Origin of the sequence: Sphingomonas sp. BE123, assembly GCF_031456015.1 — a bacterium.
Lineage (GTDB): Bacteria > Pseudomonadota > Alphaproteobacteria > Sphingomonadales > Sphingomonadaceae > Sphingomonas.
Map to the genome: position 1 here is coordinate 1,343,390 of NZ_JAVDTW010000001.1, position 111,880 is coordinate 1,455,269.

Annotated in this window: 110 protein-coding genes and 2 tRNA genes (2 of these 112 cut by a window edge); 58 read left to right on the top strand and 54 right to left on the bottom strand. The window is 67.1% G+C overall.

The genetic code is table 11. The features are described from left to right. The 7 genes in view from J2Y54_RS06705 to J2Y54_RS06735 are tightly spaced (at most 24 nt apart) and all read right to left on the bottom strand, a layout consistent with a single transcriptional unit that may run on beyond the window. Positions 1–165, bottom strand: the start of a protein-coding gene (locus tag J2Y54_RS06705; RefSeq protein WP_310038006.1) for a glycosyltransferase. The gene continues 993 nt to the left of window position 1, outside the view; 165 of the gene's 1,158 nt are visible here — the first part of the coding sequence; it begins with the start codon at positions 163–165; the stop codon falls past the left edge of the window. Continuing rightward, positions 162–1,097 carry a glycosyltransferase family 2 protein gene (locus J2Y54_RS06710; protein WP_310038007.1) on the bottom strand — a complete coding sequence of 312 codons (936 nt, stop codon included), beginning with the start codon at positions 1,095–1,097 and terminating at the stop codon, positions 162–164. Before J2Y54_RS06710 ends, J2Y54_RS06705 begins: the two co-directional genes overlap by 4 nt. Then, on the bottom strand, positions 1,098–3,191 hold the full coding sequence (locus J2Y54_RS06715; protein ID WP_310038008.1) for a bi-domain-containing oxidoreductase: 2,094 nt from the start codon (positions 3,189–3,191) through the stop codon (positions 1,098–1,100). It lies immediately after the preceding gene. Beyond that, positions 3,188–4,852 carry an alginate lyase family protein gene (locus J2Y54_RS06720; protein ID WP_310038009.1) on the bottom strand — a complete coding sequence of 555 codons (1,665 nt, stop codon included), beginning with the start codon at positions 4,850–4,852 and terminating at the stop codon, positions 3,188–3,190. The genes J2Y54_RS06715 and J2Y54_RS06720 overlap by 4 nt, the downstream gene beginning before the upstream one ends. Continuing rightward, a complete protein-coding gene (locus tag J2Y54_RS06725; protein ID WP_310038012.1) occupies positions 4,849–6,078 on the bottom strand; it encodes a glycosyltransferase family 4 protein in 1,230 nt (409 codons plus the stop codon). The genes J2Y54_RS06720 and J2Y54_RS06725 overlap by 4 nt, the downstream gene beginning before the upstream one ends. Positions 6,079–6,102: 24 nt before the next feature. Continuing rightward, a complete protein-coding gene (gene asnB, locus J2Y54_RS06730; RefSeq protein WP_310038014.1) occupies positions 6,103–7,917 on the bottom strand; it encodes an asparagine synthase (glutamine-hydrolyzing) in 1,815 nt (604 codons plus the stop codon). Beyond that, entirely contained in the window at positions 7,917–9,443 is a 1,527-nt protein-coding gene (locus J2Y54_RS06735; RefSeq protein ID WP_310038016.1) for a hypothetical protein, read from the bottom strand. The genes asnB and J2Y54_RS06735 overlap by 1 nt, the downstream gene beginning before the upstream one ends. A gap of 164 nt (positions 9,444–9,607) precedes the next feature. Between J2Y54_RS06735 and J2Y54_RS06740 the strand changes: the two genes are divergently transcribed. Then, positions 9,608–10,402, top strand: coding sequence for a metallophosphoesterase (locus J2Y54_RS06740; RefSeq protein WP_310038017.1), 795 nt, complete (start codon positions 9,608–9,610; stop codon positions 10,400–10,402). 11 nt (positions 10,403–10,413) lie between these two features. Here J2Y54_RS06740 and J2Y54_RS06745 read toward each other — a convergent pair whose 3' ends face one another. Both J2Y54_RS06745 and J2Y54_RS06750 read right to left on the bottom strand, forming a co-directional pair. Beyond that, the gene (locus tag J2Y54_RS06745) at positions 10,414–11,685 is read right to left on the bottom strand and encodes an exopolysaccharide biosynthesis polyprenyl glycosylphosphotransferase (RefSeq protein ID WP_310038490.1); all 1,272 of its coding nucleotides are present in this window, start codon (positions 11,683–11,685) and stop codon (positions 10,414–10,416) included. A 265-nt stretch (positions 11,686–11,950) separates the two neighbouring features. Beyond that, positions 11,951–12,661, bottom strand: a complete 711-nt coding sequence (locus tag J2Y54_RS06750; protein WP_310038019.1) for a class I SAM-dependent methyltransferase — start codon at positions 12,659–12,661, stop codon at positions 11,951–11,953. 146 nt (positions 12,662–12,807) lie between these two features. Here J2Y54_RS06750 and J2Y54_RS06755 point away from each other — a divergent pair, with 146 nt between their 5' ends. Then, complete coding sequence (locus J2Y54_RS06755; RefSeq protein ID WP_310038020.1) at positions 12,808–14,079, top strand: nucleotide sugar dehydrogenase; 1,272 nt, start codon at positions 12,808–12,810, stop codon at positions 14,077–14,079. Positions 14,080–14,154: 75 nt separating this feature from the next. On the opposite strand, the gene J2Y54_RS06760 is transcribed toward J2Y54_RS06755, so the two are convergent. Beyond that, positions 14,155–14,754: an FKBP-type peptidyl-prolyl cis-trans isomerase gene (locus tag J2Y54_RS06760; protein WP_310038022.1), complete on the bottom strand. Its 600-nt coding sequence runs from the start codon at positions 14,752–14,754 to the stop codon at positions 14,155–14,157. A 103-nt stretch (positions 14,755–14,857) separates the two neighbouring features. Continuing rightward, positions 14,858–15,064: a 30S ribosomal protein S21 gene (gene rpsU / locus J2Y54_RS06765; RefSeq protein ID WP_010162663.1), complete on the bottom strand. Its 207-nt coding sequence runs from the start codon at positions 15,062–15,064 to the stop codon at positions 14,858–14,860. Between the two features lie 226 nt (positions 15,065–15,290). Between rpsU and J2Y54_RS06770 the strand changes: the two genes are divergently transcribed. The 5 genes from J2Y54_RS06770 to J2Y54_RS06790 all read left to right on the top strand — a co-directional run bounded on the left by J2Y54_RS06770 (position 15,291) and on the right by J2Y54_RS06790 (position 21,185). Beyond that, a complete protein-coding gene (locus J2Y54_RS06770; protein WP_310038026.1) occupies positions 15,291–16,730 on the top strand; it encodes a S41 family peptidase in 1,440 nt (479 codons plus the stop codon). Positions 16,731–16,776: 46 nt separating this feature from the next. Further along, entirely contained in the window at positions 16,777–17,976 is a 1,200-nt protein-coding gene (locus J2Y54_RS06775) for a nucleotidyltransferase family protein (RefSeq protein ID WP_310038027.1), read from the top strand. Next, on the top strand, positions 17,973–19,262 hold the full coding sequence (locus J2Y54_RS06780) for an MFS transporter (protein WP_310038029.1): 1,290 nt from the start codon (positions 17,973–17,975) through the stop codon (positions 19,260–19,262). Before J2Y54_RS06775 ends, J2Y54_RS06780 begins: the two co-directional genes overlap by 4 nt. 35 nt (positions 19,263–19,297) lie before the next feature. Beyond that, positions 19,298–21,052, top strand: a complete 1,755-nt coding sequence (gene recJ / locus J2Y54_RS06785; protein ID WP_310038032.1) for a single-stranded-DNA-specific exonuclease RecJ — start codon at positions 19,298–19,300, stop codon at positions 21,050–21,052. A 58-nt stretch (positions 21,053–21,110) separates the two neighbouring features. Further along, positions 21,111–21,185: transfer RNA gene (locus J2Y54_RS06790), tRNA-Glu, on the top strand. Between the two features lie 135 nt (positions 21,186–21,320). Here J2Y54_RS06790 and J2Y54_RS06795 read toward each other — a convergent pair. The 3 genes from J2Y54_RS06795 to J2Y54_RS06805 form a co-directional block, all read right to left on the bottom strand. Continuing rightward, positions 21,321–22,517 carry a molybdopterin molybdotransferase MoeA gene (locus tag J2Y54_RS06795; RefSeq protein WP_310038034.1) on the bottom strand — a complete coding sequence of 399 codons (1,197 nt, stop codon included), beginning with the start codon at positions 22,515–22,517 and terminating at the stop codon, positions 21,321–21,323. After that, complete coding sequence (locus tag J2Y54_RS06800; protein WP_405052905.1) at positions 22,514–23,008, bottom strand: molybdopterin-binding protein; 495 nt, start codon at positions 23,006–23,008, stop codon at positions 22,514–22,516. Before J2Y54_RS06800 ends, J2Y54_RS06795 begins: the two co-directional genes overlap by 4 nt. 145 nt (positions 23,009–23,153) lie before the next feature. After that, positions 23,154–23,954, bottom strand: a complete 801-nt coding sequence (locus tag J2Y54_RS06805) for a hypothetical protein (protein WP_310038038.1) — start codon at positions 23,952–23,954, stop codon at positions 23,154–23,156. Positions 23,955–24,202: 248 nt separating this feature from the next. Here J2Y54_RS06805 and recF point away from each other — a divergent pair, with 248 nt between their 5' ends. The 4 genes from recF (at position 24,203) to J2Y54_RS06825 (ending at position 28,748) form a co-directional block, all read left to right on the top strand. Next, positions 24,203–25,264 (top strand): DNA replication/repair protein RecF, encoded by a 1,062-nt coding sequence (gene recF, locus J2Y54_RS06810; protein WP_310038039.1) that lies wholly within the window; start codon positions 24,203–24,205, stop codon positions 25,262–25,264. A gap of 47 nt (positions 25,265–25,311) precedes the next feature. Beyond that, complete coding sequence (gene gyrB, locus J2Y54_RS06815) at positions 25,312–27,846, top strand: DNA topoisomerase (ATP-hydrolyzing) subunit B (protein WP_310038040.1); 2,535 nt, start codon at positions 25,312–25,314, stop codon at positions 27,844–27,846. 87 nt (positions 27,847–27,933) lie between these two features. Next, positions 27,934–28,344, top strand: a complete 411-nt coding sequence (locus J2Y54_RS06820) for a septal ring lytic transglycosylase RlpA family protein (protein ID WP_310038041.1) — start codon at positions 27,934–27,936, stop codon at positions 28,342–28,344. Positions 28,345–28,400: 56 nt separating this feature from the next. Then, entirely contained in the window at positions 28,401–28,748 is a 348-nt protein-coding gene (locus J2Y54_RS06825) for a hypothetical protein (RefSeq protein ID WP_310038042.1), read from the top strand. Between the two features lie 7 nt (positions 28,749–28,755). Here the strand turns inward: J2Y54_RS06825 and J2Y54_RS06830 are convergent, their stop codons facing one another. From J2Y54_RS06830 to J2Y54_RS06845, 4 genes are all read right to left on the bottom strand, one after another. Next, positions 28,756–30,048 carry a homoserine dehydrogenase gene (locus J2Y54_RS06830; RefSeq protein WP_310038043.1) on the bottom strand — a complete coding sequence of 431 codons (1,293 nt, stop codon included), beginning with the start codon at positions 30,046–30,048 and terminating at the stop codon, positions 28,756–28,758. Positions 30,049–30,108: 60 nt separating this feature from the next. Further along, positions 30,109–30,489, bottom strand: coding sequence for a hypothetical protein (locus J2Y54_RS06835; RefSeq protein ID WP_310038044.1), 381 nt, complete (start codon positions 30,487–30,489; stop codon positions 30,109–30,111). A gap of 73 nt (positions 30,490–30,562) precedes the next feature. Further along, positions 30,563–31,513 (bottom strand): 2-oxoglutarate and iron-dependent oxygenase domain-containing protein, encoded by a 951-nt coding sequence (locus tag J2Y54_RS06840; protein WP_310038046.1) that lies wholly within the window; start codon positions 31,511–31,513, stop codon positions 30,563–30,565. Positions 31,514–31,672: 159 nt separating this feature from the next. Continuing rightward, positions 31,673–32,167, bottom strand: coding sequence for a hypothetical protein (locus tag J2Y54_RS06845; RefSeq protein WP_310038048.1), 495 nt, complete (start codon positions 32,165–32,167; stop codon positions 31,673–31,675). A gap of 101 nt (positions 32,168–32,268) precedes the next feature. Between J2Y54_RS06845 and J2Y54_RS06850 the strand changes: the two genes are divergently transcribed. The 3 genes from J2Y54_RS06850 (at position 32,269) to J2Y54_RS06860 (ending at position 34,397) form a co-directional block, all read left to right on the top strand. Next, complete coding sequence (locus J2Y54_RS06850; protein WP_310038050.1) at positions 32,269–33,513, top strand: multidrug effflux MFS transporter; 1,245 nt, start codon at positions 32,269–32,271, stop codon at positions 33,511–33,513. A gap of 77 nt (positions 33,514–33,590) precedes the next feature. Beyond that, on the top strand, positions 33,591–33,932 hold the full coding sequence (locus J2Y54_RS06855; protein ID WP_310038052.1) for a DNA primase: 342 nt from the start codon (positions 33,591–33,593) through the stop codon (positions 33,930–33,932). A gap of 69 nt (positions 33,933–34,001) precedes the next feature. After that, positions 34,002–34,397 carry an acyl-CoA thioesterase gene (locus tag J2Y54_RS06860; protein ID WP_310038054.1) on the top strand — a complete coding sequence of 132 codons (396 nt, stop codon included), beginning with the start codon at positions 34,002–34,004 and terminating at the stop codon, positions 34,395–34,397. A 32-nt stretch (positions 34,398–34,429) separates the two neighbouring features. Here the strand turns inward: J2Y54_RS06860 and ppc are convergent, their stop codons facing one another. Next, positions 34,430–37,105: a phosphoenolpyruvate carboxylase gene (gene ppc / locus J2Y54_RS06865; RefSeq protein WP_310038055.1), complete on the bottom strand. Its 2,676-nt coding sequence runs from the start codon at positions 37,103–37,105 to the stop codon at positions 34,430–34,432. Between the two features lie 172 nt (positions 37,106–37,277). On the opposite strand from ppc, the gene glpX reads away from it, so the two are divergent. Both glpX and J2Y54_RS06875 read left to right on the top strand, forming a co-directional pair. Then, on the top strand, positions 37,278–38,246 hold the full coding sequence (gene glpX, locus J2Y54_RS06870; protein ID WP_310038056.1) for a class II fructose-bisphosphatase: 969 nt from the start codon (positions 37,278–37,280) through the stop codon (positions 38,244–38,246). Further along, positions 38,246–39,016, top strand: coding sequence for a CPBP family intramembrane glutamic endopeptidase (locus J2Y54_RS06875; RefSeq protein WP_310038058.1), 771 nt, complete (start codon positions 38,246–38,248; stop codon positions 39,014–39,016). The genes glpX and J2Y54_RS06875 overlap by 1 nt, the downstream gene beginning before the upstream one ends. Here the strand turns inward: J2Y54_RS06875 and J2Y54_RS06880 are convergent. From J2Y54_RS06880 to J2Y54_RS06900, 5 genes are all read right to left on the bottom strand, one after another. Then, a complete protein-coding gene (locus J2Y54_RS06880) occupies positions 38,988–39,758 on the bottom strand; it encodes an ABC transporter permease (protein WP_310038060.1) in 771 nt (256 codons plus the stop codon). The genes J2Y54_RS06875 and J2Y54_RS06880 overlap by 29 nt on opposite strands. Continuing rightward, positions 39,755–40,693, bottom strand: a complete 939-nt coding sequence (locus tag J2Y54_RS06885) for an ABC transporter ATP-binding protein (RefSeq protein ID WP_310038062.1) — start codon at positions 40,691–40,693, stop codon at positions 39,755–39,757. The genes J2Y54_RS06880 and J2Y54_RS06885 overlap by 4 nt, the downstream gene beginning before the upstream one ends. A 65-nt stretch (positions 40,694–40,758) precedes the next feature. Next, positions 40,759–41,511, bottom strand: a complete 753-nt coding sequence (locus tag J2Y54_RS06890) for a DsbA family protein (protein ID WP_310038063.1) — start codon at positions 41,509–41,511, stop codon at positions 40,759–40,761. Next, the gene (locus tag J2Y54_RS06895; RefSeq protein WP_310038065.1) at positions 41,508–42,854 is read right to left on the bottom strand and encodes a M48 family metalloprotease; all 1,347 of its coding nucleotides are present in this window, start codon (positions 42,852–42,854) and stop codon (positions 41,508–41,510) included. Before J2Y54_RS06895 ends, J2Y54_RS06890 begins: the two co-directional genes overlap by 4 nt. Before the next feature lie 171 nt (positions 42,855–43,025). Further along, positions 43,026–45,755, bottom strand: coding sequence for a ribonuclease E/G (locus J2Y54_RS06900; RefSeq protein ID WP_310038492.1), 2,730 nt, complete (start codon positions 45,753–45,755; stop codon positions 43,026–43,028). Positions 45,756–46,287: 532 nt separating this feature from the next. Here J2Y54_RS06900 and J2Y54_RS06905 point away from each other — a divergent pair. The 4 genes from J2Y54_RS06905 to J2Y54_RS06920 all read left to right on the top strand — a co-directional run bounded on the left by J2Y54_RS06905 (position 46,288) and on the right by J2Y54_RS06920 (position 52,129). Then, positions 46,288–47,490 carry an N-acetylmuramoyl-L-alanine amidase gene (locus J2Y54_RS06905; protein ID WP_310038068.1) on the top strand — a complete coding sequence of 401 codons (1,203 nt, stop codon included), beginning with the start codon at positions 46,288–46,290 and terminating at the stop codon, positions 47,488–47,490. A gap of 110 nt (positions 47,491–47,600) precedes the next feature. Beyond that, positions 47,601–50,102 carry a PBP1A family penicillin-binding protein gene (locus J2Y54_RS06910; protein ID WP_310038069.1) on the top strand — a complete coding sequence of 834 codons (2,502 nt, stop codon included), beginning with the start codon at positions 47,601–47,603 and terminating at the stop codon, positions 50,100–50,102. Positions 50,103–50,243: 141 nt separating this feature from the next. After that, the gene (gene prfB / locus J2Y54_RS06915; RefSeq protein ID WP_310038070.1) at positions 50,244–51,371 is read left to right on the top strand and encodes a peptide chain release factor 2; all 1,128 of its coding nucleotides are present in this window, start codon (positions 50,244–50,246) and stop codon (positions 51,369–51,371) included. 38 nt (positions 51,372–51,409) lie between these two features. Then, entirely contained in the window at positions 51,410–52,129 is a 720-nt protein-coding gene (locus J2Y54_RS06920; protein ID WP_310038494.1) for a methyltransferase domain-containing protein, read from the top strand. A 28-nt stretch (positions 52,130–52,157) separates the two neighbouring features. Here J2Y54_RS06920 and J2Y54_RS06925 read toward each other — a convergent pair whose 3' ends face one another. Further along, positions 52,158–52,559, bottom strand: coding sequence for a JAB domain-containing protein (locus J2Y54_RS06925; RefSeq protein WP_310038072.1), 402 nt, complete (start codon positions 52,557–52,559; stop codon positions 52,158–52,160). Between the two features lie 126 nt (positions 52,560–52,685). Between J2Y54_RS06925 and J2Y54_RS06930 the strand changes: the two genes are divergently transcribed. The 7 genes from J2Y54_RS06930 (at position 52,686) to J2Y54_RS06960 (ending at position 60,430) form a co-directional block, all read left to right on the top strand. Further along, entirely contained in the window at positions 52,686–53,480 is a 795-nt protein-coding gene (locus tag J2Y54_RS06930; RefSeq protein ID WP_310038073.1) for a thymidylate synthase, read from the top strand. After that, complete coding sequence (locus J2Y54_RS06935; RefSeq protein WP_310038495.1) at positions 53,477–53,953, top strand: dihydrofolate reductase; 477 nt, start codon at positions 53,477–53,479, stop codon at positions 53,951–53,953. The genes J2Y54_RS06930 and J2Y54_RS06935 overlap by 4 nt, the downstream gene beginning before the upstream one ends. Positions 53,954–54,022: 69 nt before the next feature. After that, a complete protein-coding gene (locus J2Y54_RS06940; protein ID WP_310038074.1) occupies positions 54,023–55,192 on the top strand; it encodes a dipeptidase in 1,170 nt (389 codons plus the stop codon). Positions 55,193–55,438: 246 nt separating this feature from the next. After that, complete coding sequence (locus J2Y54_RS06945; protein WP_310038076.1) at positions 55,439–56,368, top strand: bifunctional riboflavin kinase/FAD synthetase; 930 nt, start codon at positions 55,439–55,441, stop codon at positions 56,366–56,368. Between the two features lie 168 nt (positions 56,369–56,536). Further along, positions 56,537–59,443, top strand: a complete 2,907-nt coding sequence (gene ileS, locus J2Y54_RS06950; protein WP_310038077.1) for an isoleucine--tRNA ligase — start codon at positions 56,537–56,539, stop codon at positions 59,441–59,443. A 14-nt stretch (positions 59,444–59,457) separates the two neighbouring features. Further along, positions 59,458–59,982 carry a signal peptidase II gene (lspA, locus tag J2Y54_RS06955; protein ID WP_310038496.1) on the top strand — a complete coding sequence of 175 codons (525 nt, stop codon included), beginning with the start codon at positions 59,458–59,460 and terminating at the stop codon, positions 59,980–59,982. Then, a complete protein-coding gene (locus J2Y54_RS06960; RefSeq protein WP_310038078.1) occupies positions 59,975–60,430 on the top strand; it encodes a DUF3035 domain-containing protein in 456 nt (151 codons plus the stop codon). The genes lspA and J2Y54_RS06960 overlap by 8 nt, the downstream gene beginning before the upstream one ends. 97 nt (positions 60,431–60,527) lie before the next feature. On the opposite strand, the gene J2Y54_RS06965 is transcribed toward J2Y54_RS06960, so the two are convergent. From J2Y54_RS06965 to J2Y54_RS06980, 4 genes are all read right to left on the bottom strand, one after another. Further along, positions 60,528–61,250 (bottom strand): TorF family putative porin, encoded by a 723-nt coding sequence (locus J2Y54_RS06965; RefSeq protein WP_310038080.1) that lies wholly within the window; start codon positions 61,248–61,250, stop codon positions 60,528–60,530. A gap of 230 nt (positions 61,251–61,480) precedes the next feature. Continuing rightward, positions 61,481–61,939, bottom strand: a complete 459-nt coding sequence (locus J2Y54_RS06970; protein WP_310038081.1) for a RidA family protein — start codon at positions 61,937–61,939, stop codon at positions 61,481–61,483. A gap of 18 nt (positions 61,940–61,957) precedes the next feature. Further along, positions 61,958–62,584 (bottom strand): HAD family hydrolase, encoded by a 627-nt coding sequence (locus tag J2Y54_RS06975; protein WP_310038083.1) that lies wholly within the window; start codon positions 62,582–62,584, stop codon positions 61,958–61,960. After that, a complete protein-coding gene (locus tag J2Y54_RS06980) occupies positions 62,581–62,853 on the bottom strand; it encodes a DUF3572 family protein (protein ID WP_310038084.1) in 273 nt (90 codons plus the stop codon). Before J2Y54_RS06980 ends, J2Y54_RS06975 begins: the two co-directional genes overlap by 4 nt. A 54-nt stretch (positions 62,854–62,907) precedes the next feature. Here J2Y54_RS06980 and J2Y54_RS06985 point away from each other — a divergent pair, with 54 nt between their 5' ends. Further along, positions 62,908–63,270 carry a response regulator gene (locus J2Y54_RS06985; RefSeq protein ID WP_310038086.1) on the top strand — a complete coding sequence of 121 codons (363 nt, stop codon included), beginning with the start codon at positions 62,908–62,910 and terminating at the stop codon, positions 63,268–63,270. Between the two features lie 240 nt (positions 63,271–63,510). Here the strand turns inward: J2Y54_RS06985 and J2Y54_RS06990 are convergent, their stop codons facing one another. After that, the gene (locus J2Y54_RS06990; RefSeq protein ID WP_310038087.1) at positions 63,511–64,170 is read right to left on the bottom strand and encodes a DUF2971 domain-containing protein; all 660 of its coding nucleotides are present in this window, start codon (positions 64,168–64,170) and stop codon (positions 63,511–63,513) included. 196 nt (positions 64,171–64,366) lie between these two features. Continuing rightward, positions 64,367–64,534, bottom strand: a complete 168-nt coding sequence (gene rpmG, locus J2Y54_RS06995) for a 50S ribosomal protein L33 (RefSeq protein ID WP_066664926.1) — start codon at positions 64,532–64,534, stop codon at positions 64,367–64,369. Between the two features lie 190 nt (positions 64,535–64,724). On the opposite strand from rpmG, the gene J2Y54_RS07000 reads away from it, so the two are divergent. From J2Y54_RS07000 to J2Y54_RS07010, 3 genes are all read left to right on the top strand, one after another. Further along, positions 64,725–65,042, top strand: a complete 318-nt coding sequence (locus J2Y54_RS07000) for a hypothetical protein (protein ID WP_310038088.1) — start codon at positions 64,725–64,727, stop codon at positions 65,040–65,042. Positions 65,043–65,051: 9 nt separating this feature from the next. Beyond that, positions 65,052–65,618: a TMEM165/GDT1 family protein gene (locus J2Y54_RS07005; protein ID WP_310038089.1), complete on the top strand. Its 567-nt coding sequence runs from the start codon at positions 65,052–65,054 to the stop codon at positions 65,616–65,618. A gap of 107 nt (positions 65,619–65,725) precedes the next feature. Continuing rightward, the gene (locus J2Y54_RS07010; RefSeq protein WP_310038090.1) at positions 65,726–66,223 is read left to right on the top strand and encodes a DNA starvation/stationary phase protection protein; all 498 of its coding nucleotides are present in this window, start codon (positions 65,726–65,728) and stop codon (positions 66,221–66,223) included. A 154-nt stretch (positions 66,224–66,377) separates the two neighbouring features. Here J2Y54_RS07010 and J2Y54_RS07015 read toward each other — a convergent pair. From J2Y54_RS07015 to dapB, 4 genes are all read right to left on the bottom strand, one after another. Beyond that, positions 66,378–66,454 (bottom strand) — tRNA-Arg (locus J2Y54_RS07015). Positions 66,455–66,497: 43 nt separating this feature from the next. Then, positions 66,498–67,160 carry an endonuclease III gene (nth, locus tag J2Y54_RS07020; protein ID WP_310038091.1) on the bottom strand — a complete coding sequence of 221 codons (663 nt, stop codon included), beginning with the start codon at positions 67,158–67,160 and terminating at the stop codon, positions 66,498–66,500. A 10-nt stretch (positions 67,161–67,170) separates the two neighbouring features. Further along, a complete protein-coding gene (locus tag J2Y54_RS07025) occupies positions 67,171–68,247 on the bottom strand; it encodes a hypothetical protein (RefSeq protein ID WP_310038093.1) in 1,077 nt (358 codons plus the stop codon). Beyond that, positions 68,237–68,965, bottom strand: coding sequence for a 4-hydroxy-tetrahydrodipicolinate reductase (gene dapB, locus J2Y54_RS07030; RefSeq protein ID WP_310038096.1), 729 nt, complete (start codon positions 68,963–68,965; stop codon positions 68,237–68,239). Before dapB ends, J2Y54_RS07025 begins: the two co-directional genes overlap by 11 nt. 110 nt (positions 68,966–69,075) lie before the next feature. Between dapB and J2Y54_RS07035 the strand changes: the two genes are divergently transcribed. After that, the gene (locus tag J2Y54_RS07035; protein ID WP_310038099.1) at positions 69,076–69,990 is read left to right on the top strand and encodes a M20/M25/M40 family metallo-hydrolase; all 915 of its coding nucleotides are present in this window, start codon (positions 69,076–69,078) and stop codon (positions 69,988–69,990) included. Between the two features lie 186 nt (positions 69,991–70,176). Here the strand turns inward: J2Y54_RS07035 and rpoN are convergent, their stop codons facing one another. From rpoN to J2Y54_RS07065, 6 genes are all read right to left on the bottom strand, one after another. After that, a complete protein-coding gene (gene rpoN / locus J2Y54_RS07040) occupies positions 70,177–71,682 on the bottom strand; it encodes an RNA polymerase factor sigma-54 (RefSeq protein WP_310038102.1) in 1,506 nt (501 codons plus the stop codon). A gap of 119 nt (positions 71,683–71,801) precedes the next feature. Next, positions 71,802–72,578: an LPS export ABC transporter ATP-binding protein gene (lptB, locus tag J2Y54_RS07045; protein ID WP_310038103.1), complete on the bottom strand. Its 777-nt coding sequence runs from the start codon at positions 72,576–72,578 to the stop codon at positions 71,802–71,804. A gap of 105 nt (positions 72,579–72,683) precedes the next feature. After that, entirely contained in the window at positions 72,684–73,238 is a 555-nt protein-coding gene (locus J2Y54_RS07050; RefSeq protein ID WP_310038104.1) for an LptA/OstA family protein, read from the bottom strand. A 5-nt stretch (positions 73,239–73,243) separates the two neighbouring features. Further along, positions 73,244–73,885 (bottom strand): LPS export ABC transporter periplasmic protein LptC, encoded by a 642-nt coding sequence (lptC, locus tag J2Y54_RS07055; RefSeq protein WP_310038105.1) that lies wholly within the window; start codon positions 73,883–73,885, stop codon positions 73,244–73,246. Between the two features lie 41 nt (positions 73,886–73,926). Next, positions 73,927–74,547 carry a ribonuclease D gene (locus tag J2Y54_RS07060; protein WP_310038107.1) on the bottom strand — a complete coding sequence of 207 codons (621 nt, stop codon included), beginning with the start codon at positions 74,545–74,547 and terminating at the stop codon, positions 73,927–73,929. A gap of 45 nt (positions 74,548–74,592) precedes the next feature. Next, positions 74,593–75,387, bottom strand: coding sequence for a TerC family protein (locus J2Y54_RS07065; protein ID WP_310038108.1), 795 nt, complete (start codon positions 75,385–75,387; stop codon positions 74,593–74,595). A 204-nt stretch (positions 75,388–75,591) separates the two neighbouring features. Here J2Y54_RS07065 and J2Y54_RS07070 point away from each other — a divergent pair, with 204 nt between their 5' ends. Together J2Y54_RS07070 and J2Y54_RS07075 are read left to right on the top strand one after the other, a co-directional pair. After that, positions 75,592–76,428: a cold-shock protein gene (locus J2Y54_RS07070; protein ID WP_310038110.1), complete on the top strand. Its 837-nt coding sequence runs from the start codon at positions 75,592–75,594 to the stop codon at positions 76,426–76,428. A gap of 10 nt (positions 76,429–76,438) precedes the next feature. Beyond that, positions 76,439–77,251 (top strand): glutaminyl-peptide cyclotransferase, encoded by an 813-nt coding sequence (locus J2Y54_RS07075; protein WP_310038112.1) that lies wholly within the window; start codon positions 76,439–76,441, stop codon positions 77,249–77,251. Between the two features lie 106 nt (positions 77,252–77,357). Here the strand turns inward: J2Y54_RS07075 and J2Y54_RS07080 are convergent, their stop codons facing one another. Further along, positions 77,358–78,353: a DUF1176 domain-containing protein gene (locus J2Y54_RS07080; RefSeq protein WP_310038114.1), complete on the bottom strand. Its 996-nt coding sequence runs from the start codon at positions 78,351–78,353 to the stop codon at positions 77,358–77,360. 67 nt (positions 78,354–78,420) lie between these two features. Here J2Y54_RS07080 and J2Y54_RS07085 point away from each other — a divergent pair, with 67 nt between their 5' ends. Together J2Y54_RS07085 and J2Y54_RS07090 are read left to right on the top strand one after the other, a co-directional pair. Then, positions 78,421–79,290, top strand: a complete 870-nt coding sequence (locus tag J2Y54_RS07085) for a 3-hydroxybutyryl-CoA dehydrogenase (RefSeq protein ID WP_310038115.1) — start codon at positions 78,421–78,423, stop codon at positions 79,288–79,290. Positions 79,291–79,298: 8 nt separating this feature from the next. After that, a complete protein-coding gene (locus J2Y54_RS07090) occupies positions 79,299–79,802 on the top strand; it encodes a heme-binding protein (RefSeq protein WP_310038117.1) in 504 nt (167 codons plus the stop codon). Positions 79,803–79,847: 45 nt separating this feature from the next. On the opposite strand, the gene J2Y54_RS07095 is transcribed toward J2Y54_RS07090, so the two are convergent. Beyond that, positions 79,848–81,116: a nucleoside transporter C-terminal domain-containing protein gene (locus J2Y54_RS07095; RefSeq protein ID WP_310038119.1), complete on the bottom strand. Its 1,269-nt coding sequence runs from the start codon at positions 81,114–81,116 to the stop codon at positions 79,848–79,850. A gap of 114 nt (positions 81,117–81,230) precedes the next feature. On the opposite strand from J2Y54_RS07095, the gene J2Y54_RS07100 reads away from it, so the two are divergent. Beyond that, on the top strand, positions 81,231–81,869 hold the full coding sequence (locus J2Y54_RS07100; protein WP_294015044.1) for a queuosine precursor transporter: 639 nt from the start codon (positions 81,231–81,233) through the stop codon (positions 81,867–81,869). A gap of 16 nt (positions 81,870–81,885) precedes the next feature. Here J2Y54_RS07100 and J2Y54_RS07105 read toward each other — a convergent pair whose 3' ends face one another. Both J2Y54_RS07105 and J2Y54_RS07110 read right to left on the bottom strand, forming a co-directional pair. Further along, positions 81,886–82,257, bottom strand: a complete 372-nt coding sequence (locus tag J2Y54_RS07105; protein ID WP_310038122.1) for an ammonium transporter — start codon at positions 82,255–82,257, stop codon at positions 81,886–81,888. Beyond that, on the bottom strand, positions 82,257–82,547 hold the full coding sequence (locus tag J2Y54_RS07110; RefSeq protein ID WP_310038124.1) for an autorepressor SdpR family transcription factor: 291 nt from the start codon (positions 82,545–82,547) through the stop codon (positions 82,257–82,259). Before J2Y54_RS07110 ends, J2Y54_RS07105 begins: the two co-directional genes overlap by 1 nt. An 81-nt stretch (positions 82,548–82,628) precedes the next feature. On the opposite strand from J2Y54_RS07110, the gene argB reads away from it, so the two are divergent. From argB to J2Y54_RS07140, 6 genes are all read left to right on the top strand, one after another. Next, positions 82,629–83,528, top strand: a complete 900-nt coding sequence (argB, locus tag J2Y54_RS07115) for an acetylglutamate kinase (RefSeq protein ID WP_310038125.1) — start codon at positions 82,629–82,631, stop codon at positions 83,526–83,528. Between the two features lie 75 nt (positions 83,529–83,603). After that, positions 83,604–83,918 (top strand): YggT family protein, encoded by a 315-nt coding sequence (locus tag J2Y54_RS07120; RefSeq protein WP_310038127.1) that lies wholly within the window; start codon positions 83,604–83,606, stop codon positions 83,916–83,918. Beyond that, positions 83,915–84,226: a DUF167 family protein gene (locus J2Y54_RS07125; protein ID WP_310038128.1), complete on the top strand. Its 312-nt coding sequence runs from the start codon at positions 83,915–83,917 to the stop codon at positions 84,224–84,226. The genes J2Y54_RS07120 and J2Y54_RS07125 overlap by 4 nt, the downstream gene beginning before the upstream one ends. After that, complete coding sequence (gene folD, locus J2Y54_RS07130; RefSeq protein WP_310038129.1) at positions 84,216–85,091, top strand: bifunctional methylenetetrahydrofolate dehydrogenase/methenyltetrahydrofolate cyclohydrolase FolD; 876 nt, start codon at positions 84,216–84,218, stop codon at positions 85,089–85,091. The genes J2Y54_RS07125 and folD overlap by 11 nt, the downstream gene beginning before the upstream one ends. After that, positions 85,088–85,687: a hypothetical protein gene (locus J2Y54_RS07135; RefSeq protein WP_310038130.1), complete on the top strand. Its 600-nt coding sequence runs from the start codon at positions 85,088–85,090 to the stop codon at positions 85,685–85,687. Before folD ends, J2Y54_RS07135 begins: the two co-directional genes overlap by 4 nt. A gap of 105 nt (positions 85,688–85,792) precedes the next feature. Then, positions 85,793–87,976, top strand: coding sequence for a TonB-dependent receptor domain-containing protein (locus J2Y54_RS07140; RefSeq protein ID WP_310038132.1), 2,184 nt, complete (start codon positions 85,793–85,795; stop codon positions 87,974–87,976). A gap of 117 nt (positions 87,977–88,093) precedes the next feature. Here the strand turns inward: J2Y54_RS07140 and ung are convergent, their stop codons facing one another. Next, complete coding sequence (gene ung, locus J2Y54_RS07145) at positions 88,094–88,771, bottom strand: uracil-DNA glycosylase (RefSeq protein WP_310038134.1); 678 nt, start codon at positions 88,769–88,771, stop codon at positions 88,094–88,096. A gap of 59 nt (positions 88,772–88,830) precedes the next feature. On the opposite strand from ung, the gene J2Y54_RS07150 reads away from it, so the two are divergent. Next, complete coding sequence (locus J2Y54_RS07150) at positions 88,831–89,202, top strand: tRNA-binding protein (RefSeq protein WP_310038137.1); 372 nt, start codon at positions 88,831–88,833, stop codon at positions 89,200–89,202. 30 nt (positions 89,203–89,232) lie between these two features. Here the strand turns inward: J2Y54_RS07150 and J2Y54_RS07155 are convergent, their stop codons facing one another. From J2Y54_RS07155 to ubiG, 3 genes are all read right to left on the bottom strand, one after another. Further along, positions 89,233–89,796 (bottom strand): hypothetical protein, encoded by a 564-nt coding sequence (locus J2Y54_RS07155; protein ID WP_310038139.1) that lies wholly within the window; start codon positions 89,794–89,796, stop codon positions 89,233–89,235. Then, the gene (locus J2Y54_RS07160) at positions 89,793–90,464 is read right to left on the bottom strand and encodes a hypothetical protein (protein ID WP_310038140.1); all 672 of its coding nucleotides are present in this window, start codon (positions 90,462–90,464) and stop codon (positions 89,793–89,795) included. The genes J2Y54_RS07155 and J2Y54_RS07160 overlap by 4 nt, the downstream gene beginning before the upstream one ends. Before the next feature lie 86 nt (positions 90,465–90,550). Continuing rightward, entirely contained in the window at positions 90,551–91,282 is a 732-nt protein-coding gene (ubiG, locus tag J2Y54_RS07165) for a bifunctional 2-polyprenyl-6-hydroxyphenol methylase/3-demethylubiquinol 3-O-methyltransferase UbiG (RefSeq protein WP_405052882.1), read from the bottom strand. Between the two features lie 66 nt (positions 91,283–91,348). Between ubiG and J2Y54_RS07170 the strand changes: the two genes are divergently transcribed. Continuing rightward, positions 91,349–92,608 carry an aspartate kinase gene (locus J2Y54_RS07170; protein WP_310038142.1) on the top strand — a complete coding sequence of 420 codons (1,260 nt, stop codon included), beginning with the start codon at positions 91,349–91,351 and terminating at the stop codon, positions 92,606–92,608. A 6-nt stretch (positions 92,609–92,614) separates the two neighbouring features. Here the strand turns inward: J2Y54_RS07170 and J2Y54_RS07175 are convergent, their stop codons facing one another. After that, complete coding sequence (locus J2Y54_RS07175) at positions 92,615–93,418, bottom strand: endonuclease/exonuclease/phosphatase family protein (RefSeq protein WP_310038144.1); 804 nt, start codon at positions 93,416–93,418, stop codon at positions 92,615–92,617. Between the two features lie 90 nt (positions 93,419–93,508). Here J2Y54_RS07175 and J2Y54_RS07180 point away from each other — a divergent pair, with 90 nt between their 5' ends. After that, entirely contained in the window at positions 93,509–94,528 is a 1,020-nt protein-coding gene (locus J2Y54_RS07180) for a nitronate monooxygenase (protein ID WP_310038146.1), read from the top strand. Here J2Y54_RS07180 and J2Y54_RS07185 read toward each other — a convergent pair. Next, positions 94,485–95,015 carry a hypothetical protein gene (locus J2Y54_RS07185; protein ID WP_310038148.1) on the bottom strand — a complete coding sequence of 177 codons (531 nt, stop codon included), beginning with the start codon at positions 95,013–95,015 and terminating at the stop codon, positions 94,485–94,487. The genes J2Y54_RS07180 and J2Y54_RS07185 overlap by 44 nt on opposite strands. A 108-nt stretch (positions 95,016–95,123) precedes the next feature. Here J2Y54_RS07185 and J2Y54_RS07190 point away from each other — a divergent pair, with 108 nt between their 5' ends. The 6 genes from J2Y54_RS07190 to ftsH all read left to right on the top strand — a co-directional run bounded on the left by J2Y54_RS07190 (position 95,124) and on the right by ftsH (position 103,302). Continuing rightward, positions 95,124–95,792, top strand: coding sequence for a hypothetical protein (locus J2Y54_RS07190; RefSeq protein ID WP_310038149.1), 669 nt, complete (start codon positions 95,124–95,126; stop codon positions 95,790–95,792). Between the two features lie 41 nt (positions 95,793–95,833). After that, complete coding sequence (gene ptsP / locus J2Y54_RS07195; RefSeq protein ID WP_310038150.1) at positions 95,834–98,119, top strand: phosphoenolpyruvate--protein phosphotransferase; 2,286 nt, start codon at positions 95,834–95,836, stop codon at positions 98,117–98,119. Positions 98,120–98,222: 103 nt separating this feature from the next. After that, positions 98,223–99,182, top strand: a complete 960-nt coding sequence (locus J2Y54_RS07200) for a RodZ domain-containing protein (RefSeq protein WP_310038151.1) — start codon at positions 98,223–98,225, stop codon at positions 99,180–99,182. A gap of 76 nt (positions 99,183–99,258) precedes the next feature. After that, the gene (locus J2Y54_RS07205) at positions 99,259–100,212 is read left to right on the top strand and encodes a tetratricopeptide repeat protein (protein WP_310038152.1); all 954 of its coding nucleotides are present in this window, start codon (positions 99,259–99,261) and stop codon (positions 100,210–100,212) included. Next, on the top strand, positions 100,175–101,263 hold the full coding sequence (tilS, locus tag J2Y54_RS07210) for a tRNA lysidine(34) synthetase TilS (RefSeq protein ID WP_310038153.1): 1,089 nt from the start codon (positions 100,175–100,177) through the stop codon (positions 101,261–101,263). Before J2Y54_RS07205 ends, tilS begins: the two co-directional genes overlap by 38 nt. 80 nt (positions 101,264–101,343) lie before the next feature. After that, complete coding sequence (ftsH, locus tag J2Y54_RS07215) at positions 101,344–103,302, top strand: ATP-dependent zinc metalloprotease FtsH (protein WP_310038155.1); 1,959 nt, start codon at positions 101,344–101,346, stop codon at positions 103,300–103,302. 6 nt (positions 103,303–103,308) lie between these two features. On the opposite strand, the gene J2Y54_RS07220 is transcribed toward ftsH, so the two are convergent. Together J2Y54_RS07220 and J2Y54_RS07225 are read right to left on the bottom strand one after the other, a co-directional pair. Continuing rightward, on the bottom strand, positions 103,309–105,621 hold the full coding sequence (locus tag J2Y54_RS07220) for a J domain-containing protein (RefSeq protein WP_310038157.1): 2,313 nt from the start codon (positions 105,619–105,621) through the stop codon (positions 103,309–103,311). Next, entirely contained in the window at positions 105,618–107,318 is a 1,701-nt protein-coding gene (locus J2Y54_RS07225) for a molecular chaperone HscC (RefSeq protein WP_310038160.1), read from the bottom strand. The genes J2Y54_RS07220 and J2Y54_RS07225 overlap by 4 nt, the downstream gene beginning before the upstream one ends. A 125-nt stretch (positions 107,319–107,443) precedes the next feature. Between J2Y54_RS07225 and J2Y54_RS07230 the strand changes: the two genes are divergently transcribed. Continuing rightward, entirely contained in the window at positions 107,444–107,818 is a 375-nt protein-coding gene (locus J2Y54_RS07230) for a hypothetical protein (protein ID WP_310038161.1), read from the top strand. 3 nt (positions 107,819–107,821) lie between these two features. Here J2Y54_RS07230 and J2Y54_RS07235 read toward each other — a convergent pair whose 3' ends face one another. Further along, positions 107,822–108,865, bottom strand: a complete 1,044-nt coding sequence (locus J2Y54_RS07235) for a DUF3667 domain-containing protein (protein ID WP_310038162.1) — start codon at positions 108,863–108,865, stop codon at positions 107,822–107,824. A 72-nt stretch (positions 108,866–108,937) separates the two neighbouring features. Here J2Y54_RS07235 and J2Y54_RS07240 point away from each other — a divergent pair, with 72 nt between their 5' ends. The 5 genes from J2Y54_RS07240 to J2Y54_RS07260 form a co-directional block, all read left to right on the top strand. After that, a complete protein-coding gene (locus J2Y54_RS07240) occupies positions 108,938–110,194 on the top strand; it encodes a glutamate-5-semialdehyde dehydrogenase (protein ID WP_310038165.1) in 1,257 nt (418 codons plus the stop codon). Next, the gene (locus J2Y54_RS07245) at positions 110,158–110,811 is read left to right on the top strand and encodes a nicotinate-nucleotide adenylyltransferase (protein WP_310038167.1); all 654 of its coding nucleotides are present in this window, start codon (positions 110,158–110,160) and stop codon (positions 110,809–110,811) included. The genes J2Y54_RS07240 and J2Y54_RS07245 overlap by 37 nt, the downstream gene beginning before the upstream one ends. A gap of 13 nt (positions 110,812–110,824) precedes the next feature. Continuing rightward, positions 110,825–111,226 (top strand): ribosome silencing factor, encoded by a 402-nt coding sequence (gene rsfS / locus J2Y54_RS07250; RefSeq protein ID WP_405052883.1) that lies wholly within the window; start codon positions 110,825–110,827, stop codon positions 111,224–111,226. 106 nt (positions 111,227–111,332) lie between these two features. Beyond that, positions 111,333–111,755, top strand: coding sequence for a 23S rRNA (pseudouridine(1915)-N(3))-methyltransferase RlmH (locus tag J2Y54_RS07255; RefSeq protein WP_310038169.1), 423 nt, complete (start codon positions 111,333–111,335; stop codon positions 111,753–111,755). A gap of 2 nt (positions 111,756–111,757) precedes the next feature. Then, positions 111,758–111,880, top strand: the start of a protein-coding gene (locus J2Y54_RS07260; protein ID WP_310038170.1) for a peptidoglycan DD-metalloendopeptidase family protein. It continues 1,074 nt past the right edge of the window; only the first 123 of its 1,197 coding nucleotides appear in the window; the start codon lies at positions 111,758–111,760; the stop codon falls past the right edge of the window.

Sequence of the window (111,880 nt, forward strand, 5' to 3'; positions counted from 1 at the left end):
GACGCTTGCCGCATCGGCGCCCAGCGGCAGGTCGCGCGCGACCATCAGGAACTCGAAATCCGCCCCCAGTTCGCTCGCCATCGAGCGGAAGCTGGTGTTCGGCCCCGAACTGTCATTGCCCGGCCAGTAGCAGCCGAGCAGGTTGAGGATCACGGGCCGCGTCACCGGATCAGCCGATCGTCACTGATGACCATGTTGTAGCGGTCCTTGAGCCAGGGCAGGAACGACTCCCGGCCATGCTGCGCAATCTGGCGCTGCGCCTCGTCGATCTTGGCGTCGATCAGCATGAACAGCCAGAATCCGTGCATGAAATGCCATACGAACCCGGTCCGCCCGTCGAGAAAACCGAGCCGGAAAAAATACCGGTAGATGAAGTAGAGGACGCTGCGCAGATAGAGCGGCGCGCCGCCGAACACATCCTCGCGCAGCACGCGCTTCCATCGCGCACGACGCTCGGTCGGGCGCGGTTCGGCGGCGATCACCCCGATGCTGCGCCCGACGAAATCGACCATGTGGCGGGTGGCGTAGTTGTTGTGCTTGGCGGTCCAGTCGCCGATCGTGCCGAGATTCTCGTCGACGAAATCGCCGTCGGTGATCGTCACGCTGTCCCCGTGGCGCAGCCGGATATGCTCATCCATCCAGCGCTGCTCGACATAGGCGCTGCCGGTGCGCCAGACGCGCAGCAGATAGACGGGATAATAGGTGCCGTGGCGGATCCAGCGGCCGCGAAAGATCATCTTGCGGCGCAACACCACGCCCTGCACCGTATCGGGCAGCTGCGGCAGGCGCGCGTGCAGCGTCGCGATCAGCTCGGGCTCGCAGTATTCGTCGGCGTCGAGGCGAATCGTCCAGGCGCTCGTCACCGCGACCGTGTCGAGCGCCCATTGGAACTGGTCGGCCTGATTGACGAAGGGTCGCTGCAGCACCTCCGCCCCGAGGTCGCGCGCGATCTCGACCGTGCGATCGGTCGAGAAGCTGTCGACCACGACGATCCGCTCGACCAGCGGCCATAGCCGCTCGATGCACCGCGCAATGTGCAGTTCCTCATTGAAGGTGAGGATGATCGCGGTGATCGATGGCTTGGCGACGGGTTCCATTCAGTCGCTGATCCCGGCGAGGTCGAGCGTCGCGGCGGACACCGCGATCAGCGTGTCGAGCGCCACCGGTGCCGGTGCCCCGTTGCGCGCGGCGTCGTAGAACGCCTTGACCAGCGCCGCCTGCCCCTTGTCCTGCGCGCTCGCCGACACGGTGCGGGTCTTGCCGCCCTGGGTGATATGCAGCTTGCGGAAATCGTCGAGCCGGACGACCACGCCGCGCCCGAACGCCTCGACATATTCCTTGGGCAGCGACGGATCGCCCATCGATGCGTAGAGGATCGTGCCGACCGAGCCGTCGGCAAAGCGGATCACGGCCGCGAGGCTGTCGCTGACCCCGTCGGGGGACACACCCTCGACGCTCACCGGATCGGCACCGCACAGCGCGCTCAGCGTGTCGACGAAGTGGCAGACCTCGCCCACGATGCGCCCGCCGCCCTCGCTGCCATGCACCCAGCTGTCGCCGGGGATATGACCGGCGTTGATGCGATACTGCATCACCAGCGGCCCGCCGCTGCGCGCCAGCACGTCGCGCGCCTCACGCACCATCGGCGCGAACCGGCGGTTGAAGCCGACCGCGAGCACACCCGGAGCCGCATCCGCCGCCACCGCGACGTCGGCCAGCTGCGCATGGGTCATCGCCAGCGGCTTTTCGACAAAGACATGCTTGCCGGCGTTGAGCGCCTGGATCGTCAGCGCGGCATGGCTGTCATGGCGGGTCGCGACGAACACGCAATCGGTCGTGGCGTCGTCGAGCAGCGCGCGCGCATCGGTCGAGGCCTCGGCAAAGCCATAGCGCTCGGCGGCGGAGTGTGCGGAGATGCCGGTCGAGGTCACGACCTTGGTCAGCCGCGTTTCCCCCGCCTTTTGCAGCGCGGGGAGCAGCACCGACTTGGCATAATTGCCAAAGCCGATGAATCCGCTGCCGCGCGCATCCCCGGCTGCCGCCGTGGCTACCGCAACCGTGCGCTCGGGCGCGCCTGGTTGCGCATCATAGGTCAGCAGGATCGCAAGATACGGCTCGTCACCGTCCATCATCGCATAGGCGGCTTCCGCCTCAGCAATGGGGAAGCGATGCGTGACCAGCTTCGACGGGGTCACCCGACCCGCCGCGATCAGCTCGAGAAACGCCTCCATGTTGCGCTGCTCGGTCCAGCGGACATAGGCGATCGGGTAATCATGCCCGTCGACCTCATAGGCCGGATCGTAGCGCCCGGGGCCGTAGGACATCGACAGGCGCAGATCGAGTTCGCGCTTGTAGAAAGGCTCGCGGTCCATCGCCATGCCGGTCAGCCCGACCATGACCACACGGCCCTTCATGCGGCTGATCTCGGCGGCCTTGTTGAGCGGGTCGCTCGACTTGCTCGATGCCGTGACGATCACCGCGTCGGCGCCATGGCCGCCGGTGAACGCCGCGACCGCATCGTCCAGATCGCCGGTGACGGCGCGATCCGCGCCCATCTCCTCTGCCAGCTTCGCGCGCGCCGGGTTGGGATCGAACCCCAAAACGCGGCAGCCATTGGCCTTGAGCAGCTGCACGGTCAGCTGACCGATCAGGCCCAGCCCCAGCACCACGACGCGCTCGCCCAGCGTCGGCGCGGTGACGCGAACGCCCTGCAGCGCGATCGCGCCGAGCGTCACGAAGCTCGCATCCTCGTCGGACACGCCGTCCGGGATGCGCACCGTCAGATTCTTGGGGACCGCATTGAATTCGGCGTGATTGGCAACGCCCGCCCCGGCACAGGCAACGCGGTCGCCGACGGCAAAACCACCGGCATCGCTGCCCGTCTCGATCACTTCGCCGGCACAGCTATAGCCCAGCGGGATCGGCGTATCGAGCTTGGCGAACACCTTGCGCGCGGTCGGGATCAGCCCTTCCTGCCGCACCTTCTGCAGCGTCTTGCGCACCAGATCGGGGCGCGCCATCGCCTTGCCCGCCAGCGAGCTCTTGGCCAGATCGATGATCTGCTTTTCGGTGCCGGCGCTGATCAACGAAACCCGGGTCGCAACGAGGTTGCGGCCCCGCCCGGCACCCGGCGCGGGCGCATCAATCAGGCGCAGCGCACCGCTGCGGTAATTTTGTTCGACTTGCTTCACATTGCCCCGCTCAAATCATCTGCCGACAGGCCGATCGCGAACGCGCCATCGGCTGAACCCCCTGGCCAAGTCAAGCGCAGCCGGGTCGTCGGCATCCGGTGCCCCATGTCGGGCCACCATTCTGCCGTTTCGACCGTCAAGGACAGCGCGCTTTTGACGAAAATTGTGACGGTTTCGCGATGGATAGCCGCGCCACCCGCAATCAGTTCGACCCGGCAGTCGGGATGCAGCAACAGCCCGACACTGGCCGTCCGGTCGGTGGCGCCCATGATCCGGTCGCTCACATGGATGGCGCGCGGAGACGCCGCGATCCGGCGCACAACGACCGGCTTGCCGGGGAGCGCGGCATAGCCATCGTGCCGCCCCTCCAGCACAAAGCCGTCGTCGCGCGCTTCCCACCGGTCGACCCGCACGGTCGGGCGGCGGCCGCAACGGAACGCCCCGAAAAACTCCGCCTGATCGGCGCCGTCCAGGGCCAGCACCGCATGGGACGCGGCAGCGCGCGACTGGTCGCGGCGCGGGCCCGCGACATATTCATGCACGCCCTGATCGACGATGAAGCGCAATCCACCGGCCGACAGCTCGAAACTGCCGATATCGCCATGGGCATGGGCGGGAAGATCGTCGGGGCCAATCCGGCCCATGTCGGCGACGATCGACAGTTCCGGCCAGTGCGCTCCGAAATAGCCGGCATCGCGATAGGCGAATACGCGCTGCCGCCTCGCCCCACCGGCCAGCGCGGCGCATTCGCCGGGGGCGTAGCACATGGTGAGCCCGGCATCGTTGAACAGCGCCGGCGTGCCATCGGGATGGGCAAGGTCCGCGACCGCCTGTCCCATTGCCGCGATCGCACGATCCAGCGCGCCGCCCAGCGGGTCCCCGCCAAGCGCGTGCCGCGTCTCGATCAGATCGGCCAGGACCTGCGCATGATAGGAGGGTGAGCGTTCATAATGCACGCCGTCCGGCAGGATCTGGGCGCGAAGCTCCCGCGCCAGCAGGCGGATGGCGCGGGCACGCCACCCCTGCGCCTCGCGCCCGTCGAAGAACGCCGCGGCCCAGGCCAACGCCTTGATGTTCTTCATCAGATGGTTGCCGCCCAGATCACGCTCGAGATTGCGGATCAGGAAGCGCAGCTGCTGCACCAGCGACGCGGCAATGTCGGCGGTCCACGCGCCCTCCGGCCGGTGCCGCGCCAAGAACTGCATCCAACACAGCACCCGCAGCGACAGCGTGTAGCTGTTCCAGCTGTCATGCCAGAAGCCCGGCCGATAGGGCGGGTTGGCCGCAATCCACTGGCGGATCAGCGCAAGCCCGTCTTCGGCGCCCAGCTCCTCGAGATACTCCATATAATGGAGGTTCATGCGCCACAGCTGGTCGCGCGGTCCCGGTCCGGGCAGCGCCCAGTCGACCGGATCGCCAACGGCGAGGCTGCGCCCGATAAAGGTGAAGCACCAGCCGGCATCGGTGCGCGCGACCATGCCGTCGCGCGGGGCGAAGACCGGAGCCGGCGGGGCCGCTGTCAGCAGCGGCATGGGGCCTTCGAGCGACGGTGGCGCGCGCAGCGCAAGCCGGCGCGACAGGGTCAGCCATCCACGCCAAGCCAGCTTTTCCACCGGCATATGGCGCGCAAAGGCGATCGAGCGACGCAGACGATCGATCATCGCTGCGCCCCGACCAGTGCCTCCACCTCCGCCAGATAGGCGAGCGCCAGCTTCTCGCGGTCGAACTCCGCCTCGACATGCGCCCGCCCGCTCGCGCCCAGCCGCGCTGCCAGCGCCGGATCGCTCGCGAGCTGCTCGACGGCGGCGGCGAGCTCAGCCCCGCTTTCCGGCGTGATCGCGATACCGGCTCCGCCCGCCTCCATCAGCGCGCGCGCCTCGCCTTCGACCCCCAGGACCATCGGGATTCGCAGCGCCATCGCCTCGAACATCTTCGACGGGATCACGCTCTTGAACGTGTCCAGCCCGCGCAGCAGGACCAGCGCGGCATCGCTCGCGCTCCATACCACCGGCATCATCGCCTTGGGCTGCTGCCCCAGCATGACGATGTTGGACAGGCCACGCCGCGCTGCTTCGGCGGTCAGTCGCTCCTTCTCGGCGCCTGCCCCGACCATCAGGAACACGATGTCGCCGCGATCGCGCAGCCGTTCGGCGGCATCGATGACGGCATCCAGCCCGTGCGCCATGCCGTGCGTCCCGACATAGGCGGCGACGAATTTCCCCTCCAACCCGTGCGCGGCGCGAAAGGCGGCGATCGCGTCCGGAGCGGCTGGCGTGAACAGCGACAGGTCGACGCCGTTCTTGACCACCGCGATCGGCCCGGCGGGGCGGCGCGCGCGGATATGCGTAACGAAGCTGTCGGTCACCGCGACCACCAGATCGGCCTTGCGGTAGGCATAGGCCTCGATCCGCTCGAGCGCGCGGATCAGCGCGCTGCGCTTCATCGCGCCGACGGCGATGATGCTCTCGGGCCACAGGTCGCGAATTTCGAGCACCCATGGGCGCCGGCGGCTGCGCAACATCCGGCCCGCCAGGCCGCAGAAGAATTGCGGCGAGGTCGAGATGACGACATCGGCGGGCGGCAGCCGCCAGCGCTGGAGCGCGACCGAAGCGAGATAGGAGACATAGTTGGCGATGCGTGGAAGAAACCCTTCATTCGCAGCGAGGAAGGTCCACAGCCGGATCACCTCGACCCCGTCGATGGTTTCGCGCTGGAACAACCGGTTGCGATAGCCGGGATAGAGCTGGCCCGCCGGGTGGTTGGGCGCGCAGGTCACGACCGTGACCTCGTGCCCCGCGCGGACCCAGGCGCGCGCCATTTCGGACCAGCGCGACGCCGGCGCATTCACCTCAGGCGAATAATAATGATTCAGGACCGTGATGCGCATCGTTCATTCCCCCCGGACGGCGCTTCAGGCTGCGTGCGGCAGGTTGCCGTCACCCAGCAGCGGGGCAAGAACGCGGGCAGACCAGTAACGCGAGTCGCTGCGATCGACGACGTGCCGCGCGCGTCCCCGCGCCCAGCTCATCACCGGCACGCTGAACCCGGTCTTGGGCCGGTTTAGCACGGCGTCGGGCAACGGCGTCGCCGGGGCGGTTGCCAGCACCGCCTTGCCCACGCCCGGGCGCAGCGCGTGCATCATCGGCGCCACCGCACCGAGCAGCGTGTAATCGACCAGCGGCACGCGAATCTCGAGCGAATGGGCCATCCCGGCCCAGTCGGCATCGCGCAGCAACTGGTTGCGCATGTACATCGCGGATTCGAGCGCCGCGACACGCCCGACATCGTGACCGGCATCGGGCGACAGCGCACGATCGATCAGCCCGAGCGGATCGAGCCGCGCCAGCCCTTCAGCCGCCAGCGCCGGATCCATCACGCCATCCAGCTCGAACGGCAGCAGCACTGCGCGACGCAACAGATAGGTCCCCGCCCAGCTTGCCGGCAGGTCGAACAGGCCCGCCGCCTTGGGGTTGCGGCGCAACAGGCCGGGGGCCAGCGTGCGCAGCAATGCCCGCGCCGCGCCTCCCGCAAAAGGAAGGCGGCTCAACGCGCCGAACCGGCGATGCGTCGCAGGCACAGTCTGGAAGGTGCTGTAGCCGGCGAGCAGTTCGTCCCCACCCAGCCCGGACAGCGCGACCTTCAGCCCGGCTTCGCGGATCGCCTTGCTGACGAACCAGCTGTTGATCCCGTCGACGCTGGGCTGATCCATGGCGTCGAAGATCGCGGGAAGGTCGGCGCGGAACTCGTCTGCGGTCACGGTACGGACATGGTGGCGCGCGCCATAGGTCGCCGCGCTGGCAGCAGCGAGCGCGGTTTCGTCGCTGTGCTGGCCTTCGAATTCCTCGAACCGCAAGGTCGCGGCCTGCGGCATCTGGCCGCAATCGTGCATCAGGCCGAGCACGGCGCCCGAATCCACCCCGCCCGACAGGAACACGCCAACCTCGACATCGGCGACCAGATGGTGGCGCACGCTGTCGCGCAACGCCGCATGGATCGCGTCGCGATCAAGCGGCTGGCGCCCGGCGGCGGCGATGCACCCGGCGACCGGTGCAAAGGGTTCAGCCGCGCCGACACCGCGCGTGTCCACCACCATGCGGTGCCCGGCAGGGACAGCGGAAATGGCGCGGTACAGGGTGAAGGGCTCGGGCACCGAGCCGAACAGGTGAAATCCCGCCAACCCGGCCGGATCGATGTCGCGCGACACGGCAGGGTCGGCAAGCAGCGCCTTGACCTGCGAGGCAAAGCGCAGAACGCCGTCAGCAACGCTCACATAGAGCGGCTTGATCCCATAGGGGTCGCGCGCCAGCAACAACCGCTGACGTTCGGAGTCCCAGATCGCAATCGCGAACATCCCGCGTAGCCGGTCGAGCATGGCATCGCCGTCGCGGGCATAAAGCGCGAGCAGAACTTCGGTGTCGGAATGGCCGCGAAAGCGAACGCCCTGTTCCTCGAGCTCGGCCTGGAGCGCGGCGTAATTGTAGATTTCGCCGTTGAAGACGATGGCATGGCGTCCATCGCCACTCAGCATCGGCTGCGCGCCCGCGTCCGACAAATCGATGATCGACAGGCGGCGATGGGCAAAGCCGACGCGGCGATCGTCGCTGGTCCACAGTCCGGCGCCATCGGGACCGCGCAGGCGCATCCGGTCGCGGATCGCGGTCAGCGCGTCGATCGACGGCGGAACAGCCGAATCACGAAAGGCGAAATAGCCGGCAATGCCGCACATCACGCGCCTCCGTGGGTCAGCAGCAGCGGACGCGCCCGCGCCGCCTTGCCGCGCAACATCAGTTCATTGCCGAATGTCAGCAGGAAATGGGCGAAGATCGCGAACGGGATCATCGGCACGAAGTCGGTCACGATCAACCCGTCGATGCGCGACGCCACGCGGACTCCGATCAGCGAGATGAACAGCAGATGCCATGCCCCCGCCTGAAGCGTCGCGATCGCGTAGATCGACCACAGCGCATAAACGACGCCCATCAGCAGCGCGAACCCGACCACGCCGGCCCAGCCATAGTTCCAATAGCCCTCCGGCGGAATGCCCGGCGCGGACTGCGACTTGTCGTTGCCGGTGACCGCATAATTGAACTCGGCGAAGATCAGCGACATGTTGGGCTTGTCGGGATACAGGACGCGCGGGACGAGGATCAGGAACACATTTTCCATCGTCGTCCCGGGAATGCCCTGATCATATTGCGAGATCGCGAAACTGCCGGCGGTAATGTAGGTCAGTCGCGCCCAGCCGCCCTGAAATTCGCCCTCGTCCTGATTGCCGACGCGCCAGTCGTAACGCGACGCGATGACGAGCGAGCGCGAGAAGGTCGTATCGATGCTGCCGGTATCGCGCGCTTCCTGCGAGCGCCCATAGGCAGCAAATGGCGTTGCCACCGAATAGACCAGGAACAGCGCCACGCCGCCGACCAGCATGCGCGTCAGCGTCGCACGGTGGAACAGGACGCCGAGAAAGCTGAAGATCAGCGGGAACAGCAGCTCGGTCTTGTTGAACATCAGCAAGCCGAGCGTGGATTCGATCAGGATGAACGGAATTGCCGCGAAGAAGGGCCAGCGCTGGCGGGTCGACAGCGCATGATAGATCAGCAGCGGATAGGCGATGTAGGACAGCATCCCGAACAGCGCGATCGAGTTCGGCAGGGAGAACGGCACGCCCGTGACGAACGGGATCCAGATCGACGGGATCTTGATCGGCAGCGACAAGGCAAGGGCGAGCAAGCCGAACTGGCCCGCGTCGAGCGCCGATGGCTTGACCTTGAGCACGGGCCCTTCGCGTCGCCGCACATTCATGTCCACCAGCGCGCAAGACACCCGCGCGGCGAGCAGCATCGCCAGCGTGAAGACGCAGACGACGGCGTTATACTTGGTCATGTCGGCCGGGAAGACGGTGAAGAACCGGTCCAGCGCGCCGCGCGTCACGTCATTGGCAAAGAACGGGACGAGCGATCCGATGCCCGAAAAGGCGATGATCACGATCCGTACCCAGAACAACGGTGCCCACACCGCGCGCGCTTCGCGCCGGATCAGCGCGAGGGCGCCCAGCCCCATCGCGACCGACAACATGATCGGCGCCACGATGTTGATCCAGTGCGGCACGTCCGGTCCCAGGCTGACACCGATGAGCGTCAGGATGCTGGCGGCGAGCAGAACGCCCATCTCCCCCCAGCCCGGGCGCACTGCCGCAATCGGCGCGAGCCGGGTGGCATCGTCGGAGTTCAGGGGAGCGGTGCCGTAATTCATCGGTGGACGTTCGCCTGGCGGTGAGCAGGAGCCAAGTCCCTAGCTTCATTCAGGCAAGTGCGCCAGTATGCCCGGCGAAACTGTGACGCACTGCACAATTGTCGCGCGAGACGCATTGCTCTAGAGGGGCGGCGCGATCAATTTCCCGAATGCAAGTTTTTTTGATGGTTTTTTCCCTGTTTCGCCGCGCCGCCCCCCGGCCGTTGGCCGCGCCGCAGCAGGCGAGCGTGGACGCGGATCTGTGCGTTTATGCGATCGGCGACATCCACGGCCGCGACGACCTGTTCGCGCAATTGCTCGACCGGATCGAGCATGACATCGCCGCCCGCGCACCCGCGCGGGCACGGATCATCCTGCTCGGCGACCTGATCGACCGCGGCCCAGCATCGGCACAGGTGATCGATCGTTGCCTGACCCGCGACTGGGGGGGCATCGCGACCGACTTCATCGCGGGCAACCACGAAGAACTGATGCTGATGGCGCTGGGCGGCGACCTCGATGCGCTGCGCGTCTGGCGCCGGGCTGGCGGCGATGCGGCGATCCTGAGCTATGGCGTACCCGAGCGGGTTCTGGATCGCGGCATCGGAACCGAAATCCTGCGCGCGCTGACCGAACAGGTCCCGCAAACGCATCTCGCCTTTCTCAACGCGATGGTCGATCATGTCGCGATCGGCGATTACTGGTTCGTCCATGCCGGGATCAAGCCGGGCGTCCCGCTGGCGCAGCAGCGTCCGGAGCATCTGCGCTGGATCCGCAGCGAATTCCTGAACAGTCGTGCGCCGCACCCGGCCATCGTCGTCCATGGACACACGGTGACGCGCGACGTCGATGAACAGCGCAACCGGATCGGCATCGATACCGGCGCTTATGCCAGCGGGATGCTGACCGCGATCGCGCTGCAAGGCGGTGAGCGCTGGTACCTGCGCGCCGGCGCACCACGGGTGACGCCGGACACGTAAGGCGCGCGACGTTACTTCGCGCCGAACCCGCTGGTGACGGTCGCGACGGTGCGGAACAGGATCAGCAGGTCGAGCCAGGCCGAGAAGTTCTTGATGTAGAAGAAGTCGTAATGGAGCTTGAGGTGGACCGCGTTGAGGTCGGCAACATGCCCCTGGTTGACCTGTGCCCAGCCGCTGATCCCCGGACGCACGATGTGGCGGTAGCGGTAATGCGGGATCTCCGCTTCATACCATTCCGATAGCGGGATCGCCTCCGGACGCGGACCGATCCAGCTCATCTCGCCGCGCAGCACGTTGAACGCCTGCGGGAGTTCGTCGAGCCGGGTGCGACGCAGGAACCGGCCTAGCCGGGTGATGCGGTCATCATCGTCCTGCGTCACGCAATCGTCGCGATCCGCACTCTCGTCGCGCGGCCGCATGGTCCGGAACTTGATCACCGTGAACGGCTCGCCGCGAAACCCCATGCGCCGCTGCATGAAAAAGACCGGTCCGCGCGAATCCAGCCGGATGGCAAGCGCGATCAAGACCAGAAGCGGGATCAGCACCGGCAGGATGAACAAGGTACCGATCACGTCGATCACGCGCTTGAACTTCACATAGGCAAGGTTCGGCATCAGCGAACCGAAGCTGTTTTCCGACAGATGCTCGATCGCGACCCGCCCGGTCAGCGATTCGGCGATCTGCTTAACGTGGTAGACGACATGGCCGCGGATCGCGGCCTCGGCCAGCATGCGCTCCCACTGATCGGCGTGATCATGGCGCAGATCGGCAACGATCACGGCGCGGCGCACGGTCGGAACCTCGGCGCTGAGCAGCGGGATCCATTCGACTTCGGGCGTCTGATCGACCACCGACATGTTGCCCGCCGGCACGTAATAGAAACGCTGCGACGTCGCCTTGTCGAGGTGGAAACGCACGGCAAAGCTCACCGCCACCGCCACCAGCAGCGAAACCGCGAGGTACAGGCGGCTATAGTCGGCGCGCGCCAGGAACATCACCGCCACTGCCAGACCGTAGGAGGTCAGGAACGAGGGCAGGATGTAACCGAAAATCGTCGTACCCGGGAACGCCGAAACGCGCCGGAGGAGCAGCAGCCCGACCACCGCGCCAAAGCCAGCGGCGATCACGGCATAGTCGATCGGGCGTGAATCGATACCGGGCAGGAGATAGCGACCGAGCAGCGGCGCCGGCGCCATTACCGCCAGCGTGAACAGCAGCAGCACCTCGACGCGCAGCGATTCGAACAGGCTGTGACGCGAGCGGTGCGTGAGTTCGGCATACATCTTCAGCACGGCCGTCCCCCACACGCAGCGTTGCCAGACGGCGCAATCCCGGTCCGCATGAACACGTCGAGCCTCCCCAAGCTCCGAACCTCAGAGGCCACGGCGGCGCCCTGCACGACAATTGGTGCAACCCGGCAGGCCGACGCGGCAGCGGGATAACCTACCCGGAATCTCCCGCGCATGCCAACCGTCGATCGATCAACTGGTTCCGCCACAGCACCGCCTGGCCGACGAATCTTACGCTGGCGTGACCATCGCGGCACAGTCACGCCGGATCGCGACGCCCGGCCATCACGAGCAGCGTCTTGCTGCGTGCCGCGCCGAACAGCGACAGCAGCGAGTCGCCCGGCGGGGCGGCGTAGAAATGATGTTCGAGCGGGGTGACGCCCTGACGACGGAATAGCGCGGCGAGTTCGCGCTGTGTCGCCATCGATTGGACATGCGCAAAATAGCGCGGGCGCCCGGTCAGCGCGAACGCAACGCGCTCCGCCTTTCGGTACAGGGAGGCCCGATTCGGCATCGACAGGATCAGCCGTCCGCCGGGCTTGAGCAGCCGGACAAGGCGCGCGACCTCAGCCTCGAGGTCGGGAAGATATTCAAGGACGCTGGAACTCAGCACAGCGTCAAACGTGCCCGCCGGCCATGTCGACAGGCTGTCGAGCAGCGCCACGTCAAACCGGATGTCGGACAGGCCAAGCTCGGTCTGGCGCTGGCGGGCAAGCGCGATCATCGCGGGACTACCATCGATGGCGGCCACGTCAGCGCCGCGTCGTGCCGCCTCGAAGCTGAACGTACCAGCGCCGCAGCCCGCGTCGAGCACGCGCTCGCCCGAACTGACGTGCCGATCGATCAGCGTGCGCCACAGTGCCAGGCGTTCGCGAAAGCGCGGTGACACGTCATAGCCGGCCTGAAAGGATTCGGCGATCGACTCGTGCCAATCGACGGCATCGACCGGTTTGGCTGCGCTTGCTGTCACTGGTCCCGTCTCCCCGTCGGAGGCGTCGTCTAGGGGCCGGCCTGCAGATTGGCAAGCCATTGGCGGGGCTTGCGACTTGCCTTGCCCCCGCCCCTTTGCCAAGGGGCGCACAGCTTGCCCAGCCGGGCATGGGCGGGGGAATGCGAATGACGCAGCAGAGTCGGGTTGTCGTCGTGGGTCTGGGCTATGTCGGCCTGCCGCTTGCGGTCGCGCTGGCCAAGCGGTTCGACACGATCGGACTCGATATTGACGCGGGGCGCATCGCCGAGCTGCGCGACGGCCACGACCGGACCGGTGAGATCGACCGCGACCGGCTCGCCGCGAGCACGCTGGTCCTCACCAGCGATCCGGCCGCCTGCACCGCCGCCGACTTCATCATTGTCACCGTGCCGACGCCAGTGGACGCGAACAACAAGCCCGATCTTGGCATCGTGATGGCGGCGACACGCACGGTCGCGGGCATGATCGATCCGTCCCGGACGCCGGTGATCGTCTATGAAAGCACGGTCTATCCCGGCGTGACGGAGGAATTGTGCGGCCCCGAGATCGAACGCGTCAGCGGTCTGATCAGCGGGCGTGACTTCTTCCTCGGCTACTCGCCCGAGCGCATCAACCCGGGCGACCGCGAACACACGATCGACAAGATCACCAAGGTCGTGTCGGGCCAGACCCCCGAAGTGCTCGACCGCGTTGCCGCACTTTACGAACAGGTGACCAGCGGCGGCGTGTTCCGCGCGGCGTCGATTCGCGCCGCCGAAGCCGCCAAGGTGATCGAGAACGCCCAGCGCGACATCAACATCGCCTTCATGAACGAGATCACGCGGATCTTCTCGGCGATGGACCTGTCGATCTGGGACGTGCTCGCCGCAGCGCGGACCAAATGGAACTTCCTGCCCTTTCATCCTGGCCTGGTCGGTGGCCACTGTATCGGCGTCGACCCCTTTTACCTCAGCCACAAGGCAGAGATGCTGGGCCACAACCCGGAGGTGATCCTGGCGGGCCGCAACACCAATGACGCGATGGCAGGCTGGATCGCCGAGCGGCTGCACGGCCTGCGTGGCGGCGTCGCCGGGCGCGCGCTGGTGCTGGGGCTGACCTTCAAGGAAAACGTCCCGGACCTGCGCAATTCGAAGGTCGCCGACCTGATCGCCCGGCTGGTCGAGCTTGGCCACGCGGTCACCGTGCACGACCCGCTCGCCGATAGCGCCGAGGCGCGGCATGAATATGGGCTGGAACTGGCAGGTGCTGAGGCGCTGACCGCGCAATATGACACCGTGCTGCTCGCCGTTGCCCATGACGCGTACATCGCGATGGGCGCCGATCGATTGTCTGCGCTGATCGCGCCGGGCGGACTGTTTGCCGACCTCAAAAATGCGGTACCCGGCGCCGGCGCCACGACCGGTCGCTGGACGCTCTGAGCGAAGCCCTTGCCCCAAACAAAAAAGGCGAGGCCGACGGCCTCGCCTTTTTTCTGTGTGCCCGAACCCGTCGGATCAGTTGCCCGACGGCGGGGGAGCGCCCGGCGCGCCGCCCATCTGCTGCTGCATCATCTGCATGTAGACGCTCTGCGGCAGGAACTCGAGCAGCTCGACCTCAAAGATCAGCAGCGAATCGGCCGGGATGACCTCGCGACCGGTGCGCGGATCGGTCTTCGCCTCGCTGCCATAGCCAAGCTCGGGCTTGATCCACAGGCGGTACTTGCCGCCCTTCTTCATCAGCTTCAGCCCTTCGGTGAAGCCGGGGATCATGTTCGCGACCGGCAGCGGAGTCGGCTGCTGGCTGGCGTCGAATTCCTCGCCGTTGCGCAGCGTGCCCTTGTAGTTGACCAGCGCGACGTCGCTGTCGGTCGGGCTCGCGCCCGTCCCTTCGGTGATCGTCTGGATTTGCAGGCCCGACGCGGTCTCGGTGACCCCGTCGACCGCCTTGTTCGCGGCAAGGAAGCTCGCGTTATCGGCCCGCTCGGCAACCACCGTGGCGGTTCCGAACCAGGCGAGCGCGGCGCCGCCGGCGATCGCCACGGCGATCCCGAACCATATCCAGGCAAGATAGCTGCGCTTGGTCGGCGGAATCGGCACGGCGGTCACGGACGACATCGTTCAGCTACCTTGCTGGTGCCGCGCCCATCGGAGCGCGGCGATAAGTCATAACGAACAGCTTACCGGCGTCCGCGCACAGCGCACACCGGTCGACAACGCCTTAACGGGCGCCGTCACGCTCCATGCGCTTGCGCTCGAGCTTGCGCGCACGGCGGACCGCAGCGGCACGCTCGCGGGCGCGCTTCTCGCTGGGCTTCTCGTAGTGACGGCGCAGCTTCATCTCGCGATAGACGCCCTCACGCTGCAGCTTCTTCTTGAGCGCCCGCAGCGCCTGGTCGACATTATTGTCGCGAACGATGATTTGCATAAAGCCGTCTCAACTCCAGATTCGAATTCAACAGAACAGGGATCGCCGAAGCACCTGCCCCGGGCGTTGGGAGGCGCCCCTAGCAAAGCCCCGGTGCAAAGACAAGGAAAAGCCGTGGCGGCGACAATCGCCCGCGCGGCTCGCCCTTATGCGATGGCACAGCCACCGGCAATCGCCGTATTTAGCGCATGACGGATCGCTGCCGGTGCGGTAATCTGTTTCCGCTATGCGCCAGTTCTTCAAACGTTTTCAGTCCGTTACCGCAATCACCGCCAGTCTCGCGCTGCTGTCCGCCTGTGGCGGCGGAGGCGGATCGGTCACGGCTGGCGGCGGCAGCGGGTCGGCCCCGACCCCCAGCCCGAGCGGCACCTGCTCGCTCAGCGCACGCCAAAGCTGGGTCGCACAGCAACTCAACGAATGGTATCTGTTCCCCGAGACACTGCCGGCGAGTCTCAGTGCGTCCGGCTATGCGACGGTTCGGGACTATATCGACGCGCTGACCGCCACCGCGCGCGGCCAGAGCAAGGACCGGTATTTCACCTACATCACCTCGATCGCCGAAGAAGAGGCCTATTATAATTCGGGGTCCAATGCCGGGTTCGGCTTTCGCCTGACGCTCGATTCGGCGGCGCGGCGCCTGTTCATAGCCGAATCGTTCGAGGGCACGCCAGCACTGGCCGCCGGGATCGATCGCGGGACCGAAATCCTCGCGATCGGGACCAGCACCGCAACGCTGCGCGCGGTCAGCGAGATCGTCGCCAGCGAAGGATCGGCGGGGATTTCCAACGCCATCAACGGCGACACGCGCGTGTTCCGCTTTCGCCCGGCGGGCGGGAGCGAACAGACCGCGACAGTGACACGCGCGACCTACACCCTCACCCCGGTCTCGTCGCGTTACGGCGCCAAGATCATCGACGATGGCGGCAAGAAGGTCGGCTATGTCAACCTGCGCACCTTCATCAACACGGCCGAAGCGCCGCTGCGCGCGGCATTCGCCGATTTCCGGGCACAGGGAATCAGTGAGGTCATCATCGACCTGCGCTACAATGGCGGCGGGCTGGTTTCGATCGCCACGCTGATCAACAACCTGCTCGCGCGCGACAAGACGACAAGCCAGGTGGCGAACTATACCACGTTCCGCGCGTCAAAGGCGTCGAACAACGAAACCGCGTTCTTCAACCCGCAGCCGCAATCGATCGCCCCGACCCGCATTGCGTTCATCGGCACCGGCGGCAGCGCGTCGGCAAGCGAGTTGGTGATGAACACGTTCATCCCCTATCTCGGCAACCGCGCCGCGCTGATCGGGACCAACACCTATGGCAAGCCGGTGGGACAGATCGCGCTCGACCGGCGCGAATGCGACGACCGGCTGCGCGTCGTCGCCTTCGCGACCGAGAACAGCGCGCGTCAGGGGGCCTATTATACCGGTCTCGCCGGGTTCATGGGCGCGACCTGCCAGGCCGTGGACGATGTGACGCGGCCGCTGGGCGACCCGCAGGAAGCGTCGGTCCGGGCTGCGCTCGACTTTCTGGGGGGCCGCAGCTGTACGCCGATCACCGCCAGCGCTGCCGAGGCGAAGACCGCAGGTTCGGGCAAGTCGATGATCGAACTGGTCAGCCCGGCACGGCCGAGCACGGCGCAGCGCGAACTTCCCGGGTCGTTCTGACGAAACGCGCGCGGACGGCGGGCACGGGGAACGGGGGGAAGACAGGGTGGCTGCAGCGGCCGAAGGGACCGAGGATGCCGGCAGCTTTGCCTATCTGACCGCGGCCTGCCGCTGGCCAGACGACGCGCAGCGGCGCTCGGCGATCGCTGCGGCGGCAAGCCGGGTAAGCGATTGGGACGCAGTGCTGACCGACGCGCGCTGGCATCGCGTGATCCCGCTGGTCGCGCGGGCGCTGCGCATCACCGAAACGGCGCCGCCGCCGGTCGTCGCGCAGGCGCAGGCGCTGGCCCGGCGCGACGCGATCCTTGCCATGACCCAGGCCAGCGAAGCAGTCCGGATCGGCGACGCGCTCTCGGCCGCTGGCGTGGACTGGATCGCGGTCAAGGGACCGGCGCTGGCGGTCTGTGCATATGGCGACGTTGCGGCCAAGGCATCGCACGATCTTGATCTGCTGATCGCCCCGCACCGCCGGACCGATGCATTCGCGGCGCTCCGGGCGCTGGGATATGAATCGCTCGACGGCCAGGACCGCGCGCCGCCAGGATCGCTGGACCATGTGCTCAAAGATAGCAGCTGGCATCACCCCGAACGCAAGGTGACGGTCGAGTTGCACATCCGCCTGTTCATCAATCGCTGGCTCGCGCCCGATATCGGGCTGGCATCGGCGCGGGAGACGGTCAGCCTTGGCGCCGGGCGCGGCGTGCCGACGCTCGCCCGGCCCGACCTGCTCGTCTATCTGGCGCTGCACGGCGCGCGCACCAATTGGCACCGCCTCAAATGGATCGCCGATTTCGCGGCGATGCTCCGCGCGACCGATGCCGATCTGCGCGCAGCCGCCGCGGAGCGCGCCCGCAATCTGGGCGTCGCGCAGGTCTATGACAGCGCCATCCTGCTCGCCGGCACGCTGTTCGGCAGCGCCACCTTCCCCGCCCCGCCAACGGCCGGAGCGCATGCGCGCCGCCTGACCGCTGCGGCGATTCGCGACCTGACGGCGCCGCATCATGCCACGCTCCGCGCCCGCGACTGGGACCGCCAGCTTGCTGTCTATCTGGACCGCATCCGGTTCATGCCGGGCGCGGGCTATCGGCTGGAGGAACTCCGCCTGATGGTCACCGAAGCCTCCTCCTACGCGCCCGACGCGCCATGGTGGCGGCGCTGGACCGCACCGCTGGCGCTGGCCGGACGCTTTGCATGGCGCAAGCTCGCTCCGGCGCGCGCTGCGGGGACGAACGGGAGACAGCAATGACGCACCACGCGCCGGACCGCGCAAGCCGCCTGAAGTCGATCTTTGGCGGATCGGCGGGCAATCTGGTCGAATGGTATGACTGGTACGCCTATGCCGCGTTCAGCAGCTATCTTGCCCCGCATTTCTTCCCCAAAGGCGATCCGCTGGCACAGGCGCTCAACGTCTGGGCGATCTTTGCGGTCGGCTTTTTCATGCGCCCGATCGGTGCGTGGCTGATGGGCATCTATGGCGACCGGCGCGGACGCAAGGCGGGGCTGACGCTATCGGTGACGTTGATGTGCGGCGGATCGATGCTGATCGCGGTGACGCCCGGCTATGACAGCATCGGCACATGGGCGACCGTATCGCTGGTGGTCGCACGCCTGATGCAGGGGCTCTCGGTCGGCGGCGAATATGGCGCGAGCGCGACCTACCTCTCCGAAATGGCGGGCAAGGAACGGCGCGGTTTCTATTCCAGCTTCCAATATGTGACGCTGATCTCCGGCCACCTCGTCGCGCTCGCGGTGCTGCTCGCGCTGCAGGCGGCGATGGCCGATACCGCGCTGGCGGAATGGGGCTGGCGCATCCCCTTCTTCATCGGCGGCGTGCTCGCGGTCGGCGTCTTCTGGCTCCGCCGCAACCTGCCCGAGACGCAAAGCTTCGCCAATCGCAGCACGGCGGCGGAGGACAAGTCCAGCTTTGGCGGCCTGTTCCTGCGCCACCCGCGCGAAGCGGCACTGGTGATGCTGCTCACTGCCGGCGGGACGCTCGCCTTCTACGCCTACTCCGTTTACCTCCTCACCTTCCTCAGCGGCACCGGGGCCTTCACCAAGCAGGTTTCGACCCAGATCAGCGCCGCCGCCCTGTTCGTGTTCATGTGCCTCCAGCCGCTCGCCGGAGCCCTCTCCGACCGGATCGGGCGCAAACCGCTGATGGTCGGGTTCGGCGTGCTCGGCGTCGCCTTCACCTGGCCGATCTTCACCACGCTGGAGAGCGTCCAGACCCCGCTCGCCGCGTTCCTGATCATGTCGGGCGCGCTGGTGATCGTCACCGGCTATACCTCGATCAACGCGGTGGTGAAGGCGGAGCTGTTCCCCGCGCATATCCGCACGCTCGGCGTCGCCCTCCCCTATGCGCTGGCCAACGCGATTTTCGGCGGCACCGCGCCTTACGTCGCCTTGTGGTTCAAGGATCAGGGGATGGAGCGCGGCTTCTACTGGTATGTCACCGCGATGATCGGCGTGTCGCTGGTCACCTATCTGAGGATGCGCGACACGCGGGTGCATTCGAAGATCCTGGAGGATTGATTCCCTCCACCGCCAATCCACGCTAGAGCCCCCCGATGACTCCCGTGCTCAACGTCCATCGTTCGATCCTCGGCCAGGCCTGGCGCTGGCGCGGGCTGGCGGCGGATGCGCGCGATCCGTCCTTCGCCCCCGACGATTTCGTCACGCAGCTGCTGCTCACCCGTGGCTGCCCGCGCGAGGAGCTGGAGGCGCATCGCAGCCCCAGCATCCGCGCCTTCATGCCCGACCCGTCGATCTTCCGCGACATGGACCGCGCCGCCGAGCGCGTCGCCGATGCCGTGCAGCGCGGCGAGCAGGTCACGGTGTTCGGCGATTATGACGTCGATGGCGCCACCTCCGCGGCGTTGCTGATCCGCTTGCTCCGCGACCTCGGCCTCGATCCCAAAGCCTATATCCCCGACCGCCTGATGGAGGGCTATGGCCCCTCCGGCGAAGCGCTGGTACGGCTGAAGCGCGACGGCGCCGACCTGATCGTCACCGTCGATTGCGGCGCGATGGCCTATGACGCGCTGGCCGAAGCCAAGGCAGTCGGCGCCGAGGTGATCGTGGTCGACCATCATAAATGTGCCTCGGAACTCCCGGTCGCGCTCGCACTGGTCAACCCGAACCGCCTCGACGAGGATGAAGGCGCCGCGCACGGCCACCTTGCCGCGGTCGGCGTCGCCTGGCTGCTCGGCGCGGCACTGGTCCGCGTGCTGCGCGGGCGCGGCTTCTTCGCCAACCGCCCCGAACCGCGCCTGCTCGGCCTGCTCGACCTCGTCGCGCTCGGCACCGTCGCCGATGTCGCGCAATTGAAGGGCCTCAACCGCGCCTTTGTCGCGCAGGGGCTCAAGGTGATGGCGCAGCGCCGCAATGTCGGCATGAACGCGCTGATCGAGGCGAGCCGTCTGACCCGCGCGCCGACCTGCACCGATCTCGGCTTCGCGCTCGGCCCGCGCATCAATGCCGGCGGGCGCGTCGGCAAATCGGATCTGGGCGTGCGCCTGCTCACCACCGACGACATGGACGAGGCGCGCATCATCGCGCAGGAGCTCGACCGGCTGAACGAGGAACGCCGCGCGATCGAGGCCGAGGTCCAGCAATCCGCCGAAGCGATGGACTGCGACGGCGCGGTCGCAGTGGTCGCCGCGCGCGGCTGGCACCCCGGCGTGATCGGCATCGTCGCCGGCCGGCTCAAGGAAAAGCATGGCCGCCCCGCCATCGTCATCGCGATCGGCGAGGACGGCATCGGCAAGGGGTCGGGCCGATCGATCTCCGGCGTCGACCTTGGAGCGGCGATCATCGCGGCGAAGGAAGCAGGGCTGCTGATCGCGGGCGGCGGGCATGCGATGGCGGCGGGCGTGACGGTGGCCGAGAATCAGATCCCCGCCTTCATTGCCTTCCTCAACGCCAAGCTGGCGGAGGCGGTCGACCGCGCCTCCGAATCGCGCGCGCTGCTGCTCGATGCGGTGCTTGCGCCCGGCGGGGTCAATCCGCAGCTGGTCGAGGCGATGGAGGCCGGCGGCCCCTATGGCATGGGCTGGCCCGCGCCGCGCGTCGTCGCCGGGCCGGTGCGGCTGATCAAGTGTGACGTGGTCGGCAATGGTCATGTCCGCGCGATCGTCGCGGGCGATGACGGGCGCAGTATCAAGGCGATGGCCTTCCGCGCCGCCGACACGCCGCTTGGCCTCGCCCTGCTCGGCGCCCCGCGCGACCGCCGCCTGTGGATCGCCGGCCGCGCCAAGATCGACGATTGGGGGCCGCGCCCTGCCGCAGAAATTCACCTCGATGATGCCGCCTGGGCCGATTGACGCAAATTCGCTCTTGACCGCCGCGACAGCTTTGCCTAACCGGCGCCCTCGCCTTCACGGCCCCTTCGTCTAGCGGTTAGGACGCGGCCCTTTCACGGCTGAAACACGGGTTCGATTCCCGTAGGGGTCACCATTCTCGCCCGGGCGGCGGAACTGGCGATTTTCGGATATTCAGATCTGGCGGCGAATGCGCGATGCGTATGGCCGCGACCTTCGCTGGCTCATCGGCGCCAGCGACCGGCTGACGGCGTGGTGCAAAGCCGATGCCTCACGCATCCAGCGCGAACGAAAGCGCCTCGACCGTCTGCCCGCTCGGCACCGCAGCTTGGCCTGCCGGGCACCGAATCAGCCATCCTGCCTCGACCAGCGCGTGCTGCGCCCCGCTGTCCTGCATCGCGATCGGGCGCAGACCGGCATCGTCCCAACAGGCCCGCACCAGCGTCTCGCGCGATCCGGTCGCGCCGAGCGGGGCGGCAAGCGGCAGGCGACGCCAGCGCAGCGATTCGCTCAACGCCTGCCCCTGCAGCGCGGCCAGCAGGGGGATGAGGAACAGCCGGGCGGTCACCATCGCCGATCCCGGGTTCCCCGGCAGTCCGACCACCCAAGTCCCCCGAGCGCGCCCGACCCATACCGGCTTGCCCGGCTTGATCGCGACCTTGGCAAACAACAGGTCGAGGCCATGGGTCGCGAACATCGACCGCGCGAAATCCCGCTCGCCAACCGATGCCCCGCCGGTCACGACCACCACATCGGCGGCAGCGAGCAGCGCCGCGGCCTGTGCCTCCAGTGCGTGAAGGTCATCGCCGCCGGTCGACCGCACGACGACGTCGCCGCCCGCCTGCCCCGCCATCGCAGCGACCCCATGGGTCACGCTGTCCGGGATCGCATCGCGCCGTTGCCAGGCGCTGCCCGCCGGTGCGAGTTCGTCACCCGTGCCGAGGATCGCGACCCGCGGCCGGGCATGGACGCTCAGCATCGCCCGATCAGCCGCCGCCGCGGCAACCATCGCGCGCGGCCCGAGCCGCGTGCCCGCCGCGAGCAGTTCCGTGTCTGCTTCAAAATCACTGCCCGCAGCACGCACATGCCATTCCGGCCCGAAGCCCGGCGTGAAGTGCACCCGGTCCCCCTCACGAACGGCATATTCCTGCATGATGCAGCGGTCCGTGCCGTCGGGCATGGGGGCGCCGGTGAAAATTCGCACCGCCTGGTGCGCGCCGACACTGCCGTCGAACCGCGCCCCCGCCCGGCTCTCACCGATCACGTGCAGCGGCACATCGGGCACGGTCGTCGCACCGTTCACGGCATAGCCGTCCATCATCGCGACCGCGGTGCGCGGCGATGCACTGCGCGCGCGGACCGGTGCGGCGAGCACGCGCCCGGCCGCCGCGTCGATCGCCACCTCTTCGCGCGCCAGCGGCGTGACCGCGTCCGCCAGCAGCGCAAGCGCGGCATCGAGGCTGATCATGCGCAGACGTCGCGCAGCCGGGGCAAGGCACCCGCGATCGAGCAGGGCCGGTGCCGGCTGTCAAATTCCAGTTCGAGCAGCCCGTCCCACGCATCGCGGCACGCACCGGTCGATCCCGGCACACAGAAAATGAAGGCGTCACCCGCCTGTCCCGCAAAGGCGCGCGACTGCATCGTCGCGACCCCGACGGTGGTCAGGCTCTTTGCGTGGAAGGCTGCGGAAAACCCGTCCATCTCGCGCCGCAACAGCGGCTTGACCGCTTCGGGGGTGTTGTCGCGCGGCGAAAAGCCGGTGCCGCCGGTTGTCAGGATGATCTCGATCTCCGGCTGCGCAAGCCAGCGCTGCAATTGCGCGCGGATCGCGGCGATGTCGTCGCGGACGATCGCCCGATCGATCAACATGTGCCCGGCACGCTGCAGCCGTTCGACCAGCGTCGCGCCCGATGTATCGGTGTCGAGCGTGCGCGTGTCCGAAATGGTCAGCACCGCCATGCCCAGCGGATGGAAGGTCAGGCTCTCGTCAATTCCGGGCACGATTCACTCCTTGAGCGGCGACTGGCGCCGGACATCGTTCATGTCGCGTTCGGTCGGCTCGATCCACCCCTTGTGTCGGGCATTTGGATCGCCGCGGTCGCGATCATGGCTGCGTCCCGACCTGCTGGCGCATATGGTCTTCCAATAGCGTCAGCGCGGTGCCGAACTGCGTGAAGTCGCGCGGGCGTTCGAACCGGAACAGCCGTACCCGCTGCGCGATGCCGCCGATTTCCTGGAACAGGCTCGCCGGATCGCGCAGCAACTGCAGCCATTCGGGGCGATAAAGGGCGCGATATAGTTCGATTACCGCCTGCGCCCCCTGGATCGGCTGAATCGAGGTCGAGTCGTCATCCGACCAGCCGAGCAGATAGACAATGTCCAACCCGCACGCCGCTGGCGCCGGCACGCTACCGGCCGGCGGCGTTACATAATATTTGTCGCGCTGAAGCCGGTCGCCAATTGCCCTGCCAGCCGCCAGGCCGAGCGCGTCCAGCGCGTCGCGCCACAATTTCATGTCCTTGGGGGCGCCGCGGACAATGTACCGGGGATCGCGCGGGTCGATCACGCACGTGTCGTCGCACAGCTGTGGCCAGCCGCGCTGCACCAGCCCTGCCGTCAGGGTCGACTTGCCGGCGCCCGACGGGCCAGTGAACGCCACCGCAGCCGTCGGTCCCGCCGCCACGGCGCTGCAATGCAACGGCAACCAGCCGCGCTGATAGCAAAGCACGCCCCAGGCGGATCCGGTGAGATAGAGCAGCAGGTCGGGATCGGCGACCTGCGGGCCGCGGCTAACCTCGATCCGGCGACCGGCGACCATGCGAAAGGCCAGGCCGGGCATAGCGCGAAACCGGAAATCCTGCGGCGTCGATCCCGCCACCGGCCCGACGGGCGCCGCGTCAAGCATGGCCCCCGTATCGTCCAGCAGGATTTCGACGTCCGCGATCCCCGGCGACGTGGGAACGGCGTCCGCCGACGTCAAACCAATCGCTGACCGGACCAGCAGATCGCCTATCTGATAATAGTGCACAACACCCCCGTATGCCCCGCTAAGCGGCGCTGATCGGCTTTGGCAAGCGATACCGGCGCGGGCGCATTGCCGATGGCACGATACGGACGCTGGCCCCGGCCGTGCCGGGTCGCTAGACGGGCGCGATGGCCCTCACCCGCCTCGTCCTCAGCAACTTCCGCAATCATCGCGATACGCTCCTGACCCCCGGGTCGGGGTTCATCGTGCTGTCGGGTGACAATGGTGCCGGCAAGACCAACATTCTCGAATCGATCTCGCTGCTCGCCCCGGGGCGCGGGCTGCGCCGCGCCGCGCTTGGCGACATTGCGCAACAGGGCGGCGCGGGCGGATTTGGCGTCGCGGCAACGCTGGACAGCGGGGTGGAGATCGGCACCGGCACGCAGCCGGCGGCACCGGAGCGCCGGATCGTGCGGGTCAACGGCGTCAGCGCCGCGGCGACTTCGCTCGGCGAATGGCTGACCGTGCTGTGGCTCACCCCGGCCATGGACCGCCTGTTTGCCGAGCCGGCCAGCGAACGGCGGCGGTTTTTCGACCGGCTGGCGCTGGCGCTGGCCCCGGGCCACGCCCACCACAGCGCACGCTATGAAGCGGCGATGCGTGAGCGCAATCGCCTGCTTGGCGCAGATACGCCGGCCGATCCCGACTGGCTGACCGCGCTGGAGGCGCGCATGGCGGAGCATGGCCTGGCCATCGATACCGCCCGCCGCGCGACCGTGGAACAGCTGGGCGCCAGCCTGCTCGGTCAGTCGGACGGACCGTTCGCCCGTGCCGGGCTGGCGATCGAGGGGGACGATGCGCGCGATCTGGCGACGCGGCTGCGCGCTGGCCGCTCCCGCGATGCCGCTGCGGGCCGCACGCTTGCCGGACCGCATCGTCAGGACCTCGCGGTCACGCATCTCGGCAAGCAGCAGCCGGCGCAGCAATGTTCGACCGGGGAGCAGAAGGCGTTGCTGCTTTCGATCGTGCTCGCGCATGCCGAACTGGTCGCCGCGCGCACCGGGCGGCCCCCGATCCTGCTGCTGGACGAGGTCGCCGCGCATCTCGATCCGATGCGCCGCGCCGCCTTGTTCGAACGTCTCGCCGGGCGCGGCCAGATCTGGATGACCGGGACGGAACCGGGGCTGTTTGACGAGGCTGGCGCAGCGACCCGACTGACCGTGCGGGACGGCGCGATCCACACCGTCTAAGCCCCATTTCGCTTCCGTTTTGTGACGGCGGACCCTATATGCTGGGCATGGCATCAGACGACAACAACACCACCGATTCCGCCCCCAACTCGAACAGCTACGGCGCCGACAGCATCAAGGTCCTCAAGGGTCTCGACGCGGTACGCAAGCGCCCCGGCATGTATATCGGCGATACCGATGACGGGTCGGGCCTGCACCACATGGTGTTCGAGGTTTCGGACAACGCGATCGACGAAGCGCTGGCCGGGCATTGCGACAAGATCATCATCCAGCTGAACGCCGATGGATCGGTCTCAGTCGAGGATAATGGCCGCGGCATCCCAACCGGCATCCACAGCGAAGAGGGCGTGAGCGCGGCCGAGGTCATCATGACCCAGCTCCACGCGGGCGGTAAGTTCGAGAACACCTCGGACGACAATGCCTACAAGGTCTCGGGCGGTCTGCACGGCGTCGGCGTGTCGGTGGTCAACGCGCTGTCGGAATGGCTCGACCTCAACATCTGGCGCGATGGCGAGGAGCATTACATGCGCTTTGCCTATGGCGACGCCGTCGCCCCGCTCAAGGTGATCGGCCCGGCCAATGGCAAGAAGGGCACGCGCGTCACCTTCCTCGCCTCGACCGAAAAGACGCCGGGCGATGGCGGCACGTTCAAGAACCAGATCGAATATGATTTCGACAAGCTCGAGCATCGCTATCGCGAGCTGGCGTTCCTGAATTCGGGCGTGCGCCTGTTCCTGCGCGACGCGCGGCACGAAGAGGTCAAGGAAGTCGAACTCTATTACGAAGGCGGGATCGCCGCCTTTGTGAAGTGGCTCGACCGCAACAAGTCGCCGCTCTTCCCCGATCCGATTTCGGTGACCGGGCAGCGCGACGATATCGGCATCGACGTCGCGCTGGAGTGGAACGACTCCTACTATGAAAACGTCCTCTGCTTCACCAACAACATCCCGCAGCGTGACGGCGGCACCCACCTCGCCGCATTCCGCGCCGCGCTGACCCGCACGATCAACAGCTATGCCGACAAGTCGGGGCTGCTGAAGAAGGAAAAGGTCACGCTGACCGGCGACGACATGCGCGAAGGCCTGACCGCGATCGTCAGCGTCAAGCTGCCCGATCCCAAGTTCAGCAGCCAGACCAAGGACAAGCTGGTGTCGTCCGAAGTCCGCCAGCCGCTCGAAGCGCTGATGGCCGACAAGATGAACGACTGGCTGGAGGAGAATCCCGCCCACGCCCGCATGATCATCCAGAAGGTGATCGACGCCGCCGCCGCGCGCGAAGCGGCCAAGCGTGCGCGCGAACTGACCCGGCGCAAGGGCGTGATGGATATCGCCTCGCTCCCCGGCAAGCTCGCCGATTGTCAGGAGCGCGATCCGGCCAAGTCCGAACTGTTCCTGGTCGAGGGTGACTCGGCCGGCGGCTCGGCCAAGCAGGGCCGCGACCGCCATTTCCAGGCGATCCTGCCCCTGCGCGGCAAGATCCTGAACGTCGAACGCGCGCGCTTTGACCGGATGCTGTCGTCGAAGGAAATCGGCACGCTGATTCAGGCGATGGGCACCGGCATCGGGCGCGACGACTTCAACATTGAAAAGCTGCGCTACCACAAGATCGTCATCATGACCGACGCTGACGTGGACGGCGCGCATATCCGCACGCTGCTGCTCACCTTCTTCTACCGTCAGATGCCCGAGATCATCGAGGCCGGGCATCTCTTCATCGCCCAGCCGCCGCTGTACAAGGCGACCAAGGGCCGGTCGGAAGTGTATCTGAAGGACGATGCCGCACTCGACGATTACCTGGTCGAGGCAGGCGTCGCCGGTAACCGGCTGGAAACCGCCGACGGCCCCCGCTTCGGCGAGGATCTGGCAAGCCTGGTCGAGCATGCGCGCCGCATGAAGACGCTGATGCGCTACGTCCCGCGCCGCTACGATCCCTCGATCATCGAAGCGCTGGCGCTGGGCCGCGCGCTCGATCCCGAAGCCACGCGCGAGCAGCGCGGCGAGCGGCTGGCGGCGGTCACGCAGCGGCTCGACCTGACCGACGCCGACGCGCGCTGGACCGCGCGCGTCACCGACGATGGGGGCTTCCATTTCGAGCGCTGGTGGCGCGGCGTGACCGACCACCACATCATCGAAGCGGCCTTCCTGACCTCGGCCGAGGGGCGCAAGCTCCACGCGCTCGCTGCCGAACAGGCCGACAGCTATGCGCAGATCGCCAAGCTGGTTTCGGCCAAGACCGCGCAGGCCGAGGAAGCGACGCCGGTTGCAGAGGGCGAGGAGGAACTGCCCGTCGCTGCTGCCAAGGGCGAGACGCTGGTCGCACGGCCGAGCGAACTGCTCGACGCCATCCTGGCCTCGGGCCGTAAGGGCCTGTCGATCCAGCGCTACAAGGGGCTGGGCGAGATGAACGCCGAACAGCTGTGGGAAACCACGCTCGATCCCGCCAATCGCTCGATGCTCGTCGTTCAGGTCGATCAGGCCGACGTGGCGGACGAGATTTTCACCCGCCTGATGGGCGATGTCGTCGAACCGCGTCGCGAATTCATCCAGGAGAACGCGCTCAGCGTCGCCAATCTCGACGTTTGACCGCAGAATCCAAACAGCGCGGCGCTGGACGGATTGCCGTCCGGCGCCGCGTCTGTTTCACCCCCGGTCCGAAAGGGACCGGGGACCATGCGCACCATCATCACGATCGCAATGCTGAGTGCTGCTGCGCCGGTCGCCGCGCAGGATGCGGCACCCACCCCCCCTGTCCCTGCCGCAAGCGCCAGCCTCGCGACCGGAATGGCGAGCTATTATGGCGATGCCCATGCCGGCAATCGCACCGCGAGCGGCGAACGCTTTGACCCGCGCGCGATGACGGCAGCGCACCGCACCCTGCCCTTTGGCACCTTGTTGCGGGTAACCGATCCCGCGACGGGGCGTAGCGTGATCGTGCGGGTCAATGATCGCGGGCCGTTCCACAAAAGCCGCGTGCTCGACCTGTCGGAAGCCGCCGCGCGCGAACTGGGTATCGTGCGCCGCGGTCGTGCGCTGGTCGAGATCGCGCTGGCCGGCGACGGGGCAGTCGCGACCGCCGAGTGATGCCCGTTCCGCACGCCGTGCTTTCGTGATAGCTTGGCTGCGGGAGGTTCGAGGCCATGTCCCTGTTGTTGCTTGCGCTGGCGCTTCAGTCCGGCGCGGAAGACGCCGCAATGCGCGCCTATCGCGACAAGACCCGTGCGGTCATCCCGTGCGAACGCACCGCCGACCCCGACGAAGTGACGATCTGTGCGCTACGCGAAGCCGACAAGAAGTATCGCGTCCCGTTCGTCACCGCGCGCGCCGTCGACAATCGCCCGGCGGAGACTGCGCGGGTGCTGGAGGACACGATGTTCCAGTGCGGCGTGTCCGGACCGTTCCTCGCCCAGTGCGGCGGGATGGTCGGGGTGACCGTTGGCGTCGGCTTTGACGGCAAGGTGGTGCGCAAGCGCGAACCGGCGCCTTGAGCCGTCCTCACTCGCCCAGAATGTGCATCCACATCGGCTCGCCCGCGAGGCTCTGCGAGCCGCGCAGCTTTTCCAGCGCCTGGGCAACGCAGCGTTCCGGCCCCTCATGCGTCACGATTGCGAGCAGCACGCTGCCGTCCGCCATCGCGCCGCGCTGAATCAGTGATTCGATCGACACACCTGCGTCGCGCATTGCCGCCGCGATCTCCGCCAGCACGCCGACCTTGTCGGGCACGGTGAAGCGCAGATAGGCGCGCCCACGCCGCTCGCCGCTCGGCGCCGGCGGTTCGTTGGCGAGGCTAGCGGCGGGCATGGCGTAGGGAGGGCCGAATTCGGCGCGCGCGATGTCGATCAGATCGGCGACAACGGCGCTCGCCGTGGGTCCATCTCCCGCGCCCGCGCCCTGGAACAACAGGCGCCCGACAAAATTGCCTTCCGCCACCACTGCATTGGTCGCGCCGGAGACATGCGCAAGCGGGTGGGCGAGCGGGACGAGATGCGGGTGGACGCGCTGGAACAGCCCGTCGCCATTGAGGTCGGCGATTCCCAGCAGGCGCACACGATAGCCCAGGGCCGCCGCCTCGGCGATGTCGGCGGCGAGCAGGTTGCGGATACCGCCGATCGCGACATCGCCGAACGCCGGCTGGGTGCCGAAGGCAAGGCTGGCAAGGATCGACAGCTTGTGCGCGGCGTCCACGCCGTCGATGTCGAAGCTCGGGTCCGCCTCGGCAAAGCCCTTGGCCTGTGCCTCGGCCAGCACCTCGGCAAAGTCGCGCCCTTCCGCCTCCATCTTTGACAGGATGAAATTACAGGTGCCGTTGAGGATGCCATAGACGCGGTCGATCACGTTCGCCGCCGCCCCTTCGCGCAGGCCCTTGATCACCGGCACACCGCCCGCGACCGCCGCCTCGAACTTCATCGGCGTGTCGGCCTGTTCGGCAAGGCGCGCGAGTTCCAGGCCGTGATGCGCGATCATCGCCTTGTTGGCCGTGACCAGCCCCCTGCCCGCCGCCAGCGTCGCGCGCGCGAGCGCGAGTGCAGGACCGTCCGAACCGCCGATCAGTTCGACCACGACATCGGCGCGCGGATGCTGTGCCAGATCGCGCATGTCATCGACCCAGTCGAACCGGGTGATGTCGACGCCGCGATCCTTGGTCCGGTCGCGCGCTGACACCGCCACCACCTCGATCGGTCGTCCCGCGCGCCGCGCGATCAGATCGGCATTGGCATCGATCAGGCGAATGACACCCGCGCCAACGGTTCCAAGTCCGGCAAGGGCAACGCGCAGGGGTTCGGTCATCGGCTACTCCAGTTCAGGAGCAGCGCGTTACTGGATCAGCGCCCCCTTGGGAACACAACCTTAGTTTGACCCGGACTTACTCCGGCTGTTCAGCACCGCCCGATAAATGGCAGTGTCCTGTTCCCGCAGCAGATAGGCTTTCGTCCCCGCAAACGCCTGTCGCGACAGGCACGCCTCAACCGCTGCCTGCAGCGCAGCGGGCTTGGCGGGGATCGCGCGATCCGCCAAGGCCCGATCAATAAAGCTGTGCGCCGCGACCGGCTGACGCTGCACCACGCACTGACCGAACTGGTCGGCGGTCCGTTCCGCCTTGCGCTGCGCCCAGGTCGACGATTGCGGTTCCATATACTGGCCGGGGTGCGGCATGACCGCATCGGCGCTCTGCGCGAGCGCAGCCGGTGCGGCCAGCGCAATCAGGGTGGCGGAAAGCAACAGTCGCATGTGCACGCTCCAACCGTTTTGGGTAATGGAGCGTATCATGCGACCCGGTGCTCAACAAGCGCGGCGTGAACGCCTAGTTCTTGGTCAGCCCGATCTCGGCCAGCCGCTCGGCCAGATAGTCGTGCGCCGTGATCGGCGGCTCACGCTCGGGATTCTCCGCCGTCACCGTCTGCGGCAGCGCCTTGATCAGGAAATCGGGCGCCGGGTGGAGAAAGAACGGCATCGAATAGCGCGAATGGCCGCGCCGTTCGACCGGCGGGTTGACCACGCGGTGGGTGGTCGAGGGCAGGACATGGTTGGTCAGCCGCTGCAGCATGTCGCCGACATTGACGACCAGCGCACCCTCGGGCGGCTTGACCGGCAGCCATTCGCCGTCCTTGTCGAGCAGTTCCAGACCCGCTTCCTCGGCACCGAGCAGCAGGGTGATGAGGTTGATATCCTCATGCGCGCCGGCGCGCACATTCGGTGCATCTTCGGTCACCGGCGGATAGTGCAGCAGGCGCAGCACCGAATTGCCGTCCTTCACCGCATGATCGAACCAATCCGGCGCGAGGCCAAGATGCACCGCGATCGCCGACAGCAGCTTGTCCCCGGCGGTGTCGAACGCGGCGAACAGCTCGACGAACGTCTCGCGGAAACCCTCGGGCTGGTCGGGCCAGATGTTCGGCGCCATGAGCTCCGAGAAACGATGACCGGCGGCGAGTTCGCGCCCGATATGCCAGAATTCCTTGAGGTCGACATGGCTCGCGCCCTTGGCGATCTCGGTCTTGAACGGCGTGTAACCGCGCGCGCCGCCGCCGCTGGCGACAAAATAGCTGCGCTTCACGTCCTCGGGCAGGTCGAAAAACGCCTTGGTCATCGCCCAGGCGCGGTCGATCAGCTCCTGCGGGATGCCGTGGTTGCTGACCATCGCAAAGCCGAACCGTTCGAACGAACCGCCCAATGCGGCAGCAAAGCCCGCCGGATCGCCTGCCTGATCGGCGAGGCTGACAAGAGGGACCTGGGACAGAACGGTATCGGGCATTTCAAAGCGACTCCGGAAACGATTCCGCTGCAGATAGTCGCTTGCGCCGCGCAGGAACAGGGGCGGAGAATTCCGGATTGCAGGTGCGGGAGGGGCGCGGGTGCCGCGCGCCCCTCCCACTGCGCCGCCCGCCTACGCCGGGGCGACGGATCGGGTTGGTCAGGTCCCGCTGACGGTCAGCGTCCCGCGGCTCTGCGCATCGCCGGTGCCGTCGATCTTGAGCGTGTAGGGGCTGCCCGACTTGGTCTTGCCGGTCAGTTCGTCGCGATTGCCGGTGACGGTGAAGCCAGCGCCTTCCATCTGTTCGCGGAACCAGTTGCGCACGCGGGCAGCCTCGGCCGGGGCGTTGAACGTCACCTTCACACCGCCCGACTGGGTACCGTCCTGCCGGTCGTCGATATTGAGGCTGGCGATCGTCGCGCCAGGATAGAGCCGCACGCCGTCAATCTCGAAATTCTCGGCGCCGATGCTGAACTTGGGCAGCTTGATCGATCCTTCGAAGCCCGGCGCCTTGACCGAGACCTTGCCGTCCTTGTCCGCCTGTGCCGTGACCGAGCCATTGTCGCCCTGGATCGAAATGCTCGTCCCTTCGTCCCCTCCGCCACAGCCGCTTACGGCCACCGCCAGCGGGAGCATCAGCCAGATCGATTTCATCGCACTCTCCAAGCGTATTATTCAAACAATACACTATCGCGCTTTTGCGCCTGCGTCAATTCGCGGGTGACGCATCGGTTGCGATGCGGCATGGGCCGCGCATGGACGCGCGTACCCAGACTGCCGAAGCCGCCGCGCCGGAAAACCGGTCGCCGATCCCGATGGGCGAATTCGTCGCGCTGATCGCATCGATCATGGCACTGACCGCGCTGGGGATCGATTCGATGCTGCCGGCGCTCCCGGCGATCAGCGAACAGCTGGGCGTCGCCGAGCCGAACCACCGGCAATATGTGATCACCGCATTCATGCTGGGCTTTGCCGTCGCGCAACTGGTCCATGGGCCGCTCGCCGACCGGTTCGGCCGCAAGCCGGTCATCGGCATCGCGCTCGCGCTCTATGTCGTCACCAATCTGACGGCAGCCGTGGCGGGCAGCTTCGAGCTGCTGCTGGTCGCGCGCGCCGCCAGCGGCGCGGCGGTGGCGGCGGGCCGCGTCGTCACGGTCGCGCTGGTGCGCGACTGTTTTCAGGGACGCGCGATGGCACGCGTGATGAGCCTCGCCTTCATGACCTTCATGGTCGTGCCGGTTCTGGCCCCCGCCTGGGGCCAGCTGATGGTGATGATCTTCGGGTCGTGGCGCCTGATCTTCGGCGGCATCGCGATCGTTGCGGCGCTGGTCCTTGGCTGGTTCCTGCTCCGGATGCCGGAGACGCTGGACCCGGCATCGGTCAACCGGCTCGACCTCCGCGAAATCTGGCGCGGTTACCGGATCATGTTCCGCGATCGCTGGGCGGTCGGCTACACCTTTGCGACCGCCGCGATCTCGGGCTGCTTCTTTGCTTTTATCGGGTCGATCCAGCAGATCGTGTACGATGTGTTCAAGCGGCCCGAACTGCTGACGGTCGTGTTCGCATCGATTGCCGGGCTGATGGCAGCCAGCGCCTTTGCCAATTCGCGGCTGGTCATGCGGTTCGGGATGCGGTTCCTGTCGCATTGCGCGATCATCGCGACCACCGTGCTGGCCGCGGTGCATCTGGCGATCATCCTGATCTGGGGCGAAAATCTGGTGATCTTCATCGTCCTGCAGGCGCCGATGATGGCGGCGATGGGGCTTGCCAACTCCAACTTCTCGGCGATGGCGATGGAGAATATGGGGGCGATTGCGGGGCGCGCCTCCAGCCTGCAGGGCTTTATCGCGACACTGGGTGCCGCCGTGCTCGGCGCGATCATCGGCCAGGCGTTCAACGGCACCGCGGTTCCGCTGTATATCGGCTTCACCACGCTCGGCCTCACCGCGCTGGCGATCGTGTTCGTGACCGAGCGCGGCAAATTGTTTCGCCGCAGCTGAGGGCGCCCGTCGCACCGCACGGAACCAGCAATGCCCGCCCGCCGTTCGCGCTTTTGGTAGAAGCAGAGGAGATGGCGATGGGTGGACATCAGGTGCCCGGGCAAGGAACCGGCGACGACGGCTATGACGAAGACGGCTATGACGAGAGCCAGCGCGCCGAAATCCTGGAGGCAACGCGCGGCGGCCCCGGCAACGGGACGCTGCTGACCGATCTGGACCCCGATCTGGGTGAAGAGATCGACGCCGATGAGGACGAGGACGCGGTCCTGCTGGCGGCTGACGAAGTGGCCGACGAGGCGATCGGGGACCCCGACGAAGATCAGGACGAGATCGAGGATTCGCTGCAGGCGGATTTCGACGACGACGCGATCGCGAAGGAAGGTCTGGACGATTCCGACACGGCTGCGCTCGCCCCCTGATATGGCGGCGGGACCGCGCGTGGCGCATCGGGCTTTCGCGCGCGGCAAAGCTTCCCTATTCCGCCGGGCATGAACCGTTTTGCCCGCACGATCACCGCTGCGCCCGAGGACATCGACGAACTCGGGCATGTCAACAATGCGGTCTGGGTCCGCTGGATCCAGGAAGTCGCGGTGGCGCATTGGGAAGCGGTGGCGGACCCGGCGCATCGCGACGCCTTTGTGTGGGTCGTGACCCGGCACGAGATCGATTATCGCGGCAATGTCGTGGCCGGGGAAACGGTGACCGCCGAAACCTGGGTCCCCGAACCGCCGAAGGGCGCGCGTTTCGACCGCCACATGCGGTTCACCGGCACGGATGGGCGCGTGAAGGTCGAGGCGGTCTCAACCTGGGCGATGCTCGACCGCGCCACCGGACGGCTGGTGCGCGTCCGGCCGGAGATTGCGGCGCCGTTTCTGGGCGATTAGCCATCCCTCCCTGCGCCGCAGGGAAGGAATGATCAGCCCGAATTGCGCAGCGCCGTTGCAATCGCATTGATCGACAGCAGGATGCCCTGTTCGATCTTGGGATCGGTCTCGCCCGCACGGTGGCGCTTGAGCAGTTCGACCTGCAACAGGTTGAGCGGTTCGATATAGGGCAGCCGCAGCCGGATCGAGGTTTCGAGCGCCGGGTTCTTTTCGAGCAGGCGGGTCTGGCGCGTGACCTCCAGCAATTGGTCCTGCGTCAGGTGCCAGCTGTCGCGAATGCGCCCGAACACGTCATCGGCCAGCGCACGATCCGCGACCAGTGCGGCATAATGGCCGGCAATGCCCATGTCCGACTTGGCCAGCACCATCTCCATATTGGCGAGGGTCGAAGCGAACAGCGGCCAATCGGCGGCCATTTCGCGCAACAGCCCGCGATCGGGAAATGCTTCCAGCGCCTGGCCCACGCCATACCATCCCGGCAGCATGACGCGCGCCTGCGCCCAGCTGAACACCCAGGGGATCGCGCGCAAATCCTCGATCGCGTCGCTCTTCTTGCGGCTTGCCGGGCGGCTGCCGATCTTGAGCCCCGCGATCTCGGCAATCGGGGTCAGCTGGCGGAAAAAGGTGGTGAAGCCGTCGGTGCCATAGACCAGATCGCGATACGCCTTGAACGCGGTGGCCGAGAGCTGCTCCATCGCCGCTTCGAAGCGCGCTGCGTCGGTGTCGGACAGCCGCTGCGGCTCGAGGCTGGCGAGCAGCGTGGCCGAGGCCATTGCCTCGAGATTGGTCTGCGCACTTTCGCGGGTCCCGTATTTGGCGGCGATCACCTCACCTTGTTCAGTGATACGGATGCGGCCCTGCACCGTGCCGGGGGGCTGCGCCTGGATCGCCGCGAAGGACGATCCGCCGCCGCGTCCGACCGCGCCGCCACGACCGTGGAACAGCTGCATGCCGATTCCCGCTTCCGCAAATACCGGGCGCAGCGCAGTCGACCCTTTGGACAGGCCCCAGGTCGACGTGAGGTAACCGCCGTCCTTGTTCGAATCGGAATAGCCGATCATCACTTCCTGATGCCCGCGCGCACTGGCGATGGCCGCGACCTCGGGCAGTGCGAACCAGGTGCGCATGATGTCCGGCCCCGCATCGAGATCGCCGATCGTTTCGAACAGCGGTACCGCCATGATATGCGCCTGTGGGGGCGCGCCGGGGATGTAGAGGCCGGCTTCCTTGAGCAGGACATGCACTTCCAGCAGGTCGGACACCGACTGTGCCATCGACACGATATACTGGCTGATCGCGGCGCGGCCGTAGCGGGCCTGGACCTCGGCGGCGGCGTGGACGATGGCGAGTTCCGACGCGGTTTCGTCGGAATAATCGGCGTAGCGGCTGGTCAGCGGGCGCGGACTGGCGAGTTCACGGCGCAGCAGCGCGATGCGCGCGTCCTCGTCGAGCGCGGCATAGTCGGATTCAACGCCGGCAACCTTCAAGAGTTCGGCGACCACGCGCTCATGCACCGCACTGTTCTGGCGCATGTCGAGCGTGGCGAGGTGGAAGCCGAAGATATCGACCGCGCGGATCAGCCGCCCGAGCGACCCACTCGACGCCAGCGTCTCGCTGCCCTGCGCCGCCAGCCCCTTGGCGATCGCCGAGAGGTCGGCGCGGAACGCCGCCGGGTCGGGATAGCGCTCGCCCTTGAGCGCGCCGGGGCGCGACGGCGCCTTGCCGGTGAGGTCGCGATAGGTCGCGGCGAGACGCGCATAGATGCCGGAGATGGCACGGCGATAGGGCTCGTCGCTGCGGCTGGCGGCATCGTCGCCGCTGGCATCGGCGAGCGCCTGCACGCCGGCGTCGATCTGGGCATGGTGCGCCGAGATCGAGATTTCGGCGCCGAGCGCGTGAACCGCATCGAGATAATAGGTCAGCACCGTCTCGGCCGAGCGCGCCATGGTGAGGCGCATCGAATCGGCGGTGACGAACGGGTTGCCGTCACGGTCGCCGCCGATCCAGTTGCCGGGGCGCAGAAACGCCGGCACGCGGCTGCCGAGCGCGCGATCCCAGCGGGCGTAGAGCGCAGGCAACGTCGGCAGGAAGATGTCGCGCAGGTAGGACAGCGCATTTTCGATTTCGTCGGCGACATAGAGCCGCTCGAACCGCAGCACGCGGGTCTGCCACAGCAAGGCAACCTGCCGCACGATCGCTTCATCGACCAGGTCGCCGTCCGGCGTCTCGGTGATGCCCTGATCCTTGAGCCGCATCAGTTCGGCGATGCGGTTGCGGTGATCGAGCATCGACTTGCGGCGCACCTCGGTCGGGTGGGCGGTCAGCACCGGGGCGACCAGCGCATCGGCGAGCAGTTCGGCAATCCGCTCCCGCCCGATGCCATGCTCTTTGAGCCGGGCCACCGCATGCTCGATATCCGCGCCGGGCTCCGCGGCGATTCCCTGACGATCCTCCGCCAGATTGGCGAGCATCGAGAACAGCATGAAGCTGCGCACGAAATCGAGCGTCTCGTCGAGACTGAGGCTGTCGAGACCCGGATCGATCGCGTCAGCGCCGGCAATTCCGCGATGCCGGTCGACCGATGCCGATCGGATATGTTCGATCCGGCGGAACAGGCTTTCGCCGCCATAGGAGCGGATCACGTCGCCAAGGACGCGACCAAGAAAGCGGACATCGGGGTTGTTGGTGATCGGGGGTGCGCTGGCCATGGCGGGCGTGCTGCACTGCAGGATGGATCGCGTCAACGTGTCCGTAACACCGGTTACCATTACCCGCGCGATGCGAATTTGCGCGCGATGACAACGCTAGCGGGCATCGACAAGCCTGTTCTGCCCTCCTATCGCCGCGCTCAAACAGGCCAGACAAGGACAGATCAGCCCCATGCAGACCGCCAGCCAGGTTCTTGACCGCGTTCTCGTCCTCGAAATGGTCCGCGTGACCGAAGCCGCCGCGATCGCCGCGTCGACGCTGACCGGGCGCGGCGACGAAAAGGCCGCCGACGCCGCAGCGGTCGAAGCGATGCGCGCTGCGCTCAACGAACTGTACATGGACGGCACCGTCGTGATCGGCGAAGGCGAGCGTGACGAGGCGCCGATGCTGTATATCGGCGAAAAGGTGGGTTCCGCGCCCGGCAAGGGTCCGAAGATCGACATCGCGCTCGATCCGCTCGAAGGGACCACGATCTGCGCCAAGGCTGGCCCCAACAGCCTCGCCGTGCTCGCCATTGCCGAGGAAGGCAATCTGCTCAACGCCCCCGATGTCTATATGGACAAGATTGCGGTCGGCCCGGGCTATCCCCCCGATGTCATCGACCTCGACAAGTCGGTCACCGAGAATGTCCAGGCGATCGCCGCGGCCAAGGGTGTAAAGCCGAGCGAGATCATCGCCTGCGTGCTTGATCGTCCGCGCCACGAGAAGCTGATCGCCGAGTTGCGCTCGCTCGGCTGCGGCGTGGTGCTGATCGGCGACGGCGATGTTGCCGGCGTGATCGCGACGACCGATCCCGACACCACGATCGACGTCTATATGGGCCAGGGCGGCGCGCCCGAGGGCGTGCTTGCCTGCGCCGCGCTGCGCTGTGTCGGTGGGCAGTTCAAGGGGCGGCTGCTGTTCCGCAACGACGACGAGCGCGCACGCGCCCACAAATGGGGGATCGCGGATCTCGACAAGCAATATGACCTGTCGGAGCTGGCCAAGGGCGATTGCATCTTCGCCGCGACCGGCGTGACCGACGGATCGCTGCTTGAAGGGGTCAAGCGCAAGAAGGGCAAGATGACCACCGAGAGCGTCGTGATGCGCGCCAGTTCCGGCACGGTACGCTGGGTCAAGGGCGAGCACCGCATCGATTGATGGCAGCGGCCGGCTCCGCCACGCTGCGCGATATCGCGTTGCTGGCCATGCTGGCTGGCGGCTATCTTTGGTTCCTGCGCGCGGGACGCCCGGCTTCCGCGTCGACCACGCGCACCGCGCGCTACCGCCGCTGGCTCGCGCGGGCGCCGCTGGCCTTTGGCGCGACCGCGCTGCTGGCGCTGGCGGTCAGCGGCGATCTTGCCGCCCTGTACGTCCTGCCGGATGCCCTGACGGGACTGGTCGATCCGGCGCGGCGGATCGCGGGTCTCGGCAACGACCCCCGGCAAATCCAGGCCGCGATCCTCGCCGCGCTGGTCGTGAGCGGATTGATCGGGCTGGCGATCGCACGGCGGTGGACGCAACGCGGATCGATGCTCCCGCGCCGGATGGCCGGGCTGGTTCCGCAGCGGCGAACGGAGCTTGGCTGGGCGACGCTGCTGGCGATGGCCGCAGCGCTGGTGGAGGAACTGTATTTCCGCCTCGCCCTTCCGCTGCTGCTGGCGCGGGCGACCGGTTCGGCGAGTGGAGCGATGGCGGTGGCCACGCTGATGTTCGCCTATGCCCATCGCGGCCATGGCTGGCCCGGAATGGCGTTGGCGCTGCTGACTGGCGCGACCCTTGCGCTGGTCTATCTTGCGACCGGCGACCTGTGGTTCGCGATCGTCGCCCACGCGCTGCTCAACCTCAACGGACTGGTGCTCCGCCCGCTGCTGACGACACCGCGCGGCGCCGCGCGCGAAATCAGTTCTTCAGCCGCCACCCGGTCCTGAAGATCCAGCCGATCACCGCGAGACAGACCAGCAGGAACGCGGCGGTGAAGCCCAGGCTTACACCGATTGCAACATCGCCCTTGTCGAAGAACGCCCAGCGGAAGCCGCTGACCAGATAGACGACCGGGTTGGCCAGGCTGATCGTCCGCCACGGTTCCGGCAGCATGCTGATCGTGTAAAAGGCCCCGCCAAGGAAGGTGAGCGGCGTGACGATCAGCGCCGGGACGAACGACAATTGTTCGAACCCCTTGGCCCAGATGCCGATGATGAAACCGAGCATCGAGAAGGTGACTGCGGTCAGCACCAGCATCGTCAGCATCATGAACGGATGCGCAACCGGCACATCGACAAACGCCATCGCGGTGAACAGGATGATCAGGCCGATCGCGATCGACTTGGTCGCCGCCGCACCAACATAGCCGATCACCATTTCCCACGCCGTTACCGGCGCGGACAGGAGTTCGTACACGGTGCCGGTGAACTTCGGGAAGTAGATGCCGATCGACGCGTTCGAGATCGACAGCTGCAGCAGGTTCATCATGATCAGGCCCGGCACGATGAAGCTGCCGTACGACACCCCGTCCAGCTCCTGCATCCGGCTGCCGATCGCGCCGCCGAACACGACGAAGTAGAGCGCGGTGGTGATGACCGGCGTGACCAGGCTCTGCCACAAGGTGCGCAGCGCGCGCGCCATTTCGAAGCGATAGATCGCCCACACGCCGTGATGGTTGAAGCCCTTCACGCCGCGTCCTCCCGCTTGGCCGCCACAAGGTCGACGAAAATATCCTCAAGGCTCGACTTAGACGTGTCGAGATCCTTGAATGCGATGCCCAGCTCGCCGAGCTTGCGCAGCAGCGAGGGGATGCCGGTGCGTTCCGCCTGCGCGTCGAAGGTGTAGCGCAGCCGCGTCCCGTCATCGCTCAGCGCCAGATGCCATTCGGCCAGTTCGTGCGGCACATGGTCGAGCGGCTCGACCAGCGACAGGTCGAGCTCGCGCTTGCCGAGCTTCTTCATCAGCACGGCCTTGTCCTCGACCAGCAGCAGCGCGCCACGGTTGATCACCCCCACCCGGTCGGCCATTTCCTCGGCCTCCTCGATATAATGGGTGGTCAGGATGATGGTGACGCCGCGTTCGCGCAGGCGGTGGACCAGCTTCCACATGTCGCGGCGCAGCTCGACATCGACGCCGGCGGTGGGTTCGTCGAGGAACAGGATGTCGGGTTCGTGCGCCAGCGCCTTGGCGATCAGCACGCGGCGCTTCATGCCGCCCGACAATTCCATGATCTTGGAATTGCGCTTGTCCCACAGCGACAGGTCCTTCAGCACCTGTTCGATATGCGCGTCATTGGCGGGACGACCGAACAGGCGGCGGCTGTAGCGCGTGGTCGCCAGCACGGTTTCGAACATGTCGACCGACAATTCCTGCGGCACCAGCCCGATCATCATCCGCGCGGCGCGCGCATCGGCGATCGCGTCATGCCCACCGACGGTGATCGTGCCGGACGAAGGCGTGACGATGCCACAGATGATGCTGATCAGCGTCGTCTTGCCCGCACCATTCGGGCCAAGCAGCGCGAAAATTTCGCCCTTGTTGATGTCGAGATCGACCGCGCCCAGCGCCTGATGCCCCGAGGCATAGGTCTTGCTGACGCCCCGAACGGAAAGAATGGGTTGCATGCCTCGCCCCCGCATGTGGAGCGCGCCATCTAGGCACGGGGCACAGGCCGGACAAGGCCGGGAGACTATTTCCCCCGGCGGCGCGCCGTCTGCACGGCTTGCTTCAGCGCCTCATAGGGCACCATGCCGGAGATGACCTGGTCGCCGATCACCCAGCTGGGCGTGCCGGTGACCCCCAGCTTGCCCGCGACATCGAGGTTGCGGGCGATTTCGCCCTCGACCCCGGCGCTGCCGATCGCCTGCCGTGCGCGCGCGAGGTCGAGCCCGGCGGATGCGGCGGCGGCGTCGATCGATGCCTGGCTCAGCTGACCGCCCGAATACAGCGCCATGTGGAACGGCTTGAACTTGCCCTGCTCGGCAGCGGCGAGGCCCCAGCGTGCCGCGACGCGGCTGCCTTCGCTCAGCACCGGGAGTTCGCGATAGACGATGCGCACCTTGGGGTCCTCCGCCACCAGCCGTGCGATCATCGGCAGGCTGGCGCGGCAATAGCCGCACGCATAGTCCATCCACACCGACACCGTGACGTCGCCCGACGGATTGCCTTCCCACGCACCGGCATAGGCGTCGAAGATCGCGGCCCGGTTGGCGGCGACCGCCTTGCCGCTTTCGCGCTCCTGCAGCCGCTTCATCGCTTCGGGGAGGATTTCGGGATTTTCGAGGACATAGTCGCGCACGACCTGACCGATCGCCTTGTCGTCGCGCGCCGCGCCATCGCGCGTCAGCGCCTGAACACCGACCACGACCAGACCGCCGACCACGCCGGACAGCACCAGGGTGCCGGCCAGCGCCAGCGGGCTCTTCGCCAGTTTTTCGATCACTTGCGCTTCCTGTCCTGCATCATCGCCTGGCCCGCCATGACGATATCCTGCGCGCGAATCCAGTCCGGTGTCCCTTGCGGCAGCGCCGCCATCGCCGCCTGCGCGCTGGGGATGGCGCGGCCATAGTCACCGATCATGCTCGCGCGCTCCGCCGTGGCAAGTGCAGCGCGCGCGCTGTCGCCCTTGCGCTCGTACAACATGCCGAGCTGATACCAGGCGAAGGGGTTTTCCTTGTCGCGGACCACCGCCTGACGCAGCACCGTCTCCGCCTCGTCGAGATGCGCCGGATCCTCCGTGGCGAGCAGCGCATGGCCGAAGCTGGTGGCGATCAGTGGCTGGTAATTGGTCCTGGTCGTGGCGGCGCGCAGCGGGGCGAGCGCATCACGCGGCTTGCCGGACTCAAGCAGGATCTGTCCCTCTAGCTCAAGGAAATAGGGATTTTCCGGCTCTGCCCTGACCAGCGCGGCGGCTTCCCCGGCGGCTTCCTTGGGATAACCGCTGAGGTGATAGGCATAGGCGCGCGCATAGCGGGCCGGAACGCTGGTGTCGCTCGCGGGATAGCGGCGCAGCGTGTCCTTGGGCTCGGCGACATAGCCGCGCAGCTTGGCCTGCACGCGCAGAAACCGGGCCTCGATCGCCGGATCACTCGGCTTGTTCCATGCCGGATCGGCCTGCAGATCCGCGGTCAGCGTGGCGATGCGCTCCCCCGACATGGGATGGCTCATCACATAGCTGGTATCGCTGCCGCGCTTGAGCCCCCAGCGATATTCCTGCTGCTGCAATTTCTTGAAGAAATCCAGCATGCCGCGGCCGGTAATCCCGGCGCCGGACAGGAACTTGGCGCCGGCGGCATCGGTCGTCGCCTCCTGCGCGCGGCTGAAAGCGAGATAATTGCCGAGTGCGGCACGCTGGCCGAGCTGCATCAGGCCCATGCCGGCATCGGCGGAACCGGCCGCCAGCGCCGCCGCGCCGAGCAGCAGGCTCAAGATGGTGATGCCGGTCGCGCCCTTGCCCATGCGGTCGCCCAGCGGGACATGGCCACCGGTGATATGGCCGAGTTCGTGCGCGATCACGCCCTGCACCTCGTTGGCGCTGGAGGCGGCGTCGATCAGGCCGGAATGGATGTAGACCGTCTGCCCGCCCGCGACGAACGCGTTGATCGAGGGATCGTTGATCAGCACGATCCGCACATTGGCGGGCGACAGGTTGGCTGCCTTGACGATGTCGCGCGACATGTCGGCGAGCAACGCCTCGCTTTCGGCGTCGCGCAGGATCGACTGGGCATAGGCCGGGCTGGTGATGCACAACAGCAGCAGCGCGAACAGGGTTACAAGGCGCTTCATGGCGCACATCATGGCGGTTTTTCCCCGGCGATCAACGGTCGGTTTGACCGGACGGCCGATGCGTGCGCTGGACGGGGCCGCCTGAACCGAGGCTGAAACAGGGTCAGCGGAACCGAAACGGGGCGGAAGCGCATGCGCGCTCCCGCCCCGCCTCGTTTCTACAGCAGCGGATCAGGCGCCGAAGGTCCGCTGCCACCAGCCGCGGCGCGGCGCGCCCTGATCCTCGCCTGCATCGTCGGCGTTCGCATCGGCTGCAGCCACCGGTTCAGCGGCCGGCGCCGCGGCGACGGGTTCGGGTGCTGCCGCGACCGGGGCCGGATCGGACGCGATCTCGGCCGCCGCTTCGGGCTCCACCATGACCGGCGCGGCATCCGCAACCGGAGCGGACTCCGCAGCCGGCTCTGCCTTCTTGCGACGGCTGCGCTTGGGCTTTTCAGCGACCGGTGCGGGCGCTGCCGCCTCGGTTTCTGCAACCGGCTCGGCTGCTGCTTCCGCCGTGGGTGCGTCGGATTCAGCCGCCTCGCCCTTCTTGCGGCGGACCCGCTTCGGCTTGGCCGGGGCCGCATCGACAGCCGCGTCGGCGCCCGATTCGGGCGCGGGCGCAGCTTCCGCATCGGCTGCGGCTTCCGGCTCCGCCTTCTTGCGACGGCTGCGCTTGGGCTTGGCCGGCAGCTCCTCGGCCGGTGCCGCCACGGCCTCGGCCGCAACCTCGGCAACCTCAGCCTCGGCTTCGTCGGCCTGCTCCGCATCGGAGCGCTCGCCACCCTCGGCAGCGGCGTCCTCACCAGCGCCACGGCGACCGCCCCGACGACCGCGACGACGGCGCTTGCGTCCCTCGCCCGACGAGTCATCGGTCGTTGCCGGAGCCTCGGTCGCGCCGGCCTCCGCCTCGGCGGCGGCCATGTCCTCGGCCTCGGCCGCGCCATCGTCGGTGCCGGAATCCCGTTCACCCTCGGCGCCTTCGGGCATGTCGCCATCCTCGCGACGGCCACGACGGCCACGACGGCGACGGCGGCGCTTGCGGCCTTCACCCTCACCTTCGCCCCGCTCGCCACGTTCGCGCGGCTGGCGCGGTTCGCGCGCTTCGACCGCTTCTTCCTCTTCCTCCTCGTCGATCTCGTCGACGATATCGTCCTCGATCTCCTGGATCGCAGCAGCGAATTTCGGCGCGTGCGCGGGCGGCGGGCCACTCGCTTCGACCGACATGCGCGCGCCTTCCAGCTCGCCATCAGACAGGATTTCGACGCTCACGCCGTAGCGATCCTCGATCTCGGCGATGTCGGCGCGCTTCTTGTTGAGCACATAGAAAGCCGCTTCCTGGCTGCAGCGCAGCGTGAGGTGCGAACCGCGACCGCGCGCCGCCTCGTCCTCGATCAGGCGCAGCGCGCTGAGCCCGGCCGACGATGCGGTCCGGACCAGCCCGGTGCCCTCGCAATGCGGGCAGGTCACTGTCGACGCTTCCAGCACACCGGTGCGCAGCCGCTGACGGCTCATCTCCATAAGCCCGAATGCGCTGATCCGGCCGACCTGGATGCGGGCGCGGTCGTTCTTGAGCGCCTCCTTCATCGCCTTTTCGACCTTACGGACGTTGGACGAATGATCCATGTCGATAAAGTCGATGACGACGAGGCCGGCCATGTCGCGCAGCCGCAGCTGGCGCGCGATTTCCTGCGCCGCTTCGAGGTTGGTCGCGGTCGCGGTCTGCTCGATGTTATGCTCGCGCGTCGACCGGCCGGAGTTGATGTCGATCGACACCAGCGCCTCGGTCGGGTTGATGACCAGATAGCCGCCCGATTTCAGCTGGACGACCGGGTGGTACATCGCCGCCAGCTGGTCTTCGACATGCGCGCGCTGGAACAGCGGTACAGCGTCGCTGTAATGCTTCACCCGCTTCGCGTGGCTGGGCATCAGCAGCTTCATGAAGTCCTTCGCCTGGCGATAGCCTTCCTCGCCCTCGACGATCACCTCTTCGATATCGCGGTTGTAGATATCGCGGATCGCGCGCTTGATGAGGTCGCTGTCGCCATAGATCAGCGCCGGCGCACTGCTGCCCAGCGTCTTTTCGCGAATCTCGTCCCACAGCCGGGCGAGATAGTCGAAATCGCGCTTGATCTCCGTCTTGGTGCGCTGAAGCCCGGCGGTCCGCACGATGCAGCCCATCGACGGCGGCAGCTTGAGGTCGGCCATGATCGTCTTGAGCCGCTTGCGGTCGGCAGCCGAACTGATCTTGCGGCTGATCCCGCCGCCATGCGCCGTGTTGGGCATGAGCACGCAATAGCGGCCGGCCAGCGACAGATAGGTGGTCAGCGCCGCACCCTTGTTGCCGCGCTCCTCCTTGACGACCTGAACCAGCAGCACCTGACGGCGGCGGATCACGTCCTGAATCTTGTAGCGGCGGCGCAGATTCATGCGGCGCTGACGCAGCGCCTCGACCTGGTCATCGCTGCCCTTGCGGCCACGGCGGCGACGCCCGCCACCCTTGCCGCCCTCGGCCTCTTCGCCTTCGCCGCCTTCGCCGGCCTCTTCATCCTCGTCCGACGGGCGGTCGAGCACTTCAAGGTCGCCGTCCTCGTCGTCATGGTCATCACTGTCATCGGCTTCGCGCAGCGCCGCTTCCTCGGCGGCATGCTCGGCCTCTTCGCGCAGCAGCGCGTCGCGATCCTCCTTCGGGATCTGATAATAGTCCGGATGGATTTCGCTGAAGGCCAGAAAACCGTGGCGATTGCCGCCATATTCGACGAACGCCGCCTGCAGCGACGGTTCGACGCGGGTCACCTTGGCAAGATAGATATTCCCCTTGAGCTGCTTGCGCTCGGCACTCTCGAAATCAAATTCCTCAATCCGGCTTCCCTTGACGACGGCCACGCGGGTTTCTTCCCGGTGGCGTGCGTCGATCAGCATACGCATGGTCATTATTATGTCTCCGGGCGCGCCAGGCGGGTGTCAGCCGCGGCGCGCGAACAAGATAGCGCCCCGTCAGCGCGGGGGCGCGGGGTGATGATGATGCCTCTGCAGCATGGGCACGGCAGGACCCGTAGGCGCCCGCCTCCGCCGCCACACGCTCGCCCGCCGGGGCGATGCGGAGCGGGATGGACGGAAATTGCCTCATGCAGCGTCAACCTGAAATACCGGGCCAGTTGCGGCCGGCGATGGATACCGAAAGACCCAGATGGGATCCGGTCGGGTGAATGCCTAGCATCGGCGAACCCGCGCGGCAACATTTCGCGTGCGCTGCGAAATCGCAAGGCAGGATCCGGCAAACGCTTGCCGCCTGCCGGCAAAAAAATGCCGAATCGCGGGTTAACCGCACCGCTTCACCGCCGTGGAAGGGTCCGGGCGTTACCCCCGTCAGCGTCAGGGCTACTATTGTTGTGAGTACATGTGCATGCTTTTGGGCTGGACCCCCCCCAGCCCGGCGCGGCATATCGCCCGGGTGTCTTTTTTCCTTGCCCTTCTCGCCGGCTTTCTGAACGGCGCTCCGAGTTGGGCCGGGACCATACGTGCCATCGACGTCCAGTCGAACCGGATCGTGATCCGTTTCGACGACCGCGTCGCCGGCGCGAGCAGTTTCGTGCTTGCCGGACCGAACCGGATCGCGCTTGACCTGATGGGTGCGCGCCCCGGTGTGCCGCCCGGCGACAGCGGCGGCCCCGTCGCGTCCGTGCGCCAGGCGGCGCATGGCGACGGCGCGCGCGTGGTGTTCGATCTGGCGCGGCCAGCAATCGTGACCGCGGGACGGTTCGGCGCCGACGGATCGACGCTGACGCTGGAACTCAAGACCGTCGACGAGGCGCGCTTTGCGCGCGCCGCCGCCGAAGGGAAATTGAGCTACCTGCCACCGTTCAGCTTCACCCGCGCTTCCACTCGGCACAGCTACAGCGTGTCGGTGCCGGTTCCGCCCAAGCCAATGCCCTTTGCGCTGCCGCGCATTTATGGCGCGGACGATGCCCTGCCGCTGGTCGTGATCGATCCCGGTCATGGCGGGCACGACCCGGGCGCGATCTCGGCGGACGGACTCCAGGAAAAGGAGCTGGCGCTCAAGATCGCGCGCGCGATCCGCGACGAGCTGGTCGCATCAGGCCGGGTGCGTGTTGCATTGACCCGCGAAGACGACCGCTATCTGCTGCATCGTGACCGGTTCGAGGTCGCGCGCGCACTCGGCGCCGCGTTGTTCATCTCGGTGCATTGCGACGCCGCGCATACCCCGACCGCAAGCGGTGCAACGGTGTACACCTTGTCCGAAGTCGCATCGGACAAGGAAGCGGCGCGGCTGGCTGCGCGCGAGAACAAGTCCGACATCCTGTCCGGCATCGACCTGGCGGGAACGAATCGCGACGTTTCGTCGATCCTGATCGACCTGACCCAGCGCGAGACGATGAATGCGTCGGCCAAGTTCGCGCGGCTGCTGGGGCGTGAGGCGCAGGGGCTGATCCCGGTCAAGGAAAACCCGCACCGCATGGCGTCGCTGTTGGTGCTCAAGGCGCCCGACATGCCCTCGGTCCTGTTCGAGGCAGGTTACATCTCGAACGAATCCGATGTCGCGCTGTTGCGGACGGAGGACGGGCGCAAGCGCGTGGCCAAGAGCGTCAGTCGCGCTGTCGCGATCCACTTCGCGACACGCATGGCATCGCGCTGAGTCAGCCCCTCCCCCGCCGGGGAGGGGCATGTCCGCCGCCTTCACGCCGACAGCGGCCCATCGCATCCGTGGCTGGCAAGGCGGCGATATCCTGCTAAACCCCGCGCGCAATGGCGGATCAGACCCAACCCAATTTCACGCTCAAATTCACGCGCGAGGATGTGGGCGACCGGTTCGCACGGGTCCGGCGCACCTGGTGGTTCAGGATCTCGGCGTGGCTCGCGCTGCTCGCTGGCATCGGCATGATCCTGTTATGGGCGCTGCTGCTGCGCGACCTGCCGTCGGTCGACAAGTTGCGCAGCTACGAACCGCCGCTGCCGACCAATGTCCGCGCGGGCGACGGCATGCCGTTGCGCAGCTATGCCCGCGACCGCCGGGTGCAGCTGTCCTATGCCGAATATCCCAAGCTGATGGTCGGCGCGTTCCTGTCGGCCGAGGACAAGACCTTTTTCGACCATGGCGGCGTCGATTATCCCGGCCTGGTGCGCGCGGCATGGCAAGGGCTGACCAGTGGCGAAACCCCGCGCGGCACGTCGACCATCACGCAACAGGTCGCCAAGAACCTGCTGCTGACCAACGAGGTCAGCTATGTCCGCAAGGCGCGCGAGGCGATCCTGGCGTTCCGCATCGAGAATTCGCTGTCGAAGGAACAGATTCTCGAACTCTATCTCAACCAGATCGCACTGGGGCGGAATGCGTTCGGGGTCGAGGCGGCGGCCAATGCCTATTTCGACAAGAGCGTGCGCGAGCTGACCATCCCGCAATTCGCCTATCTTGCGATCCTGCCCAAGGGGCCAAGCAACTACATGCCCGAGCGGCACGAGAAGCGCGCGATCGAGCGGCGCAACTGGGTGCTCGGGCAGATGCTCGAAAATGGCTATATCGATCAGGCCCAGCATGACGCCGCCATTGCCGCCCCGCTGGGTGCGGTGCCGCGCAAGACGCCCAAGACCGACCCGCTCGGCGGTTATTTCATCGAGGAAGTGCGCCGCCAGCTGATCGACCAGTTCGGCGAGACCGAGGAAGCGGGCCCGTACAGCGTCTATGCCGGCGGACTGTGGGTGCGCACGTCGTTCGATCCCGAAATCCAGCGCGCCGCGCAAAAGGCACTGCGCGACGGGCTTGTGCGCTATGATCGCGGGCGCGGCTGGTCGGGACCGATGCGCGAAAAGCCGTTCGAAGGCGATGGCTGGCGCAGCGCCCTGCTCAACGAGAATATCGACCTCGACTATGAGGACTGGCGCGCCGCGATCGTCATCGCGAAGACGACGTCGAGCGTGCAGATCGGCTTTGGCGACGGAAACACCGGCGTTCTGCCCCGCAGCGCCGCGCAAATGCCCGTGCGCGGCAAGGGTGGCACCGCCTTTGCCGCGCTGAAGCCGGGCGACGTGATTGCCGTAGCGCCCGAAGGCGGCAGCTTTGCGCTGCGTTCGGTCCCGAAAATCTCTGGCGGCATGGTGGTGGAGGATCCGCGCACCGGCCGCATCCTGGCGATGCAGGGCGGGTTCGACGCGACGATCCAGGCGTTCAACCGCGCGACGCAGGCGCAGCGCCAGCCGGGGTCGACGATCAAGCCGATCGTCTATGCCGCCGCGCTCGAAAACGGGATGACTCCCGCGTCGATCATCGTCGATGGGCCGTTCTGCGTGTGGCAGGGCGCGGCGCTGGGCGAGAAATGCTTCCGCAATTTCGGCAATACGCGCGGCGCCGGACCGAAAACGATGCGCTGGGGCATCGAACAGTCGCGCAACCTGATGACGGTGCAGGCGGCGAACCAGACCGGCATGGACAAGGTGGTCGACCTGATGCAGCGCATCGGGGTTAGCCAGCAGAAATATCCGCCCTATCTGTCCTATGCGCTGGGCGCGGGCGAGACGACGGTGATGCGCATGGTCAACGCCTATGCGATTCTGGTCAACCATGGCCGCGCGCTCAACCCGACGCTGATCGACTTTGTCCAGAACCGCCATGGCAAGGTGGTATGGCCCGAAAACTGGCGCCCGTGCGACCGTTGCAACATGCCCGAATGGGACGGCAAGCCGATGCCGCGCCCGGCCACGCGCGCGCGGCAGGTGCTCGACGCGATGAGCGCCTACCAGATGGTGCACATCACCGAAGGCGTGATCCAGCGTGGTACCGCAACGGTGTTGCGCGACCTCAATCGCCCGATCATGGGCAAGACCGGCACTTCGTCGGGGCCGCGCGACGTGTGGTTCATCGGCGGAACGCCGCAGATGATCGCGGGCCTGTATATGGGCTATGACACGCCGACCAACCTCGGCGGCTATGCCCAGGGCGGCACGATCGCCGCGCCGATCTTCAAGGCGTTCGCGCAAAAGGCGCTGGAGGGGCAGGATGTCCTGCCCTTTACCGCACCCGCCGGCATCCGCATGGTCCGCATCGATCGCGCGACCGGGCGGCGCGTGTTCGGCGCGTGGCCCGGCACCGACCCCAAGGGTGCGGTCATCTGGGAAGCGTTCAAGCCGGAGAGCGAACCGCGCCGACGCAGCCGTGGGGAAGAGGAAGCCCCCAAGGCGGAGGTGAAGAAGAAGGCCGTGCAGCGTGAGCAGCGCGACAGCGACTTCTTGCAACGCGAGGGTGGAATCTACTAGGCCCGCGTCCACGCACACTGCGTCATCCCCGCGCAGGCGGGGATCCATTTAGGCTGACGTCTCGGATAGAACCGCATCGCCAGTGTCAATGGATCCCCGCCTGCGCGGGGATGACGGCAGATAGAGACTGGAGTTACCGTAATGCGCGCCGAAGCGCAGGCACATGCCGACAAGATCAACGCCGCGCTCGCATTGCTGCGCCGCTTCATCGACTGGGACAAGGCGCTGCGCCGGCTCGACGAGCTGAACGCGCGTGTCGAGGACCCGACCCTGTGGGACAATCCCAAGGCGGCGCAGGAGGTGATGCGCGAGCGGCGCCGGTTGGACGAATCGATCACCGCGACCCGCGCGATCGAGCGCGAGCTGGCCGAGACCAGCGAGCTGATCGAGATGGCCGAGGCCGAGGGCGACGAGGAGATGGCGAGCGAGGGCACCGCCGCGCTTGCCGCACTCGCCGCACGCGCCGAACAGGACAAGGTCAAGGCGCTGCTGTCGGGCGAGGCTGACGCCAACGACACCTATCTCGAAGTGCATTCGGGCGCCGGCGGGACCGAGAGCCAGGACTGGGCGGAGATGCTGCAGCGCATGTACACGCGCTGGGCCGAGCGTCACGGCTTCAAGGTCGAGCTGATGGACTATCACGCCGGCGAACAGGCGGGGATCAAGTCGGCGACCCTGCTGATCAAGGGCGAGAACGCCTATGGCTATGCCAAGACCGAGAGCGGCGTGCACCGGCTGGTGCGCATCTCGCCCTATGACAGCTCGGCGCGGCGGCACACCAGCTTCTCGTCGGTGTGGGTCTATCCGGTGATCGACGATTCGATCGACATCGAGATCAACGAAAGCGACCTCAAGATCGACACCTACCGCGCATCGGGCGCGGGCGGGCAGCACGTCAACACCACCGATTCGGCAGTGCGCATCACGCACGTGCCCAGCGGCATCATCGTCGCCAGCCAGCAGGACCGGTCGCAGCACAAGAACCGCGCAACCGCGATGGGCATGCTCAAGGCACGCCTCTACGAAGCCGAACTGGCCAAGCGCGAGGCGGCGGCGATGGGCGAATATACCGCAAAGACCGAGATCGGCTGGGGCCACCAGATCCGCTCCTATGTCCTGCAGCCCTATCAGCTGGTGAAGGACCTGCGCACCGGGGTGACGTCGACGGCGCCGTCGGATGTGCTCGACGGGGCACTCGACCCGTTCATGGCGGCTGCGCTATCGCAGCGCGTGACCGGCGAGACGGTCGAGGTGGAGGACGTCGATTGAAACGGGCCGGCGCCGCGCTGATCCTGTTCCCCGCGCTGATGCTGGCCGGGTGTGACGAGACGCGTCCGCGCCCCGAGGCCGAGCCGAGCGAGGCACTGGTCTTTCCCGCCGCCGATCGACCGGTCGCGCCGATCGTGTCGTCGCGCTGGTCGACCGAAGAGGCGCGCGACCGGCTGAACGAGGCCGATACGGTGATGGACCTCGCCGAAATCCGCCCGGGCACCACCGTTGCCGATATCGGCGCCGGCGAGGGCTATTACACCGTCCGCCTGTCCGCGCGCGTCGGACCCAAGGGGCGCGTGCTGGCCGAGGACATTGTCCCGGAAGTGCGCGACGCACTGGCCCAGCGCGTCGCGCGCGAGCGACTGGACAATGTCAGCGTGCGGCTGGGCGAGGCCGATGACCCGAAGCTGCCGGACAACAGCTTTGACCGCATCCTGATGGTGCACATGTACCATGAGATCGCCGAACCCTATGAATTCCTGTGGCGCATGCGTCCGTCGCTGCGCAGCGACGGGCTGGTCGTCGTGGTCGATGCCGACCGTTCGACCGAGAATCACGGGACTCCACCCGCGCTGCTGAAATGCGAATTTGCCGCCGTCGGCTATCGCCTTGTGGCGATGCGCGACATGCCTTCGGCCGGGGGGTATCTGGCGATGTTCCGCGCGGAAGGGCCGCGTCCGGACCCGGCCGCCATCCGCCCCTGCCCCAACCGCCCGGCGCCGCGCGTCGCGGGCAAACCGATGGGCGACGAATAGCGTCCCGCGCGCGCCGCAGCGACCGGGGTTACAGCAGCCCCGCCGCGCGGAAGCTCCATAGCGCGCCGTCGCGTCCCACCACGACATGCTCATCGAGCCGCGCCTCGACCGATGCCAGCGCGCGGGCAAGGCGCCGCGTCACATCGCGGTCGGCCCGGCTTGGCCAGGCTTCGCCCGACGGATGATTGTGCGCCATCACCACGCGGGCGGCATCGAGCAGTACCGCGTCCGTCACGATCCGCCGCAGCGGCAGGTCGACCCACTCGCTGGTGGATGAGGCGATGCGCAGCGTGCCGAGCAGGGAACCGCGCGAATCGCAATAGGCAAAGGCGGCGACCTCGCGGTGCTCCCCGGCAATCTCCGCCGCGAGCCGGCTGGCCAGCGCGTCGATGCCGATGCCGGGGGACATGGCGGGAGTTGCGCTGGCCATGGCACGAGCCTTGCGCATCCGCGGCGCCCGGTCGAGCGCAAGCCGGTCCGTCGCGGAGCGGCTTGCCACCGAAATGGCGCAACTCTGCTTGGCGACCTTTCCCCGCTCGGCTAGGCATCGATCACGATGCAGCAATATCTCGACCTGATGGAACGCGCGCTGCGCCATGGCGCAGTGCAGAATGACCGGACCGGCGTGGGGACGCGCAGCGTGTTCGGGCACCAGATGCGCTTTGACCTGTCCGAAGGCTTTCCACTGCTGACCACCAAGAGGCTGCACACCCGGTCGATCTTCATCGAATTGCTGTGGTTCCTGCGCGGCGACACCAATGTGAAGTGGCTGCAGGATCGTCGCGTGAGCATCTGGGACGAATGGGCGGACGAGAATGGCGATCTCGGCCCGGTCTATGGCAAGCAATGGCGCGACTGGGAGGCGCCCGATGGTCGCCATATCGACCAGATCAAGGAGCTGATCGAGACGCTGAAGACCAATCCCGCATCGCGGCGGATGGTCGTATCCGCCTGGAATCCCGGCGAATTGCACGCGATGGCGCTGGCGCCGTGCCACTGCCTGTTCCAGTGTCATGTCGCCAATGGCAAGCTGTCGCTGCAGCTATATCAGCGCAGCGCCGACATCTTCCTCGGCGTGCCGTTCAACATCGCGAGCTATGCGCTGCTCACCCACATGCTGGCGCAGCAATGCGACCTGGAGGTCGGGGAGTTCATCTGGACCGGTGGCGATTGCCACCTCTATTCCAACCATGTCGAACAGGCCGAACTGCAGCTGACGCGCACGCCCGGCCCGCCGCCGCGGCTTGAAATCCTGCGCCGTCCGCCGTCGATCGACGCCTATGAGTATGAGGATTTCGCGCTGCACGATTATGTCGCGCAGCCGCATATCAAGGCCGAGGTGGCGATCTGATCACCTTCCACCTTGCACGGGCGACGAATGGGGTCATCGGGGTCGATGGCGACCTGCCCTGGCGGCTGCCGGCTGACCTCAAGCGGTTCAAGACGCAGACCATGGGCAAGCCGATGGTGATGGGGCGCAAGACATTCGCTGGGTTTCCCAGCCCCCTGCCCGGCCGCCGCCATATCGTGCTGACCCGCGATCCAGCCTGGCGCGCGGAGGGAGCGGAAGTGGTGCATTCGGTTGACGAGGCACTGGAGCGCGCGGGCGATGGCGATGTCGCGGTGATCGGCGGGGCCGAGATTTTCGCGCTGTTTCTGCCACTTGCGGAGCGGATCGAGCTGACCGAGGTGCATGCGTCGCCCGCAGGCGATGCGGTGGTGCCGGCGTTCGGGGCGGAGTGGCGCGAGGTGGCGCGCGAGGATCATGCCGCCGAGGGCGCCCGGCCAGCCTATAGTTTCGTCACGCTCGAGCGCTTTCCGTAATCGTCAGGCCGGGCTTGTCCCGGGGTCGACCTTGCCGCAACATCCGGTGCAACGGATGGGGAGGGTGACGTGAAAAAATGGCTTTGGGGTGTTTTTGCCCTGATCGCGGTGGCGTTGTTCGCCTTTTTCGCTTTTGCCCCCGGCTATGTCGAAAAGGGCATGAATCAAGTCGTCGCGACGCGGTTGCCGACTGTGTCCGATTCCACCCGCAAATTGCACGCACGTCTCCAGATCGCGGACATGCATGAGGACACGTTGCTGTGGCAACGCGACGTGCTGACGCGCGCGTCACGCGGGCATGTCGACCTGCCCCGGCTGATCGAGGGCAATGTCGCGCTCCAGGTGTTTTCGTCGGTGACCAAGACGCCGAAGAACCAGAATTACGACGCCAACTCCGCCGAGACCGACAATATCACGCTGCTGACGGTGGCGCAGATGCAGCCGCCGCGCACCTGGACCTCGCTGCTCGAACGCTCGCTCTATCATGCGCAGAAGCTGGAGCGCGCGGCGGCGCGGTCGCAGGGGCGACTCCATGTGATCCGGTCGCCGGGCGAGCTCGACGCGCTGCTCGCCGCGCGCGCGGCGGGGCAGAAGGCGGTCGGCGGGCTGCTGTCGATCGAGGGGCTGCAGAATATGGAGAGCAGGATCGAGAATCTCGACCGGCTCTACAATGCGGGCTTCCGCATGGCGGGGCTGGTCCATTTCTTCGACAATGAGATCGCCGGGTCGATGCATGGCGAGAAGAAGGGCGGCCTCACCCCGCTCGGCCGCCAGACGATCGCGCGGATGGAGCAGCTCGGGATGATCGTCGACATCGCGCATGCCAGCCATGCGACGGTGGCGGAGGTGCTCAAGATCGCGAAGCGCCCGGTGGTGTCGAGCCATGGCGGGGTGCAGGCGGTGTGCAAGGCCAACCGCAACCTGTCCGACGCCGAGATTCGCGGTGTCGCCAAGACCGGCGGCGTGGTCGGCATCGGATATTGGGACGCGGCGATTTGCGGGACCGAGCCGGAAAAGGTCGCCGCCGCGATTGCGCATGTGCGTGACCTGGTCGGGGTCGACCATGTCGGACTCGGGTCCGATTTCGACGGCGCGGTGACGACCGGGTTCGATACGGCGCAGCTGGTCTATGTGACGCAGGCACTGGTCGATCGCGGGTTCACGGAAGCGGAGATCGGCAAGGTGATGGGCGGCAATGTGTTGCGGGTGCTGCGCGCGGGGATGGTGCCGGGGAAGTAGTCGATAATCCTCCCCCGCAAGGGGGAGGTGGCGCCGCAGGCGACGGAGGGGGAGGACGGCTATGGCCTCTCGACCGTTCGTGCTTCCTCCCCCTCCGTCAGCGCTACGCGCCGCCACCTCCCCCTGGCGGGGGAGGATTTTAAGTTGCGCGGCCGCCCCCTCCACCACGCCGCTTCGCATCGCGGTCCCCCTCCCCGTTCCGGGGAGGATTTGATTCCTCGCGTCGTGACCTTATAGCCCCCGCGCATGGAGCGGCTGGACGGAGCGGCTGCGGTCCCCGCGCATTTGCGCGGCGGGATCGTTGCGCTGGGGAATTTCGACGGCTTTCACCGCGGCCACCAGGCGGTGGTGGGCCGTGCGCTGGCGCGTGCGCGCGATGCAGGGCGTCCCGCGATCGTCGCGACGTTCGACCCGCACCCGGTGCGGCATTTCCGGCCCGATACCCCGCCCTTTCGCCTGACCACGCTCGACCAGCGGCAGCGACTGTTTGCGCAGGCGGGTGCCGATGCGATGCTGGTATTCGGGTTCGACGCCGCCCTTGCCGGCCTGTCGGCGCGCGACTTTGCGCAGCAGCGGCTGGTCGAGCTGATCGGCGCGGGTGGCGTCGTGACCGGCGCGGACTTCACCTTTGGCAAGGGACGCGATGGCAATGTCGCGGTGCTGGCGGAACTCGGCGCGGAATTGGGGTTCAGCGTCGACACGGTGTCGCCGGTCGCCGCAGAGGGCGAGGTCGTGTCATCGAGCCGGATTCGCGACGCGCTGCGCAATGGCCACCCGCGTGAGGCGGCGGCGCTGCTGACGCGGCCCTTTGCGATCGAGGGCGTGGTCGAGGGTGGCGCGAAGCTGGGCCGCGAACTGGGCTACCCGACCGCCAATATCCGGCTGGGCGCGTATCTGCGCCCGCGTTACGGAATTTATGCCGTACGCGGTCGGCTGGCGGATGGGCGGGTGGTCGATGGGGTGGCCAATCTTGGCATTCGCCCGACGATCGATCCGCCGGTCGAACTGCTCGAACCCTATTTCTTCGACTTTTTCGGCGATCTGTACGGGCAGACGGTCGAGGTACAGTTGATCGACTTTCTGCGCGACGAGGCGAAATATGACGATCTCGACACGCTGAAGGCGCAGATTGCGCGTGATTGCGACGCGGCACGCGAAGCGCTGCGAATTACTTAGCCCCATACTTAGCCCCTCCCCTTCAGGGGAGGGGTTGGGGTGGGGCCTATCCTCTGGGCGCGTCGGTCTCGGTGAGACCCCGACGCCCCACCCCCAACCCCTCCCCTGAAGGGGAGGGGCTTGAGATGCTTTCACCTTTCCCCGCTTTCCTCTAATCGGCGCAGACCCATGACCGACACCAACGAACCCGCACGCGACTGGCGCGACACCGTCTTCCTGCCGAAGACCGATTTTCCGATGAAGGCGGGGCTTGCCGCCAAGGAACCGGAGATCCTCGCGCGCTGGGCCAGGCTGGGCCTGTACGACCGGCTGCGCGAGCAGCGGGCGGGGCGTGAGCGGTTCATCCTGCATGACGGCCCGCCCTATGCGAATGGCGACATTCACATGGGCCATGCGATGAACAAGATCCTCAAGGACATCATCGTGCGCAGCCAGTCGCTGATGGGCAAGGACGCGCCCTATGTCCCCGGCTGGGACTGTCACGGTCTGCCGATCGAGTGGAAGATCGAGGAAGCGTATCGCGCCAAGAAGCTGAACAAGGACGAGGTGCCGGCGGCGGAGTTCCGCGCCGAATGCCGCGCCTATGCCGAGAAATGGGTCGCGGTGCAGCGCGGGCAGTTCGAGCGGCTGGGCGTGATGGGCGATTGGGACGATCCCTACCTCACCATGAAGTTCGACGCCGAGGCGACGATCGCGGGCGAATTGCTGAAGTTCGCGGAATCGGGCCAGCTGTATCGCGGGGCCAAGCCGGTGATGTGGTCGCCGGTCGAAAAGACCGCGCTGGCCGAGGCCGAGGTCGAATATGAGGATGTGGTGTCGACGCAGATCGACGTTGCGTTCGAGATTGTCGATGCGCCTGAGGTGCCCCAGATCTTGGGTGCATTTGCCGTAATCTGGACGACCACACCGTGGACGATTCCAGTGAATCAGGCACTTGCCTATAACCCAGCGTTTGAAAGCCAGAGCTACGAAGCTTGCTACGGTGTCTTCAACGGGTCCGACGGGCGACGTTACGTGCTTTCGCAGGCGCTGGCCGATGCGTTTAGCCGGAGATCGGGCCTAACGTTGACGCTGGAGACCGCGCTGTCAGATGACGCACTGCGCGGTGCCACCGCCCGCCACCCGATGCACCACCTCGGCGGCTTCTTCGCCAAACCGCGTCCGTTCCTGCCCGGCGATTTCGTCACCACCGACGCCGGCACCGGCCTGGTCCATATGGCGCCCGATCATGGCGAGGACGATTTCTTGCTGTGCAAGGCGCATGGCATCGATCCGGTCTTCGCGGTCGACGATGCGGGGATGTACCGCGCCGACTGGCTGTGGCTGGGCGCTCAGGGATCGGTGATCAACAAGAAGTTCGTCGCGAGCGACGGCCCGATCTGCACCGACCTGCGCGCCGCCGGGGCGCTGCTCGCCGCGTCGGACGATTTCGCGCACAGCTATCCGCATAGCTGGCGGTCCAAGGCAAAGATCATCTTCCGCTGCACGCCGCAGTGGTTCATTCCGATGGATGGGGCCCATAAGCCCTCTCCCCTTCAGGGGAGAGGGTTGGGAGAGGGGGACCTCACCGCGATCGAACCGCTTGTTGGCATCGGACTGCCCCTCTCCCCGACCCTCTCCCCTGAAGGGGAGAGGGAGATTGGCAACAACCCCACCCTCCGCAACCTCGCGCTCGATGCGATCGAGCGGACGCGCTGGGTGCCGGAGAAGAGCCGCAATCGCATCCATGCGATGGTCGAGGGGCGCCCGGACTGGGTGATTTCGCGTCAGCGCGCCTGGGGCGTGCCGATCCCGCTCTATGTCCATCGCCAGAGCGGCGATTATCTGCGCGACGAGGCCGTGAACGCGCGCATCCTCGACGCATTTCGTGCCGGGGGCGCGGATGCGTGGTTCGGGGCGGATCATCAGGCGTTGCTGGGGCCGGATTATGATCTGGCTGACTATGAGGTGGTCAACGACATCCTCGACGTGTGGTTCGATTCGGGTTCGACCCACAGCTTCGTAATCGAACAGCGCTATGGCGAAGGCGTGCGCGCCAACCTGTATCTCGAAGGGTCGGACCAGCATCGCGGCTGGTTCCAGTCGTCGCTGCTGGAAAGCGCGGGGACGCGCGGGCGGGCGCCCTATGACGCGGTGCTGACGCATGGCTTCGCGCTCGACGGGCAGGGGCGGAAAATGTCCAAGTCGCTGGGCAATGTCGTCGACCCGCTCAAGATCATCGGCGAGAGCGGCGCGGACATATTGCGGCTATGGGTCGCGCAGACCGATTATTTCGAGGATGTGCGGATCGGCAAGGAAGTGCTGGCGGGCACGGGCGACGCGTATCGCAAGATCCGCAACACCTTCCGCTATCTGCTTGGCGCGCTCGATGGCTTCACCGATGCGGAGAAGGTCGGAGTCGGCAAGATGCCCGAGCTGGAGCTGTATGTGCTCCACAAGCTCGGCATGCTCGATGTCGAGCTGAAGGCGGCGGCGGAGGCGTATGAGTTCAACCGCTATGCGCGTGCGCTGTCGGACTTCATGAATGAGGACCTGTCGGCCTTCTTCTTCGATATCCGCAAGGATTGCCTCTATTGCGACGCGGCGGACAGCCCGAAGCGGCGCGCGTATCGCACGGTGCTCGACACGCTGTTCCACGCACTGGTGCGCTATGCCGCGCCGATCCTGGCGTTCACCGCCGAGGAAGTGTGGCAGGCGCGGTTCCCGAGCGAGGACGGGTCGGTCCACTTCCTCGAATGGCCCGAGCTTCCGGCGCTGCCCGGCGACGATCTGATCACCACCGAGTGGGAGGATATCCGGCGCCAGCGCGAAGCGGTGACCGAGGCGATCGAGCCGCTGCGGCGCGAGAAGGTGATTCGCTCCAGCCTCGAGGCGGAAGTCACCGTGCCCAACCTGCTGCGCCCGGCGGCGGAGCTGGCCGAAGTGTTCATCGTCGCCGATGTGCATCATGGCGCGGATGACGCGGTCGCGGTCAAGCGGACCGAGCACAACAAGTGCGGACGGTGCTGGCGTCTGCTGCCAGAGGTTGAAGCCGATGGCGCGCTGTGCCACCGCTGCGACTCAGTCGTTTCCTGAAAGACATGGGGTCCATGAACCGCAACCGCATGATCGGCTTCGCCCTCGCCCTGCTGATCTTTGTCGCCGATCAGGCGGTGAAGGCATGGGTGGTCGAAGGGCTGGGCATCGACGCGCCGGGCAAGGCGATCGAGGTCGTGTCCTTTTTCGACCTGCGCTTCGTCGCCAATATCGGCGTGTCGCTGGGCCTGCTCGCGGCCGAGACCGATACGATGCGCTGGGCGCTGGTCGCGCTGACCGCGGGAATCGCCGGCGGCGTGGGCTGGTGGATGCTCAAGGAGCAGAACCGGTACGAGCTGCTTGCGCTGGCTTTGGTGCTGGGCGGCGCGCTGGGCAATATCGTCGATCGCGTGCGCTTTGGCTATGTCGTCGACTATGCCGATCTGCACTTTGGCGAATGGCGCCCTTTTTTGGTCTTCAATGTCGCCGATGCTGCGATTACCATCGGCGTCCTGATCCTGCTCATCCGGGCGCTGTTCGTGCGTGAGAAACCCAAGGCCGATGAACCCGGCGCCCCTGTGGAGAATGCCAATGCGTAAGTCCGTGCTTGTTGTCGCTGTATGCGGCGCGGCGACCCTGCTCGCCGGTTGCGGCAGCAGCCTGTTGGGCGACCGCAAGCGGCCCGACGAGTTCGCCGTGGCGCGTCAGGCGCCGCTGGTGATCCCGCCCGACTTCGCGCTGCGCCCGCCCCAGCCCGGCGCCCCGCGCCCGCAGGACGCCGGCGGCCCGGCGCAGCAGGCGCTGGAAGCGCTGTTCGGCGGGACCGCGCCGCGCAGCGCCGCCGAGCGTGCTGCGATCGACGCTGCGGGTGGCACCTCTGCCGCTGCTGCCGGAATCCGCTCCGACGTCGGCAGCCCGGACACGACCGTCGTCGACAAGGGCAGCACGACCCGCGACATCATCGCCGCGCCGCAGGGCGATGGCCGCGACGCGCAGACCCAGGTCGGCGCCCCGGCCCCGGCGGCATCGCCGACGCCGCAGAACTGACCCCCTGCCCGTCCCCGCACGGGGGCCGGCAGCGCACAGCAAAAGGGCCGCGGAACCCGGGTTCCGCGGCCCTTCGCGTGTCGAGACGCCGGCTGGCTTAGAAGGCCGCGCCGAGCGTGAACAGCACCGCGCCGTCGGCGCCGATCGCTTCCTTGTACCCGCCCAGCTTGGGCGCGTCGGTGTTGACGTAGGACACGCCCAGCGTCAGCACCTTCCAGCTCACTTCGGCGCCGACCGAATAGTCGAACACGTCGCCGTCGAGGCCGCCGAGGAAGCTGTCGCTCTTGGCATAGCCGGCATGCGCCTTGAGCTTCACCGGGGTGCTGGGGATGCCAACCGCGGCATCGGTGTAGAGGTAGACCGCGCTTTCGTCACCGAGCGCGTCCTGCCCGCCCCATGCCCAGGCGACACCGCCCTTGAGCGTGGCCGGACCGACGGTGCCGGTCACCGAGAAATACGGTTCGATGATCGTCGAGTCGGAAGCGCCCGGATAGAGGTAGGCGGTCGCGCCGATGTCGAGCGTGAGGCCCGAGGTCACTTCCTTCGCGAAGCCGGCGAACACGTCGATCTCGCTGCCATTGGCGAAGCCGACGCCCGACCCCCAGGTGCCGACATAGAAGCCGCTTTCATGCGCGACGGTGAAGCCGCCCTGAATCGTCGCTTCTTCGTTGGTCTGGCTGAAGCCGCGGAAGCGATAGTCGCTGACCACCGTTGCCGACCCGGTGATGGTGATCGCGTCGGGCGCTTCGGTTTCGTCCTGCGCGAACGCGGGGGTTGCGGTGGCGGCGAGCAGCAGCGCGCCGGCGATGGACTTGGTCAAACGCATGGGATCCCTTTCGTCTTGATGCGATACGGCCCCGCCTGCGATGAAAGGGACGCCGCATTGGCTCAGGGCAGGGCCCCGGCGCGGCTATTGCCTCTCACCGGGACGGAACCTGACTCAATCCGCTGCGGCGCACAATTCCATTTCGCCGGAGAAACGCGATTGCCCGTGCGCTGTTGCGGCGGCGCAACAGAATTGTCACGGATGCAACCGCTCCCCCGCGCCGGTCACTTCACCGCGACGATTGCGTCAATCTCAACCGCCGCACCGCGCGGCAGCACCGCCACGCCGACTGCGGCGCGGGCGTGGCGGCCCGCTTCGCCGAACAGCTTTTCCATCAGCTCCGAGGCGCCATTGGCGACCTGGGGCTGTTCGGTGAAGCCGGGGGCGGAGTTGACGAACACGCCGAGCTTCACGATCCGCTCCACGCGGTCGAACCCGCCCAGCGCCTTTTCGATCTGGGCAACGACCATCAGGCCGCAGCGTTCGGCGGCTTCCTGACCATAGGCCAGGTCGCGATCTTCGCCGAGGCGGCCGGTCATCACGACGCCGTCCTTGAACGGCAGCTGGCCGGAGACATGCATCAGCCCGCCGGCAGTGACGGTGGGGACATAGGCCGCGACCGGGGCTGCGGCTTCGGGCAGTTCGAGGCCGAGTTCGGCGAGTTTGGCGTGGACGTCGGTCATGGAGTCTCTCCCTGGAGGTTAGGATCGGGGTGCGGGCACGCCATCGGCGAAGCGCGCGGAAATCCAGCGCCGTGCCTCGCGCCAGTCGTCGATGCGGGCGTGCGCGTGCGGCGCGACCGGGACATTGGGGGCAAGCAGAGGCTCGGACACCATGTGCAGCCGGAACACATGCGGGGCTTCGCGCGCCACCGATTCATGATGCGTCGCGAGATCATCGACGAACACCGCGACGCTGGCGCCATGTTCCTCGACGAGCTGCGCGACCGGACGGCCCTTTCCGCCCTGATTGCATTCGACGCGGTGGACGATGCCATGGGTGTCGAGCTGGGCGATGCGATGCTCGCGGCAATGATCTTTGAGATTGGTCAGGATCACGATCTCGGCATGCTCGGCCAGCAGTTCCAGCGATTCGCGCGCGTGCGGGACCAGTGTCTGACGGTCCATCTGCGCGGGGAAGAAGCCGTCGAGATAGCCCCACATCGCCTCGGCCGTCAGCGCGCGGCCGTCGCGCGGCTTCATCGCGCGCGACCAGTCATGGCTCGACAGATCGAATTCGATATCATGCGCTTCATCGAGCCAGATGCCGAAATGCCGCACCATATGCAGCAGCACTTCGTCGCAGTCGCAGATCAAGAGCGGTTTCATTGGGTCTCCAGCGCGTGGCGGGCGGCGACGAGCGCGGCAGGGGTGGTACCGGTGGCGTCGGCACAGGCGATCAGATCGGGCTCATGCGCTTCCAGAAAGCCGAGCACTGCGGCCAGCACCTGCGGATCGGCGGCGCGCGCGCGCAAATCGTGCGGCGACAGGCCGGTCAGATCGAGCAGCCGGTGCGCGCGCGCCGAATCGGACAAGGCCCAGGCCAGCGCGCCGAGCGCGAGCGTCCCCGCCTCCTCATTTGTCACCGCGTTGCGCATCGCCTAGAGCTTCGCCCAATCGTTCGTTGGCCAATCGTTCGTCGAAGGGATCGCGTGGCAAAAAGGGTGCTGGTTGTCGAGGACAACGAACTCAACCTCAAACTTTTCTGCGACCTGTTGCGCGCGCACGGGTTCGAGACCGCGGCCGTGCGCGACGGGCGCGAGGCGGTGTCGACCGCGCGCAGCTTCGCCCCCGATCTGGTCATCACCGACATCCAGCTGCCGCATATTTCCGGCATCGACATCATCGCCCGCATGCGCGGCGACCCGGCGCTGAAGGCGATCCCGGTGATGGCGGTGACCGCCTATGCCGGGCAGGAGGACGAAGCCCGCATCCGCGCGGCGGGCGCCAATGCCTATGTGACCAAGCCGATTTCGGTGATGCGGTTTGTGGAGGAGGTGCAGGGGTTGTTGTAGCGGGTGGGCTAGGGTTGGCTTCCGCGCGTGATGATGGGTTGGGATTAGGTATTGTGTCTTTGTAATTCAAAAATATTGCGTCGCCTTACGGCTGAACGATTGACCGATCGCCTTGCTACTCAGGCGCGCTAATCTCCCACTCTACGGCACGAACACACCTATAGACGCTTTACTCGTCCAGCGTGACTGGCCGGCTTTCTGCGACCTGTTCGCATCAGCAGGTTTTCGCTGATGAGTGTTTCAATCCTCGCCCATTCCCGTAGTGATCGCCTCGCGCCAGCTCTGGTTGTTCACCAGTCGCGAGATGGAGAAGCTGATACCCGAGCAATTGGGCTGCTCTGCTGCGATTTCTTTAACCGTGCGCGCAAGACTGTCAGGCATCGTCGGTCCAAACGTCACCCGTTCGATCAATCCGGCCGGAAGAGGGATGTGGAAGCTGGGCTCAGCGAAAAACTCGTCCTGCCATGCCACGATTCGATATTCTTCCTCGGCCTTAAATGTGTCTCTCTTGAGAAACGGAAGGTCCTCAAGCGCGATCGGTCGACGCTCCTTCACTTGCTTCAGGTTCTCGTAAATCACCGGCCTGTGCCAGACGTTGTGGTGGAGTATCTCGCGACACTTCTCGTTGAGGTGATTTATCAGGCTTTCGCGATCAAAATGGATACAAAGCCCGTGACTGTGTCCTGCAAAGATTTGCCAGTGATGTGCTTGCTCGCCACCGTCTGCTAGACAGAGGGCATAAACCCGTCCCTCCCCCTTCTTTTGGCTAAATAGCTTTAGACCAAGCGCATCGTTCTGGTCGAACCATCGCGACGGATCGAGGAGCGTGAGGCGGTTATGACGAACAATATCGAGAAGCGACAGAACGTCGGTATATCTGCGCAGCACCCTGTCGGCCATGTCCCCTCCCGCTGACGTAAGAATAGCTGGGCGGCGATAAGATGCTAGAAGCTATCGCGTTCACTCAGGCCCCGAAAGGGTGAACGCGCCTGCCCCACCCCAAACACAAAAAGCCGCAGAAGCGATCCTTCTGCGGCTCCGCATTGTGCGCGGTCCCGGCCTGCGCCGGGACTGCGTAAACTTCGCTGCGCGAAGTTTACTTGATCTTCGCTTCCTTGAACTCGACATGCTTGCGCACGACGGGATCGTACTTCCGGAAGCTCAGCTTCTCGGTCTGGTTGCGCGGGTTCTTCTTGGTCACGTAGAAAAAGCCGGTGTCAGCGGTGCTGACGAGCTTGATCTTGACGGTAGTCGGCTTGGCCATCGCCCGAATCCTGCATAATTCAAAAAAAGTTTAGCGGCCGCGCGCTGGCAGACCGCTATCAGGGGAGGGCGCATGCCCCCTCGCCGCCGCCTTGTCAAGGCTTGGCCGCCCTTAGCTACGGTTTAGGCACCCTTTAACCATGTTGCCGCATGATCGTGCGATAGCGGGTTCCAATGGCGCGGAGGCGGCAATGGCGGACGGACGGAATTGGGCGTTGATCGGTGAGCTGCAGGCGCGAATCACGTCGATCGAGGGGCGTGCAGCGCGCGCAGCAACCGCCGACCTCGCCGCAGATCTCGATTCGATCCGCCGCCTCGCGATGGCCAACGGGCTGACCCCGGCGGTGTGCATCGTCCATGCGATCGAATCGGCACTGGCATCGGGCCAGCGCGGGCCACTGATCGCCGACGGGCTGTCGCTGCTGCGCGATGCGGTCGCCTGTGGCCGGTCCGATTCGCGGGCGGGCGCCGTGTTCGCTGCGGCGAGCGCGATTCGCCTCGCCAGCTGACCTTCGTTCATGGAAGCGGCGGTCCCGGCGTTCATCGCTGCACTCCTGATTCAGGCGGGCGACCGGTCGCCCTGGCTCGTCGCGATACTTGCCGATCGCTATGGCCGGCCGTTCATCGTCGCCTGCGCCGCATTGCTTGCCCATGCCGCCGGCCATGCGCTCGCCGCGACCGGAGCGTTGCTGATCGCACCACTGCTGACGCCCAACGCCAAGCAGTTGCTGCTGGCGCTGGCGTGCCTGTTCGCCGCAGCCGGATTGCTGTGGCGGCTCAAGCCGCCCGACCGGCTGGAGGGGTGGCGGCTCGGCGCGCTGCTGACCCCATTGCTGGGGGTGTTCATCCTCGCGCTGGGCGACACCGCCCAATTCTTCACCCTCGCGCTCGGGGTGCGCGGCGCATCGCCGTGGTTCGCGTTCGGCGGCGCCTGGGCCGGGATCCTTGTCGTGACGCTGGCCGCTGCGCTGATGGGCGAGATGGCGTGGCGCCAATTGCCAACGCGCGCCTATCGCATCGGGCTCGGCCTGGTCGCACTGACGGCCGGGAGCATGCTCGCCGCCGGCGCGCTGCGGCTGGTCTGACCGCACCACTCGATCATAGTGAGTTGAGATTTAAGCGCGCGCGGCGGGATCCGAAATGCGATGAGAGTCGTTGCACTGCCGACTCAATCCAACGGAGGACCCGCACCATGGCCGAACCGAACGCCAAGCTGAAAACCCCGACCGATCTCAAGAGCAACGACGCCAAGAGCGTTGCCGAGGCGCTCAACGGCATTCTTGCGGACAGCTATGCGCTGTATCTGAAGACCAAGAATTTTCACTGGCACGTCTCGGGCCCGCATTTTCGCGATTATCACCTGATGCTCGACGAGCAGGCGGCGCAGATCCTGGCGACCACCGACGCGATCGCCGAACGGGTGCGCAAGACCGGCAACACCACGCTGCGTTCGATCGGCGACATTGCGCGGCGCCAGACGATCAAGGACAATGACGCCGATTTCGTCAGCGCCGAGGACATGCTGGCCGAACTGCGCGAGGATAATCTCAAGCTGGTCGAAATCCTGCGCGAGGCCAAGGAGATCATCGACGAGGCCAAGGACAATGCCACCAGCGGGGTGATCGACGACTGGACCGACCAGGCCGAGGAACGCGCCTGGTTCCTGTTCGAGACCAGCCGCAAGGGGTAGCCTTTGATTGGCTTCAGCTTTGCTGAAGCGCGGCACCGGCCCGCTCCCCCACCCGGTCACCCATTTCAGAATATCCTCCCGATGGGTGGCCGGGTGGGGGAGCGGGCCGGTGCCGCAACCGATCCAGCGACGCTGGATCAAACGAAAATGGAAATGGCGCACCCGAAGGGATTCGAACCCCTGGCCTCTGCCTTCGGAGGGCAGCGCTCTATCCAGCTGAGCTACGGGTGCGTGGGAAGCAGCGCCTAGCAAAGCCGCGCGGCCGACGCCAGCGTTAAACGGCGGGTTGTTTCATACTCTTTGGCGCTGGCGTCTTGGGCTTGAAGGCGCACAGGTCAGCTACCGGACAGCGCCAGCATTCGGGCGTGCGCGCCTTGCAGATGTAGCGGCCATGCAGGATCAGCCAGTGGTGCGCGTGAAGCCGGAACGGTTGCGGCACCGCCTTTTCCAGCTTTTTCTCGACCGCCAGCGGGGTCTTGCCCCGCGCCATGCCGGTGCGGTTGCCGACGCGAAACAGATGCGTGTCGACCGCGAAGGTTTCGTGCCCGAAGGCGACGTTCATCACGACATTGGCGGTCTTGCGCCCGACCCCGGGGAGGTTTTCGAGTGCGTCGCGATCCTCGGGCACCTGGCTGCCATGCTGGGCGATCAGCGCTTCGCTGAGCGCGATGACGTTCTTGGCCTTGCTGTTGAACAGGCCGATCGTCTTGATGTGCTGCTTGAGGCCATCCTCGCCCAGCGCGACCATCTTTTCGGGCGTATCGACTTCGGCGAACAGGCGGCGGGTCGCCTTGTTCACTCCGGCATCGGTCGCCTGTGCCGACAGCACCACGGCAACGAGCAGCGTATAATGGTTGACCGATTCGAGCTCGGTTTCAGGATGCGGGTTGGCCGCAGCCAGCCGCTCGAAGAAGGCGAAGATCTGGGCTTTGTTCATCGGGCCACCTCTACCACGCGGTCAGCGTGTGCGTCGTTGCTTTGCCGGTATCGAGGTGGGCGATCCGCAGCAGTTGGTCCGGCCCGCCGCTACCGTCACCGATCGGCCTAACCGAGACGAGGACCCGCGCCGGGTTTGCCGCCCAGAATGCCGGCGATGCGAGCGAGTCATAATGGTCGGCAGCATCTGAGGAAAATCGGAACAGGTCGACAGGCGCACGACCGGCGCGCAGGACGGCATTCGCATTGAGCGCATAGCCGAACCTGGCCCAGGCAACGATCAGCGCCGGATCATCGGGATCGCCATCGGGTGCGATATCCTGAACCTGCACATAGGGCAGCGGCTTGCGCTGTCCCCATGGTGCCGCCTCGCGGGTGCGGCGCGCGACCATCGCGTCTAGCGTTCCGATCGCCGTCACCGATCCGCAACCCAGACGATAGAGCGGTTGCCCGGCGCGGGCACGATCAACGACATAGGCAACGCGGCCGGGATAATAGGCGATCATGAACCGCGGCCCGCCCATTCTGACGAGATACTGCCTGGCGTCAGGGGTCGGTTGCGCGGCCTGACCGAGATCGACAACACAAGGTTCGGGCCGCCCGTCAAGCCCCTTGCCGAACACCAGCCGCGTACCCTTGTGCAGGATCAGTTCGGCACGATTCCCGGTCTGGCCTGCCCAGATCGGATCCCCCTCCGCGACCGCGCAACCGGTGACCAGACGTGTGTCCATGCGCAGACAGCCCCGTGCATGCAGCCCCCGATCGACTGCGACAAAGCGAGGAAATGCATCGTCATCGTCCGCGGCAGGGTTTGCGGGGTCGTGATCCCAGCGATGCCACATCGGCACGTCACGCATCGCCAAGGCATCGCCGTCAAATGCGCGCGAGCGGAATGTCGCCGAAAGCCGGACCTGCGCCAAGCCATGATCCATCGGCAGGCGGAACCGGTGGCGCACTTCCTCAACGGCGGAGACAAGGATGATGCCGTTGTCGGTCGCTATATGGTCGTAATGCCGGCGTTCGGTCGCATCGCGGTCGCATCCTGCGAGCGCCAGCATCATGGCCAGCGCGGCGAGCCTAAAGCCCAAGCACCGAGTCCATCGTGTAGCGCCCGGCGGGCTGGTGCGCGAGCCACAACGCCGCGCGGACCGCGCCGCGGGCGAAGATCGCGCGATCTTCCGCGCGGTGCGCCAATTCGATCCGCTCGCCCTCGGTCGCCAGCATCACGCTGTGATCGCCGACGATGCTGCCGCCGCGCAGCGAGGCAAAGCCGATCGTCCCCTCGGCCCGCGCGCCCGACAGCCCGGCGCGATCGGCCACGCGCACCTCGCCCAGCGACAGGCCCCGCCCCGCTGCCGCCGCCTCGCCCAGCATCAGCGCGGTGCCCGACGGCGCGTCGAGCTTGTGGCGATGATGCGCCTCGACGATCTCGATATCCCAGTCGGGGCCGAGCCGCGCCGCAGCTTCGCGCACCAGCCGGGTAAGCAGCACGACGCCGAGCGAGGTGTTGCCGGTCTGAAGCACCGCAATGTCGCGTGCGGCTTCATCAATGGCGGCATGATCCGCCGGGCTGAGGCCGGTGGTGCCGATCACGATCGGCGTCCCCGCGTCGCGCGCGGCGGCGAGATGGACGCCGAGCGCGGCGGCGGTCGAGAAATCGACCAATGCATCGGCGGCGCGCGCCAGTTCCGCGGGATCGTCGCCTGCGTCGGCGCCGCCAGCCAGGCGCACCCCCTGAACGGTCAAGATGTCGCGGATCGCGGTGCCCATGCGGCCAAGGCTGCCGTAAATGCCGATGCTGGTCATGCGCCGTGCTTGGCGGGGCGGGCGGCCGACTGCAACAAGGGAATTGTTGCAGCATTGCTGCATCCGGCTTTTCGCTTGCGGTCCGGTCGGTTGGCGGCAAAGCAACGCGGATGGTCCTCCGCGCGCTCACCCTTGCCATCGCCCTGCTCACCCCTGCCGCCGCGTCCCCGCAGCAACTGTTCGAGGATGTCCGCATCCTCGCCGCCGATGACATGGCCGGACGACTGGTGGGCACGCCGGGATCGGCGAAAGCCCGCGCCTATCTGATCGGGCGACTGCGCGACATCGGGATCGAGCCGTTCGGCGACGGGTTCGAACAGCCCTTTACCGCGCAGCACAAGGACCAGCTGCTCAAGGGCGTCAATCTGGTCGGGCGGATCCGCGGGACCGGGAGCAGCGACCGGGTGCTGGTGATCGGCGCGCATTACGACCATTTCGGCACGCGACACGGCCAGGTGCTGAACGGCGCCGACGACAATGCCTCGGGCGTCGCGACGCTGCTGGCGGTCGCGCAGGACTTCGCCCGCGCGCGGCCGACGCATGACGTGATCTTCGCGCTGTGGGATGCGGAGGAACAGGGCATGTATGGCGCGCACGCCTTTGTCGAGACGCCGCCGGTTCCGCTCGACCGGATCGCGCTCAACCTCAACCTCGACATGATGAGCCGCAGCGACACCGGCACCTTGTGGATCGCCGGGGCGCATCATTACCCGTTCCTGCGCGCGCGGTTCGAGCGGTTGGTGCGCGATGCGCCGGTCATGCTGAAGATCGGGCATGACGGCCCGCCGTGGAAGGGCAGCGACGACTGGACCGCCGGATCGGACCATTATGCCTTTCACCGCCGCGGCATCCCGTTCGCCTATCTGGGGGTCGAGGATTATCCCGACTATCACCAGCCCAGCGACGATTTCGACGCGATCCCCAGGGACTTTTTCGCGCGATCGGCGGCGACGGCGCTGCTGGCCGCGCGATTGTTCGACCGGGAGTTGGCGGCGATTGCGACGGAGGCGGGTCGGGGGGAATAAAAGGTTAGGTTGTGTCGACACTCACCCCTTATCGTCACCCCCGCGAACGCGGGGGCCCATCTCCCGGACTGTCCGCCATCCTCACCGGTGCGTTTCGCTGATCGTGCTGGAGATGGGCCCCCGCGTTCGCGGGGGTGACGGCGTAGATTGCATCGCGAGCCCTTCCTCACGATTGCGGAAGGTTCGCTACGCCCCCTCCAGCGCCTTTTGCCGGCGGCGCTGGACCGAGCTGCCGATGCCCATCGCTTCACGATATTTCGCGACGGTGCGGCGAGCGATGTCGAAGCCCTTGGCGTTCAGCATCTCGACCAGCGTGTCGTCGGACAGGATCTTCTTGGGATCCTCGGCCTGGATCAGTGCGCGGATCGCGCTCTTGACCGCTTCGGCCGAGACCGCGTCGCCGCCATCGGCGGACTGGATCGCGCTGGTGAAGAAATATTTGAGCTCGAACAGCCCGCGCGCGCAGGACAGATATTTGTTGCTGGTCACGCGGCTGACGGTCGATTCGTGCATCTCGATCGCGTCGGCAATCTGGCGCAGCGTCAACGGCTTGAGGTGGCTGACGCCGTGGCGGAAGAACGCCTCCTGCTGTTTCACGATTTCGGACGCGACCTTGATGATCGTGCGCTGGCGCTGGTCGAGCGCCTTGACCAGCCAGTTGGCGCTGGCGAGCATGTCGCTGAGCCACGCCTTGCTCGACTTGTCCTGCGGCCCCGCCGAGACTTCAGTGTAATAGGCCCGGTTGACCAGCACGCGCGGGAGCGTCGCGCTGTTGAGCTCGACCGCCCAGGTCGCACCGCGCTGCGCGACGAAGATGTCGGGGGTCACCGCCGGCACCGCCTCCCCGCCATAGCGACAGCCGGGCTTGGGATCATAGCTGCGCAGTTCGCGGATCATGTCCGCCATATCCTCGTCATCCACGCCGCAGGTACGCTTGAGCCGCGCCAGTTCGCCGCGCGCGAGCAGGTCGAGATTGGCGATCAGCGCCGCCATGCAGGGATCGTAGCGGTCCGCCTCCTTGGCTTGCAGCGCGAGGCATTCGGCAAGGTCGCGCGCGCCGACGCCGGTGGGGTCGAGCGTCTGGATCAGCGCCAGCACCGCTTCCACCCGCACGAGCGGGACGCCGAGCCGGGTGGCGATGTCGAGCAGCGACGCGGTGAGATACCCGCATTCGTCGATCTGGTCGATCAGATGCTGGGCGATGAACAGGTCCGCGCCGTCGACCACCGCACCGATCTGCGCCGTCAGATGGTCGGCGAGGCTGAGGTCGGGCGCGGAGAAGCTGTCGAAGTCCGGGCCATCTTCGCCCCCCGCCCCGGTGCCGCCCAGGCCGAGCCCGCCATCGAGCCCGCCGACCGAATCGGCAGCGCTGTCATGATGGAAGGTTTCGGCGGTCAGATCGACATCGAGCGCGGCCTCGCCAGTCGCATCGCCCGATGTCAGCAACTCGCTCGAATCCGCCGGGCCGTCGCGTTCGATAAGCGGTTCGACCGGCTCGGCGGCATCGGCGGTATCGCCGCGCTCGTCATCTCCGCGCGCAGCGTCGAGCAGCGGGTTCTTCTCAAGCTCTTCGGCGATGAAGGTTTCGATCTCGAGGTTCGACAGCGCGAGCAGCTTGATCGCCTGCTGCAACTGCGGCGTCATCACCAGCGATTGCGACTGGCGCAGATCGAGGCGTGGCGCGAGGCTCATGCGATATGCCCGTCACCCCAGCGAAAGCTGGAGTCTCGTGAGGCAACCGCGCGCTCCGAAACCGCAAGACCCCAGCTTTCGCTGGGGTGACGGAAAAAGAGCGTGCGAATCGTCATGGGCTACAGCGAGAAGCCCTCGCCCAGATACAGCCGGCGGACATTGGCGTCGGCGACCAGATCCTCGGGCGAGCCGGCGAACAGCACACGCCCGTCATAGATGATCGACGCACGGTCGACGATGTCGAGCGTTTCGCGGACATTATGGTCGGTGATGAGCACGCCGATATTGCGCGTCTTCAGTTCCTTCACCAGATCGCGGATATCGGCAATCGAGATCGGGTCGATGCCCGCAAACGGTTCGTCGAGCAGCATGATCGACGGATCGGCGGCAAGCGCACGGGCGATTTCGGCGCGGCGGCGCTCACCGCCCGACAGCGCCATCGACGGCGCGTCGCGCAGGCGGGTCAGCCCGAATTCCTCGAGCAACTGCTCAAGCCGCCGTTCGCGCGCCGCCTTGTCCGGTTCGGCCAGTTCGAGCACCGCCGAGATATTCTTGGCAACCGTCAATCCACGGAAGATCGAGGTTTCCTGCGGCAGATAGCCGAGGCCAAGGATGGCGCGGCGGTACATCGGCAGCGGGGTGATGTCGTGCCCGTCGAGCATGATGCGGCCCGCATCGGGCTTCACCAGCCCCATCACCGAGTAGAAGCAGGTGGTCTTGCCCGCGCCGTTCGGCCCGAGCAGCCCAACCACCTCGCCGCGGCCGACCGAGAGCGACACGTCCGACAGCACCACGCGCTTGTCGTAGGATTTGGCAATCGACACGACCGCCAGCCCCGATGCAGGCGGCGTCTGCGCCTCAGCGGCTACGGGGTCCAGCGTTTCGACGTCAGCCATGATGCCCTTTCCGTTCGCATCGCAACTCTAACGAATCCTTGCCGGTCCGTCACTTGGCAAGTTTCGTGCATGAAAAGGACGCGGCGCAACGCCGCGCCCGTGCGATCAGTCGCGGTCGGGGACGGTGAAGCGACCGGTCACGCGGCCGCCGGAACGCACGACGCTGCCGTCCGGGGCGCGCGTCGTGCCGACGCCGGATCCGTCGATTGCGGCGCGCCCGCTGTCGAGATCGATGGTCAGCCGGCCGCCGGTGACGGTATTCCCGCCCTGCGTCAGGGTGACATCGCCGAGCATGGTGATGACGCGGCGGTTGATATCGTACACGCCATATTGCGCGCGCGCGGTCTGGTCCGGGCGCGCGATCGTGACACCGCCCGACGCATCGAAGCGCGAGACCGATGGCGATCCGTCGATCACCTGTCCGGTATAGCTCACCGTCACCCGTGTCGCGGTCAGCGTCATGTTCGCCTGAGTAATCTTGACCCCGCCCGACAGGATGGCGCGGTTGGCGCGATCCTGCAGCTCGATGCTCTGCGCGTCGAACTCGATCGGCGCACTGCTGTCATGGCGCGACTGGCCAAGGGCAGCCCCGCCAAGCAGCGCGGTGGTGACAAGGGCCGACGTGGCGGCGATCAGAAGCGGACGGGGGGCTCGGGCCATGATGCTCACCTATTTGCGCGCTTGGGGTCGATCCGCAAGCGGGCATTGCCCTCAATCTTGACGGTGCGCTTGTCGAGATCGGCGGTCATGCGATCGCCGCTGAAGCTGCCCAGTGGCGTGTTGCCAGCGACATTGCCGGTCCCGGTGAGCTGGCGCGACTTGAGATCGATGGTCGAATCGCGGGTATCGAGCCGATAGCCGTCGGCGGCGCGAAACCGGATCGGGCCGATCACCGCGACCTGTTCGGTCTGCATGTCGTAGCGACCGCGCTCGGCCTCGACCCGCGCCGGCCCGTCGGACAGGCGAATCGCGGCGCTGAGATCATTGAGCTCCACCACCGGCTCGGCCGAGCTTTTCTGGACCGCCGATCCCGCTTCGAGCACGAAGGGCTGTCCCTTGGCGTCCGCGCCGCGATAGCGCGCCGACTGGATGCGCAGCCGCTCGCCCGCGACATCGACCTTGTTCTTGTCGAGTACGAACGACACGTCGCCGCCCATGAACAGCGGCGCCATCACCAGAAAGGCGCCGAGCACGCCAATCCCCGCTGGCAGCACGGCGAGCAGGGTCCGCACGATGCGGTCATGGCTGCTGCCAGGCCGCGCCCAGCGCTTGCGCCGCGAGCGTTCCTGGACAGCGATTTCAGACATGGTTTGCACCTGTCGTGGCGCGGCACCGGCGCGCGCCAAACTCACGCATGCGCGAAAATATCCGTTTCGGGCCAGCCGGCGAGATCGAGGTCCGCGCGGTGCGGGAGAAAGTCGAAACAGGCCTGCGCCAGCACCGTCCGCCCTTCCCGCGCGAGGCGGCGGTTCAGCTCCTCGCGCATCGCATGGAGGTAGCGCACGTCCGACGCGGCATAGTCCTTCTGCGCGTCGGACAGCACCGGACCGCCCCAGTCGGACGATTGCTGCTGCTTGCTGATTTCCTGCCCGAGCAGTTCGCGCACCAGGTCCTTGAGCCCGTGGCGATCGGTATAGGTGCGCACGAGGCGCGAGGCGATCTTGGTGCAGAAGACCGGCGCGGCGGTGACGCCCAGATAGTGGCGGATCGCCGCGAGATCGAAGCGCGCGAAGTGATAGAGCTTCACCCGCGCCGGATCGGCAAGCAGCGCGCGCAGGTTCGGCGCGGCATAATCGCTGCCCGGCCCGAAGCGGACCAGATGCTCGTCCGGACCGCCATCCGACAGCTGGACGAGGCACAGGCGATCGCGCGGGGTGATCAGCCCCATCGTCTCGGTATCGACGGCGATATCGGCGCCGGGGGCGAACACGCCCTCGGGCAGATCTTCTTCATGCAGGTAAACGGCCATCGCCTGCGCCTAGCCGCTTATCGCTTAACGCTCAATAACCGTGCGTCAGGTTCCGCCGCCGCCGGCACGTTTTTCGGCGCGGCGGCGCGAGGCCATGTTCAGCACCTCGACCAGCGCGGAGAACGCCATGGCGGCGTAGATATAGCCCTTGGGCACATGCACGCCGAAACCGTCGGCGATCAGCACCGCGCCGATCATCAGCAGGAAGCCGAGCGCGAGCATCACGACCGTCGGATTGCGCTTGATGAAATTGGCGAGCGGGTCGGCGGCGACCAGCATCACGGCCACGGTCACCAGCACGGCGACGAACATGATCACGATCTCGTCGGTCATGCCGACTGCGGTCAGGATCGAATCGACCGAGAACACCATGTCGAGCAGGATGATCTGGAAGATTGCCGAGCCGAAATTCATCGTCGCGACTTGCTTCTTGTCGAGCACATCATGATCGCTCGGCACCGGATCGATCGTGTGATGGATTTCCTTGGTCGCCTTCCACAGCAGGAACAGGCCGCCCGCGATCAGGATCAGGTCGCGCCACGAAAAGGCGGTCTCGAAGCTCGGTTCGCCGGTCGGGCCGACCGCGCCCTGAATGCCAAGGTCGAACACCGGCGTGGTCAGCGACACGATCACGAAGATCATCGACAGCAGCAGGATGCGCATCACCAGCGCCAGGCCGATGCCGATTCGCCGCGCCTTTTGCTGCTGATGCTCGGGCAGCTTGTTGGTCAGGATCGAAATGAAGATCAGGTTGTCGATCCCGAGCACCACCTCCATCACGATCAGGGTGATAAGGGCGGCCCAGGCGGCCGGGTCGACGATCAGAGCGGCGATATCCATGGCATCTCTCTGCCGTCGTCAACGCTGTCGCGCAAGTATCCGTCGAAACAGTGCCAAAATCGCGACGAAAATGTTCGCGCTGTCGATCGAACTCGTCTATGTCCTGTTCCATAGGCGTGTCGCGAACGCCGGAAAGCCTGCGTCTTCGTCCGGCGTCAGGTCTTCGATTTTCGATTTGGGCGAACCGGGAAGACGAACAGGGCAATGAGTTTTGATCGAGGGCGCCGCGGCGAGCGCGGTGGACGTGGCAGAGACAAGCGCGACGGCTTCGGCGACGACAATTTCTACGGCGGCGGCGGTGGCGGATTCGATGGCGGCGGCTTCGGCGGCGGTGATCGATTCGGCGGCGGCGGCGGTGGCCGTGGCGGTTTCGGCGGCGGCGATCGCTTCGGCGGCGGCGGCGGTGGTGGCGGCTATGGCGGCGGCGGTGGCGGTGGCTATCGCGGCGGCGGTGGTGGCGGCGGCTTTGGCGGCGGTGGCGGCGGTGGCCGCGGCATGCCGCCGCAGGTCGTTGGCGAAGGCACCGGCGTTGTAAAATTCTTCAACGCGCAGAAGGGCTTCGGCTTCGTCGTCCGCGATGACGGCGGCGAAGACGTGTTCGTGCACATCAGCGCGGTCGAGCAGGCCGGCCTGACCGGTCTGGCCGAAGGTCAGCCGCTGGGCTTCACGCTCGTCGATCGTGGCGGGCGCATCAGCGCGACCGACCTGAAGATCGACGGCGAACCGATGCCGGTCGAGGATCGCGGTCCCCCGCGTGAGCGCGGCGATCGTCCCGAGCGCGGCCCCGGTGGCGGCGGCATGGGCGGCCCGCAGCGTCAGCTGACGGGTGAGAAGGCGACCGGCACGGTCAAGTTCTTCAACGCCATGAAGGGCTTTGGTTTCATCCAGCGTGACGACGGCCAGCCCGATGCGTTCGTGCACATCAGTGCGGTCGAGCGCGCCGGCATGCCGACGCTCAACGAAGGCGACCGGCTCGAGTTCGAGCTGGAAGTGGACCGTCGCGGCAAGTACGCCGCGGTGAACCTGACGCCGCAGCAGTAAGGAATTTCCCATGATCCGGCGTGCCGGACGGGGGATCATCGCAGGGGCTGCCCTGGCCATCATGGCCGCGGCAGCCCCTGTCGTGTCCGGCCCCGCGCATTTCCAGACGGCGCCGGTCGCGGCGGAGGTTCCGGTCGAGGCCGCGCGCATCCTCGCCACCTATCCGCATGACACCAGCGCCTTTACCCAGGGGCTGTTCTTTGCCGATGGGGCGCTGTTCGAAAGCACCGGCCAGCATGGCGAATCGGTGGTGCGCGAGGTCGATCTGACCAGCGGCAAGGCGAAACGCGAAGTGCGGCTGGACGCACGCTATTTCGGCGAAGGCAGCACCGCCTGGGGCGACACCATCGTCAGCCTGACCTGGACCCATGGCAAAGGGTTCCGCTGGGACCGCAAGACGCTGCGCAAGATCGGCGAGTTCAGCTACCCCGGCGAAGGCTGGGGCCTGACGCAGGACGGCACGAGCCTGATCCTGAGCGACGGGACGCCCGAGCTGCGATTCCTCGATCCCGTCACCTTTGCCGAGCAGCGGCGGATTACCGTCACCTATCAGGGGCGTCCGATCCGGCGGCTCAATGAACTGGAATATGTCCGCGGCGAGATCCTGGCGAACATCTGGCATCAGGACCTGATCGTGCGGATCGATCCGGCGACCGGGGTGATTCGCGGCATCCTCGACCTGCGCGAACTGGCGGCGGCGGTACCGGTGACCGACCCGGAGGCCGTGCTCAACGGCATCGCCTATGACGACAGGAGCGGGAAGCTCTACGTCACCGGCAAGAACTGGCCATCGCTGTTCGAAATCGCGCTGCCGACACGCTAGTCTGGGTGCGGCACCGGCCCGCTCCACCACGCGGCCACCCAGTCCAGACTATCCTGCCGATGGATAGTCGGCCGGGGGAGCGGGCAGGCGCTGAAGAGAAATCCGGTCAGCGCGACACGGCCCTGGCCCGCCACACGGACAGCCAGTTGCTCGACCCGCGGCACTCGCCCATCGCGCGCGCTTCGGTCAGGCGGAAGCGGCTGCCGTCCCAGACCCAGGTTTCCGCGCTGCCGCAATCGCCGATCCCGCGCCCCTTGGCATAGCTGCCCAGTTCGCCGGTCTTCGCGTCGAAGCCGGCATTGACGAGCATCGGCGGCCCCTCGTCACCGCCCCAGCCGGGTGCGGCGTCGAACCCGGCCAGCGTCGCCGTGCCGCTCCGCACGACATAAGGCACGGTCGAGAAGTTATACGCCCCTGCCCCGCACGGCACGAGCACCAGCGTGGCGCCGCCACCGAGCGCGTGCCGCTCGACATCGGGACGCGGCTCGCCCTCGTAATTTTCGGCGCAGCCCGATTGCGTCCAGAGCTGGTCGAGCAGCGCCGGCGACAAGGCCGCTGGCGCCCCTGCGGCGCGAAGTGATGCAATGACCGGAAGCGCTGGCGCGGCGGGAACCGCGCTGGCGGGCTTGCTGCCCCGCGCCACCGCGGCGCTCACCGTTCCGGCGCGGCCCTGCTCCGCATCGATGAACCGCAGCGACGCCGAGGAGCCGGTCAGCGAGATCCGGCCGATCGACTTGCCGGCCGCATTGTGCACCGTCACGCCCTTGCCATTCGCCATCGCCGCGACGAGCGCGGCGGCGTCCGCGCCGTTGAACCCGTGTCCGCGCCATGCCGCGCCGGCTGCCCCGTCGATCTTCAGCGTGAGGCCGGCAGCCGGACCGTCATGCCCGAACAGCTCGACCGACCAGCCGCCTGCGGGCCCCGCCGCGCGCGTCACCGCCAGTTGCCAGCCATGTTCGGACCAGTCGCCGCCCTCGGGCATCAGCGACGTCATCTCGCACCGCTTCGCATTGTCGCAGGCGACGACCCAGTCGCCAAAGGTCTTCATCGGCCCGAGTTGCGGGGCGGCCTGGGCGAGCGCGAGCGTGGTGAGGATCAGCATGGCAACCATCCTAGCGGTTCGCGCGGCGACGCGGTAGGAGGCGCGCAACGAATTGATGGAGACGATGATGAAAACGGTTGGCGTAATCGGTGCGGGACAGATGGGAGCAGGCATCGCGCAGGTATCGGCGCAGGCCGGCTATCGCGTGCTGCTGTCGGACATGGATGTCGCGCGCGCCGAAAAGGGCAAGGCGGGGATTGCCAAGCAGCTCGCGCGCGCGGTCGAAAAGGAAAAGATCACCGCCGATGCGCGCGACGCCGCACTCGCCAACATCGAATGCGTCGGCGGGACCGATGCGTTTGCCCCGTGCGACCTGGTGATCGAAGCGGCGACCGAGCGCGAGGAGATCAAGCGCAGCATCTTCACCAGTGTCGGCAAGGTGCTGAGCGACACCGCGATTCTCGCCAGCAATACCTCGTCGATCCCGATCACGCGGCTGGCGCAGGCGGCGCCCGATCCCGCGCGCTTCATGGGGGTCCATTTCTTCAACCCCGTCCCGGTGATGGGCCTGATCGAGCTGATCCGCGGCCTTGCCACCAGCGATGCCACGGTCGCGGCGGTCGAGGCGTTCGGCAAGACGCTGAACAAGCGGATCGTCCACGCCAATGACGCGCCGGGGTTCATCGTCAACCGCGTGCTGATGCCGTTCCTTAACGAAGCCTGCTTCGCCGTGGGCGAGGGCGTGGCCACGATCCCGGACGTCGATGCAGCGATTCAGCTGGGCCTCAACCACCCGATGGGGCCGTTCACGCTGGCCGATTTCATCGGGCTCGACACCTGCCTGGAAATCACCCGCGTGCTATTCGAAGGGACCGGCGATCCCAAATTCCGCCCCGCCCCGCTGCTGATCAAATATGTCGAGGCCGGCTGGTACGGGCGAAAGACGGGGCGCGGTTTCTATGACTATTCGGGCGCCGAGCCGGTGCCGACGCGGTGATGCGCGCGATGCTTCGACCGCTTCTCGCGGCTGCGCCGCTGCTGCTCCTCACCCAGCCGGCTGTCGGGCAGCAAGCACCGGCACCGCCTGCAGCTTCAGCCGCGCCCGCGCCAGCCTATGGCCCGGCAATCGGACTGGATGAGGCGCAGGCACTGGCTGAGCGCACGGTGGCCGAGGCGCGCAAGCGCGGGTTCCGCATGGCCGTGGCGATTGTCGATCCGTCGGGCGAGCTGATCGCGTTCCTGCGCATGGACGACACACAGTTCGGATCGATCCGCATCGCCGAGCAAAAGGCACGGACATCGGCGCGGATGAAGGGCGCGACCGCCGACTTTGAAAAGCGCGTGCTGGGCGGACGCACGGTCACGCTCGCAGTGGATGAAGTCCTGCCCATTGCCGGGGGCGTCCCCATCCTGCGCGACGGACGCATCATCGGCGCGATCGGCGTATCTGGCGGATCGGCGGCACAGGATGACGAAGTGGCGCGCGCGGCACTGGCCGAAGCGCGCTGAGGACGAGCCCGGCTCCGCACCCGGACGGATGCGGAGCCGATTGGCTCACGGCAGCATCAGCCCCGCCAGCGCGGCACTGAGCAAATTCGCGAGGCTGCCCGCGAGCAGCGCCTTGACCCCCAGCTTGGCGATCATCGGGCGCTGATTCGGGGCAAGGCTGCCGGTCGCGGCCATCTGGATCGCGATCGAGCTGAAATTGGCAAAGCCGCACAGCGCGAAGGTGATGATCGCGGTGCTGCGCTCGCTCAGCCCCTGGATCGTGCCGAGGTTGAGGAAGGCGACGAATTCGTTGAGCACCATCTTGGTACCGAACAGCCCGCCGGCGGCCGCAGTCTCGTTCCACGGGATGCCGACCAGATACATGACCGGGGCAAAGGCGGTGCCGATCACCCCCTGAAAGGTGAGGTCGGGATAACCGAACAACCCGCCGACCGCGCCGAGCAGGCCGTTGGCGAGCGCGACCAGCGCGACGAAGGCCAGCACCATCGCGCCGACCGCAACCGCGATCTTGACGCCGGTCTGCGCGCCCATCGCGGCGGCCATGATGATGTTGGCGGCGCGTTCCTCGTCCGCTTCGCTATCGACTGCGCGGATCAGCGCGTCTTCGCCGTCGAGCGCGACACCCTCCGCCGGAAGGTCCGCCGGTGCCGGAGCGGGAACGTCGGGCATCATGATCTTGGCCATCAGCAACCCGCCCGGTGCCGCCATGAAGCTGGCGGCGAGCAGATACTGGATGTTGATCCCCATCGCGGCATAGGCGGCGAGGATCGTGCCGGCGACGCCCGCCATGCCGACCGACATGATCGCGAACAGCTGCGACGGGGTCAGGCTGGCGAGATAGGGGCGAATCACCAGCGGCGATTCGCTCTGGCCGACGAAGATGTTCGCCGCCGAACACAGCGATTCGACCTTGCTGACCCCGGTCACCTTCTCGATCGCGCCGCCGATCCAGCGGACCAGGAACTGCATGATCTTGAGGTGATAGAGCACCGAGACGAGCGCGGCGAAGAAGATGATGACCGGCAGCGCGGCGATGGCGAAGCTCTGCCCGCCGACCTCGGGCCGGGCGAGCGGGCCGAAGATGAAGTCGGTGCCCGCCTGGGCATAGCCGAGCAGCGCCGAGACGCCCTTCGCCATCCCCTCGATCGCGGCGCGGCCGGCGGGGACGTACAGCACGAGGAAAGCGATGCCCGCCTGCAACGCAAAGGCCGGACCGACCACGCGGAGACGGATGGCGCGCTTGTTCGAGGAAAGCAGGAAGGCGATCGCGAGAATCGCGGCGATGCCCAGGATACCGATCGGAAAATTATTCAAGTGGAAGCCCCTTCGTGCCGCGTCTTGCGCACGGCGTTCGGGGTGGCACCATAGCGTTTGCCGCGCGCACCGCTAGGTGCTTCCGTATCGCGAGAAACCGGGTTAGGCAGCGCAATGACCACACCGGCCCCGCTGACGCGCTCGCTCTTCGTCCTTTCGATCTTTTACGGCGGCATGGTCTGCATTGCCGGCGTGCTGGGCAACAAGCAGGTCGCACTGGGGCCGCTGGCGGTCGAGGCGGGCATCTTTGCCTTTCTGTTGCTGGTGGCGGTGTCGAGCGCGATTGCCGAACTGCACGGACGCGTGACCGCGAACCAGCTGGTGCGCTTCGGCTTCATTCCGCTGCTCGCGTCGATGCTGCTGTCGTGGCTGGTATGGGCGCTGCCCGCGTCGCCCAAGATGGGGCCGGAATATCGCGACGCGATCCAGCTGATCCTGGGGACGACCTGGCGCATCTGGGGCGCGGGGATCGTCGCCTATGGCGTGTCGCAGACGCTCAACGTCACCATTTTCAGCGCGATGCGCGGCGGGGAGGGCAGCAAGATGCTGTGGCTGCGCGCCGGGGTCGCGGGTATTCTCAGCCAGATTGTCGACACGCTGATCTTCATCACGCTGGCCTTTTACGGCGAATTCCCGATCGGCCCGCTGCTGGTCGGCCAGCTGATTTCGAAGATCGCGCTGTCGGCGCTGCTGGTGCCGGTGTTGATCTATGCCTTTGTCGCGCTCGGGCGGCGGCTGGACCGGGCGGGCTGAAACCCGCCCGCGCGGGTCACGCCCGCGCCCTGGTCCGCAGCGACTGGCAATAGCCGAGAGTGAGCGCGAGGCCGGCGAGGACCGCCCCGCCTCCGACGAACACCGCGGTCTGGATCGGCAACGTCGCGAACGCCGCGGCATAGATCAGCCCGCTGACCGCCATCGACCAGCCGCCGACACGGCGCACCTTGCGCGCCAGTGCGCTGGGGACAAAGCGCTTGGGCATCATGTTGCCGAACCAGGCGACCATCAGGCCGGTCGCGCCCAGCACGATGCGCATCACCGTGTCATGGTCGACATGCCCGGCACTGCGCGCCGAACTGAGGCCGAGCGCAAGCACGACGATGCCGACACCCCAGGCGAGGCTGATCTTGGTTTCGCTGTTCATCATGCACGCTCCTTGCCGGGCGCGGACGATCCGCTGCCCGCGAATGAATCGACAAAGCCCAACAGCGCTTCTTCGAGCACCGAGAGCTTCAAATGGTAGATCACCGACTTGCCCGCCTTTTCGGCGTGGACGAGGTCGGCATCCTTGAGCACCGCGAAATGCGCCGACATGGTCGGTTTCGACACGTCGAACTGGTCGCTCAGATCGCCCGCGCTCATCGGCCCCTTGCGCAGCAATTGCAGCACGCGGCGGCGGGTGGGGTCGGACAATGCCTTGAAGACCATGCTCATGATTCGTTATTTAGCTAATTATCGAATTGAGTCAAGCGACCCGCGCTTTCGCGAAGGCGCAACTCCCGCTAAGGGCGCGGCATGACCGATCACGCACCCGATCCCGCAATGCTGGCCAAGGCCGAGACGCTGACCGACGCGCTGCCCTATATGCAGCGGTACAAGGGCAAGACGTTCGTCGTGAAATATGGCGGGCACGCGATGGGCGATCCCGAGCTGGCGCGCGACTTTGCCGAGGATGTGGTGCTGCTCAAGGCAGTCGGGATCAACCCGGTGGTCGTGCATGGCGGCGGGCCGCAGATCGGGTCGATGCTCAAGCGGCTTGGCGTCGAATCGCAGTTTGTCGGGGGCTTGCGCGTCACCGATGCGGAGACCGCGCGCATCGCCGAAATGGTGCTGGCCGGATCGATCAACAAGGAAATCGTCAGCTGGATCAGCGCGGCGGGCGGCAAGGCGCTGGGCATTTCGGGCAAGGATTCGGGGCTGGTGACTGCGCGCAAGGTGCAGCGCGACGCCGCCGATCCGTTGCAGGGGATCGAACGCCATGTCGATCTGGGCTTTGTCGGCGAGCCGGTGGCAGTCGACGCAGCGGTGCTGACGACCCTGTGCGATCAGGGCTTCATCCCGGTGATCGCGCCGATCGCGCTGGGCGCCGATGGTTATACCTACAATATCAATGCCGACACGATGGCCGGCGCGATTGCCGGCGCACTCGGCGCAGCGCGCTTCTTCCTGCTGACCGATGTTCCGGGTGTGCTCGACAAGGACAAGCAGCTGCTGACCGACCTCGACCCCGGGCGGATCATGGCGCTCAAGGCCGACGGCACGATCAGCGGGGGCATGATCCCCAAGGTCGAAACCTGTGTCGCGGCAGTGGATGCGGGCGTCGACGCCGCCGTCATCCTCGACGGGCGCATCCCGCATGCAATGCTGCTCGAGATTTTCACGACGCAGGGCGCGGGAACCTTGGTGCACCGCTGACGCGTCCTATATGGGCAATACAGTTGCCGCGCGCACGGCCATTCCGTACAAGGCGCAAAATTCCGGAGGCCCAATTTGGATACCCTGCTCAACATCACCTTCGGCATCGTCCAAGTCCTGCTGAACGTGCTGTGGTGGATCATCATCGTCCAGGCGATCCTGTCGATCCTGATCTCGTTCAACGTGATCAACACCTATAACGAGTTCGTCAGTTCGCTGTGGCGTGGCCTCAACACGCTGACCGAGCCGATCTACCGGCCGTTCCGCAAGATCCTGCCGGATACCGGTCCGATGGATTTCGCACCGTTCGTGGTGCTGATCCTGATCACCATCCTGGACGGCGTGGTCATCCCCAACATCGCGGCAGCGCTGGCCAGCCCGGCGATGTGAGCCGCCCGTGGCAGCTCACGCCTGACGGTCTGACGATCGCGGTGCGCGCCACGCCGCGCGCTGCCAAGGCAGCGCTGCTGCCCGCGACCGACGCCTATTTCGCCGCACGTGTGGCCGCGCCGCCCGTCGAGGGGGCCGCGAACACCGCCGTGGTCGCGCTGGTGGCCGAGGCATTCGCCGTGCCGCGGCGCGCGGTGCGCCTGATCGCGGGCGAGACGGCGCGGATCAAGCGGCTGGCGATCGCGGGGGATCCCAAGACGCTGGCGGGAATCGCCGAGCGGCTTTATGGGGCCGGACATGAGCGCTGAACTGATCGATGGAAAGGCATTCGCCGCGGGCCTGCGCGCCCGGGTCGGCGAGGCTGCGGCAGAATTTGAAGCGAAGGCGGGCCGCAAGGCGGGCCTGGCGGTGGTGCTGGTCGGCGACGACCCGGCGTCCGCCGTCTATGTCCGCAGCAAGGGCAAGGCGACGGTCGCCGCCAACATGGCGAGCTTTGAGCACCGCCTGCCCGCCGACACCAACCAGGACTCGCTCATTGCGCTGGTGCGCCAGTTGAATGCCGACCCGGCGGTCGACGGCATCCTCGTCCAGCTTCCCCTGCCCCGCCATCTCGACGAGCAGGCCGTGGTGGCAGCGATCGATCCGGGCAAGGATGTCGACGGCCTGACCCCGGTCAGCGCCGGGCGCCTTGCGCTGGGCATTGACGGGCTGGTGCCGTGTACCCCGCTTGGCTGCCTGATGCTGCTGCAGGATCAGCTGGGCGACCTGTCGGGCAAGGACGCGATCGTGATCGGTCGGTCGATCCTGGTCGGCAAGCCGATGGCGGCGCTGCTGACCGCGGCCAATTGCACCGTCACCCTCGCCCATTCGCGCACCCGCGATCTCGCCAGCCATGTCGCGCGCGCCGATATCGTCGTCGCGGCGGTCGGGCGCGCCGGCTTTGTCCGCGGCGAATGGCTGAAGCCCGGCGCGACGGTGATCGATGTCGGCATCAACCGCGTCGACGGCGCATTGGTCGGCGATGTCGCGTTCGACAGCGCGGCATCGGTCGCCGGCGCGATCACCCCGGTACCGGGCGGGGTCGGACCGATGACCATCGCCTGCCTCCTGCGCAACGCGCTGGTCGCGGCGTATCGCAACGCCGATATCGATTTCGACGCGAGCGTGCTGTGATTGCGCTGGCCCTGCTCTTGTCGATGCAGGGCCAGAGCGCAGTCGATGCCGAGCGCGCGTTCAACCGGATGGCGCAGACGCAGGGGCAATGGGCGGCATTCCGCGCCTATGCCACCGACGACGCGGTGATGTTCCTGCCGCAGCCATCCAACGCGCAGGCGTTTCTGAAGGACCGCAACGAACCGCCAATCGCGGTGCAATGGTGGCCCGCCGACAGCTATGTCGCGTGCGACGGCACTACCGCCGTCAATACCGGGCCATGGGTGCGGCCCGGCGGGTCGGGCTATTTCACCACCGTGTGGCACCGGCAGCAGGATGGCGGATGGAAGTGGAGCTATGATGCGGGCGATGCGCTGGCAACGCCGCGCGCCTTGCCCGAACGACCGCGGGTGCGCCGGGCCGCATGCACCGGCAAGCCGGTTCCGCCCCCGCCCCCGGCGACCGAACGGAGTGGCGCCGGCGCCTCGCCCGACGGCACGCTGATCTGGCGCTGGCAGGTGGATGCCGATGGCGCACGCCGCTTCGTCGCCGCGCTCTGGACCGGGCGTCGCTATGCGACCGTCGTGAACGACCGCGTCGCAGCCGTCACGCCCTGATCCAACGCGCGCTGAGCCGCATCGCAGCGCAGCAATTTCCGACTTGTGACGTTGTATCATAGCACTTAAGAGTGCGCGCAGTTCATTCGAGGGAATTGCGTAACCATGAAGTTCACCAGCCTGCTGCTTGCCACGAGCATGTTTGCCGCCCCGGCATTGGCCCAGACCAGCGACCATGCCGAGCGCGACCGCTCCAGCCGCAATCCCGTGCATGGCGAAACGACCGAGGAAGTGGTGATCAGCGCGCCGGGCATCGAACGGCTCGACCTGCTCGCCGGTACGTCGGTGGTGACGGGCGATGAACTGGTGCGGGATGTTCGCGGCCAGATCGGCGATTCGCTGACTCAGGTGCCGGGCGTCTCCGCGACCTCGTTCAGCCCCGGCGCGTCGCGTCCGGTGCTGCGCGGCTTCCAGGGCGAGCGCGTGCGCGTGCTGACCGATGGCCTGGGCACGCTCGACGCATCGAACACCTCGACCGACCATGCGGTGTCGATCGAGCCGCTGACCGCCGAGCGCATCGAGGTGCTGCGCGGCCCCGCCGTGCTGCTGTTCGGTAGCCAGGCGATCGGCGGCGCGGTCAATGTGCTCGACCGCCGCATCCCGCGCGCGGTGCCGGAGAGCGGGTTCCATGTCGACGCGATCGGTGCCTATGGCTCGGCCGCGGACGAGCGCGGCGGCGGCGCGGCGGTGGACTTTGCGATCACCCCGCAGATCGTCGCGCATATCGATGGCAGCTATCGCAAGAGCGACGACCTGCGCGTCGGCGGCTATGTGCTGAGCGACCCGCTGCGTGCCGAGCAGCTGGAAATCGCGGCGGAGGAAGCCGAAGAGGGCCATCTCGAGGAAGCCGAAGAGGCGCTGGAAACCGCCAACCGCCGCGGGCGCCTGCCCAACAGCGCGACGCGCACCTACACGCTGGGCGGCGGCATCGCGCTGATCAACGAGGGCGGCAGCCTTGGTTTCTCCGCCGGCTATTACGACACCCGCTATGGCGTCCCCGCGCGGCCCGGCGCGGAACATCATCATGACGATGATGGCGCTCCCGCCGATCCCGACGACCATGACCACGATCATGGCGAGGAAGCCGTCACCATCGGCCTGAAGCAGTTTCGCGCCGACATGCGCGGCGAGGTCAAGATCGGCGGCGGGCTGGTCGACGCGCTGCGCGTCCGTGTCGGCTATTCGGACTATGAGCATACCGAGTTCGAGGGCGAGGAAGTCGGCACGGTCTTCTATAACGAAGGCTTTGAAGGCCGCCTTGAACTGGTGCAGGCGAACCGCGACGACTGGCGCGGCGTGACCGGCTTCCAGGCGTTCACCCGCAATTTCAACGCGGTCGGCGCCGAGGCGTTCGTGCCGAAGAACGTGACCGACCAGTATGGCGTGTTCACGCTGCAGGAGGTCGATCTCGGCGCGATCGGGCTGGAAGGCGCGCTGCGCTACGAGCACACCCGCGTGCGCTCGAACGCGGTCAAGCTCGACCTGGACGAGGATGGCCCGACCGCGGCGTTCGACCGCCGCTTCGACGCCTTCTCCGGCGCGATCGGCCTGTCCTATTCGGTCGCGCCCGAGGTGAAGGTCGGGTTCAACGTGTCGCGCGCCGTCCGCGCGCCGTCGGCGGAAGAGCTCTTCTCCAACGGCCCGCACATCGCGACCCAGGCCTATGAAGTCGGCAACCCCAATTTCCGCACCGAAAAGAGCTGGGGCGGCGAAGTCTATGCGCGCGGCGTGGCCGGGCCGGTGCGGTTCCAGATCACGGGCTATGCCAACTGGTTCGACGACTACATCTATGAGGTCGCGACCGGTGACGAGATCGACGAGCTGCCGGTGTTTCAGTTCTTCCAGTCCGATGCGCGCTATCTGGGCGTCGAAGGTGAAGTGTCGACGACCTTCATCGATGGCGGCGAAGGCGGCTTCTCGCTCGGCGGCAACCTGGTCGCGGACTATGTGAACGCCGAGCTGGGTGACGGCAGCGCAGTTCCGCGCATCCCGCCGTTCCGCGTGCTTGCCGGAATCGACGCCAGCCAGGGCGCATTCGGCGGCCGGGTCGAGGTCGAGCATGCGATCCGCCAGACCCGCGTCGCCGCGTTCGAGACCGAAACCCCGGCCTTCACGCTCGTCAACGCGTCGCTCACCTGGCACCCGCTGGGCGAGAAGCGCGAGACCGCGATCATCCTGTCGGCGAACAACATCTTCGACGTCGATGCCCGCCGCCACGCCAGCTTCACCAAGGATTTCGTGCCGCTTCCCGGTCGCGACATCCGCGTGTCGGCGCGGCTGAGCTTCTGAGCTGTTCGGCGCGCTAACGCGCGCTGCGGCGCCGGCCCGCTCCCCTACCCGGCCACCCATTCCAGAATATCCTGACGATGGGTGGCCGGGTGGGGGAGCGGGCCGGTGCCGCAATTATCAAAGGCTCGGCAAGGCCCAGTCGATCTCGCCGCGCCCATGCGCGCGCAAAAACGCGTTGGCCTGCGAAAACGGGCGCGAACCGAAAAATCCGCCATGCGCCGACAGCGGCGAGGGGTGGACCGATTTCAGCACGAGATGGCGGGACGCGACCGACGCCGCCTTTTTCTGCGCATGGCTGCCCCACAGCATGAACACCACGGGATCGGGCAGCGCGTTGACCTGTGCCACCACCGCGTCGGTGAACCGCTCCCATCCCCGCCCCTTGTGCGACGCCGCCAGCCCCATCTCGACCGTCAGGCAATTGTTGAGCAGCAACACCCCCTGCCTCGCCCAATGCTCAAGGAAGCCATGGTTCGGCGGATCGATGCCAAGGTCGCTCTTGAGCTCCTTGTAGATATTGACGAGGCTCGGCGGCACCCTGACCCCCGGCTGGACCGAGAAGCACAGGCCATGCGCCTGCCCCTCGCCATGATAGGGGTCCTGCCCGAGGATGACGACGCGCACGCTTTCGGGCGGGGTGAGGTCGAGCGCGCGAAACCAGTCGGCACCCTTGGGAAAGATGCGCTTGCCCGCCGCCTTCTCCGCCAACAGGAAGGCGCGAAGATCCGCCATGTACGGACTGTCGAACTCGGCCTTGAGCGGAGCGAGCCAGCCTGGATGCAGCTTTACGGTCATGGCGCGGGACTGGGCGAATCCGCCCGCCTGTGTCAATCGATGCGCGACGGGAGATTCCAATGCACATGACCCACGCCGCCGACGCCCCCGCGGCGGCGCAAATCGACTTCGACCAGTTCCTCGCGGTCGACATCCGCATCGGCACGATCATCGCCGCCGAGCCCTTTCCCGAAGCACGCAAGCCCGCGTTCAAGCTGACCATCGATTTCGGACCGGCAATCGGGGTCAAGCGTTCCTCGGCGCAGATCACCGAGCATTACACGCTCGACGACCTCCCCGGACGTCAGGTCGCCGCCGTGGTCAACTTTCCGCCACGCCAGATCGGTCCGATGATGTCGGAAGTGCTGACGCTCGGCTTCCCCGATACGGAGGGGAAGGTCGTGCTGTTCCACCCGAGCGTGCCGGTGCCCAATGGCGGACGGCTGTTCTAGCGTTGGTTTCAGCAAAGCTGAAAACCAACTCTAGCGCGCGACCGCGCTGCGAAAATCCGGGTCTTCGAGTAGTTTTTCGACGAGCTGCGAATAGAGCGCGACATATTCGCGCTCTGCCGCATCGATCGCGACGGCGCCGATGAAGGACGAGTTCCAATTGGCCTCGACCCGCAGCGTCTTTTCCATGCGCACCGCGCCGTTTTCGGTGACACGGAAGGTCGCGGCGAGTGCGCCCGTGGCCTGACCGACCTTCGGATTGGCGGAGTTTTCGACGAGGTCCGCCGAAATCGTGAACCGCGCGCTGGAATCGAGCTTGCCCGCCAGCCGCAACTGCTCGGCCAGCGTCTCGCCGAGATAGGCGGCGAACGACGTCTTGTTGGGCGGCAGCAGCCGGAAGGCACGCAGCCCCACCGCACGATCCGATCCCGGCGGCAGGCCGGGGCCGAGCCGAAATGCGCCGAGCGCCAGCGGCGGGATCTGCGGCGCGCTCGCGGCGCGCACCGCGCGCGGCGAGGCGGACGGCGGTGCCGCGGTCGCGCTGCATCCGGCCAGCACCACGGCCAGCCCGGTCAGCCACACCCCCCGCCGGTTCATGCGCCCGGCTGGACCGGAGCGGGCGCAGCGTCGCTCGACGGCGCGGGCGCGGCGACCGCGACAAAGCCGGGGTCGAGCGCCACCTGGTTCACGGCATGGCCGACGCCCTGCCGAACCACGGTTTCGACGCCGATGGTGATGTTCTTGACCAGCGCGAGGCCAGCTTCTGGCGCTTCCTTGGAGCCCATCGTCACCCACAGCCCATGCGTCACTTCGCGGCGGATCGCGGCCGCGCCCGCTGCCGGCGTATAGTCGGCGACGATCAGATAGCCGTCACGCACCGCCGCCTTGGCAAGACCGAAGGTCAGCCCGGCCTTGAACCCCTGTGCCGCGGCATCCTTCTGGACGATGTTGTCGATGGTCACGACCAGCATCGCGCCGCCTTCGACCGGGGTTTCAGCGACCGTCGAAAAGGCGCCGGATTCGCGGACCAGCTTGAACACTTGCTCCTTGAGATATTTCGTCGCGCGCGGATTGGCCTTCTGATCGGTCGTGAACTGAAAGATCAGCTGCACGGGACGCGGCGTTTCGATCTTGGCGCGCTGCTCGGCGGTCAGTTCGCCAAGCTTGGTCTCGACATAATATTTCGCGGCCTGGACCGGCCCGGCCAGCGCAAGCGCACCGATCACCAGCGCGCCGATCAGCGCGCGCATCAAAGCTGTCAGCATCGAATCCCCCCTGTGCAACCGCGTGATCCTGCGCGGACTAAGTGCTCAGGACAAGATGGCTTTTCAGGAGGCCGCGCCCGGTCGGCTTACCCTGGGCGGCGCGCGGTCAGCAGATAGTTGAGCGCGGTATCGTCGCTCAGGTGGAACCCGGCGCCGGGCGAGAAGCTGAGCCCGCGCAGGTCGGACACCGCCATCCCGGCATCCTCGAGCAGTCCGGTCAGCTCCTCCGGCGTCAGGAACTTGGCATGATCGTGCGTGCCGCGCGGGATCATGCCCAGCCCCTCGCCAACCGTGATCATCGCCAGCCGCGACAGCGGGGTACGATTGGGGGTCGACAGGATCATCAGCCCGCCGGGCGCAAGCGCACCGACCAGCCCGCGGACGAACGCCGCCGGATCGGCGACATGCTCGATCACCTCCATCGACGTGACGAGATCGAACTGGCGACCGGCGACCTCAGTCTCGAACTCGCCCGCGCGATAGTCGATGGTCAGGCCCGCCGCTGCGGCATGCGCGCGCGCCGCGCCGATATTCTCGGGCGCTGCATCCACCCCGGTCACCGCCGCGCCCATCCGCGCCAGCGGCTCGCAGAGCAGTCCCGCACCGCAGCCAACATCCAGCGCTGTCCGGCCCTTCAACGGCGCGAAATCGCGCGGGTCGCTGCCCCAATGCGCGTCGATCGCCTCGCGGATGTAGCGCAGCCGCACCGGGTTGAGCCGGTGGAGCATCGCCGACTCGCCCTTCGGATTCCACCAATCCGCCGCCAGCCGACCGAAATGTTCAGCTTCACGCGGGTCAATCGTTGCTTTGCTTGTCATCGCCATCCCCCCCTCTTATCAGCGCGCCCACAGCTTCCCAACCGGGACTTTGGGGGACAGGTTCAAATGGCGCGTATCGTGATGAAGTTCGGCGGCACGTCGATGGCCGGGATCGAGCGGATTCGCAACGTCGCCGCGCGCGTGAAGCGCGAGTGGGAGGCGGGCAATCAGGTCGCGGTGGTCGTCTCGGCGATGGCGGGCGAGACCGACCGGCTGGTCGGTTTCTGCAAGGAAGCCTCGCCGCTCTACGATCTGCGCGAATATGACGTGGTGGTCGCATCGGGCGAGCAGGTGACGAGCGGGCTGCTGGCGATCACGCTGCAGGCGATGGGCGTGCCGGCGCGCAGCTGGCTCGGCTGGCAGCTGCCGATCCATACCAGCAGCGCGCATGCCAGCGCGCGGATCAACACGATCGACACCGACGCGCTCAACGCCAGCCTGGCGGACGGCCATGTCGCGGTCATTCCGGGGTTCCAGGGCCTGGCCGACGACAATCGCGTGACCACGCTGGGTCGCGGCGGATCGGACACCAGCGCGGTCGCGGTCGCGGCGGCGATGAAGGCCGACCGGTGCGACATCTACACCGATGTCGACGGCGTCTACACCACCGACCCGCGCATCGTGCCGCGCGCGCGCAAGCTGACCAAGGTCACGTATGAAGAGATGCTCGAACTGGCGAGCGTCGGGGCAAAGGTGCTCCAGACCCGCTCGGTCGGGCTGGCGATGAAGGAGGGGGTGCGCGTGCGCGTCCTGTCCTCGTTCGAAGACACGCATGACGATGACGGCCATCGCGGTACGCTGATCGTCGGCGAAGAGGAGATCAACGACGTGGAACGGCAGCTCATCACCGGCATCGCCGCGGACAAGAACGAAGCCAAGGTGACGCTGACCAACGTCCCCGACCGCCCCGGCGCGGTGGCGCATATCTTCGGCCCGCTGGCCGAAGGCGGGATCAACGTCGACATGATCGTCCAGAACGTCGCGCATGCGACCGGGTCGACCGACGTGACCTTCACCGTGCCGCGCGCCGAACTCGCCCGCGCGCTCGACCTGCTGCAAAAGGCGAAGGCGCCGATCGGCTATGACGCGCTGATCCACGACACCAAGATCGCGAAGGTCAGCGTCGTCGGCGTGGGCATGCGCAGCCATGCCGGCGTCGCGGCGACGATGTTCGACACGCTGGGCGAACGCCGCATCAACATCCTCGCCATCACGACGAGCGAGATCAAGGTGTCGGTGCTGATCCACGAGGACGAGACCGAACTCGCCGTGCGCGTGCTGCACACCGCCTATGGCCTGGACGCCCCGGAGGACGAGGCAGCCTGAGCTTGCTCAGCGCGGGGCGAGGGTCGCCGCGACGCCGTAGTGATCCGACGGGAATTCGCCATTTACCGCGTCGGCAAAGCGCCGCGCACCGCTGACTTCGAACGCGCGCGGGTCGGCGAAGATATGGTCGATCACGCGCGCCTTGTGCCCGCGCTCGACCACCAAGGTCGTGTCGGTCGCCCCCGGCGCAAGCACCGGCTCCAGCCCGCGGATCGCGATCGGTGCGAGCGCAGCTTCGTCGAGCGGAGCGTTGAAATCGCCCATCAGCACCACCGGCACATCGTCGGTCGGCAGCCAGCCCAGCAGGCCGTTGATCTGCTGCGCGCGCACCGGTCCGGCGTCGGGCTGGTGCGCGAGGTGCGTGTTGACGATGTCGATCAAGCGCCCGCCGCTCCGCACCCGCACGCGCAGCGCGGTACGATAATCGTTCAGCGGCTCCAGCTTGATCGTGTCGGTCTCGACCACCGGCAGACGGGTCAGGATCGCGTTGCCATAACGATTGGCCGCGCCGACCGGAGAGGTCGACATGAACTCGACGCGATAGCCGCCCAGCGCGGCGGCGATCGTTTCGGCCTGATTGGGGAGGTTCTTGTTCGAATCCTGCAACACTTCCTGCAGCCCGATCACATCGGCGTCGACGGCGCGCAATGCATCGACGATCAGCTTGAGCCGCAACGGCCAGTTGCCCGCATCATGCCAGATGTTAAACGTCACCACCCGCAGCGGACGGCGCGGCGCGGCGGCGCGCGGGGCACAGGCGGCAAGCGGGGCCATGGCAGCGGCAGCGAGCAGGGTGCGACGATCGATCATGGTCCCGGCCTAGCAACTCTGACAGCGCTGTCCAAGCCACTGTGCGCTTGCGGCTTGCTTCAGGCGCCATCCCCCGGCTAGGCGAGCGGCATGACCATTGGTGAACAGCGCCTCCAGCGCCGCATGGCGCGCGGCATCGAATTTCTGGGCAGCGAGACTGCGATCCTGTGCGGCGCGATGTCGTGGGTGAGCGAGCGCAACCTCGTCTCCGCCATCTCCAACGCGGGCGGCTTTGGCCTGATCGCGTGCGGCGCGATGACGCCCGAGCTGCTCGATGCCGAGATTGCGGGCACCAAGGCGCTGACCGACAAGCCGTTCGGCGTGAACCTGATCACCATGCACCCGCAGCTGTTCGACCTGATCGACGTGTGCGCGAAGCATAATGTCACGCATATCGTGCTCGCGGGCGGCCTGCCCCCGGCGGGGTCGCTCGACGCGATCAAGGGCAATGGCGCGAAGCTGATCTGCTTTGCGCCCGCATTGTCGCTCGCCAAGAAGCTAATCCGCTCCGGCGTCGATGCCTTGGTGGTCGAGGGGATGGAGGCCGGCGGCCATATCGGTCCGGTGTCGACCAGCGTGCTCGCGCAGGAAATCCTGCCCGACGTGTCGGAACAGGTGCCGGTGTTCGTCGCGGGCGGGATCGGGCGCGGCGAGGCGATTGCCGGCTATCTCGACATGGGCGCGGCGGGCGTCCAGCTCGGCACCCGTTTTGCGTGCGCGACCGAGAGCATCGCACATCCGAATTTCAAGAAGGCGTTCTTCCGCGCCAGCGCGCGCGACGCGATCTCGAGCGTGCAGATCGACCCGCGCTTGCCGGTGATCCCGGTCCGCGCGCTCAAGAATGCCGGTAGCGAGCTGTTCACCGCCAAGCAGCGCGAGGTCGCGCAGCTATTGGACGAGGGCAAGGTCGAGATGGCCGAAGCGCAGCTGCAGATCGAACATTACTGGGCCGGCGCCCTGCGCCGCGCGGTGATCGAGGGTGACGTCGACAATGGCTCGCTGATGGCCGGCCAGTCGGTCGGCATGGTCAGCAAGGAAGAACCCGTCGCCGACATCATCGCCCAGCTCATGGCCGAGGCGGCGGCGGCGCTGGAGAAGCGGGCGGCTTAGCCAGCCGGACATCGGCGTCGGTCAGGGCGAGACCGGCGCTGCAGTCCAGCGCCTTTCCGATCACCCGGCCATCGGCGAGCACGATCCGGACCGCGATTGTGCGCGCGCCGAGCCAGCCTGTCGGATCAGCGCAGAATCCGGCGCCGATCTCCACCTGACGCTGCCGCCCGCCCGGGATCGTGCGACCGCTCAACACATCCTGCCGGTCGACCTTGCGCTTGCCGCCGCCGCCGACCAGCCTGCCGATCACGCTATCGAGGCCCTTGGCCAGCGTCCGCGTGACCTGGATCGCACTGATCGCGGCGCGACTGCGGTTGTCGACGGTCACCGACCGCATCTCGCCGCACAGGGTGCAGGTCGCCAGTTCAGCGTCGTCATCCGCAGCGGCCGGTGCGTCGCGGACCGGTGCGGAGCGCGCGGATGGTTCAGCCTGCGGCGCTTGTGCCGCAACGGCGAGGAGGACGGCGATGGCAGGAACCGACACCATGCCGCAGCCTAACCCGCCCGTGCCCGCCCGACCAGCCCGTTAACCATCCCGCTCAACGCGATGGTCAACGCCTTGTGCTCTGATGCGCCCATGCGCCGGGCTTTACCCTTGTTCGTCTTCGCTCTTGGCCTTGGCGCCTGTTCGACCGGGTCGTCGCGGAGCGACGTCGCCGCTGTCCAGCCCGTCGCAAACGCGCCGGCTCCGGCGCCCGCGCGGGTCGCCGGACCGCCCGATGGCGCGGCAGCGAACCTCGTCATCCCGGCCCGGCTCGCCGATGGCAGCTATGCAACCCCCAACCGCGATGTCTTTGCCCCGGCCGCCGCGTGGCATTTGCGCGCCGCGTTCAACGTCGCGGCGCTCAACTGCAACGACCCCGCCATCGCCGCCGCCTATAACCGCTTCCTCACCGTGCACCGCCGCGCACTGGCCGACGCGCACCGGCGCGCCGCCGCATTCCATGGCGCGGGGTTCGATCCGGCGATGACCCGTCTTTACAATTACTTCGCCCAGCCCCCGGTGCTCGCCCGCTTCTGTGCAACCGCGGGCGCGCTGGCGCAGGAGGCGGCCAACTGGCCCGCTGCGGCGATGCCCGACGCAGCCGGCCCCGCGCTTGCCCGGATCGACCAGCCCTTTGTCGACTTCTACGCGCGTTATGATGCGTGGCGCGCGGCAGCGACCGCGCCGCGACCGACCGGTCCGCGTCTGACCTATCAGGCCAGCATCTTCGCGTTCGATCCGACCGTGACCGGCGGCAGCGAGGCGCTCGCCGCGCGCTGAATTCCTTGGCGCGTCCCGGGCGATCTGATAGCGATTCGCTTATGCCCGTTTCCGCCGCCGCCTCCGCCCGAGAAATCCTGACGCGGTTGCACGACGTGATGGCGTCGCGCACCCCGGCCCAGTCCAAGCTGAACGCCGTGGTCGAGATCATCGGGGAGTCGCTGCGCAGCGAAGTCTGTTCGATCTACCTGCTGCGCGAAGGCGTGCTCGAGCTGTTCGCGACCCGCGGCCTGGCGCAGGAGGCGGTGCATGTCACCAAGCTCGCGCTGGGCGAGGGGCTGGTCGGCACGATCGCCAAGAACGTCGAGACGCTGAACCTCGACGAAGCCGCCGCCCACCCCGATTTCGCGTATCGCCCCGAAACGGGCGAAGAGCGCTTCCACAGCTTTGCCGGCGTCCCGATCATACGCAAGGAACGCGCGGTCGGCGTGCTTGCCGTGCAACATGCCGATCCGCGCAAGTATGAAGAGGTGGAGATCGAGGCGCTGCAGACGGTGGCGATGGTGCTGTCGGAGCTGATCGCCAATGCCGGGCTGATCGACAGCGCTGACACGAGCGCGGGCGGATCCACGCGCGCCCAGCCGACCGCGACCGCGCGCATCGCCGGGTTCAAGCTGGTCGAGGGGATGGCCGCAGGCGCCGCCGTGTTCCACCAGCCACGCATCACCATCGAACATACGGTGGCCGAGGATACCGAGGCCGAGCGTCACCGCGTCTATGCCGCGTTCGACAAGATGCGCGAACAGATCGACCGCATGACCAGCCAGGCCGAGTTCGGCGTCGGCGGCGAACATGAGGAGATCCTCGAGACCTACAAGATGTTCGCCTATGACGAGGGTTGGGGCCGTCGCATCAACGAGGCGATCGACAGCGGCCTGACCGCCGAGGCGGCGATCGAGCGCGTGCAGCAGCGCACCCGGATGCGGATGCGGCAGATCGACGATCCGCTGCTGCGCGACCGGATGCACGATCTGGAAGATCTGTCCAACCGGCTGCTGCGCATCGTGTCGGGCCAGCTCGGCACCGCGGCGCAATTGGGGCTGCGGCAGGATTCGATCCTGATCGCGCGCAACATGGGCCCGGCCGAACTGCTCGAATATGACCGCCGCCGGCTCAAGGGCGTGATCCTCGAGGAAGGGTCGCTGACCGCGCACGTCACCATCGTCGCGCGCGCAATGGGCGTGCCGGTGCTGGGCCGGGTCAAGGATGTCCGCCGCCTGGTGGCCGAAGGCGACCGGCTGCTGCTCGACGTGACCGAGGAAAGCCTGATCGTCCGCCCGACGCTGGCGATGGAAGAGGTGTTCGAGGCGAAGCTGCTGGTCACGCAGAAGCGTCGCGCCGCCTTTGCCGCGCTGCGCAATCAGGCGCCGGTGACGCGCGACGATCATCGCGTGACGCTGATGGTCAATGCCGGGCTGCGCGACGATGTCGCCGCGCTCGACCTGACCGGCGCCGACGGGATCGGGCTGTTCCGCACCGAATTCCAGTTTCTCGTATCCGCCACCCTGCCCCAGCGCGAGGGGCAGAAGCGCCTGTATCGCGACGTGCTGGAGGCGGCGGGCGACCGCCCCGTCATCTTCCGCACCGTCGATATCGGCGGCGACAAGGCGCTGCCCTATCTCGACCATGACGAGAATGGCGAGGAGGAGAATCCCGCCATGGGCTGGCGCGCGATCCGGCTGGCGCTCGATCGCGAGGGCCTGATGAAGATTCAGGCACGCGCATTGCTCGAAGCCGCTGCCGGGCGCACGCTCAGCGTCATGTTCCCGATGGTGTCCGAACCCTGGGAGTTCAAACAGGCGCGTGCGATCTTCGAGGCACAGCGTGCCTGGCTGGAGGCGCGCGGACACAAATTGCCGCTGCACGTCCGCTACGGCGCGATGCTCGAAGTGCCGGCGCTGGCCGAGGTGCTCGACATCCTGCTGCCCCAGATCGATTTCCTGTCGATCGGCACCAACGACCTGACCCAGTTCCTGTTCGCCGCCGACCGCGCCCACCCCAAGCTGGCGGTGCGCTATGACTGGCTGAGCCCGTCGATCCTGCGCTTCCTGCGCCGCGTGACGCGCGAGGCACATGCCGCGAACGTCCCGGTGGCGGTGTGCGGCGAGATGGGCGGGCGGCCGCTAGAGGCGATGGCGCTGATCGGGCTTGGCATCGACCGCCTGTCGATCACCCCGGCGGCGGTGGGGCCGGTCAAGGCGATGGTCCGCAGCCTCGACCATGGCGCGCTGGTCACGGCGATGCAGGGCCTGCTCGCCACGCCGCCGCGCGACATGCGCGCTGCGCTGGAGGGCTGGGCCGCCGACCATGGCGTCGAGCTGGCATGACCCGAAAGTCGGCCAATCCCCGGCTTTTCGAGTAGTGCGAACGTTGACACGCCATTAAGACATGCAAGAACGCGGCGACCATGCGGCCAGCGGAGGGATTTGAATGAGCGGCGAAGCGGGCGACAGCCCGAACCTGTTTCCGGTGAAGGTCGGGGAGAAATTGCGCGACATTCGCCTGGCGCAGGGACTTGAACTCGCCGACATTGCGGCGCGGACGCGCGTGCCGCTGCGCCACCTCGCCGCGATCGAGGCGTCGGACTATTCCGGTCTCCCCTCGCCCACTTATGCAATCGGCTTCGTCAAGGCCTATGCCCGGGCCGTCGGCGCGGACGAGGTCGCGCTCGCCCGGGCGTTGCGCAGCGAGACTGCCGACACCTTTGCCGCGCGCGAAGTCTATGAAAGCTACGACCCGGAAGACCCGGTGCGCGAACCGCCGAGCGGGCTGGTCTGGGCGGGTGCGGTCATCGCGGTGCTGCTGCTTGCGGCTGTCGGGCTGTGGTACGGCACCGACCTGTTCCGCGGCGGGGTCGCCACGCCCGAACCGGCGCCGACCGCAGTTGCAACGCCCGAACCGGTGCCCAGCGCTGCCGCGACCCCGGCCGGCGCAGGCCAGGTAACGCTGGTCGCGACCCAGCCGGTGTGGCTGCGGGTCTATGACAGTGCCGGAACGCGCCTGTTCGAAAAGGAAATGGCGACCGGTGAACGCTATGACGTGCCGACCGACGCCGCCGGTCCGATGATCAACCTTGGCCGCCCCGAGGCGGTTCAGGTGCTGATCGACGGGGCCGAAGTGGCGCCGCTCGGACGGGCGGGCGTGGCGATCAAGGATGTCGCGATCAGCGCCGATGCGCTGCGCGCGCGCGGCCAGCCGGTGACGGCGGCGCCGTCGTCGACCGCGACGCCCGCTGCCGCAGCCGTGCGCCCGGCGCCACAGCGGACGCCGACGGCGCGATCGACCCCGGCGGCGGTGCGTACGCCGGCGGCCCGGCCATCCGCGGCACCGACGGCAACGCCGCCGCCGGCCGTGGTGCAACCGGAGCCGGTGGCGACGCCAGCGGCTTAAGGCTGGGGTCAGCATCACCGGCGCAATTTTGGTGCTATAGAAGGTCTAGCGAAGGATATCGCGGGTGGGGACAAGCATGCGTTTTGTGAGCAAGGGTACGGCAATGGCGGTGGTGCTGGCGAGCGTCGCCGCGCTGGCGCTTCCGGCGGGGGCGCAGACCGGTCGTGACGGGATCGAGGGGCGCGTCGACCGGCTTGAGCGCGAAATGCGCGCGGTCCAGCGCAAGGTATTCCCCGGCGGGGCCGGTCAGACGGTCGAACCGCAAATCACTGCCCCCGACCGGAGCGGCCCGGCGCCGGGCATTCCGGCAAGCGGCGTGGTCACCGACCTGACCGCGCGCGTGAACGCCGTTGAAGCCCAGCTGTCGACGCTGACCGGCCAGATCGAACAGAGCCAGTATCGCCTGCGCCAGCTCGAAGAAGCGTTCACCGCCTACAAGCGGTCGACCGATGCGCGGCTCAAGGCGCTCGAAGACGGCGCCACCGCTATTGGCGGGTCAGCGCCGGTCCCCGGGATCGGCACCGCCCCGGCGACGACGCCGCGTCCGGCGACGCCGCGCCCGGCCACCCCCGCACCGACCGCGACGGCGCCCGCGCCGACCGCACCGGTGGCAGGGATCGAGCGGCCCAAGACCGACGATCCGGCCGAGGACGCCTATGTCTATGGCTTCCGCCTGTGGCAGGCGAAGCAGTATGACAAGGCAATCGTCGAGCTGCGCAGCGTGGTGCAGAAGCATCCCAAGCACCGCCGCGCCAGCTATGCGCAGAACCTGCTCGGCCGCGCCCTGCTCGATCAGGGCAAGCCGGCACTCGCCGCGACCGCCTTCTTCGAAAACTATCAGAAGATGCCCAATGGCGAGCGCGCGCCGGACTCGCTCTATTATCTCGCCCAGGCACTGGTGAAGATGAAGAAGCCGGCGAGCGAAGTGTGCAAGGTCTATGACGAGCTGACCGACGTCTATGGCGACCGCATGTCCGAAGCGATGAAGATGGATGTCGCCACCGGCCGTTCCGCCAGCAAGTGCAAGTGACGCACTGAGCCCGCTCGATCCGGCATGGGTCGAGCGGTTTCGGCGCGACATTGAGGCAGCTCTGGGCGCGGCTACAGAAGGGACATTGGCGCTCGCGGTGTCCGGTGGGCCGGACAGCATGGCCATGCTTGCATTGGCTCATGCAGGGTTTCCGGGACGCGTGGCGGCGGCGACGGTCGATCATCGGTTGCGATCCGCGAGCGCCGCTGAGGCGCGAATGGTCGCCGATTGGTGCGCGACGGTTGGCATTCCGCACACGACCCTCCGGCCACCGCGGCGCATCTTTCGATCGAATGTTCAGGCAGATGCGCGTCACCTGCGCTATGACCTGCTCGGCCACTGGGCCATCGAACTGGGGGCGCACGCGCTGCTGACCGCGCATCACTGCGACGACCAGGCCGAGACGTTCCTGATGCGCGCGCGGCGTGGGTCGGGTCCGGGAGGCCTTGGCGGCATCCGCACGCGCTGGCGCTGGGAACGGCACCGCTGGCACAGGGGCTATCCAAAAGCCGGCGTGGCGGCAGTCGCGGATGTCGACGGGGTTACGGTCGTGCGCCCCCTGCTTGGCTGGCGGCGCGCCGAACTGCGCGCGATTGCCGCGCAGGCCGCGATCCCCTTCGTCGATGACCCCAGCAATGCGGATGACCGCTTCGATCGTGTCCGCATGCGGCAGCTGCTCGCGCAAAACCCCTGGCTCGACCCGGTCGCGCTGGCGCGCTCGGCGCGCAGTTGCGAAGAAAGCGACGCGGCGCTGGCCGCGATGATGCACTGGATTGCGACCGAGCGGACCCTGGCTTCCGACGCGGACGAACGGCGAATCGACATGGCCGGTCTGCCGCGCGAACTGAAGCGGCGACTGGCCCGGGACGCGATCGGCTATGTCCGGCTGGTCGCGAGCGTGACGGAGGGCAATTGGTCCGACAGCACCAATATCGAAGCGCTGCTCGACGCGCTGGAGGCGGGCGCAGCGACAACGCAGGCCGGTGTGATCGTGCGCCCACGCGGGACCGTCTGGACCTTTCGCGAAGCACCACCGCGTCGATCACACTGATCGACCCAAAGCGTCGCCTGTTCCATTGCCATTAACCTGCGGACGCCTATCTTGTGCGGTCAGGAAGGTACGGACGACATATGAGCGACGACAACAAGACCCAGGGTCCCGACAATAACGGCAATCCGTGGATGAAGAGCCTGCTCGTCTGGGTCGGCATCCTCGCCGCGCTGGCGCTGTTCGTGAACATGGTCGGCGCGCCCGGCACCAGCAACACCGGCACGACGATCGCCTATTCCGAGTTTCTCGACAAGGTCGAGCAAGGCCAGGTGAAGGAGGTCAATGTCGCCGGCAGTGTCATCACCGGCACGATGGACAATGACACGCGCTTCCGCACCAATGCCGTCGCCAACCCCGACCTGATCCCGACGCTGCGCAAGCAGGGCGTGACGATCAGCGCGCGGCCCGAGGAAGGCCCGTCGATCTGGCAATATGTGCTGGTCCAGGCACTCCCGTTCCTGCTGTTCCTCGGCATCGCCTTCTTCGTGCTGCGGCAGATGCAGAAGGGTTCCGGCTCGGGCGCGATGGGCTTTGGCAAGTCGCGCGCCAAGCTGCTGACCCAAAAGGAAGGCAAGGTCACGTTCGACGACGTTGCCGGCATCGACGAAGCGCGTGAGGAGCTGCAGGAAATCGTCGAATTCCTGCGGGATCCGACCAAATTCGCGCGCCTCGGCGGCAAGATTCCCAAGGGCGCACTGCTGGTCGGCTCGCCCGGCACCGGCAAGACGCTGCTCGCCCGCGCGATCGCGGGTGAGGCAGGCGTTCCGTTCTTCACCATCTCCGGCTCGGACTTTGTCGAAATGTTCGTCGGTGTCGGCGCGTCTCGCGTCCGCGACATGTTCGAACAGGCCAAGAAGAGCGCGCCGTGCATCGTCTTCATCGACGAAATCGACGCGGTCGGGCGCCATCGCGGCGCCGGCCTTGGCAACGGCAATGACGAGCGCGAACAGACCCTCAACCAGCTCCTTGTCGAAATGGACGGGTTCGAGGCGAGCGAAGGCATCATCATCGTCGCGGCGACCAACCGCCCCGACGTGCTCGATCCCGCGCTGCTCCGCCCGGGCCGCTTCGACCGTCAGGTCGTCGTGCCGCGCCCGGACATTGAAGGCCGCGTCAAGATCCTGCAGGTCCATATGAAGAAGGTGCCGCTGGCGCCCGATGTCGATGCCCGCGTGATCGCGCGCGGCACGCCGGGCTTCTCGGGCGCCGACCTTGCCAACCTCGTCAACGAGGCGGCGCTGATGGCGGCGCGCAAGGGCAAGCGCCTGGTCGCGATGAGCGAGTTCGAAGAGGCCAAGGACAAGGTGATGATGGGCGCCGAACGGCGTTCGATGGTGATGACCGACGACGAGAAGCGGATGACCGCCTATCACGAAGCCGGCCACGCCATCGTCAGCTTGCACGAACCGGCATCGGATCCGATCCACAAGGCGACGATCATCCCGCGTGGCCGCGCGCTGGGCATGGTGATGCGCCTGCCGGAGCGTGACAGCTACAGCTATCACCGCGACAAGATGTACGCGAACCTCGCCGTCGCCATGGGCGGGCGCGTGGCCGAAGAAATCATCTTCGGCTATGACAAGGTGTCGTCGGGCGCGAGCGGCGATATCCAATATGCTACCGGCCTGGCGCGCGACATGATCACGAAGTGGGGCATGTCCGACAAGCTGGGGCCGGTCGAATATGCCCAGCCCGAGGGCGAAAGCTTCCTCGGCTATTCGGCCTCGCAGCCGCGCCACATGTCGAACGAGACCCAGCAGCTGATCGACCATGAGATCAAGGCGACGGTCGAGGGCGGCCTCAAGCGCGCGCGCGACGTGTTGACCGAGCATATCGACCAGCTGCACACGCTGGCCGGCGCGCTGCTCGAATATGAGACGCTGTCGGGCGACGAGATCAAGAAGCTGCTGTCGGACGGCGATATCGGGCGCCCCGATCCGTCGACGATCAAGGGCCCGGTCCCGGTCACCGGAACGTCGATCCCCAAGACGCGCCGCCCGAAGGGGCCGTTCGGCAACCCGGCGCCGCAGGGCGCCTGACCGGCGCTACTTCTTCTCTGACTTGGGTGTGGCCCGCGTGATGAGCGCGGGCCGCATCGTTTTGGCGATATCGATATCGGGCTGGGCGACCAGCGCCTCCAGCATCGCGATGCGCGCGGCGCATTTCGCGACCGGATCCTTGCCCTCCAGTGCCTTGGCCAGCCGGTCGGCCGCGGCGGTGTCGCCATTGGTGGCGAAGCGGAACAGCTCCAGCCCCGAAATCTCGCGTCCCTTGGTCAGTTCGCTTAGTACCTGGAGCGGCGCCCCCGCCACGCGCAGCGCATGCGCGTAATGGCGGTCGCGAAACGCGCGGCTCAGCGATTCGGCCGACTCGGCGCCATCCCCGGCACAGGCGCGCACGTCCGCCGTGCGCAGCTCGCGCAGCCGGGCGAGGCGAATGTCCATCTCCGCCGCGATCAGTGCGGAACCCACCAGCGGCAGCCGCGTCTGATAGGCCTTGTTCACCAGCGCATCGATCGCGCGATAGCCCTCACGCGCATCGCGCTTGCGCGTGGCAATCGCCTGGGTGATCGCCCGCACCTCGGCATAGAGTTTGGGGTTACCCGACTGGAGCGCGCGGAACCCCGGCTCGGACGCTTCCAGTGCCTTGAGCGGATCGGATGGAACCACCGAAATTGTCGGCGGCGGCACGCCCTCCTTGCGCCGCTCAGGGGCCGACATGACTGCTGCGATGACGATGATCGCCCAGAGCAGCATGTTGGCAAGCGTCGCCACCGCGCCGCCGCGCCCGTCGGGATCGCCCGCACGCAGCCCGCTCATCAGCACCAGCGACGTTCCCGCCGCGGCTCCCCATGCGATCAGCGGCGTGCCCGGCATCCATTCGCTGCGCACGATCGCCCCGCCGATCAGGGCGATCATGATGCCGAGCGCGATCAGCACCGGCCGCGGCGCGATCAGGCGGGCAATGGCCTGCCGCGCCGACATCCCGATCACGCCGGACGAAAGCGCGAACAGGATGGTCAGCGCCTGTTCCGCCACGGTCATCGCGAAAAAGGCGGGGCCGATAAACGCACCCACCACCGCCAGCACCACCGTACGCTGCCACCCAGGACCCGCGCCCTCTTCGCCGCCGTCGAGCACGAAGATGGCGATTGCGAGAATGAGAAAGGCAGCGGCAAGGCCGCCGGCAATCCATGGCGTCGCCGGCGCGGCGATCGCGGCTGCGGTCAGCGCCAGCCAGCCGCCGAGGCGCCAGCCGCTGCCGCGCGCGCGCTGCGCCCCCTGCCGCGCCGCGCGCCAGCGCCGCGGCGTGACGTAGCGCCAGTGCGCCACCGCAAGGACAATGCCGAGTGCACCGGCAGCCGTTGCGCCCCAGAGCTGCCGCTCCGGCGTCGCGCCGAGCAGGAAGAATGCGAGCGCAGCGGCCGCGCCCAGTGCCAACAACCCGAGTTCGACCGGTCCGAAGCGCGGTGCATCGAGATGCGCCCGCCACCACTCGGCCGCCTTTGGGTGAAAGCTATGGGCGATTCCCGGCACTTCGTAATCGGCCAGTTCGAACAGGCGCTGGACCTGCGCGGCTACGCCCAGCCGCAGTGCGCGCAGCCGCCGCAGCCAGCCCGGAGACTTGCCGTCGGTCAGTTCGCGCCAGCCGCCGCCCAGCTTGTGCCCGCGCCCGAACGACGCGATCAGCCGCCACTCGTCGAGCCGTGCGCGCAGCGCCCAGACCGCCGGGGGATGGTTACCCTCCCCCTCCCAGCCGAACGCCGTCATCGCCTGGCGCAGGATCGCGTCGCTGCGCGGGATCGTGTCGGCAATCAGCGTGGCGAGCCGGTATTCGGCCTGAGCGCGCCGGTCGAGTTCGATCAGCGCAGGCGCCGCCATCACCGCGTCGAACGCCGCCCGCACGGCATCGCGATCCTTGAACCACGGCCCGCGCAGCCCCGCTTCAAGCTCGGCGAAGCGGCGCTCGAACTCGGCCGCATCGGCTGCGCGCTCGGCTGCCAGCGGGTCGGCGGGCTCTGGAACCGGAGTGGGAACGGGAACAGGGCCGGCGTCGGATAGCGGGGCGGGCGGTGGTAACGGCTCCGCGTCGGGCAGCGCCTCGCGCTGCGGCGGAATCGGCTCGCCGACCGGTACCAATATGACCGGGGAGGATTCGTCCTCCGGCGTGTCGTCCCAGTCGTCGAAATGCTGGTAATCGACCCAGCGCAGCGCCTCTTCATAAGCTTCGCGCAACGCCATGAAGCCCGCAGCATCGTCTTCGGGATTGGTCGTCTTGAGCCGGGCGGCATAGGCGCGGCGGATCGTCGCACGGTCACTGCCGCGCGGGATGCCCAGCACCTTCCACCAGTGCCTCACAAGAAGGTCTCGCCCTCAAGCTGGTCGAGCGCGGCGTGAAACTCCTTGCGCGCGGTTTCGATCGTGCGCGGATCCTGCGTCTCCAGCGCAGCGCTGAACCGCGCCATCAGCTCGTCGACCCAGGCGCGCTGTTCGCCGAGGAAGTTCTCGAAACATTTTTCGCCACGCGCGATCGCGGCCTTGTTCTCGGCCTGGTCGCGCGGGTGCACCTTCAGCCCCGCGAGCGCCGCACGCGCCTTTTCCAGCGCAGCCGGATCGGCGACATTGCCGTCATTGATCGTCAGGCTCACCGTCTCGCCGGTGCGCGGCACCACGATGTCGACCTCGAGCAGGCCGGAAATGTCGTAGGAAAAGCGTACATCGACCGCCTGCCCGGCCGGGCCGCGCGGCACCTGCACCGTCGTGCGACCGATTTCGACATTGTCGCGCACCAGCCGCGCCTCGCCCTGAAAGATGCCGAACTCGACCTTGGTCTGGTTGTCGTGCATCGTGCTGAAGACATGCATCCGGCTGGCCGGGATGACGGTCCCGCGCTCGATGATCGGCGCGAACAGCCCGTCCTCGATGCCCCCGCCCGGCAAGCGCCGTGCGACCTCCACGCCCAGCGTGTAGGGGCAGACATCGGTGACGACGACTTCCTTGAGCGCCGAATCGCGTGACTTGAGCCCCGCCTGCACCGCCGCGCCCAGTGCCACCGCCTCGTCGGGGTTGACCGTCGCATTGGGGAAGCGGCCGAACATCCGCGTCACCGCGCTGCGCACCAGCGGCATGCGCGTCGCGCCGCCGATCAGGATGATCTCGGACAGTTCCGCGCTCTTGATCCCCGAATCGCGCATCGAGCGCAGCACCGGCTCGCGCAGCCGGTCGATCAGCGGCTTGGCCGCCTCCTCGAACATCGCGGTGGTGACGCTGTGGCGATATTCGGCATCGTTCCACACGATCCGCATCTCCGCCTCGCCCGCGCTGCTCAGCGTGCGACGGGCGCGCTCGGCCGCTTCGCGCAATTTCTGGTGCAGCGGATCGTCGCCACGTCCGGCCTCGCCGAACGCGCCGGCATGCGCCTCGCGCATCAGGCCGACCAGCAGCTCGTTGAAATCCTCGCCGCCCAGATGGTTGTCGCCGGTCGAGGCGCGGACTTCGATGATCCCTTCGAAAATCTCGACGATCGACACGTCGAACGTGCCACCGCCCAGGTCGAACACCAGGAAGCGCGATTCATCGGCAAGCTGATGGATGCCATAAGCGAGCGCGGCGGCGGTCGGTTCGTTGACCAGCCGGTCGACCTTCAGCCCCGCCAGTTCGCCCGCGCGGTGCGTCGCCTTGCGCTGCTTGTCGTTGAAATAGGCCGGGACGGTGATCACCGCCTCGGTCACGGCTTCTCCCAGAAACGCCTCCGCATCGGCCTTCAGGCTGCGCAGCACCAGTGCGGACAGCTCCTCCGGCGCAAAGTCGCGCTTGCCCAGCCGTGTCGTACGCTGGGTGCCCATGTACCGCTTGAACGCGGTCACCGTTGCATCGGGATGGCTCGCCATCCGCTCACGCGCCGCCAGACCGGTGATGACATCGCCCTGCGCATCGATACTGACCGCCGACGGGGTCAGGAAATGGCCGAGCTGGTTGGGAATCAGCTCCGCCCGGCCATCGCGAAACACCGCCGCGGCACTGTTCGTGGTGCCGAGGTCGATACCGATAATCATGCGTTCAGTCCCCCGTCGATTCGCGGCGACTTTAGCGGTCGGGCGGCGACTGTGAAGCGGACGAATTCAACTGGCGTTCACGCCGGCGATGCTGTTTCATCGCGGCGGAGCGGGAGGAGGAATCGATGCGCGCACTGATCGGGATGACGGCCGCTGCGGCCATGCTGGTGCCGGCGACGGCGCAGGCGATGAGCGTCGCGGAATTTCTGGCCAAGGCGAATGCGCTCAAGGCCAAGGGTTTTCTGGCGCTGGGGTCGCCCGATATCAAGCTGCTGCGCGCCGAGGTGGAGCGTGCGTCCGACGCCTATCGCGCCGATCTGGCCACGGCCCGTGTCGCAGGACGACCGGCGCACAGCTGCCCTCCGCCCAAGGGCAAGGCAAAGATCGGCAGCAACGAACTGATCGCCGAGTTCGAGGCGATTCCGCCGGCGCAGCGCGGAGTGAGCGTCAAATCGGCATTCTACGCGATGATGAAGAAGCGCTTTCCCTGCCGCGGCTGAAGCTCAGCCCAGCAGGCCAAGGCCCAGCAGCAGCAACCCGAACAGCGTCACGATAAAGGTGATGAACACCAGCAGGATCGCGGTGCGCACCAGTGCCTTCCACCCCCGCTGGCGATAGGCGCCCTTCATCTGGAAAAAGATGTGGACCGGCGGCACGAACGTCGCGACCGCGGCGATCAGATTGCCCGGCACCCCGACCGCCCCGCCGATCATCACCGCGATGAACAGCAGCGACATGAACGCCAGCGAATAGGTGACGAACACCGCATGGTCATAGCCATGAAAGCGGCGGTGCCAGGCAAAGAGCAGCCATACGAACGGGATCGAGAGCGGGATCAGCGCCCAGCTGAACTTGTAGCTGTTGGTCTGCAGCTTGTAGAGCGCGAGTCCCGGGTTCTGCTCCGCCTTGGCGATGCCCTTGTCGAGCCGCGGCCACCCGGTCCGCACCACGGGCTTGGCCGCAGCTCCACCCGCCATCGGCTTGCTGCGCAGTTCGGCAAGTTCGCCCGACAGGCGCGCAATTTCACGGTCCAGCGCCACTGCCCTAGGCTCGCCCGCGTTCAGCGCGGCGCGCTTGGCACGCGCATTCTGCAGCGCCGATTCGGTCCAGCCGGTTTCCAGGCCGGCGCGAAACTGCGAGCTGCCGCCGACTTCGGGCGGCGGGGATATCCCCATGATCTGCATCACCGCGAACATGGTGAAGACCGAAAACAGGAACATTGCCATCGGCGACACGAAATGCGCGCGCTCGCCATGGATGTAGCGCCGGGTCAGCTCGCCGGGCCGGAAGGCAAGCAGGGGAAGCGTGTTCCACAGCTTTCCCTCGAAATGCACCACCCCGTGCAGGATTTCGTGCCAGATCGCGCCGATCGTGCGGTGGACATGCCCTGCCTGCCCGCACTGGTGGCAATGCGGGCCGACCAGCACGGTGCCGCAGTTGAGGCAGATGCCGCCCTGCGCGCCATGCGTGTCATCCCGCCCATGGTCGACCGCACGGCCGATCAGCGCTCCCGTCACCAGATCCCCGGCTGCGTCGAATTCCCCCATGAAGCGCATCTATCAGCTTGGAAAAGCCCATGCGATAGGGACTTTGCGGTTGCAGCATGATAGCGCAGCGCGATGGACCAGACCGCCGTCACGCTGATCGCCGCCATGGGCGCCCGCGCCCGCCATGCCGCCACCGCGCTCGCGGGGATGCCGACTTCCGTCAAGGCCGCCGGCCTGCGCGCCGCCGCCGCCGCGCTGCGCGCCGAAGCCGATGCGATCCTTGCCGCCAATGCCCGCGATATCGAAACCGGCGCCGCAAACGGCCTGTCGGGCGCGCTGCTCGACCGGCTGCGGCTCGATCCGGCGCGGCTGGAGGGGGCCGCTGCCGGGGTAGAGGCGGTCGCCGCGCTGACCGATCCGGTCGGCGCCGTCATCGACACGAGCGCGCGGCCCAACCGCCTGCAGCTCAGCCGCGTGCGCGTCCCGATCGGGGTGATCGGCATCATCTATGAAAGCCGCCCCAACGTCACCGCCGATGCGGCGGCATTGTGCGTGATGAGCGGCAATGCCGTCATCCTGCGCGGGGGGTCGGAAGCGGCGCACAGCAACCGCGCGATCCACGCCGCCTTTGCGCGCGGGCTTGCCGCCGCCGGCCTGCCTGCCGACGCAGTCCAGCTCGTCCCGACCACCGATCGCGCCGCGGTGGGCGCGATGCTCAAGGCCGATGGCGCGATCGACCTGATCGTCCCGCGCGGCGGCAAGAGCCTGGTCGCGCGCGTGCAGGAAGAAGCGCGCGTGCCCGTGCTCGCCCATCTCGACGGCATCTGCCACACCTATATCGATCGTGCCGCCGATCCGGTCATGGCGATCAAGCTGGCGCTCAACGCCAAATTGCGCCGCACCGGCATCTGCGGCGCGACCGAGACCCTGCTGATCGACCGCGGCTTTGCCGATCCGCTCCCCGTGCTGGAGGCGCTGGCCGATGCCGGGTGCGAACTGCGCGGCGACGCGGCGGTGCAGGCGATCGAGCCGCGCACGCTCCCGGCGACGCCGGAGGATTGGGACACCGAATATCTCGACGCGATCCTGTCGGTCGCGCTGGTCGATGGTGTCGAGGGCGCCATGGCGCATATCGCGCGTCATTCGAGCCATCATACCGACGCGATCGTCACCGACGACGCCGCGACCGCCGAGCGTTTCCTCAACGGCGTCGACAGCGCGATCGTGATGTGGAACGCCTCGACCCAGTTCGCCGATGGCGGGGAGTTCGGGCTGGGCGCCGAAATCGGCATCGCCACCGGCCGCCTCCACGCCCGCGGCCCGGTCGCACTGGAGGGGCTGACGACATATAAATGGGTGGTGCGCGGGACCGGACAGGCGCGTCCTTGAAACGCATCGGCCTCCTCGGCGGGTCGTTCAACCCGGCGCATCGCGGCCATCGCGCCATCTCGCTCCATGCGTTGCGCGCGCTCGGGCTGGATGAAGTGTGGTGGATGGTGTCGCCGGGCAATCCGCTCAAGGATGCACAGGACATGGCCCCGTTCGCCGCGCGGATGGCGGCGGCACAGCGAGTCGCGCGTCACGCGCCGATCCGCCCCACCGCGATCGAGCAGCGGCTCAACACCCGCTACACCGTCGATACGCTCGCCAAGCTGACGCGCCTGTATCCGCGCCATCAGTTCATCTGGCTGATGGGCGGGGACAATCTGGCGCAATTCAACCGGTGGCGTGGCTGGCGAACGATCGCGCGACAGGTTCCGATTGCGGTAATCGCGCGTCCGGGCTATGATCGCGCTGCTCATGCGAGCCCCGCCATGAGCTGGCTGCGGCGTTTCGTGCGGCCCGCACGCCAGGCGAAGACTTGGACGAAGTGGAGTTTGCCGGCCCTGGTGCTGTTGCGCTTCCGCCCCGACCCGACTTCGGCGACCCGCCTGCGCGCCGCCGACCCCGGCTGGCACCGGCGTGTTCATCGCGGCCGCACGCCGCCTCAACCCTCATTGCCCTAGCCCAGGAGTGCCCTTGTCCGTTTCCCCTCAACTCGATGCCCAGTCGCCCGCCGCGCGCGGCATCTCCGCGGATGCGGAAGCGCTGCACCGGCTGGTGCTTGCCTCGCTTGACGACGATCAGGCGGTCGAGACGGTGTCGATCCCGCTCGCGGGCAAGAGCAGCATTGCCGATTACATGGTGGTCGCCAGCGGCCGCTCGACTCGCCAGGTCGCTTCGATGGCCCAGAAACTGGCCGAAAAGATCAAGGCCGAGTTCGGGCGCAGCCCGCGGGTCGAGGGGCTTCCGGCCGCCGACTGGGTGCTGATCGATGCCGGTGACGTGATCGTGCACCTTTTCCGCCCCGAAGTGCGCAGCTTCTACAATCTTGAACGGATGTGGGCGTTCGGCGACGGCGCACCGGCCGGCACGGCCTGAAGTGCAGCCCGCAACCGGGTCCACCCCGCGTCCGTCCCTTGGACGGATCGCGGGGCCGGGTGCACTGCCCGCGCGGGCAAACGGCCTTGCGATGCGGGGCTGATCGATGCTGCTGCATATCGTCGCGCGCGGCCGCATCGGCCGCAGTCCCGAGGCCGAACTGGTCGATCGCTACCTCAAGCGCGTGTCATGGCCGGTGCGCGTCACCGAATTGCCCGATACCGGCGGGAAGATGCCGGCGGTCGAAGCCGGTACGCGAATCGTGATGCTCGACGAAAAGGGCGAGAATCTCGCCTCGCGCGTCTTTGCCGACCGGCTTCAGGCATGGCGCGAGGATGGCGTGCGCGAGGCCCGCTTCCTGATCGGCGCCGCCGACGGGTTTGACGATGCCGCCCGCGCCGGCGCCGACCTGCTCATTTCCTATGGCCGTGCGACCTGGCCGCACATGCTGGCGCGGGCGATGCTGGCCGAGCAGCTGTGGCGTGCGAGCAGTATCATCGCCAACCATCCCTATCACCGCGAAGGCTGACCATGCGCCGCACGCTCCTGCTCGGCTTCGCGCTGGTGGCAACCGCCGGGATCGGCGTCGCCGCCGTGCCCGGGCCGGCCTCGACGCCCGCCGATCAGCGCGCCCAGCTTGCCGCCGCGACCGCA

Bases quoted from the DNA above. Each gene is read 5' to 3' on its own strand.
- J2Y54_RS06725 (WP_310038012.1), bottom strand. From the start codon at position 6,078: ATGCGCATCACGGTCCTGAATCATTATTATTCGCCTGAGGTGAATGCG.
- J2Y54_RS06820 (WP_310038041.1), top strand. From the start codon at position 27,934: ATGCGCACCATCATCACGATCGCAATGCTGAGTGCTGCTGCGCCGGTC.
- J2Y54_RS07110 (WP_310038124.1), bottom strand. From the start codon at position 82,547: ATGAGCATGGTCTTCAAGGCATTGTCCGACCCCACCCGCCGCCGCGTG.
- J2Y54_RS07100 (WP_294015044.1), top strand. From the start codon at position 81,231: ATGACCACACCGGCCCCGCTGACGCGCTCGCTCTTCGTCCTTTCGATC.
- J2Y54_RS07240 (WP_310038165.1), top strand. From the start codon at position 108,938: ATGGACCAGACCGCCGTCACGCTGATCGCCGCCATGGGCGCCCGCGCC.
- ung (WP_310038134.1), bottom strand. From the start codon at position 88,771: ATGACCGTAAAGCTGCATCCAGGCTGGCTCGCTCCGCTCAAGGCCGAG.
- J2Y54_RS06735 (WP_310038016.1), bottom strand. From the start codon at position 9,443: ATGAATTACGGCACCGCTCCCCTGAACTCCGACGATGCCACCCGGCTC.
- J2Y54_RS06945 (WP_310038076.1), top strand. From the start codon at position 55,439: ATGGAGCGGCTGGACGGAGCGGCTGCGGTCCCCGCGCATTTGCGCGGC.
- J2Y54_RS07170 (WP_310038142.1), top strand. From the start codon at position 91,349: ATGGCGCGTATCGTGATGAAGTTCGGCGGCACGTCGATGGCCGGGATC.
- asnB (WP_310038014.1), bottom strand. From the start codon at position 7,917: ATGTGCGGCATTGCCGGCTATTTCGCCTTTCGTGATTCGGCTGTTCCG.
- J2Y54_RS06805 (WP_310038038.1), bottom strand. From the start codon at position 23,954: ATGCTTGACGCGGCGCCCGTCGGGCCGGTGGCGGGATCGACGCCGCAG.
- J2Y54_RS06840 (WP_310038046.1), bottom strand. From the start codon at position 31,513: ATGCCCGATACCGTTCTGTCCCAGGTCCCTCTTGTCAGCCTCGCCGAT.
- J2Y54_RS06960 (WP_310038078.1), top strand. From the start codon at position 59,975: ATGCGTAAGTCCGTGCTTGTTGTCGCTGTATGCGGCGCGGCGACCCTG.
- J2Y54_RS06850 (WP_310038050.1), top strand. From the start codon at position 32,269: ATGGACGCGCGTACCCAGACTGCCGAAGCCGCCGCGCCGGAAAACCGG.
- J2Y54_RS06990 (WP_310038087.1), bottom strand. From the start codon at position 64,170: ATGGCCGACAGGGTGCTGCGCAGATATACCGACGTTCTGTCGCTTCTC.
- ppc (WP_310038055.1), bottom strand. From the start codon at position 37,105: ATGGCCAGCGCACCCCCGATCACCAACAACCCCGATGTCCGCTTTCTT.
- J2Y54_RS07150 (WP_310038137.1), top strand. From the start codon at position 88,831: ATGCACATGACCCACGCCGCCGACGCCCCCGCGGCGGCGCAAATCGAC.
- rpsU (WP_010162663.1), bottom strand. From the start codon at position 15,064: ATGCAAATCATCGTTCGCGACAATAATGTCGACCAGGCGCTGCGGGCG.
- J2Y54_RS06970 (WP_310038081.1), bottom strand. From the start codon at position 61,939: ATGACCGACGTCCACGCCAAACTCGCCGAACTCGGCCTCGAACTGCCC.
- J2Y54_RS06760 (WP_310038022.1), bottom strand. From the start codon at position 14,754: ATGTCGTCCGTGACCGCCGTGCCGATTCCGCCGACCAAGCGCAGCTAT.
- J2Y54_RS07230 (WP_310038161.1), top strand. From the start codon at position 107,444: ATGCGCGCACTGATCGGGATGACGGCCGCTGCGGCCATGCTGGTGCCG.
- J2Y54_RS07180 (WP_310038146.1), top strand. From the start codon at position 93,509: ATGACCATTGGTGAACAGCGCCTCCAGCGCCGCATGGCGCGCGGCATC.
- J2Y54_RS06800 (WP_405052905.1), bottom strand. From the start codon at position 23,008: ATGGCGGTGCTGACCATTTCGGACACGCGCACGCTCGACACCGATACA.
- J2Y54_RS06895 (WP_310038065.1), bottom strand. From the start codon at position 42,854: ATGAAGCGCCTTGTAACCCTGTTCGCGCTGCTGCTGTTGTGCATCACC.
- J2Y54_RS07205 (WP_310038152.1), top strand. From the start codon at position 99,259: ATGCGTTTTGTGAGCAAGGGTACGGCAATGGCGGTGGTGCTGGCGAGC.
- J2Y54_RS07200 (WP_310038151.1), top strand. From the start codon at position 98,223: ATGAGCGGCGAAGCGGGCGACAGCCCGAACCTGTTTCCGGTGAAGGTC.
- J2Y54_RS06925 (WP_310038072.1), bottom strand. From the start codon at position 52,559: ATGGCCAGCGCAACTCCCGCCATGTCCCCCGGCATCGGCATCGACGCG.
- J2Y54_RS06830 (WP_310038043.1), bottom strand. From the start codon at position 30,048: ATGACCGAACCCCTGCGCGTTGCCCTTGCCGGACTTGGAACCGTTGGC.
- J2Y54_RS06740 (WP_310038017.1), top strand. From the start codon at position 9,608: ATGGTTTTTTCCCTGTTTCGCCGCGCCGCCCCCCGGCCGTTGGCCGCG.
- J2Y54_RS06980 (WP_310038084.1), bottom strand. From the start codon at position 62,853: ATGCGCAACGCGGTGACAAATGAGGAGGCGGGGACGCTCGCGCTCGGC.
- J2Y54_RS06930 (WP_310038073.1), top strand. From the start codon at position 52,686: ATGCAGCAATATCTCGACCTGATGGAACGCGCGCTGCGCCATGGCGCA.
- argB (WP_310038125.1), top strand. From the start codon at position 82,629: ATGACCGATCACGCACCCGATCCCGCAATGCTGGCCAAGGCCGAGACG.
- J2Y54_RS06770 (WP_310038026.1), top strand. From the start codon at position 15,291: ATGCGCCAGTTCTTCAAACGTTTTCAGTCCGTTACCGCAATCACCGCC.
- J2Y54_RS06835 (WP_310038044.1), bottom strand. From the start codon at position 30,489: ATGCGACTGTTGCTTTCCGCCACCCTGATTGCGCTGGCCGCACCGGCT.
- glpX (WP_310038056.1), top strand. From the start codon at position 37,278: ATGCAGACCGCCAGCCAGGTTCTTGACCGCGTTCTCGTCCTCGAAATG.
- J2Y54_RS07155 (WP_310038139.1), bottom strand. From the start codon at position 89,796: ATGAACCGGCGGGGGGTGTGGCTGACCGGGCTGGCCGTGGTGCTGGCC.
- J2Y54_RS06710 (WP_310038007.1), bottom strand. From the start codon at position 1,097: ATGGAACCCGTCGCCAAGCCATCGATCACCGCGATCATCCTCACCTTC.
- J2Y54_RS07255 (WP_310038169.1), top strand. From the start codon at position 111,333: ATGCTGCTGCATATCGTCGCGCGCGGCCGCATCGGCCGCAGTCCCGAG.
- ptsP (WP_310038150.1), top strand. From the start codon at position 95,834: ATGCCCGTTTCCGCCGCCGCCTCCGCCCGAGAAATCCTGACGCGGTTG.
- J2Y54_RS07160 (WP_310038140.1), bottom strand. From the start codon at position 90,464: ATGCTGACAGCTTTGATGCGCGCGCTGATCGGCGCGCTGGTGATCGGT.
- J2Y54_RS07090 (WP_310038117.1), top strand. From the start codon at position 79,299: ATGCTTCGACCGCTTCTCGCGGCTGCGCCGCTGCTGCTCCTCACCCAG.
- J2Y54_RS07070 (WP_310038110.1), top strand. From the start codon at position 75,592: ATGAGTTTTGATCGAGGGCGCCGCGGCGAGCGCGGTGGACGTGGCAGA.
- J2Y54_RS06885 (WP_310038062.1), bottom strand. From the start codon at position 40,693: ATGCAACCCATTCTTTCCGTTCGGGGCGTCAGCAAGACCTATGCCTCG.
- J2Y54_RS06720 (WP_310038009.1), bottom strand. From the start codon at position 4,852: ATGATCGATCGTCTGCGTCGCTCGATCGCCTTTGCGCGCCATATGCCG.
- J2Y54_RS07065 (WP_310038108.1), bottom strand. From the start codon at position 75,387: ATGGATATCGCCGCTCTGATCGTCGACCCGGCCGCCTGGGCCGCCCTT.
- J2Y54_RS06745 (WP_310038490.1), bottom strand. From the start codon at position 11,685: ATGTATGCCGAACTCACGCACCGCTCGCGTCACAGCCTGTTCGAATCG.
- J2Y54_RS07005 (WP_310038089.1), top strand. From the start codon at position 65,052: ATGGAAGCGGCGGTCCCGGCGTTCATCGCTGCACTCCTGATTCAGGCG.
- J2Y54_RS07035 (WP_310038099.1), top strand. From the start codon at position 69,076: ATGGTCCTCCGCGCGCTCACCCTTGCCATCGCCCTGCTCACCCCTGCC.
- recJ (WP_310038032.1), top strand. From the start codon at position 19,298: ATGACTCCCGTGCTCAACGTCCATCGTTCGATCCTCGGCCAGGCCTGG.
- folD (WP_310038129.1), top strand. From the start codon at position 84,216: ATGAGCGCTGAACTGATCGATGGAAAGGCATTCGCCGCGGGCCTGCGC.
- J2Y54_RS06860 (WP_310038054.1), top strand. From the start codon at position 34,002: ATGAACCGTTTTGCCCGCACGATCACCGCTGCGCCCGAGGACATCGAC.
- ubiG (WP_405052882.1), bottom strand. From the start codon at position 91,282: ATGACAAGCAAAGCAACGATTGACCCGCGTGAAGCTGAACATTTCGGT.
- ileS (WP_310038077.1), top strand. From the start codon at position 56,537: ATGACCGACACCAACGAACCCGCACGCGACTGGCGCGACACCGTCTTC.
- J2Y54_RS07010 (WP_310038090.1), top strand. From the start codon at position 65,726: ATGGCCGAACCGAACGCCAAGCTGAAAACCCCGACCGATCTCAAGAGC.
- J2Y54_RS07235 (WP_310038162.1), bottom strand. From the start codon at position 108,865: ATGGGGGAATTCGACGCAGCCGGGGATCTGGTGACGGGAGCGCTGATC.
- J2Y54_RS07175 (WP_310038144.1), bottom strand. From the start codon at position 93,418: ATGATCGATCGTCGCACCCTGCTCGCTGCCGCTGCCATGGCCCCGCTT.
- J2Y54_RS07140 (WP_310038132.1), top strand. From the start codon at position 85,793: ATGAAGTTCACCAGCCTGCTGCTTGCCACGAGCATGTTTGCCGCCCCG.
- prfB (WP_310038070.1), top strand. From the start codon at position 50,244: ATGCGCGCCGAAGCGCAGGCACATGCCGACAAGATCAACGCCGCGCTC.
- J2Y54_RS06875 (WP_310038058.1), top strand. From the start codon at position 38,246: ATGGCAGCGGCCGGCTCCGCCACGCTGCGCGATATCGCGTTGCTGGCC.
- J2Y54_RS06920 (WP_310038494.1), top strand. From the start codon at position 51,410: ATGCTGGCCGGGTGTGACGAGACGCGTCCGCGCCCCGAGGCCGAGCCG.
- J2Y54_RS06975 (WP_310038083.1), bottom strand. From the start codon at position 62,584: ATGAAACCGCTCTTGATCTGCGACTGCGACGAAGTGCTGCTGCATATG.
- J2Y54_RS06845 (WP_310038048.1), bottom strand. From the start codon at position 32,167: ATGAAATCGATCTGGCTGATGCTCCCGCTGGCGGTGGCCGTAAGCGGC.
- nth (WP_310038091.1), bottom strand. From the start codon at position 67,160: ATGAACAAAGCCCAGATCTTCGCCTTCTTCGAGCGGCTGGCTGCGGCC.
- tilS (WP_310038153.1), top strand. From the start codon at position 100,175: ATGTCGCCACCGGCCGTTCCGCCAGCAAGTGCAAGTGACGCACTGAGC.
- gyrB (WP_310038040.1), top strand. From the start codon at position 25,312: ATGGCATCAGACGACAACAACACCACCGATTCCGCCCCCAACTCGAAC.
- J2Y54_RS07000 (WP_310038088.1), top strand. From the start codon at position 64,725: ATGGCGGACGGACGGAATTGGGCGTTGATCGGTGAGCTGCAGGCGCGA.
- lptC (WP_310038105.1), bottom strand. From the start codon at position 73,885: ATGTCTGAAATCGCTGTCCAGGAACGCTCGCGGCGCAAGCGCTGGGCG.
- lptB (WP_310038103.1), bottom strand. From the start codon at position 72,578: ATGGCTGACGTCGAAACGCTGGACCCCGTAGCCGCTGAGGCGCAGACG.
- J2Y54_RS07185 (WP_310038148.1), bottom strand. From the start codon at position 95,015: ATGGTGTCGGTTCCTGCCATCGCCGTCCTCCTCGCCGTTGCGGCACAA.
- J2Y54_RS07080 (WP_310038114.1), bottom strand. From the start codon at position 78,353: ATGCTGATCCTCACCACGCTCGCGCTCGCCCAGGCCGCCCCGCAACTC.
- J2Y54_RS07060 (WP_310038107.1), bottom strand. From the start codon at position 74,547: ATGGCCGTTTACCTGCATGAAGAAGATCTGCCCGAGGGCGTGTTCGCC.
- J2Y54_RS06795 (WP_310038034.1), bottom strand. From the start codon at position 22,517: ATGATCAGCCTCGATGCCGCGCTTGCGCTGCTGGCGGACGCGGTCACG.
- J2Y54_RS07225 (WP_310038160.1), bottom strand. From the start codon at position 107,318: ATGATTATCGGTATCGACCTCGGCACCACGAACAGTGCCGCGGCGGTG.
- lspA (WP_310038496.1), top strand. From the start codon at position 59,458: ATGAACCGCAACCGCATGATCGGCTTCGCCCTCGCCCTGCTGATCTTT.
- recF (WP_310038039.1), top strand. From the start codon at position 24,203: ATGGCCCTCACCCGCCTCGTCCTCAGCAACTTCCGCAATCATCGCGAT.
- ftsH (WP_310038155.1), top strand. From the start codon at position 101,344: ATGAGCGACGACAACAAGACCCAGGGTCCCGACAATAACGGCAATCCG.
- J2Y54_RS07105 (WP_310038122.1), bottom strand. From the start codon at position 82,257: ATGAACAGCGAAACCAAGATCAGCCTCGCCTGGGGTGTCGGCATCGTC.
- rpoN (WP_310038102.1), bottom strand. From the start codon at position 71,682: ATGAGCCTCGCGCCACGCCTCGATCTGCGCCAGTCGCAATCGCTGGTG.
- J2Y54_RS06855 (WP_310038052.1), top strand. From the start codon at position 33,591: ATGGGTGGACATCAGGTGCCCGGGCAAGGAACCGGCGACGACGGCTAT.
- J2Y54_RS07085 (WP_310038115.1), top strand. From the start codon at position 78,421: ATGAAAACGGTTGGCGTAATCGGTGCGGGACAGATGGGAGCAGGCATC.
- J2Y54_RS06755 (WP_310038020.1), top strand. From the start codon at position 12,808: ATGACGCAGCAGAGTCGGGTTGTCGTCGTGGGTCTGGGCTATGTCGGC.
- J2Y54_RS06910 (WP_310038069.1), top strand. From the start codon at position 47,601: ATGGCGGATCAGACCCAACCCAATTTCACGCTCAAATTCACGCGCGAG.
- J2Y54_RS06780 (WP_310038029.1), top strand. From the start codon at position 17,973: ATGACGCACCACGCGCCGGACCGCGCAAGCCGCCTGAAGTCGATCTTT.
- J2Y54_RS07245 (WP_310038167.1), top strand. From the start codon at position 110,158: ATGGGTGGTGCGCGGGACCGGACAGGCGCGTCCTTGAAACGCATCGGC.
- J2Y54_RS07075 (WP_310038112.1), top strand. From the start codon at position 76,439: ATGATCCGGCGTGCCGGACGGGGGATCATCGCAGGGGCTGCCCTGGCC.
- J2Y54_RS07050 (WP_310038104.1), bottom strand. From the start codon at position 73,238: ATGGCCCGAGCCCCCCGTCCGCTTCTGATCGCCGCCACGTCGGCCCTT.
- rpmG (WP_066664926.1), bottom strand. From the start codon at position 64,534: ATGGCCAAGCCGACTACCGTCAAGATCAAGCTCGTCAGCACCGCTGAC.
- J2Y54_RS06825 (WP_310038042.1), top strand. From the start codon at position 28,401: ATGTCCCTGTTGTTGCTTGCGCTGGCGCTTCAGTCCGGCGCGGAAGAC.
- dapB (WP_310038096.1), bottom strand. From the start codon at position 68,965: ATGACCAGCATCGGCATTTACGGCAGCCTTGGCCGCATGGGCACCGCG.
- J2Y54_RS06900 (WP_310038492.1), bottom strand. From the start codon at position 45,755: ATGCTGATCGACGCACGCCACCGGGAAGAAACCCGCGTGGCCGTCGTC.